The sequence below is a fragment of the Photobacterium sp. 1_MG-2023 genome (assembly GCF_030547945.1).
GTDB lineage: Bacteria > Pseudomonadota > Gammaproteobacteria > Enterobacterales > Vibrionaceae > Photobacterium.
This window is the reverse complement of record NZ_JAUORR010000002.1, coordinates 115,050-230,392: the sequence shown is the minus strand read 5'-3', so window position 1 is coordinate 230,392 and position 115,343 is coordinate 115,050. Positions and strand designations below refer to the sequence as shown.

Below are 115,343 nucleotides of genomic sequence, written 5' to 3'. Positions count from 1 at the left end.
ACCACTATTGGGACAATCAGGATCACATTGAAGGTGGATTTGCTGCGTTTCTGCCGGTTCTGAAAGCCCGGCTGACTTTCGCACGGGGCGATTTGTGGGAAGAAAGTTTCTGTGATTGGTGCGAAACGGCGTTGCGGACATGGCTGGATGATCATCCCGCGCATGTGAAAACACTCGGTGAGCAGATTCAGGCTGAATTGGCAGATCTTGATTATGATGAAGAGGATATTGAAAATACAGTGGATCTTCTGATGAATGCGGATTGAATGAATTCACTGATTCACTGATTCACTGATTCACTGATTCACTGATTCACTGATTGTTGAACTCAACCTGAAACGGAAGGCACAGCCTTCCGTTTTTTGTTTGAACCCGCAAGTTTTCATCAAATGAAAAATATAAAGTGAAACGCCCAAAAAGTTTATTTATCATTATTCAATCAAGTGACTTTTTCAACATACACATTACTATCGCCTTGACTGGACTTTTTATGGACAAGATCAACATGAGTCAATATACACCAATTCCCTTTAAACCCTTATGGAATGACTTTTGGGTTTTTTCTCTGTATGGATTTATCGCTTCCTTTTTTATGGCACTTTATGTTGAAAATAATGCCTCGTTAGAGAATATCGAATCGATTGTTTTCGAGCCTTTTTCTGTCAGAACATTTTTTATGATTTCAACCTCTGGATTTTTGCTGGTTGCGATAAGAGCGATGATGTTAGGCATGGATGCAGACAGGGCGTCGAAGTGTTGCCTGATGCGGAAGTTTTTTGTGCCAATCAGCGAGGTCGGTCTATCGGCTGGCTTTATCATCATGGGCATGTCTGTCGGGATCATGACTTACTTTTTTACCTTGGGTGCGGCTGTTGAAGGTGCCTGGGATTTATCTGTGGTGAACCTGAAAGTGTTTTTACTGGTTGCGTTTATCATTATCCCTGTTTACTGGTTTCAAAGAAAAGTTTTTGCCGTGGCACGATCAGAAACGCTCTGGCTGACTGTTATCATCGTTTTTTACATGTTGACGATGTATTTATTATTGTGGCTGGTTGATCCGCAACAGTTTTGGATCGTCTCCATTTTTACGGGAGTGATTCTCGCCTCTGCCTGGCTGGGCGTGAAATATCTGTCCAAACGAAAAAAAGCGCAACCCATTCGGAATGGATGAGATGGGTTTAAATAGACTTAGATGACCCATGAGTTCCCAGGGAATCTTTCAGGTTCCCTGAATATGCTGCATCAGTTCTGCACTTAATTCACGCAGTTCTCCCGGTTCAGGTTGTGTGTGTGAATAAGCCCGGATGCCGTAAATTCCCATGACCAGATATCGGGCAAGTGCTTTTGCACTGCGATGGGTTGAGAGCTCGCCGTTTTGTTGGGCATGTTCAAATTTACAGGCGAACAGTTGTTCCCAGTCTTTCAGTTTATGACTGATCAGACGTTCAATCTCTTTATCGTCCTGCGCCAGTTCACTGAGCGCTTTTTGCAACAGGCAATCTTTGATGTTCTCCTGTTCGCATTCGGCCACCATCTGATCCAGATAGGCCGCAACGCCAGCCATGATTGAGGGTTGACTGTCAAATAACTGCACAAAAGCTTTGTCCCGTTCGGCCTGATAGTGCTCCAGTGCTTCGACCAGCAAACCTCGTTTGTTGGTAAATGCACAATAAATGGAACCTGGATGCAACCCGGTCGCCTGTTTCAGGTCCTGCATGCTGGTTTTGCTGTAGCCCTTGGCAATAAAGGCATCCATCGCGGAACGTAACACCATTTCACGGTCAAATTCGGCACTGCGCATCGATTCTCTCTTATCCGTAAAGTTCGCAGGGATTTTAACTGATCTTGAACAACCATTCAAAAAATACTTGAACGCCCATTCAAGATCGTCTAACTTGAATGGGCGTTCAAGAACTATAGACACGGTGTACCTTATGGAAAACTTATTTCAATCCATTGATCTGAATGATTCGATCTCACTGAAAAACCGGATCCTGATGGCGCCACTGACCCGGTGTATGGCCGATGATGCGCTGGTCCCAACTCAGGCGATGGTGGATTACTATGCCCGTCGTGCTGATATTGGCCTGATTATCACAGAGGCAACCATTATTCGGCCGGACGGTCAGGGCTACCCGAATACCCCGGGACTCTACACACCGGCACAAATTGCGGGCTGGCGGAAAGTGACCGACAAAGTCCATGAAAATGGCGGGAAAATCTTTGCTCAGCTCTGGCATACCGGCCGGGTCGCGCATCCGCACTTCTTTGGCGGCGAGTTCGTGCTGGCCCCTTCAGCACTCGGCGTTGAAGGGACAGTACCTCGTATGCGTGAACTGAGCTACGTGGTTCCGAAGGCAACGACGAAAGAAGAAATTGAAGAGCTGGTTGCAGATTACGCTCAGGCGGCGATTAATGCGCTGGAAGCGGGGTTTGACGGCGTTGAAATTCATGGCGCGAACGGCTATCTGATCGACCAGTTCCTGCATTTCAGCAGCAATATTCGCGAAGATGAGTTTGGTGGCAACGCGGAAAATATGGCCCGCTTCCCGCTGGCCGTTGTGGATGCTGTGGTGAATGCGATTGGTGCCGATCGAACTGCGCTTCGTTTGTCCCCGGGTGCTTACTTCAACATCACACCGGATGCGCGCGACCGGGAGGTGTTTGATTACCTGCTGGCTGAGCTTGAATCCCGCCGTCTGGCCTTCCTGCATGTTGGTATTTTTGATGACCAGATGTCGTTTGATTATCTGGGCGGCACGGCTTCTGAATATATGCGCGCTCACTACAGTCAGACGCTGGTTGGTGTCGGCGGCTTTACACCGGAAACTGGCAGTCAGGCGCTTGCGGAAGGGAAGTTTGATTTGCTGGCGATTGGTCGCCCGCTCATTGCCAACCCGGATTACGTTGCCAAAGTCAAAGCGGGTGAGTCGCTGGTTGAGTATTCCGACACCATGCTGGCTGAACTGATTTAAACGAATTATCCACTGCCTGATTGGATGCGGAAGGTCTTTCCTGACCTTCCGCTTTTTTGGTTGAGGGGTCATACCAATCGCAGTAAATAACTGGTCATCCTAGCTTGCTAAAATGTTCGATAACTGCGTTAGATTTTTTGATTGTAGAATCACTACTTATCTAAAAAATCCGCCTTGTTCTCGAACATTTTTCCGGCGCTACTTCTGATCATTGACTGACTTTGATTGGTATCAGTTTGGTCATCCTCACCTTGCATCAGCAGCGCTGGTTGACCACATTATCTAAAGCTTTTCATGTGGGTTGTTCTGTCGTGCATGAGTTGCCATCACGAATTCATCTTGAATGAAAACCAGAAGGGAGGCTTTATGGCTGAACTGATTCTCACCACCTTCGATTGGGTCCCAGAATTCCCCCGGGGATATGTACGGGATGTCAGGATACGTTGGGCACTGGAAGAAGCTGCGCTACCTTACCGGGTTGAAACCGTGCCTTTTCAGGACAGAAATGCTGCGCATTTTCAGCATCAGCCTTTTGGACAGGTGCCCTGGCTGAAAGACGGCGAACTGTCTGTGTTTGAAAGTGGCGCGATCCTGCTTCATTTAGGTGAGCAAAGCGAGGCACTGATGTCCCGGGAACCGCGGTATCGCAGTGAAACCATTCAATGGCTGTTTGCCGGTCTGAATTCCGTCGAGATGGCAGTGTTGCCATGGTTTATTGTCCGGTTCTCCGGGGAGCGTCAGGATACGCCGGGAAGCATGGCACTGAACCAGTTTTTAGAGGCTCGTCTCAGCCATATGGAAACGGTTTTAACGTCCCGTGAATGGCTGGCCGGACGCTTCTCGATTGCCGATATCGTGATGTCTGATGCCTTGCGTCTGGTTGGACGATTTGATGCACTGGCGGACTATCCTGCCTGTCAGGCTTATATGGAACGTGCGACGACAAGAGCGGCTTTCCAGAAAGCTTACGCGGATCAACTGGCACATTTTGCGGCTGCGGACTGAACACAGATGTGTATCGCCCTTCAGCGCAGGTACTGAAGGGCTGATGTTTGTATTTACAGGCCGTAACCGCCATTGACCTCAAGGACTGCGTTTCGCATCGCCAGTGACTGATCCGACAGTAAGAATGAAATCGCACCGATTTGATCGGCCGGGGTTAAGACTTTTCCGAAGGCTGTCTCGTTCAGGGAATCAAACAGGGCGTGCTGCTGGGCCGTTGTCATTCCGGCTTTGGCCTGAATTTCTGTTGCAGTCACGCCGGGCCGTATTGAATTCAGGCGAATGCCATCGGCGGCGAACTCAAGGTTTGCAACACGGACAATGGCTTCAACAGCAGCTTTGCTGGCTGAGTATGCGGCACTGTTTTCAAAGGCATGCGTGACAACAATGCTGGAGACAAACACAACACTGGACGGATTGTTCAGCAGCGGATGCAGGTGTTGCAGCGTGATGAGGGGGCCTTTGGTATTGATGTTCATCGTTTGGTCGAAATCAGCCTCAGAGGACTGCAGAATCGGCGCCGGATAGAACACGCCAGCATTGAGCACTAAGCCATCCAGTTGAATCTTATCTTGTTTCAGAGCTTCGGCGAGCTTTGCGATTTGTGCTGCATTGGTGTTGTCGGCGACATAACCCGTGCAGCCCAGCGCGGCAGTTACCCGAGTGAGTTTGTCCTGATCGCGGCCTGTGATGATTACTTGGTTGCCGGTATTGATCAGGTGTTCAGCCAAAGCTTTTCCAATGCCTGCGGTGCCACCGGTGATCAGAATTGTTTTTCCTTGCATGATGTTGCTCCTGCCTCTGTATATAGGTTTGTGAGATACAAAGAGCGTATCAAGTTGCATGGTTTCCGATAAGGCACCAATATAGATACAAATTGGTTCTCTTCTGGAAACAAGCGACATGGATGATTCTTATCTCAACTTACCTTTGCTGCATGTCTTTCACCGGGTTGCTGAGTGCGGCAGCTTTCAGGCGGCAGCGAATACGCTGAATTTACCCCGTTCATCCGTTAGTAAAAAAATCAGACAGCTGGAAACTTTTGTCGGCCAGCCTTTGCTGCATCGTTCAACGCGGCAATTGCATCTGACGGATGTCGGACGGAATTTATTACATGGCACAGGGGATCTCCGGGCTGTGTTGTCGAATCTGCATGGCATTCTGGATGAAACACAGGGTGTTCCGAAAGGACGGGTGAAAATGAGCGCCAGTATCCTGATGGGACAGTGTTTTCTGGTTCCCTTGCTGAAAAAGCTGCGCCAGGTGTATCCTGAGATCCTGATTGAACTGAGTCTGGATGATCGGACCGTTGATTTGCTGGACGAGAAGATTGATATCGCCATTCGGATCGGCCAACTGCCGGATTCTTCATTGATTGCCCGCAAAATCGGGGAAAAGCGCTGGGGCTGGTTTGCATCTGCACGCTATCTCTCGGATCGGGGGGCGCCTGCAACGCCGCAGGAATTGGAACAGCATGACTGTTTGGTGTTCGGCAATGCGGGCAGTACATTTAATTTCTGGCCGTTTCAGGATGCCAGTGGCCAGACAGAGACTATCGAAGTGACGCCTGTGATTCAAACCGACAACAGCCGGGCGCTGGTGGATATGGCCTGCGACGGGCTGGGCATCGTGATGGTCGATCCCTGGTTCGTGCAAAAGGAATGCAGCGCTGGCTTGCTGACGCCCGTGCTGACCGAGTGGCGGCATCCGGACCGGAGCCCGATTCATCTGGTTTGTGTCGGGGAGCGCACCAGAGCGTCCGAGGCCGTCTGGCAGTTTTTGCTGGCGCATTGGGCGCAATCTCCCTCAATTTAACAGGCCACGAAAGGGAAGCTTGATGCTGCTGTGCCGTCACGACTGCGTGTACATTCAGCCCAGACTGAGCTTCAGTTCAAGCGTCATCTTTGAATCAGAAATGGAGTTTCGTGATGTATACAGGCCAATGCCATTGCGGCAATGTGAAATTAACGATTGCTCGCCTGACTGAAACCGCGACCCGCTGTAATTGCTCGTTGTGCAGCCGATATTCGGCGTTGTGGGGCTATCTGACGGAATCTGAAGTGGATATCAGCGTTGGCCGTCATGGCACACAGCAATATTCGCATGGCGACAAGTGTATTGATTTTCATCGTTGCGGGCATTGTGGTTGTATCACGCATTATTCAACGACGGCAAAAGTCGAAAGTGATCGTCTGGCGGTCAATTACAACCTGTTTTCCCCAACAGAGATTGCTTCGGTGCGGGTGCGTCTGTTCGATGGCGCAGAGACCTGGCAGTTCATCAACGAATAATACCAATCAAAGTAAGTAAATGATCAGAAATAGCGCCGGAAAAATGTTTGAGAACAAGGCGGATTTTTAGATAAGTAGTTATTCTAAAATCAAAAAATCTAACGAAGTTATCGAATATTTTAGCAAGCTAGGATGACCAGTTATTTACTGCGATTGGTATAACACCTCGCGGTGTTGGCCGAACGGCCTAATGGAGACTCACATGGATGTTCTGCTCTATGCTGCCGAAGGCTCAAACAGTGCCGCGCGTGTGGAATGGGTGTTGAATTTTAAACGTGTTGTGTATACCCGGGTTGAAGTGGATAACAGCCAGCTGAAAACGGATTATCTGACCGTGAACCCTTTGGGACTGGTGCCCTGTTTGTCGGTAGACGGATACCGAATTGCGGAATCCATGGCGATCATTGAATGTCTGGAGGAGCTGTTTCCGGTGCCCGGAGTACTGGGAAAAACACCTTTCGAACGTGCGGCGATCCGTGAAGTCTGCGAATACGTGAATGCCAGTATTCATACGCCTCAGAATCGAACGGTTTTAAAAGCGCTCCGGCCCGAATTAACGGTGTCGGCAAAACGCGAACTGCGCGGACAATGGATCACTTCGGGTTTAGAGAGGCTGTCGACAAGGCTTTGTCTTCGGTCAGGGTTCGCGGTTGGGGAGCACTTCTCTGCGGCAGATATTTTCGTCGCCTGTATCTATCAGAAAGCAAAACAGCATGGTGCGGATACAATGCCGTTTTATGAAGCGCATTCAGCCCTGCTGCGCCAGCATCCTGAGGTTGCCCGAGCCGAACCCTGATTTCAGCGACGTAGAGTCGTGCCTGGGAGGGACGGCTGGCAAAGTGAAGGAAAACTGAAATAAATCTGACATCTTATCGCTGTACATTGCCTGCTTTATTATTGAATTATGTTGCATAAAATGCTTCAGGGTTTCAAAAGAAGCATTGATAAAACAAGGATGTACAATGCTATGAGTCAGGAAATCATCGTTGGCTTACTGGGCATCGTCACGGGGTGTTTATCCGGTCTGCTGGGAATTGGTGGTGGTATTTTACTGGCGCCATTGTTGTTGATTTGTCTGCCATGGTTCAGTGGCAGTGCATTACCCATCGTCACGATCACAGGGCTTACAGTGGCACAGAGCTTTTTTGGTGCCGCCAGTGCATTATTTCATCACGCCAGATCTCAGCAACGCGATCATCAACTGGTTTATTATTTTGGCATTCCTATGGGCTGCGCCAGCCTGCTGGCCTCTCTGTTTACGGTGCATTTATCGGCGCAGGTCGTTTTAGTGACTTTTGCGTTGCTTGCCATCAGCTCCGTCCTGATTTCAGTTTCCGGCCCTGGATTCTGGCGAAAATGGTTGGGCGATAATGATCAGCGTCATTGGCTGTTGCCCGTGTTGGGCGTGATACTCGGGCTCACCTGTGGTGCTGTCGGGCAAGGGGGCGGCTTCATCTATTTGCCCGTCATGATTGCGTTGTTTGGCTGCAGTCCAAAGCTGGCCATTGCCACCGCCCCCGTGATTGGTTTGATTGCTGCCTCGGGATTATTTGTCGGTCGTATTGCTTCGGGGACCCTGGACTGGACCCTGTGTGGTGCCCTGGTTATCGGGATATTCATCGGAGCAAAAGTCGGCAGTGTGCTGTATTTTCGGTTCAATGACCGTTTGTTGGCATATTGCATTCATGGCTTCGTGCTGTTGAGTTCAATCAAAATCATTACGATGGCAGTGAATCTGTAAAGTGAACGCTGGATTGAAAATACGGGTGATGATTCTGTGTTCCTTTGCATGCCTCACGGTGAACAGGCAAGATGCACTTCATACCCGGCGTGTTACATTAAAGTCATCGGTATACGACGGTACATGAAGACATCAGGGAAGTAGGATGGTGATGGAAGTCAAAAGCAAACAGGATATTGTACGATTACGCCGGCTGGCACTGGCTGCGCAGGGGTTGTCACAGGTAAAGCCCTATGGCACCGGATTGGCCGGGGCCAGAAAAGCCATTGAACATCTGGGTTATGTTCAGATTGATACCATTGCCGTGGTCGAGCGGGCTCACCATCACGTCATTCATTCCAGAGTGCCGCAGTTCAAACCCGAGATGACCAACCAGCTCCTGCTAAATGGTGACATTTTTGAATACTGGGCGCACGCAGCAGCGTTTCTTCCCATGGCTGATTTTCGCTTTTCCTTACCTTACAAACAGGCCATCAAAAGTGGACAGACCCAATGGTATCGGGAACGGGATCAGAAATTGATGGGAGAGTTGCTGGCCCGTATCCGTTCCGATGGTCCGCTTCGGTCCAGAGATATTGAAACGAAAGCGAAAAAGCGGGCAGGCTGGTGGGACTGGAAACCCGCCAAAAAAGCGCTTGAGCAGCTGTATATGGAAGGAGACCTGATGGTCAGCAGTCGCGAAGGCTTTCAGAAAACCTATGATTTAACCGAGCGGGTATTGCCTTCCCATGTGAACACTCAAATGCCGGATATGGCGGAATTCGCAGCGCATTTGCTGGACCGTCAACTGCGTGGTCATGGGTTGATGTCGATGAAGGGGCTGACATATCTGCGCCGCAGCACCGACCTGCGCAAAGCGGTGAAAGACTTAGTGCAGGAAAAGCTGGCGATGGGCGAGCTGGAACAAGTGAAAGTCAGCAGCGGAGAAGTCTTTGTGATGGACGCCGGGGCACTGGAGCGCCCGGTTCCCCGGCTGAATCAGCGGATGCTGATCCTGTCGCCGTTCGACAATGCCGTGATTCAGCGGGATCGGCTCAAATCGCTGTTTGACTATGATTATCAGATTGAATGTTATGTGCCTGAGGCCAAACGTCAGTTTGGCTACTTTTGTCTGCCTTTACTGTACCGGGGCGCTTTTGTCGGCCGCATCGACTGCAAAGCACACCGAAGCATCCGCCATCTGGAAGTGAAAGCTTTGCATCTGGAACAACACAAGATAGATGAAGCGCAACTCATCACTGCATTCGTAGCGGCCATTCTCCCTTTCAGTCAGTTTCAGGCATGCGATTCCGTCTCGCTCACCGCAGCGTATCCGGCGCATCTGACGCAACGTTTTCAGGCCGCGCTGAAACCGCTGGGTTGATTGGTGATCATCTCTGTCCACAAAAGAGGTCGATGCAGGGACACGGCATCGACCTTTTTCATCATGATTTCATGGTCTGCGAATCTTCATCGCCGTAGTACTGGACCCCAATCTCTATACGAGGCCTGTCGTTTTCGACCCGCCAGCGATTGGTGTCTCGCAGTGAATAGATGCATCCACAATACTCTTGCTGATAAAAACGCTCTCGCTTGGCAAGCTCGACCATGCGACTGGCTCCGCCCTGCTTGCGCCAGTTGAACGTCCAGTATTCCAGACTTTCGTAGCGTGATGCAGCCCGCGTCCCACAATCATTGATTTGTTCCATATTTTTCCAACGGGAAATTCCTAAACAACTCGTAAAGGTTTTGAATCCATGTTCGTGGGCATAGAGTGCGGTACGTTCAAATCGCATATCAAAACATTCGGTACAGCGAATCCCACGCTCAGGTTCCCATTCCATCCCTTTTACGCGATCAAACCAGTTTTTTGCATCATAGTCAGCATCCACAAAAGGGATCCCCAACTTCTGAGCAAAACGAATATTTTCTTCTTTGCGGATTAAATATTCCTTCTCTGGATGAATGTTCGGGTTATAGAAGAAGACGGTTAAATCAATCCCTGCATTGACCAGTCGTTCCATGACATCGCCTGCGCAGGGGGCGCAACAGGAATGAAGCAAGACTGTGCCAGCCTCATTGGGTGATTCCAGTACAATACTTTGTTTATTCGACATCATCGTCCGACCACAGCGTTCAAAATAGGCTGAGTCTATCAACTTGTGGACGGTATATTCAACCAGTTACATTTATTTGCTGGTGTCGTTTTCGATTGAACCAATCGGTTGATTTAGCCACAACACTTTTTGAATTTCTTGCCACTGCCGCAGGAGCACGGGTCATTGCGGTTCGGCGTTTTTTCAAACGTGATGGTTTTGGGTTTGTTCAGCAGGGTGTCCAGCGCCAGGGTGTTTTCTTCCTGAGCGGCGTCTACGATAACGTCGGCGATAATACCGTGCTCGGCTACCAGCGCTTCAATGTCTGCTTTGCGTGCGTCCGTTTGGACGACAACAGAAATCGGGGATTCTTCGGTACCGGCTTTAACGTCACGATTCACGTTGTAGCCAGACTGCACATGGTTTTGCATCACATCGATGCGGCCTTTGAAAAAAAATTTAGACATCGGAGACTCTTTTTCGTGGTTCGGGCAAATTCAGGGCGGGGATTGTAGCTCGGAAAGCGGGATTCACAAAGCAGTCATACAGGGCAGCAAAGAAAGCGTGTGCCGCCCTGCATGACGAGATTCATCGGGTTGTTTCAGACGGACTGTCAGGCCTGATTGGCTGCCTGTTTGTCGGTCAGGGATTTCATGACGCTGTCTTGATCGTTCAGGAAAGATGCCAGTCCTTCACGGCGCAGATCGCAAGACGGGCAGTCACCGCAGCCGTCACCAATCACACCGTTATAGCAGGTCAGGGTGTGATTGCGGATGTAGTCCAACTGATTGTGCTGGTCGGCCAGCGCCCAGGTTTCCGCTTTGTTGAGCCACATCAGTGGTGTTTCAATGCGCAGCGGGCGGTCCATTCCCAGCACCAGAGACTGGTTCAGCGATTTCACGAAGGCATCGCGGCAATCCGGATAACCGGAGAAGTCGGTTTCGCACACGCCGGTGATGACGGCCTCAGCACCAATCTGATACGCGTAAATCCCTGCCAGTGTCAGGAACAGGATATTCCGGCCCGGAACAAAAGAATTTGGCAGCCCGTTTTCTTGCAGTTCATGTGACACCGGAATGTTATCGCGAGTCAGTGAGCTGATTGCCAGCTCATTCAGCAGGCCGACATCCATTACTTTGTGCGCGGCAACGCCTAAGTCTTTACAAATGGCTTCGGCGATTTCGATTTCCAGTTGATGACGCTGGCCATAATCAAAGGTGATGCAATGCACTTCATCATACTGAGCCATAGCCTGAATCAGGCAGGTTGTTGAGTCCTGTCCGCCACTGAAAACGACGACTGCTTTACGCATCATGCTGCTCCGGATAAATTGAACGATTGAGTGGGGCACATCCTACCCCGAGAGTCAGGATATGCCAAGTTGCAGGCGTTGCCACTCAGACCAGCTCAGAATGCCGGTTTGCTCAAATGCCGACAACTGATCCAGATAAGGCTGGATATCCCCGATATTTTGTTCAATCCAGTCGGTATCGAAGTAGGTTTCCAGATAGCGTTCGCCACTGTCGCACAACAGGGTGACAATCGAACCGGTTTCGCCCCGGGCTTTCATTTCACTGGCCAGTTGCAGCGCACCATAAAGATTGGTGCCCGTGGAGGCGCCAGCTTTGCGGCCCAGCAGGGTTTCCAGCCAGTGGACGGTGGCGATACTGGCTGCATCCGGCACGGTTCTCATTTCATCAATCACGTCCGGAATGAAGCTCGGCTCAACCCGCGGGCGGCCAATCCCTTCGATTCGGCTGCCCCGACTGCCTTTCAGGGCCAGATCGCGGGTGTTGTAATAATCGTGGAAGACGGAGTGTTCTGGATCGACCACACACAGCTGGGTTTCATGCATCTGGTAACGGATATAACGGCCAATTGTGGCTGAAGTACCGCCGGTACCGGCGCTCATCACCACCCATTTCGGAATCGGATGTTCTTCCAGTTTCATCTGTTCAAAAATACTGTTGGCGATGTTGTTGTTCCCGCGCCAGTCGGTGGCACGCTCGGCGTAAGTGAACTGATCCATATAGTGGCCGTTCAGTGATTCAGCCAGACGATGGGATTCCTCGTACAACAGGCAAGGGTCGTCCACAAAGTGAGCCTGGCCGCCGTAGAATTCGATCTGCTCAATTTTCTTTCGTGCGGTATGGCGCGGAACAACCGCAATAAAGGGCAGGCCAAGCAAGCGGGCAAAATAGGCTTCAGAAACGGCCGTACTGCCCGAAGACGATTCAATAATCGTGGTGTTCTCGCCAATCCAGCCATTGCACAGGCCATACAGAAACAGGGAGCGGGCCAGACGATGCTTCAGGCTGCCGGTCGGATGGGTACTTTCATCTTTCAGATAAATGTCGATGCCGTCCAGCACCGGGATATCCAGTTTGATGAGATGTGTATCGGCCGAGCGTTGAAAATCGGCTTCAATTTTTCGGATAGCCTGGTTAACCCAGCGGGGATCATGGCGCATGGAACTTCCTTGAATGTGTTCTGTTGATGAACATAAATATGACTGAATCAGCCTGAAAATTCTTTGCTATTATTACTGTGTTTTAAGTATTTTGTAGAAAAATTTTCTTTATTGAATGAGATGGGAGAAAAATTTGGCCACGATTGATGCGACGGACAGATTGCTCTTGGATCTGCTGCAAATGGATGCCAGCCTGTCATTGAATGATCTGGCAGACGCCGTGAATCTGACGACCACACCCTGCTGGAAGCGACTGAAGCGACTGGAAGAAGCCGGGATTCTCAAACGCCGTGTTGCCCTGCTGGATCCGGTTAAACTGGGGCTGTCTTTTATTGCTTTTGTTCAGATCAAAACCAGTGATCACTCTCATGAATGGTATAACCGATTCGTTGTGACTGTGAGTGAATTTCCGGAAGTGATGGAATTTTACCGGATGGCCGGCGATTACGATTACATGATGAAAGTCCAGGTAGCAGATATGTCTGCCTTTGATGCTTTTTATAAGAAGCTGGTGAACAGCATCAGCGGTCTCACCAATGTGACATCGACCTTCGCCATGGAGCCCCTGAAGTATACGACGGCACTGCCGTTATAAATTGCTGCGCAACGCTGTTAAAGCACTGTATGAAAACAAATATTTCTTCACGGTGCTCATTATCAACAGCATCAACTGCTGTAATCCGTTTTCACCTGATTTATGGGTTGATGGATACCCTCTGTTTTTGCGAATATGTTGTCATATTGTCACGCAAACGTGACGTGATAATTTCTCTCCCCGATCTCCAACGTGATTGATCTCTCGCTTCGTGCCCGCAATGCGGGTACAGGCCATGTTTTGCTGGAGGAAAAATGCAGGTTTTTTGGCAACTCAGATGGTATTTCCGGCAAGAGTGGCGAAAGTATGGTGGTGCGATCGCCATTTTTGTTGTGATTGCGATTTTTGAATTGATTCCCCCACGCGCCGTGGGCTGGATTGTTGATGGCGTTGTCGACGGAAGTATCACCGTTCAGGCGATGCTGATGTGGCTGGTGGGTCTGGCTGCGATGTGGACCGTGGTTTATCTGCTGCGAATTGTCTGGCGTTTATGGCTGTTTGGCAGTGCGGCAAAGCTGGGCACTGTGCTTCGGGATAAGTTGTATCAGCATTTCAGCCGTCAGGCGCCTCAGTTTTTCGATCGCCATAAAACCGGCGATCTGATGGCACGTTCCACCAATGATGTGAATGCTGTGGTGATGACGGCAGGGGAAGGGGTGCTGACCGCAGCGGATTCGCTGATTACGGGTCTGGCCGTGCTGCTGATTATGACCACGCAACTAAGCTGGCAGCTGACGATTCTGGCTTTGCTGCCGATGCCAGTCATGGCGGTGCTGGTTTCCCGGTTCGGACGACAGCTGCATCACCGGTTTGGGGAATCTCAGGCGGCGTTTTCCACCCTGACGGATACCACACAGGAAGCCCTGAACGGGGTGCGGATGATTCGGGCTTTCGGGCTGGAACAACGCCAGCAGGCGGCTTTTGAGCGGGTTGTGGATCAGACTGGCGATAAAAACTTCGAAGTCGTGAAGGTTGATGCCAAGTTTGATCCCGTGATTCAGTTGACCATCGGCATGTCGTTTTTTCTCAGTGTCGGTGGCGGGGCCTATCTGATCCATACCGGTGAGTTATCGCTGGGGGATCTGACCGCATTCACGCTTTATCAGGGCTTAATGATCTGGCCGATGCTGGCTGTGGCCTGGCTGTTCAATATTCTGGAGCGAGGCTCGGCGGCGTGGAAGCGGTTGCAGGAAATCTTCAGTCAGGAACCGGCAATCGTCAGCGGTGAAACGCCTCTGCCCGGCGTACGGCAACAGCTCCGGATCGACATTGATGCCTTCCACTGGCCGCGACAGCAACAGGCGGCTTTGCAAGATATTCAGATCGACTTACCTGCTGGCCACATGCTGGGGCTGGCTGGCCCGGTTGGCTGTGGAAAATCGACGCTACTGACTTTGTTACTGCGTCAGCAGGAATTGGAACAGGGCAGAATCACCTACGGCGAAGTCGGGATCCGGGAAGCCGTGCTGGATGAATGGCGAAGCCGCTTTGCGGTGGTGAGCCAAAGCCCGTTTTTGTTTTCGCGTTCCATTGCAGAGAACATTGCGCTCGGCAAACCGGACGCCAGCATGGACGCCATACGAAACGCCGCCGCCATGGCCTGTATCGATGAAGATATTCTGCTGTTTCCTGACGGTTATGACACGCTGGTGGGCGAAAAAGGGATTACTTTATCCGGCGGCCAGAAGCAGCGGATCGCCATTGCCCGCGCCCTGTTACTGGAGGCTGAAATTCTGGTGCTGGATGATGCGCTCTCGGCGGTTGATGGAAAAACAGAGCACCGGATCCTGCACAATCTTCGCATGCAGCCGCAGCGACAAACCGTCATCGTGATTGCGCATCGCCTGACGGCACTGGAGCAGGCCGACGAAATCGTTGTGTTGCAGCATGGCGAGATTCGTGAACGCGGCATACATGGCCAGTTGCTGGAAAACGATGACTGGTATGCCGAAATGTATCGCTATCAGAAGCTGGAACAAGCCATTGAGGAGGGCAAATGAAGGAGCAGGCCGTCAACCGGGCAGTCCTGAAACGGCTGCTGAACTACGCGCTGGAAGATAAACGCAATCTGTCGGTTGCGATTGGACTTCTGCTGATTGCCTCACTGGCTGATGTCTCCGGCCCGTGGCTGATTCAGCACTTTATTGATACGAATATTACGCAGGATCGCTTTCCGGCGACGGAAGTTGCGGTTCTGGTGGCGGCTTATATCGGCCTGATGATTCTGGCCGGGCTGTTTAAGTATGCGCAGGCACTGCGTTTCAACCGGCTGGCGATTGATGTGGTGCAGAAAGTGCGCAAGCAACTGTTTCACCGGGTGATGAATCAGCCGCTGTCGGCTTTTGATTACATCCCGAGCGGCAAGCTGATTTCAAGGCTGACCAATGATACGGAATCCATCAAAGACTTTTATGTGTTTGTGATTGCGACATTCCTGAAGAACATCACCCTGATTTTGGTGATGCTGACGGTGATGACCATCATCAGCTGGCGGTTGACGCTGGTCGTTCTGGCTTTGTTGCCCATTGTGGTGGGTGTCATGGTGGTGTATCAGCGGAAAAGTGCGGGGATGTACCGCCGGATGCGGGATCTGCTGGCGGACATCAATGCTTCGATGAGTGAGTCGATTCAGGGCATGAGCCTGGTGCAACTGATGCGTCAGGAAGCGGCTTTCAAGGCCCGCTTTGCAGAACTGACGGATCAGCATCTGAAATCGCAAATCGGCGTCATGAAACTCAACAGCATGTTATTGCGCCCATTGATTGATTTACTGTCTGGCATTGCGTTGCTGACCCTGGTTGCGTTGTTCGGGTTCAGCGGCACCGAGCTGATTGGCGTGGGGGTGTTATACGCCTTTCTGAGTTATCTCGGCCGGGTGACGGAGCCGCTGATTGAGATGACGCAACAACTGTCTTTGCTGCAGCAGGCGCTGGTCGCGAGTGAGCGGATTTTTGCGCTGATTGACTCCCGGCAGCAGTGCTACGGTGAGGATACTCAATCGCTCACCACAGGCCGGATGGCCTGCCGCGATCTGAGTTTCAGCTATGACGGCAAGCAAAAGGTGCTGAATCAAATCAATCTGGAATTGCCGCATCAGGGCTTTCTGGCACTGGTGGGCCATACGGGCAGTGGTAAAAGTACGCTGGCTTCTCTGATGATGGGCTTTTATCCCAGTTCAGAAGGAAGGGTCGAGTTGGATGGCCGTCCGCTGGAAAGTCTGAGCCAGCCTGTTCTGCGTCGGGGGATTGCCATGGTACAGCAGGATCCGCATATTCTGAGTGATACCGTGCGGGAGAATGTCAGCCTTGGCCGTTCCGTCAGTGATGACGCGATCTGGCAGGCGCTGGATACAGTGGGTCTGGCGGGACAGGTGCGTTTGTATGAACAGGGGCTGGACACTTTGCTGGGCAGCGGGGAAGTGAATCTCTCAGCCGGTCAGAAGCAGTTGCTGGCACTGGCCCGGGTGCTGGTGGAGCAACCAAAGTTACTGATTCTGGATGAGGCGACCGCCAATATTGATTCCGGGACTGAACAGAAGATTCAGCATGCCTTGGCTGTACTGCGTCAGAATATGAGTATCGTGGTGATTGCACACCGTTTATCGACCATCATGGACGCCGATGAAATTGTTGTGCTGCATCATGGCGACATCATTGAACGGGGCACCCATGTCAGTTTGCTGGCGGAACGAAAACAGTACTGGCAAATGTATCAGTTGCAGCAGGCGAGTGAGCATTTACATCAACTGGAAGAAGCTTCTGCAGAAACCGTAGAAAATTGACTCTGACCTGACAAAAAAGTACCAGGCTTTCCCTATAAATGGCTCCCGTGACCCGGATAAACTGTCCGTATCACGGGAGCTTTGTTGTAAGTGAGCACTTTGCTAATTTAGTTGCGCTGACGCATCAAACCTTCCTGTACTGCGGTTGCCACCAACTCACCCTGACGATTGTAAATTTCGCCGCGTACCAGCCCGCGTGAGCCACTGGCTGACGGACTGTCGATGGCGTAGAGCAGCCAGTCGTCCATTCGGAACGGGCGGTGGAACCACATGGAATGATCGATAGTTGCGACCTGCATTTTCGGGGTCAGCAGGGTCACGCCATGGGGTTGAAGCGCAGTCACTAAGAATCCCCAGTCGGAGGCATAGGCCAACACATACTGGTGAATGCGTGGATCGTTCAACATTTCACCATTTGCTTTTATCCAAAGGTATTGTTTGGCCGCCTGTGATTGAGGACGGAGCGGATTGATGACAGTCACAGGACGAACTTCAATCGGACGGTCACGGCCAAAAGTTTCGACAAATTTACCCGGCAGCTGGTCGGCGAGTGCTTTCACATGGTCCTGCTCAGATTTGAGCGTTTCAGGTTGGGGCACATCGGCAGGCATCTGGCTCTGATGGTGAAAGCCATCTTCCAGACCTTGATAAGAAGCCGTCAGGTAAAAAATCGGGCGGCCATTCTGGATGGCCTGAACCCGGCGGGTACTGAAACTTTTACCGTCGCGGAGATTCTCAACATCGTAAATGATGGGTTTTTGCGGATCGCCCGGCAAAAGAAAATAGCTGTGGAAGGAGTGGACAAAGCGCTGTTCCGGAACCGTTTCTTTGGCTGCAGACAAGGACTGACCGATGACCTGGCCCCCATAAACCTGGGGTAAACCAAGATGTTCACTCTGGCCCCGGAACAAGCCTTGTTCCAGTTGTTCCAGGTGTAACAGATTGAGAAGTTCGTTCAGTTCTTTGCTCATTGGCGCTCCAGTTACAATGCTATCATTAATTAATTTTTTACAATCAGTTGATCAGAAACACAAGACGCAAGGTTAAGAAGCGTTAGAATCATCGACTTGCGGAGGACAATAAGGGGGCGTCTATGAAGAAAATGTTTGCAATGCTGTCAATTTTGGTGACAGCAATGGTGATTTCAGCTTGTACGAATATGATGACGAAAGAAACCGGTGTCGGAAAAGTCGAAGGCTCGCTGACCTATCGTGAGCGTATTGCACTGCCGGATGAAGCGTTGATCACCGTGACTTTATCCGATGTTTCCCTGATGGACGCACCTGCTGAAGTGATCAGCCGCCAATCTTTTCTGGCCGGTGGCAAGCAAGTCCCTTTCACGTTCACGCTTCAGTATCTGGAAGATGAAGTGAAGCCTTCACACACCTATGCGGTGAGTGCCCGGATTGAAGTGAATGGCCAGCTGATGTTTATCACAGATACAGCGAACCATGTGATTACAGACCCGGCGAAAACCACCCAACTGGATCTGATGCTGATTCGTGTTAGCCAGTAATCGCGGAAGTATTCTGAAAGCCCGGCTATCGCCGGGTTTTTTTGCATTTGGATATGATTCAGCGTTTTGTGGCTGTATCAACCACGGTCAAATACAGGATTCAAGCGCGCAGAAGTGATTGCACTATCCAACCGGAAACCCATCCCAGCGATACCGCTTCAAAGAAATTCTGCCCGTGGCAGACACCTCGATGCCATCCGCGATCAGGCTTTGCCGCTGGCGCAGGAAGTCATCTCCCTGCTGAGAGATTTTTCCCTGACTGTTGATCACCCGGAACCAGGGCAGTGTAGAGCCTTCCGGTAACTGGCCTAACAGCCGCCCGACGTGACGGGCATAACCAGGGAAACCCGCAAATCGGGCAATATCGCCATAAGTTGAGACTTTTCCGATAGGGATTTGCGCAATCTGGCTGTAGATTTGGTTTTCAAAGTCGTCCATAGTTGAGAAAAGGGTTGATTGAACAAGGCTCAGATAAGGATATCGAGCTGGTTTTGTAAAACAACCTGAAATATGGCAAATCATGGGGTTGATTTGTGCAAGGAGGTACAATTGCTGAATGCCATCACACTCACATTCATGAGTGTATTCCTGACGGTGATCGGTGTGTGCACGCTGGGCATCACAACAGACGAGCTTCCTGTGCTGGCGGTCGCCATGCCCGCACTCTGGTTGCTGCCGCAAGGCGGACTTTCCGCGGTGCTGCTGTTAGGCGGCGTGGGCCTTTATTGTGCAGTCTTGCCCCATCAGCCGCTGGCGTTATCCGTCAGCCTGCTGATGATGTTTCCTGTTTTCTCCGTCAGCTTTTCATCGAAAGCGAACTGGCAGGTTGGGGCGCTGTTGTTTGCCGTCGTGATTGCAATGGATGCCGGATTACTGGCCTTGCAGAGCGAAGGTAAACTCAGTGGCCATATGTCGGATACCTTACTGCAAGTCCTGGCCGTTGGCATGATCTGGTGCGCTGGCCGCTTCTGGCGTCCGGTGCAGGGAAATTATGGCTGGCCCTTATTATTTGCGTTGCCGCTTTGGCTGGGGGGGCTGGCTCCCTCGGCACTGATTGTGCTTTGCATCATTGGCCTGATCATGGCCTTTCAGACCTTATGCCAGATTCAGCCACAGGTTTGGGTGACCCGGCTCAGCTGGATTTTACCCGCGATAGCCTTTGCCACCGTGGTACTTTTGCCTGAGTTTGAGGTGCCTAACCCGGTACTGGTATCCTGGCTGATGGTGCTGGGCAGCGCGATTCTGGGGGAATACCTCATGGCCGAAGCAGAGGAAACCTGAGTCATAGTGCGATACTGGGTAATAATCCAGCAGTCAGCAGCAGAGTCTTTGTCTTTACCTTGCAATGACTTCGGGGTTCATGGATAATCCCTCCCGTTCTCACAACAAGCCCAGCGCCTGTGCTGAGACAACAAATCTATGGAGGCCCCCATTGGTCCTCCCGCAACACTAACTCGTGAACCCGGTCAGGCCTGGAAGGGAGCAGCCGCAGCGAGCGACGTGTGTGCCGGGATGTGGCTGGTGGGGGTCTCCACCCATCTGGCGTTTGTAGTTTTCACCATAAGCCTGCATATCTTCTCTGAATCCTGACATACTTTGCAGCATCAGCTGACATCGTCACTTCATTACGTAAATCAATGACACTTCTGCCCTGAAGCGTATCTCCACTTGTTGTTTCTCCTAACTTGGTATTGTCCCTTTCCGCGTTAGTCTGATTACTCAGTGGCAGATCGTGCCACTAAAACTACAGTTCATTTATTAATGACTGGCGGCTCATCATCGGTGATTGAAAACTCCCACAAACGTGCATCACGAGCCGATTTACAGTTACTTTCACATTTGCATAACTATGTCGATGATTCGATCACAAATAATCGCTAGTATACGTTTATTAGGTCGATTATTGAGTGAGGTGCAGGTGCAACAGCAAGATTTAGAAGAAAAAGTTATTTCTGCAACAAAGGATTTTGCTACCTCGATTAACTTATCAGGGAAACTGTTGGCTGATATGTCACCCCTTATCAAGATCACATCAACAGTTCCTTTAGCTAATTTAGATTATTGGGAAAGGCTTGTTCGTGAAGAGTTTTCTAAAGCACTAGAAAACACGGCTCAGCCGAAATGGAAAATATGGGCCAAACCCTCTCAACAACTGACTTGGCTAGACTTGATTAGCTGGGATGGTTATAGGAGAGAGAAAACTCTTCGGGCTATTTCGGGAGCAGCCCCCAATGCTTTTTTTCTTTTATTGGCTATCCGTAGGCTAAATGACTGGGTTCCTCAAGTTAGAGAAGCTGCAAGAGATAAGCTTCCATTAATAGCGAAAGAAACCGATCCTGAACAAGTTGTAAACTCACTATGTTTAACTTTAGCTAATTGGCATTCATGGGGGCGAATTGAGGAAGTCGATAAAAAGGTACTTCTAGAAATTATTTCCAGACAAGAAGTTGCAGAGGCATTCAGAGCAAAGTTGATATCTTCTTCATCAGGGCCAATGCCATCCTTGTTCTCTCAACTCGGGCGCACTTCCATTTTAGATGAATTCCTAGATAAGATCGCTGAACTCTCCATCCAACCCGCAGTTAGGGCAAAGGCTTATCGTAGTCAATTAGAAGGCCGTATGGCTTGGGTTGAGGGGCGAAAATGGGTATGGACAGATATCCGATATTGCGAAGGAAAATACCAAGCAATCGTATCTGAAAGGAAATTGAATGTTTCAACGTCACCTTTAGCTTTGATCAAAAAATCAGCCAAGGATCGCTCTCCAATAGTTAGGCGGGTAGCCGCAGAGTTTCTAATAAGGAACCTTGATGAATTTGGTACTCAAGCTAAGAGCTTTGCCGAGTATTTTGCATCTGATAAATCAGGCTCTGTATCAGAAAGAGGAAGATTCGCTTTAAAGCAGTTAAAGAAAACTAGTTAGGACAGCATGTTTAATATTTATAAAAATATGCTGAGCGCATATTCACTTTCAAACCGATTAAACTGTTTTAACGATGAAAGGAATTGTCCAAAAGCTTTCATTTTCGGCACCTCGTTCGATGGTGCCGTTCTTCATTTTGGGATAAGAAAAGTTATTCAGGGGTAGCTAGATTAGAAAACTCACTGACTCACTTCTGCCCAAAAATGAGTTGCTAACTTCTCACGCAACTCTAGGGAAAAATTCAGGACGAATTTTTAGGTTGTCGGCGCCGGGAGCGCCTACAACGGCCCGGACCACAATAGAGAATCAGAGGCATTTCTGGGTACTCTTTGGGCCAGCAAAGAGTATCTGGCGCGCATTTCAAAAAAGCTGATTTTGGCACTGAACTCAAACGCGACATACACGCATAATTTTAAGATATATGCATGTGCTATCTGGATTCCCGCCTGCGCGGTAATGACAGCTTTTTGTATTTACGTCATAAAAAGGAATCACATCCCCTGGGAATGATTGGGTTTGAAACATGATTAATGTCCAGAACTATACGAAGACTTCCCGCAGACATGAGCAATGCTTCGTCGGAGTGACACCATAAAAGAAAAAACCTTTCACATTCCGTTGCAGCTGCTGAATCAAAAGAAGGTGATGTCACCTTCGGTTGCAAACAACACGTTCGCCAATGCCCTCCCATCGTCTCGCTTCGAAAACGCACATCAGGTGTATTTCTGCGCATGGATCATTACAGGCATGAATGGCTCTCTGCATGTTGGGCTGGGTTCATTTTATTTCGGAGGGCGAGGTACAGTAACCAGGTGATTATCGCATCGGCTGTAATCCCCAAACCGAACATCATGGCAATTCTTTCAAGCGTCGGGATAAAGAGACCCGCTTGGTAAAGTACAAAAGCACTGCCGTAAAACAAGGTATTGACGATGAGTGACTGGAACAGCATTAAATCAGTGCGTCCAATCCCGTAAAAGTAGCTGTCGATGATATTGTTCAGGCTGAAAATGGCATAGAAGCCAACCATGAGCCACACGAGGTTTGTGATGGCGGCTGAATCTTCAACGCCCAGAACATTCGCAATAAAACTGTTCCACAATGGAGCGCTCAGTAACCAGATAGCGAGGATTCCGACAGTGATCCAAAGGTAGCTGCGAATGCGTTCCGAGGTTAACCCACCGTTTGTCGCAGCATCTTGCTTCACCAGTTGTCCGAGTGTCAACACAGGCAGCAGCAACCATCCCCAGATAAACTGGTTCGCAACCCAGAAAGGCCCAGCTTGTTGTACTTGGTTGATTAACTGAAGAATCATGACAATAAAGGCGGTGTTGCGCACCAGGGATTCAACCCCTGACTTCCATCCAATTTTTGCCCATTCTTTCAGCCAACGTGTTGGTTGGAATGAAATCAACCTGAGGCTGAGACGGAGCCCTGATTTGGAGAGGTATACGATGGCAATGAGTGCGAGAAGACTATTCACAGCAATATTACTGAAGGCAATGCCTTGTACCCCCAGTTGGAGGGAGTAGGGCAACTGACTCACGAAAAGGCTATCGCATAGTATGGTCATCAGAGTTTGTATGATGAGTAGTCCATAGAGCGCTTTTTGTTCGTTCTTGAGAACGAGTATCAATGACAAAAATGCATAAAAACTGGAGAGTAAAATCGCGACGGATTCCAGGCGAATATATTGGATGGTCTGCTGTAATTGATCGTTTTGTTGCTGCATGGCTTCCACAAATCGAGGCGCTAGCCACAATACAAACAGGGTCACCAAAAGGTAGCTGGTTAAGGTCACGAAAAGCGAGAGACTGGCGCGTTTACGAAAAGCTTCATTGTGATGGATCACTTGACCCAAAATAAATGCAAGCGGGATGAGCAATGCTTCACTGAGTACTTCATACCCCACATTGAGCCAAGCCACTTGCGCTGCAATACTAAAAGCCCATGGGCTGGGGATACTGCCTAAAAAATGAATTCGGGTGGTCGAGTAGATTAAAGGGATGAAGCTTGTGAGGAGCAAGACGAACCACAGACGGTAGTTGATCGCTTTTATTTCGTTGTATATCAATTTTTAGCCTTGTTCTGTGTGGGCCGCTGGAGGGAGATTTTTCTCCCAATCTGAACCGCAGTGAATTGTAAAAGATACGCCGTCATCATCAGGTTGCGACCATCCATTGGCTTGTGTGGGCCGCTGATGACTTTTGAACCACAACGATTTTGTTACATCGTCCTGAACTTCGTCCAGTGAGTTCAATCAAAGTTGGGCCACTTCGCTGAATTTCATCGTACGATGATAGCGTTCTGTGGCTGCAAGTCACTCATTCTTCGAGGTGAAATCGAGAGAAAGCCGCTTGAGTGGCTATCGTGACTTTGACCGACCGTCGTTCAATCTATACTATTGAGACTTATTCTCATTTATATTGAGCGTACTCATGGAACGATACCGAACGCATGCACTGGTCATCGCGGCTTATCTCGGAACCTTTCTGTCAACACTGGACATCAGTATTGTCAACGTCGCGTTACCGACTCTTCAGGAAGCACTTCATGCGGATATGGCCGGGCTTCAGTGGATCATTAACATTTACGCGATCGCGCTCTCGGCAGTGATGTTGTCCGCAGGCCCGCTGGGTGATAAATACGGACACAAGCGAGTGTGGCTGGGCAGTGTCGCGCTCTTTGTGATGGGCTCCGTGATTTGTGCCTTCGCCGCCGACCTGAATACTTTGCTGTGGGGCCGCGGGGTACAAGGGGTTGCTGGTGCGTTGCTAATCCCCGGTGCCATGCCGATTCTGACCCACGCATTTCCCGATTCCCGTCAGCGTGCCCTTGCGATTGGCGGCTGGTCGGCCTGCAGTGCTCTCTCGCTTGTTTCGGGTCCTTTGATTGGTGGTTTGCTGATTGAGCATATTGGCTGGTCAAGCATCTTTTGGGTCAATGTTCCCATCGGTATCATTGCTGCTTTGCTCGGTGCCTGGGGGATTCGGGAGCGGAAGCATCCGGAGCATGCGGCGTTTGATCCTGTGGGTCAGGTGCTGAGCATGGTCTGGCTCGGTATGCTCAGCTATGCGCTGATTGAAATGGGCGAGCATGGTGCTTCTGCGGAGAAAGTTCTGTTGCCGCTCTCCTGTGCCGCAGTGGCTTTTGTGGTTTTTGTCTGGATTGAGCTTACGGTCAAGCGACCGTTGTTCCCCATCCATCTATTTCGGAATATCACTTTTGCCGTGGCCAATCTGGCTTCTTTTGCACTGGGGTTTTCGTCCTATGCCAGTCTGTTTTTTCTGTCGCTTTATTTGCAGCAGGTGCAGGGGGATACGCCTGCAATGGCCGGGTGGCATCTGATGCCGCAATTCACAATGATGGGCGTGGCATCGTTGCTGTTTGGCCGGATGGCCCGGCATGTTTCGCTGAAGAAACTGATGGCCACCGGATACACGCTGATCGGGGTGTCACTGTGCGGGATGTCATTATTTGCGGCTGATACGTCTTACATTTTTATCGGCGTCATCCTTGCGGTGCTTGGCTTAGGGGCGGGGCTCTCCGTTCCAGCCACCGGGATGATGGTTATGGGATTTGCGCCCGCTGAGCGCGCAGGGATCGCTTCGGCAACGATGAATGCGTTGCGACAGATCGGGATGACGCTGGGTATTGCTGTGCTCGGCAGCGTGATGAGCCTTTATGCGATTCAGGAGATGGCCAATAGCGTGAATGCTGACAGCATAGAGGCGGCTGTTGAGATAGCCCATCGCGCAGTGATGAGTCATGAGTTTCCGCAGGGACGTGAGGCACTGATTTCGGTTTATCAGTCCTCAATGGCGGCCGGGTTTGGCGTGGTGATGTTCTGTGCGGGCCTGCTCAGCCTGCTGGCTGCGGTGATGCTGGTCGTTTTCACGGATGACAGCCAAACCTCGCATGTTCATTCTCATGCTGACAGCAAAGCTGGCAACCACGGAAAAGCACATAAGCACACCTACAATAAGTCAGCCTGAAATCATTGGTTTGCAAAGTGCGTAGGGCAAGAAGTATTTTCCCTTATGGTCTATCGTCGCTGGTGCCCAAGGATCCGGCGGCTTTCTTCTAGGAGGTTATTCGGACTATTCTTCAATGCTCGTAACTTCACATTGACCAATTATGCTTATTTCTGCGGCGTGAGCCGAACTCATTGCCTGACGACGGTGCCAGCTAATAATTCACTGCTTAAGCTTGCCAATGTGCATTTACGGGTAGGGCTGATTACTGATAGGCCGAACAGCTGACCAATCAAGTTAAGTGAAAGAAAAAATCTTACACATTCCGATGCAGATGCTAAGCCAAGGGAAGGTTATGTCACCTTATGCTTCATTTCTATGTCACCTTATGGTGCCAATGAAGACATAACCTTCTGATATGTCGAGCGTGGTTATGTCAGCTTATGGTGCAAGCAATACGTTTGTCAATTCAATATTTTCCTCGTTCCTGAGATCTTCTGCATTTAAGCTGACATCGTCACTTCATTACGTAAATCAATGACACTTCTGCCCTGAAGCGTATCTCCACTTGTTGTTTCTCCTAACTTGGTATTGCCCAAAAGTATGTTAAGTCCGACGTTTAATCCCGATAACAATTTGAAATGTTGTGATAGTAAATTGCCACCGACTTATTGATTATTTCTAATAATATATTTATTAAGTGCGATGATTAAATTTATATAAATCTAGCTTTTACAAGATATTAAATATGTTTATATTACATGCTATCATTTAAACTTCTCTCTAAAAAATTGGTTGATTTATATGGGTTGTTATGTTGATTATAAATATTTATCTTCTTCAATTTCCCTTGCTTCTTTGTAAGAAACCATTCTTTGTTTATCCTCGTCCCATAAAGCAGAACGGAAACAATTAATGATGTCTGAAGGAGACAGAGTTGTTGTAATCGGTGCTTGTAACTCAGGAACTTTATCCATAACTTCAGGCAATCGATAAAATGGAATCCTAACATTGAGGTGATGAATATGATGATAGCCAATGTTCCCTGTAAACCACTGCATGATTCGATTCATTCGCATATAACTTGATGATTCTAAAGCTGCACGATAGTAGTTCCAAGACTCAGGTGAGACTATTTGCATTCGTCGAAAACTGTGTTGGGCAAAAAACAAATAACATCCAAGCGTGGAAGCAATTGTCATTGGAAGTAAAATGACGAAAAAAGCCAGATTGAAGCCACCAGATAACCATAAAAGGGTAATCAATCCAAAGTGAACAATCAGCGATATAAGGGAGTCGAAGTGTTTGATAGGATTTTTCAGAAGAGGAATGAGAGTAATATTTATCAGAAAGACAAGAGGGTAACTAAACAGTACAACCAACGGGTGCCGTTGTATTCTATAGACAAGGCGCTGCCATCGCGATGATTCTTTCCACATTTTTGTGGATATAACCGGAAAAGTCCCTGCCACTATTGTTGATATCTGTCCGACATGTCCATGATGATAGTTATGGCTTTCGAGCCAAGAGCGAGGTGGTGTTAAAACTAAAGCTCCGAATGTATAAAACAGCCAGAAGGCGATTCGTGAATGATGAAGGATTGAACCGTGCAAATAATCATGGTACGTAATGAAGGAACGAACAATCAATAATCCACCTAAGACAGAAAAAATAAAACGAATCGGCCAAAATTCAACTATCCCTGCGACGGCTAAAGCCGCCATCATGAACAAAAAAGTAGAAATAACATACCACCAACTTGTCGCTGGCGATTCTTCAGTAAAATTTTTGGTTGCTTTAAGTAAATCTTTGCCTACTCGGATGCCTGCACTGTGTTGAGGCTCTTCACTGTCTATCGGGGGGATATTTACATGAATCATTACTACACCTCCTCACTAAAAAATTTTAGAACTATTATAAATGATTTTCCAAAACTTTTAGGTGGTTTGAAAGGCCGGCTTATTCGTTACAACGATATAAATCATGATGCATATCATCGAGTGGTTTTATTTTAGTTGGTGAGAATTATAGTTTGTTTTTTGAAATGTTTATAAGTTTGGCATCTCGATTTAATAGCCATGATAGGAATATAATTCCTGTAAGTGCCGAAAATAAAGATGCAGAAAAAATAGCAGCTTTTGCAATACTTATTAATGTTGGTTCTAAAGCTAAGTGAGCAATAAACAATGACATAGTGAAACCTATTCCAGCGAGAAGGCTTCCCCCGATAAGGTAATGCCAAGATAGGTCTGGTGGTCGGATAGCTATTTTGAACAGTGTTGCTAACCAACTAAATAAGACAATACCGATAGGCTTCCCAATAACGAGACCCATAAATATTGAAAAATATAAAGAACTAGAAAACTCTGAAAATGAAATTGATACTCCGGCATTAGCAAATGCAAACAAAGGCATGATTAAAAAACCTACCCAAGGGTGCAGAATAGTTTCTAAGCGTTCTAGTGGTGAAAGTGCTTCTCGTGCAGCAGCTTCAGCGGTTTTTAAAGCTTGACGATCTATATCAAATGAATCATGTTGGCTTGATGTCGGTGATGGAACAACACATTCCATTATTTTTAACAATCGTTCTTCATTAACCCATCGATTAGTAGGTGTTATTAGACCTAAGATAACACCAGTTACTGTTGGATGAATTCCAGACATATCAATTAACAACCAAATTAAAACACCAACAATAAAATATACTATGAGACTTCTTATTCCAAGGATTGACATGGATTTTACAAACAAGAAACCGAGTAATGCTAGTGAAATATAATAAAAGTTAATATTTTTACCGTATCCAAAAGCAACAACAATAATTGCACCTATATCATCAATGACGGCTAAAGAAAGCATGAATATCCGCAAAGTTTTTGGAATTCGAGGGCCGAGAATTGTAAGGGAGGCGATGACAAATGCGGTATCTGTTGCCATGACGATCCCCCAACCATGTTGCCCAGATTGACCAATTTGAAAAGCCATGTAGATTAATACAGGAACCAACATACCACCAATAGCACCCGCTATAGAAAGCATGGCTAAGCGTGGTTTATTTAATTCGCCTAAGACTATTTCACGTTTTAGCTCAAGTGAGACTAGGAAGAAGAAAAATGTCATCAAAGCTTCATTGATCCACTCCTGAAGTGAGCGTGTAAATTCAATCGTTCCGAACGAGATCCCAATAGGTGTTTGCCATAATAGTAAAAATCCATCTGCCAAAGGAGAGTTGGAAATAGCCAAGGAAGCGATGGTAAAGAAAAGCAAAAATGCGCCAGCTGCGGCTTCAACTCTCATGAATCGTGTAATTGGTTGGGTTATCCAGTCAATATATTTCTTTGGTAACTGGGTAGGATGGCCACGCTGAAGTGACTTAAAATTACTTTTTTTCATGGTCTTAACGTCATAAATTGAACACCTGTAATGGACTTATCTTTTTGAGTGGTTTAAATAAATTTCCGCATACATTATTAATGTAATTTTTTTCAAAGAATATTGATTGATAGGATTGTAGAGTTCGAGTGAATTCATAAAGACTTACAGCCTCTGGATTTTATTATATGCTCTGGTATATATTTCTGCTACCTTGGCATTAACTAAGTCTCGAATATATTCAATCTGTTGATATGAATCTGGTTGATTTTTATTTGAATCACGTACCCTATAATCTCGTATTCTGGCAGCTTTACCGTGTCCTTCTGATAAAAAATATTCAGCAATATTCCGATGCTCACTGAGCATGCGTTCATAAATTTTTCAGTCTGAAACATTTTAAAAAGCAGTCTTGAAACTGGTCAGGTTCAATGGAAGAAACAACTTTGGCAATCGTGTCATGAACAGGGATGCCCTAGCGGAAAATTCCATTGTCCTGCAGCCAATCGAGATGAGTTTCACCAAAGTCTTCGATATCTTACTAGCCCTCCATACCTGCAATGGTGGCACATACGGTTAGACAAGTGGGTACAAGATTTTTGCTGACTGCCGTGAGTCTTGAATCACTGAAAAGAATTGAGAAAAAGCATCGATATGCATTAGGGACTTCCGTAAAAAAGAATTCCGTGCTCACAACCAGCTGTGAACGTCAAATTGCTATATTTTGTTCAAAAAATTCGATATTTTGCGCTGAAACTTTGATTCTCTTATGCAACAGTATTTACTTGGCTGATAATATGGATAAATTGATAGATTTTCACAAATTTTTATTTTTAAAAGACTATACTTATAAGCAGGGCGCGAGCATACTTCGTTCAATTCTTGTTCTAGTGGTGAACGAGCTTAAAATCTAGGCCAATTTTTACGAAAATTGCCGACAAGATGAAAAATTTTGAGTTCAATAAACAGACGAAGCGCTCACCTCCTGAGCGATCAAGTTAGTATGCTCTCACCCTGTACTTATAAGCATATGATTTAATCTTCCTGTGCTAGTAATAAATACTTTTAAATCAGAAGGTGATGTTATGTTTGACTGGATTAAGAATATTTTCACACAGAAAGACGATAATGTTGATGTGGATTCCGAAAAGACAAATTCGAATCACAAAAAAGTTGTCGATAAGAAAAATGAAGAGGTGCCTGTTGAGCCCTTATCGGAAAGTAAGGAAGATAATCGGTGATTTATTATGGTGTTGATTTTTAAGTAATTAGGAGTCTGATTTTGACTGTTTCTTATCAGACTCCATCATGTTGTATTGAAATGATAAGTTTTATAGCATACATAAATATTGCCAACATGTGCTATTTATTTACCTCAAGTGATTTTTGAATTACATCGGTAAAATGTGGAAGCTTTTCTATAAAATATTCCAAGTTAGATATCTCAGAATTTGCTACTTCACTTTTTATGAGTTCCAACATGCATGCGACAGCAATAGTTCGCTTTGCTTCTTTATCTTTAGTTATATGATAAACAGATCGAGCAGTAGCGACTCTACTATCTACCTGAATTTGAAGCAATTGAGAGAAGCACGAAGAGTTTTTGATGAACATGTCGATATCCTTTGATATTTTGGCTTTGGAAATTACTATTCATTATAGAGCAATTAAGCCTCATCTATATTATTTTTGTTTTCATATACTTAACTGGTTTTATTTAATCTTGTACTATTGATGCGTTGACCGGACTGAAGCACCTTTGCGAATTCCTGAATATCAATTTCGTATTTATCAGCCATGATGTGTCTCTCCCTTTTTCAGTCAGTGTAGGACAAGACACAAAACTTTGAACACTACCGTAAAGACTTTAACTCGGAAATGTCCAAAAACGAGCTTTGACCCCAAAGTTTCCCACTCCCCCAGGGGGAAATTCAGGGCGAATTTTCAGGTTGTCGGCGGCGGGAAGCCGACAACCTGCCGGGACAGCAGCAAAGAATAAAAAGGCATTTCTGGATACATTTATGCCAGCAAAGCGTATCTGGTGCGTATGAAATCATGCTGATAGAAATACCGAACTCAAGCGCGACATACTTCACCCGTCATTCCGCAGCCAATTTCATAATTAAAACAATGTGATCCAGTGATCGTTTTCAGGTGTTAGTGCAACTGACCTCTTGACCGCGATCCCCAGTTTTGATCTATTACTGTTATTTAACGGTCACTTTATTATGTCTGCTGCTCAACCTGTCATTAAACGCCTAGACCACTTAGGGCTAATCGCTGCTTTCTGTCATGAAATCGGTTTACCAGGCATTATTGATCGCATCATTCCCAAGTACTCGGAGCACAACGTTTCACATGGCGAGGCAGTCTTAGCAATGATTCTTAATGGCCTTGGCTTTCACAGTAGAACGCTGCATATGTTCTCTGACTTCTTCGAGACAAAGCCTGTTGCCAAGTTGCTCGCTAAAGACATTGAAGCGCACCATTTAACTGACGATGTACTCGGACGTACTTTAGATGCTTTATATGAAGCAGATGTCTCCGCACTTTATCAAGCGATTGCAGAGCATGTCGTTGATAAGCTAGGACTTAAAACAGACTCTGTCCACCCTGATATCACTAGCTTCCATGTCGATGGTGAATACGCCCAAGACGAAGATCTGAATGCCATTAAACTGGTAAAAGGCTACAGCCGAGACCACCGTCCAGAGCTAAATCAAGTGGTCCTTGAGCTGATTTGTGAAAACCAAGCAGGCCTACCTGTTTACATGCAAGCGCTTAGTGGCAACACCAACGATGCTAAGGCATTCTCAGAGGTCACTAAACGGCATATTCATTGCCTAAAGGCAGCTCAAAACAGTCGCTACTTCATCGCCGATGCCGCTCTATACACCGAAGAAAGCATTCGTTCACTGGATGAGCAACAACAGAAGTTTATTACGCGTGTTCCAATGACCATTAAGTCAGCTAAAGAAGCCTTAATGAACCTTGAGCCAGAGCAGCTGAGCCGTATCGGCAATGGCTACTCGGGTTGCTGGGTTGACGCTGATTATGGCTCGGTTACTCAGAAGTGGCTGTTGATTCATAGTGAACAAGCAACCAAGCGAGAAGAGGTAACGTTCTATAAGAACTTAGACAAAAATATCACCAAAGAGCAGAAAGCGCTGGGACAACTAATGAAAAAGAAGTTTGCTTGCGCAGTGGATGCCGAGCAAGCAATGGGCGACTTCGCCAGCCAGTGTCATTTGCTTGGCTTTGCACAATCAACCATCGTTAAAGAGCCAATCTATTCAGGTCGTGGTCGGCCGAAGAAAGACGAAAAGCCAACGGGATACCACTATTTGATAGATTCTACGCCTTATACCGATCTAGAAAAAGTGAAACTGGCCAAGCTTAAAGTGGGTATGTTTATTCTCGCCACCAACGATACTGACTACGCCGATCTAACAATGGCTGCATTGCTTGAGCATTACAAGTCTCAGCAAAAGGTTGAGCGCGGCTTTCGCTTTTTGAAAAGCCCTGAGTTCTTAACATCATCAATTTTCCTGAAGAAACCTCAGCGAATCGAGGCGCTACTGATGATCATGACGCTTAGCCTACTCGTTTACGCAAGCTTAGAGCACAAAATCCGAGAGAGTCTCACTAAGACCGAGGAATTCTTTCCTAGCATGGAAAAGAATAAGACGACAACTAAACCGACGGCACGTTGGGTATTCTTAAAATTCGAAGGTATCGACACACTCGAATTTGGCGGCCAAAGCTTCATAACGGGTGTTCAAGAGCATCAGACTCGGCTCCTTAGGCTTCTTGGTGTACTGTATGAAGCGGTTTATTCCTAAATTGGCTGCGGAATCTCGGGCCTAACATTTCAAGGGATTCATTTCTTTTGCTAAAGCGTCCGCTGACGTGACCTTCCTATCCATGCGCCCTGATGCGTTTTATGCGTATTTCGAGGCTCAGGTGTACCGTTCATCAATGGCAGATTGTGAATCGCCGGGAATCATGGTTTCGAAGTATTGGCTATGCGTGACGCGCCACGGGAGGGAAGGTGAACACATGAGTCTAGCCTCCTTTCATGGGTCTCTGTTCTCAATCAGTCGGATATTCATTGATTGCCATCCTGTGTCGTTGAGTTGATGCGCTGATTTATTGTTGAGTGGGGCAATTTAGCCCTGTGACGAGTTTGAATAGTCTCAAAATATATTTACAGTTAGGTTGAATGACTTATTTGATCGCAGTTTTATTGATATTTTAACTTATTCAACTATATCGATGGGTGAAAGTTTCTGTGGCTTTCGATTAAAATTGTAGATGGAATATTAAAGTCAGACAGCTTGAGCCTAATTTTAAATCGGGCTCGGTGATTTTCCGAGCACGCATGTGGAATCATATTGAGTGGTCTTCTCATTAATTTTTACGAGGTTCACAGTTCATGTTTTTGGCTAAGCATCTGATTAATATAATTTTTTAATTTTATTAATCAGGTGTGGCTGGTTGTGTATTTATATAAATGCATTCTTTTATAATCTTTTCAGACATCAATCAATATCAAGCGCGGCACCAGGATGATTAATTAAAGTCAGGGAAAGATTAATGCGTTATATAGATCAAAATAATCAGATCCATATCTATTGACTTGAGTTTCAATTGGACAGTAATTTATAACGGCACTTCGCACTACATGGAATGATTGACACTTGGGTGTCCTGGAGATAATTATGAATATAGTTTTACCAGTTCTGCTGGTCAGTTTATTAGCAATGTCTGGTTCTGCATTTGCCGATAAGAATGAAGGCAAAACTGAAATGATGGCAAACGGACTCGAAGTTAATGTCACGTCTCGTATGGATGGCGCTTGGGTATTAGTAGAAAAAGAAGGTGTACCGCAAGCCAATGTTACCGTTGTGGATACCAAAGGTGATAATCGCTATATGACCAATGATAAAGGCCGTGTCTTTGTATACAGCTCTAAGCCATATTCACATACGCTGAATCTGAAAGTTTCTGAAATTGGTGGTGAGCCAGTTGAAGTCAAAAGCCTGATCCCTTCTGACAAGTAGTGATCAGCAACGTTTTGTGTTAAGTCGTAGGTAAAGGGATTTACCGCCAAAACCGCTCTCTGTATAGTGAGCGGTTTTTTTTGAGCGTTTTTCACTAATTCTTTTAAATCCTGTCAATTCAATCGTATCAAGAAGTCATTCAAGCTTCCTGTTCAAGTTATATTCTGTATCCCCTTTGGTGAAAGGTCATCGTTAACTCGAAATGGCCAATGAATTTAAAATATTATGAAATAAGAAGGTGGGAGGACGGTCTTCTTGATATTGATTAATGTGACAATTGGGATTGAACTAATCATTTAATAAACGAGGTACGTTGAAATTAATTCACTTGGTAAACTATATGAAACATATTGTTTATATTGATTCAAGCACCAGAAAAATATCTTGTCATGACAAAGTTTCTGAATCTGCCTTGGCACATTCAGAAATTCTCATTCTGAATGTGTTATCGCTTCCTGATGCAAAAGAAGGCATCAGTAGAGATGAAATCATTGCATATGCCTGGCCAGGAAAAGTGGTTACCAAAAACTCACTTAACGTTGCCATGAATAATATTCGAAACACATTAAACGAGTTGAATGTTAATCCATCGATCATTACCTTACGAGGCTATGGTTATCAATTACATCATTCTCTGATTATTCATCAGGTTGATAGTTCACCCAATGTTCATTCGATTCATCACGAAGGTGCCGATGAAAAGGCGGTTGAACTTATAAAAAGAAAAAGAATTGAAGGGACTGAGATAGGAAAAAAATCCATTTACATCAATATTCATCAAACGTTTACTAAAATCTCAGCGAAATTACTGAATGGATACAAGCTGACGGTTATATTGATAACACTCATTTTTATGACTGTTTCATATTATTTCCAGATGAATCTGCTATGAATAAAAGATTAAACCTATTGCTCATCTTGATATTATTGTTTCTGCTCATTTGGCCTCATATTTATGGTCGATTTTTTCAGGCTGTTTATACAGTGAAAGAAGGTGAATATACGATTCTCATGATTTGTTCAGATGGTCAGTTCTCAGCCACTCGCCGAAACAGCCGTGATGAAGTCGTGCTTCACTCCTCTGGATCTGTGAAACGGTTTTGGTCGAATCAGATCTTTCTGTCGATTGAGAATATAGAATCTCCTGATACTTACCTACTGAAAGCAAATCATCCCTTGGATCACCGGGTGATTACGATACACAGCGATACAATGACTTACTATTCATCCATTGTGAAAAAAGTCGTGACAAGCCCGATTCAATATTCAGGAAATGCGAAAGATCGATAAGGGGTTGCCCTAAGCAGTTAACATGTAAAAACAGGTCTGATCAGCATTACGTATGACACGGTAAAAATCCCTGCAAGTCGCTTATTTTTCACCATAATGAAAGAGTACAGCCTAAAAAACTGCAACAAAAAAATTCGGATGCATAGACGACTGACGCAGGGAAATTCAATGAAAAATCAGCTATTGGGAATCAGTTTGACGGCGATACTGACGATACAGTTATCGGGGTGTGGTGTCTTGTTGCATCCGGAGCGGAAGGGGCAGCGGGGTGGTCAGCTTGATCCGGCCATCGTTGTATTAGATGCGGCAGGTTTAATTTTGTTTGTCGTACCCGGGTTGATCGCGTTCGGCGTTGATTTATATTACGGCACAATTTACCTGCCGGGCCGCGCGAAGACGCTCAGCGAAGCAGAACTCAATCTGTTCAAAACCGAGGATGGGCAGATTCAGCCAGAGCAACTCGCCAGGTATATTTCAGACGAAACGGGACAGCGTATCCAACCGGAAGCCATGGTGTCTTATTCGGTGGATTCGGTTGATGAGCTCAAACTCATGCTGACAGAGGGCCAGGTTCCTAAGAAGAGCTCTTCATAAACGGGGTCATGTGATTGCATTGTCAGGGGGCATCATGCTGAATCATTTGTGATGCCACATAGAGGTTCAGAATCGCTGTCCATCTTCCTGCTGGTTTTGAAAGCTCTTTTTTGACATGGTCAACGAAAAGCGCAACCGATCGGGCCGAATTGTTCGGATGCCATACCATATGAATATCCCATTGTGTGTTTTCCTGAAATGGGATTAACTGAATGGCATCGTAAATACCGAGAATTGATTTCTTCGGCAAAATGGCAACACCAGTATTGGATAAAATCAACGTAATCATTGTTTGTAAATCTGCAGAGATATTTGTGATCTTATATGTTTTGTTTTTCAGCAAATCCATCGTGTGCAAGTTGATCTGAGACTTACTGTGACTACTCATCATGAGCAGGTTATATTTCTGTAAATAGGCGTCAATATTGTCATCGACGTATTGGTTCTTTGAAACGGCCAGAACAAACTCATCCTTTGAAACCGGAATGCTGTTGAGCGCCTGTGAGGCTGGTTGTCTCATAAACCCAATATCCAGCGCACCTGAAAGGAGTTGTTCCTCTTGCTCCTGAGAACAGATATCAGCAAGTGAAATCAATATCTTACCGTGGAAATTCTGGAACTCACGAATCAGAACAGGCAGGAAGTCATTACTGGACTTGCCAAACGCAATCGATAAAGGAGTCAGGCTGTTCTGGGAAATGCTGGTAATGAATTCATCTGTTTTTTGAATATGCCGGTTTAAAGCCGTAATTTCATCAATCACCCGTTTTCCTGCCTCGGAGAGGGTCACGCCCTGACTGTCTCGAATAAACATTTCAATTGTATAAGCATCTTCAAAGTTTTTAATTTGCTTAGACAGTGCGGGTTGTGAAATACAAAGTATTTGTGAGGCGATTCGGAAGTTTTTCACTCTGGCCAAAATTTCAATCGAGCGCAAATATTTTGGGTTGACCTTCATCACTTTAAGTTATCGCCATAAAATTAATATCACTAGGCACTATAGCATAAATGGCGATAATTCTGATCTCGAACTGAGATGGAAGGAATACTGATGAAGTTTTGTGTGCTGGTGAAAGAAGATGTATTGGTTTTTGAAGCGCTTCATGCGGAAAATGCCTCGGACATAATCATGAGCCTGTTCCGGCAAGGTTTTGTATTGGCACCGGTGTTGATTGAGGCGAATAACTCGGAAAATGCCAGAGCCTGTTTTCTGAGCCGCTATGAATGGCAAGAGGTGACTGCGGCATTTCAGCAGAGAAAAGTGCTGGATTGTTAGCCCGCATGGTGACTGGGTTGCGATGCAGACTCCCGCGGTGTAGCGGGAGTTATCGATAGGATGATGCGGTGTCCGTAGTTAAACCTGCCGTGCGGCAGTGACGAAAAGAATGCCAAGGCTGCAGACAATCAGCACAACGCCTAAGTGCTGCAAACTGCCTGCCAGGCTCAAGCCACATCCAATCAGTAAGTAATAGAGGAGGCCGAACAAAGCCCCGGCACTCCCGGCGTATGCGCTGTAATCGCGCAGAGCCATGCCGAGTACATTTGGGATGGCAATCCCAAAAGCCATGACAATAAGGACCAAGGGAGCCAGAAACGCCACTGAATTCAGCAGGAGATAGACGCCAGTCGCGCCGGTAACGCACAGGAGGCTGGCCCCTTTCAGCAGGTGGTGTTGTGCGATGCCTTTGCTCAGCAAATATGGGTTGCAGGAACTGCCCAAGAGTGAGCCCAGACCAAGTACCAGACCACTGTATCCAAATTGCGCCGGCGTAAAGCCAAGTGCCGCAAAGTGGAATCCGCCCAACTGGTAATACGCAAACAGGGCGACATTGTACAGCGCGATCAGGCAAGCGGATTGCCAGATATGCCCGTCTTTCAGCATCTGAATGCTGAGTGAACGCAGGTTCAATGGCGACTTTTCAGACTGAGTTTCAGGCAGGTGAACATAGTTATAGAACAGTAAGCCTATGGCCATTGCGAATAAGGTAAAGAATACAGCCTGATGGCCGCCGGCCTGCATGAGCTGGCCACCTGAGAACATGCCAATGATGGGGCTGATGGCAATGCCCAGACCCATCACACTGAAAACTTTTGCCAGGGCCTCGCCATCAAAAACATCCCGTAACATGGTCTGTGTGACAATGGAGCCGACCGCAATGCCAAAGGCGCTGAAGGCGCGGGCAATCATCAGCACCATGAAATGGTCTGTCTGCGTGGCCACCCAAGCTGCGCAGGCGTATATCAGCAAACCGGCAAGCATCGCAGGTCGTCTGCCCCAGCGATCGGCCAGCACGCCCCATACGGCCACACCCACCGCAAAGGCGGAAAAGTAAATGGACAAGGTTTGTGCTGCCTGCGCATTTGAGACTGCGAACGTCTGCGAAATTGCACTTAAAGCCGGGCTATAGATCGTTTCGACAATCTGAGGAAACATCAGCATGATCACCATCAGCCCTAAGGATGGTTTCTTTTTCATTGGTGTCTTCACCCTGTATGAATTTGGCGCGCAGTGTATACTGATGTTTCTTATGCCCATAAACGACATTCAGACAGAAAATAACAAGATTCGGACAAATGGCGTTCATTGATCAGAAAACAGCCTTTGATGCAGATCATTTCTCAGCCAGTGTGATTGGCATCGCTGCAGATGTGGGTCAGCATGACTCGGGTGTTCACCAGCATCACAAGGGACAGATTCTGTATGCCCCGCAGGGATGTATGCGCTTTGTTCTGGACAAGGCCATTTGTGTGTTGCCGCCGACCAGAGCTGTCTGGATTCCGCCACGGACGCCCCACCGAGCGGTGATGACCAATGTGGTCGCTTATCGCTCTTTATATTTTGAGGGTTCGGTTTTTGATGGCCCTTCAGAAGTCACTCAAATCGAGGTGAACGATCTGCTCAGGGCATTGATTGAGAAAATGGCATTCTGGCCCTGGGACAAACCAGAATCCGAGATGGCAAAAACAACGGCGCTGTTCTGGGAAGAGTTTGATCTTGCAAAGCGCCAAGAGTATCAGCTTCCCGTCCCTGCGGATGTCCGGTTGACGCGGTTCAGAACGCAAATGACGCTGGATACTTTTTTAGCGCCACCGGCGAGCGAGCTGGCCCTATCGCTTGGAGTCAGCACAAAAACACTCTCGCGAATTTTTAAAGCCGATACCGGGATGTCGTATCAGGATTGGCGCCAGCAATGGCGGGTACTGAAAGCGATTGAATTGCTCTCTGCCGAGATGCTGGTCGCGGATGTGAGCGTCTGGCTGGAGTTCTCGTCAGACAGCGCATTCATTGCTTTTTTTAAGCAGCAAACGGGGAAAACACCGCTGAGTTTTATGACGCGGGGAGCGATGCCGGTGACGTAATTGATGACGCGGATTGTCTGTCGAATGACAGGGAAACTCAGACATTGTTGTACCTGCCTGGCTTGTCCCAGCGTATGTCATCTTCTTTCAGTCTTCCGTCAGCAGGTCTAAAAACGAAGCCATGTCGTCAGCGATGTGCTCTAACGGTTGGCTGTTCACACCATGTTCATCGCACTCATGAAACCATAATGCAACCCGCGGGTTATCTTTTGGGGTGCCTTCGTAGTCCAGCACCACAACATCCCCAAAGCTTGTTTCTGCGATGGGGAATAAATAGGGGTTCTTGAATCTATCTTCATAAAAATCATGCATCTCAAAAATATTCGTGGATTCATGGAGAATAATGGTTCCATTGAGACCCAAATCATAGAAAATTTTGATTGGATACTTGTTGTTTTTTGTTTCGAAACAGCGTTGTATTGGCATTCCACCATTGTTTCGTTTTAATAGATCAATGAGTGTCTGAGGAAACTTACAATCACCGAAGTTTTCACTCATGTATTCTTCTATATCTTCAAAATGGAGTGATGTTAACGGTTCACATGAAGTTCCAGGGAAAAAATCAATCGTGCTCATCTTAACTTCTCGTAAAATCTTCTGTTAGCAGGTTGATAAATTCTTCCATACTGTCTGCAATGTTCTCCATTGGGTAGCTGAACTCACCTTTTTCATCACATTCATGGAACCAAAGTACAACACGAGGGTTATCTTTTGGAGTGCCATTATAATCCAACACGATAATGTCACCAAAGGTAGTATCCGCAATCGGTAAAAGGAGATGGTTATTGAATCTACTCTCAAAGAAATAATATTTATCAAAAAGATTATTTGATTCATGAAGAATAATTGATTCATTGAAACTAACGTTATAAAACAATCGAATTGGATATTCATTAGTCTGAGTTTTAAAGTGCCTCTGAATAGGCTCACCTCCGTTATTTCTCTTGAATAGCTCGATAAGAGCAGGTGGAAAACGAGCGTTTTCCATAAACTCATCAAAAAACTCATCGGCTTCTTCCAGATGTTCCTCTGTGATTGGCTCAAAAGATGTATTATTTTGAAAATCAATATGACGCATCGTTTTTCGCTTCTATCCTGTACAGATTGTTGAAATAAATCGGCATCCATGCCGATTCAATGGTTAAGCATCAGTCTTCCGTCAGCAGGTCTAAAAACGAAGCCATGTCATCAGCGATGTGCTCTAACGGTTGACTGTTGACGCCATGTTCATCGCACTCATGAAACCATAAAGCAACCCGCGGGTTATCTTTTGGGGTGCCTTCGTAGTCCAGCACCACAACATCCCCAAAGCTTGTTTCTGCGATGGGTAATAGATACGGGTTATTGAATCTATCTTCATAGAGCTGATGCATATCAAAAATATTGTTTGATTCATGAAGGATACAAGGTTCATTACGGCTCATATTGAAGAAAATCCGTAATGGATAAGCGTCTGACTCTGTTTCAAAATACCTGTGTATGGGTACACCACCATTATTTTCTTTGAGCATTTCAATGAGTGCTTGAGGCAGCGAAACACCGCCAACGAACTCGTCCAAATATTCTTGAATATCTTCAAGCCTGCTATCTGTAAAGGGTTCAGCTGATGAACCGGGATCAAACTTTATTTTTATCATGTTTCACCTTTTGTTTGCACCATTTAACGAATCCTCCAATATGATAATACAGTTTATGTATACCAAAGGGAAGTAATTGCATTTTACCTGGAGTTTGATGATGATGCCAAGTCCAGTATTTGTTTAGTCTGCCATTAGGTTTAAAGTATTTTTTGATGTCTTTCCCTTGAGATAAAAATAATTCAATTGTCTTTTTGTCTAGATATTTTTCTTGTCTTTTTACCTTCAGTTTCCAAAACTCTCTAGGTAAATTAATGTCCAGTTCTGAATATGAATCAAAATTCACCTCTCCAATTGATTTATTTTGAGGTAGTTTTGGTAGTAGTTCAACTCTAATAGCAAATTTTCTTATGACTTTTCTTTCAGTCTCATTAATTTGTCCTTGTGATATTTTTTCAATTTTATCCCATTTATATTTAGCCGGATCATTCGACTCCACAGCAGCCACAAAGGCCTCAACCTTGCGCCGTTGATCATCATTCAAATCTGCCAGGCTCTGACCATGCTGATAATTGTGATACTTACTGATTCGCTTCAGCATCACCAGAATGGGGGGCAGCGGGGAGGAATCCGGTGTCCAGAGAATAAAGATTTCTGGCGTATGGATTGGCGTGGTGTAGCGCCCGGATGAGACTGGTTCCGCCTCTGGTGTCGTCCAGATTCCATCATCAATCGGATCGGGCATGGGCGAAGTAAAGCGGTCGCCTAAATCAATGGTCTGAATCGGGTTGGCCATCCGGCCTGATTCTCTGTCTTCCTCTGGGGCCAGGCTCTCATGCCAGGTAGGAGGCAGATTAAAGGAAACCGTGCCACTCAGGCGAACAAGCGGAATGAAGATTAACTCAAGATTTTCATGTCCGGCCGCAACCTGAATACGATTGGTGGTCCCATCGGATGCGATGACGTTCCGGGTCCCATCCCAAAGGATTTCATCCGGAAGCAATTGCAATACACCCTCTTCTCTGGCAAGTGCATGATCTTTCCATTTCAGGGTGAAGCCACTGATGTCGGCAAAATAGCCTTGCCTTTCTTCTTGCAGAATTTCAGTGGGGACTTTGTGTTCACTGGTTTTGGGAAGGCTTCCGGTGACATCTGTAAAGTAAGCGGTTTGGATCGCCTCTCCATCACACTCAATTTCAATGTGTTGCTCGTAGTGCGTATTGAGGTTGTAGGTAAAATCTGGCCGGATCCCTTCAGATTCATAGATTTCCTGCTCAGCGCTTTTATGCAGTTTCCCCTGAAAAAGCAGTTGGTTGTGCCAAAGCTTTGAGTATTGGTCCTCCATGTCTTGAGGTGCGATTTGGAGTGAGCCTTTCGGGGTGAAACTTGCGGCGATAACGAACGATCCAATCCAGGCTAGCCCCTCAGCAATGTAGGGTAGCGCGGCGAGCGACGCTGTCTGAGGTGATGATTCTAAAGAGACGGAGGCTGGCTGATTAACTGCCAGTGAGACGGCCTCATGGTTGCCGACTGCATATAAAGGAATACTGAGCTGTTGCTCGTCGGCTGTTCGATCCCGTGGCATCAGCAGATACAGCGGCTCAATCGCACTTTTTTCGGGGAAGGCGACCACCACTTCCAGCAGCTCTTGATCGCTGAAGAGCTCGCTGGCGATCTCTTCAGAGTCAAGCGGCCGGACTTCAATGTCTTCAACCCTGACTCTGGACACGGGCTTGACCGGGTGCTTGAGTGGGCTCAGATGTCGATCGTCAGCGCACCATGCTAATTCAAGGCCGCCGGGGAGTGAGACTTTGTAATCTGAAATACCAATTTTCTCAGCATGCAGAACCGGCAAGGGCGCCGTGTATCGTTCGTTATGCTCGCCGGTATGGAAGCCGGTGATCATTTCTTCATCGGCAACTGTCTTGACAACACGTAAACGCAGATGCGACTGAATACTGGATAGCTGGGCTAACTCGGTTTGTGAGGCAAGTTTGTCGCCAGTACTCCGCGTTGGCGAGAATACAATCATCCATTCCGGCGTGACGGATTGCCCATTTCTTGTCAGGCGCCAATGACCGCGGTTTTCCAGACTCGCTTTTAAATGATCACTACACCCGGCAAGCATGGACTGATTCTGAGTGTTGATGGTTGAGAAGCCTTGTTTTCGGTTCTGTGATTCCCCGGACTTAAAAACAGCGATGCCACCAAATTTTGTTAAAGGTTCGTGGCTGATGCCATCCGCCTGTTGATTCATTGAGGCACTGAACACTTTAGGTTCGCGTCCACGGAAGGTTGTCCGTGCAGGCAGCCGCGCAGGATTTCTTTTCTGTTGCTGCTTTGGCTGTTTTTGCAAAGGTGGTTTTGTTTTTGTGATGGGAGGTGTGATTGCATTGAGTTGGACTTCTCCCTCATAGGCCATTGAGCCTTTTGGGAAAAAACTATGTTGGGTGGCTTCAGCAACCCTCGTATCTTCAATGGCACGTTGCTCTGCAGTGAGTGAAGTCAACACGGTGTCTTCATGAGCCATGGAGGTCGGCGGAAAGATTGATTTGTTGTTTACCATTCAGTCAAAAACTACGTGATCTAGGTGAGCGTATTGATAATCAAAGTGATGTTTTTACTAGTGAAATTGACACCTGTTCAACGTGATGTGGCGGAAGGAAGACCCGTGTTGTCTTTCTGCTATTTGAGGGTGCGGCAGCGCATTGCAATGATCCCTGTGCCTGTCGGTTGGGCGGTCGGCACAAGGATGGGATGTCGCGCTGGGAAAGAATTACTGCGTGGCAGCTTTTAAGATCGCATAGGCCGCTTTGATGCGTTCGGCGTTGGGGTAATTTTTGTTGGCCAGAATCACGATGCCGGTTTGTTCAGCAGGGATATACGCGACATAGGCACCGAATCCGCCGGTTGAGCCGGTTTTATTCACCCAGATCTGTGCCGGAAGTGGCTTTGGATCAGCAATGGCCTGAATCGGCATCGGGTTGAGAATCATCTCGGTTGCATTGCCTGCCAGCAAGGTGTCCAGCGACACCGGATACGCATACATTTCCCAGCCCAGTCCCTGGGTCAGCGGACCGGCCTGAGAATACCCGATTCTGGTATTGGCCAGCGTTTGCGACATTGCGGGGCTCACCTGTGCCGTCCCGACGTTAGCTTCGATATACCGCACCATATCGGCAGCCGTCGATTTTATGCCATAGGCTTCGGCGTCCAGTACGCCGGGAGTCACCCGAACCGCCTCGCCAGCGGCGTTGTACCCGAAGGCGTAGTCAGCCTCCTTGGAAGCGGGGACTTTCACAAAGGTCTGGGTCATGCCAAGCGCCGGCAGGATGCGGCTTTCCATCAGCGTAGCGTAGGACGCTCCCAGACTCAGTGCCGCAATATGACCAAAGAGGCCAATGCTCGGATTTGAATATTGCCTGCGGGTTCCGGCCGGAAATGCGGGCTGCCAGTGGCGGTAGTAGTCCAGCATGGTCGAGTGATTCGTCACCGTGTCTGGAAACTGCAAGGGTAATCCGCCAGCGGTATAGGTTGCCAGCTGGATTAAGGCAGTGTCGCCGATGGCGCTGCCTTTCAGTTCGGGCAGGTATGCCGATGCCTGATCGTCAAACGACAGCTTGCCCTGACGCTGGGCATCACTGGCCAGCGTTGCGGCAAAGGTTTTACTGACTGAACCCAGTTCAAAAATCGTGTGTTCTGTGACGGGGAGATCATGCTGGACATCGGCCAGACCATAGCTGTAGTAATGTGCTTTGCCACGGATGGTGATGCCGAAAGCCATGCCCGGAATCTGATAAGCATCCATCAGTCTTGCTGCCTCCAGCTCAACGACTTGCTTGACCGGGTCGGTCGTGGTTTGGCTGTGGACCGGTGCCGCGGCAGAGAGCAGACACAGGGCAGATAAGATCAATGTTCTTGGATTGCAGAGGATAGGTTTCATGGTGACTTCTGACTCGGTTAAACGTGAATGATTTTGTTCGGAACCCCGGGGTGATAGACGGATATTAAAGTGAGTTCATTTGAGGCACAATGTGCGAAATCTAAGAAGAGCCATCAGAAAATCTAGGGTCTGGAAATGAATGTTACCCACTTACCGTTGAATGCGATGCGTGCTTTCCTGGTGTCGGCAAAGCATCTGAATTTTACTAAGGCGGCGGTCGAACTGTGTGTCACCCAGGCTGCGGTGAGTCAGCAGGTCAAAATGCTCGAAGCGCAGTTGGGCGTATCTTTATTTATCCGTCAGTCCAGAGGGATAAATTTAACGGAAGAAGGGATCATGCTGCTGCCTGTGGTGAAAGGGGCGTTTGAAAACCTGTCTGAGGCAATGGACATGTTAATGCAGGGAATCCGCAGAGAAGTCGTCTCTGTGGGCGTTGTCGGCACATTTGCCGTGAACTGGCTGCTGCCTCGTCTGGCGGATTTTCAGGCGCGCTATCCCCTGATTGACCTGCGTATCTCAACCCATAACAACAAAGCCGATCCGGTGGCCGAAGGTTTGGATTATCTGATTCGTTTCGGGAAAGGGAGCTGGCATGCCACCGAAGCCACAGCACTTTTTCCTGCCCCGTTGACCGCGCTGTGTCCGCCGGACATCGGACGGACGATAACGGCGCCGAAAGATGTGCTGAATCATACCTTATTGCGTTCTTATCAGCCGGATGAATGGCAGCTATGGCTGCAGGAAGCCAAAGTTGTGGTGCCGAAAGCGAAACTGAGTGCCATCGTTTTTGATTCCTCCATCGCGATGGTCGAAGCCGCGATGCAGGGCTATGGGGTCGCGCTGGCACCGCCTGCGATGTTTCAGAGGCAGCTTGCAGAAGAAAAACTGGTGCAGCCATTCGACATCTATCTGCACAAAGGCGGTTACTGGCTGACCAGGCTGCACGGCCAGCACGAAACGCCCGGTCAGTTGCAGTGGAAAGCATGGTTACTGGCGCAGGCTGGGGCGGGGGATCCGGCGAGCGCCTGAAGCGCGCCAGACGGTCTAGGCCTGGTTGAAACAGGTCGTTGCCAGAAGCTGGCTTATCCAGGCGCGAAAGACATCCACACGTAAAGATAAATTTTTCCGGCTTGGATATAAAAACGAAAGCGGGAGGGGGCCGGGTTTGCTGTCGGGTAAAATTTCCCGCAGCGTGTTGTTTTCCAGTAAATGCTGCACATCATATTTTGGAATTTCAATGATGCCCATCCCTGCCAGTGCACTGGCGATATAGGCTTCCGCGTTATCGACCGTGATCCGGCTTTGCATGGGAACCGAGAGACATTCCCCATCGGTTTGGTAGGCCAGATTGGCCGGTTGTGCCGGCATTTGGATCGCATAATGAATCAGGTGATGATGGCTCAGATCATCAATAGACTCCGGGATACCAAACGCTTCCAAATATCCGGGGCTGGCGCAGTGGATGACCTCCAAATCCCCAAGCTTTTGGCAGATCAGCTCTGAGTCTGATAATTCACCCACCCGAATGACACAATCCACACCGTCTGCAACCAGATCCACCATTCTGTCTTTCATGCTGAGTTCAATGTTGAGCTGCGGATACAGAGACAAAAATTCAGGCAGCGCTGGGATCACGATGCGACGTGCAATCCGGCTGGGCATATCAATGCGCAGTCGCCCCTGGATCTGGTGGGGTTCAGACTGGAACATCCGCTCTGTTGCGTTGAACTGCTGAATCAGGGTGTTGGCGGTTTCCAGATAACGCATGCCGTCCTGAGTTGCGGTCAGTTGGCGGGTGGTTCGGTGCAGTAGCTGAACACCCAGCCGATTTTCCAGTGTTTGTATCACCGTTGAGATGGTCGAGCGGGGCATGTTTAATGCATCTGCGGCCTTGGTAAAGCTGCCACTTTCCATGACCTGTATAAAGACTTCCATTTGCTGGATTCTGTCCATTGAACCTCTGTGATTGTTCGGATATCCCGACAGGTCCTGTCAGGTTTTCGGATTTATCTAGTGTAGATCACTCACTATAGTCATCCAATGTTGTGATTCACATGGAAATAGGGAGAGAGCTCATGTCTAGAAATAGTATTGAAGGTAAAGTGGTCTTGATTGCGGGTGGCGCAAAAAATCTGGGTGGATTGCTGGCACGTGAGTTTGCTCAGAAAGGTGCGAAAGCGGTTGCCATTCACTATCACAGTGATGCAACGCGTGCTGCCGCCGAGGAAACGCTGGCTGCGGTGAAGGCAGCCGGGGCAGAAGCGGTTGCGTTTCAGGCCGATTTGACCCGTGCGTCGGCGATGGAGAAGCTCTTCAATGACGCCACGGCGGCTGTGGGCCGCCCTGATATTGCGATTAACACTGTGGGCATGGTTGTGAAGCAGCCGATGGCGGAAGTGACAGAAGCTGTGTTTGATCAATCCTGTGCCGTGAACGTAAAAACGGCTTTCTTTTTTCTGAAGGAAGCCGGAAAGCATGTGAACGACAACGGTAAAATCTGCACCATTGTGACGTCGCTGCTGGGCGCTTACACGCCGTTTTATGCCGCTTATGAAGGGTTGAAAGCCCCGGTTGAACACTTTACTCGTGCGGCATCGAAAGAATTCGGGGCGCGGGGGATTTCGGTGACAGCCATTGGTCCTGGCCCGATGGATACTCCTTTCTTCTATCCGGCGGAAGAAAAAGAAGCGGTGGCCTATCATCAAACCGCTGCGGCACTATCACCGTTCTCGAAAACGGGTCTGACTGATATTGAAGATATCGCCCCATGGGTTGTCTTTATGGTCTCGGATGGCTGGTGGATGACAGGCCAGACGATTCTGGTCAACGGGGGATATACCACGAAGTAAGTCCAATCCGGGAGCGGGGAACCCCGCTCCTCTTGAAGACCCTGAGGTCAGACGTTATCAGGTGGCAATGTAATACTGGGACATCGCCTCAATCACAGTTTTCATGGCCTGCCGCAGCGCTTCTGGCTGGAGCACCTGAACGTCCGGGCCGAATCTGAGCATTTCCACCACGGCCTGTTCAGTCCGGCCAGAAGGTAAGACAACGGTTGTCCAGCCCGTTTCATCGGTTTGCCCAATTTGTGTGTGTTGCCGGACATAAGGCGGGCTCAGGCTGTGCAGCATCCGCAGTCCTTTCGCAGTCAGTTTAATCTCGGCGGTATTGGAATAGAGCGCCGCTTCCATCTGGCGATTGCTCTGCTGCCAGTATGCGGATAAGTCGAAGGAGGTGTCGGATTCAAAAGACTGATTCAGTATTTTCAGATCCTGAATGCGGGCGACCCGATAGGTTTTGACCTGCGTGTTTGACTGAGCCACCAGATACCAGGTGCCTGCTTTTAAAACCATGCCCAGTGGATCGACAACCCGTTCGCTGCTGCCGCGCCAGCTTTGATAATCGAACGAGACGGAATTTTTCTGCCAGATAGCGCTGAACAGCTGTGGCAGCGAGCCTACGGTTTCTTTCTCAGTAAACCAGCCCGGGGTATCGAGTAAAAAACAGGACTGAAACCTGTTTGCATGATTGCGGAGGTTGGCCGGAATCGCTGCCAGTAATTTGAGTCTGGCTTCAGACATTGCCGGTGCCAGCCCTAACTCTTGCATCGGCCCGGACAAACCTAGCATGAACAGCGTTTCAATTTCCTGTTTCGAGAATCCATTGAGCTGGGTGCGATAGCCTTCAAGCAGCCGGTAACCGGCACGGGCTCCCTGTTCGCTGTACACAGGGATGCCCAGCGCACTCAAACTGTCGATGTCGCGATAAATACTCCGTACCGATACCTGGCAATCGCGGGCGAGTTCTGCCGCGCTGACTTGCTCGCGGGACTGGAGTGTCATCAAAATGGTCAGAAGCCGGCTGGCACGCATGAAAATCGCCCTGTGTGATGTAGAAGTACAATCAGGATAAATTAAAAATAAAACCTGACAAAATCTGACAGGTTTCTCTTCTAAAGTTGTCTTCATTGCCATCACAAGAGGAAATACCAATGTCTGATTCCATGCCACATCACAAACATGAACTTGTACTGTTTCATGCGCCGCAATCTCGTTCGGCGAGTGTCTTGATTCTGCTTAAAGAGCTGGGTGTGCCATTTCATCTTCATGTGCTGAATATGCTGGCCGGAGAGAACCGGCAGGCAAACTATTTGTCTGTGAATCCACTTGGGAAAGTGCCGGCGGTGATGTATCGCGGCGCGTTAATCACGGAGCAGTCTGCAATTTATATCTATCTGGCGGATACATTTTCAATCGGAAATCTCGCACCGGCACTGGACGATCCGCTGCGTGGCCCTTACCTGCGCTGGATGTTGTATTACGCGGCCTGTTATGAACCGGCAGTGTGCGACAAAGCCATGGGATGGGTACCGCAGGATCGCATTGTCAGCCCTTACAGCGATTATGAAACGGTGCAACAGGCACTGATCGAACAATTGCGTCAGGGCCCTTATTTTCTGGGGGAGCGTTTTACCGCACTGGATTTACTGTGGGGAAATGCACTTGAATTCTGTACGTCTTTCGGGTTGGTTGAACCGGATCCGGTGATGATGGGTTATGTCCAACGTGTGGCAAACCGCCAGAGCTTTACCGATGTAAAAGCGGAAGATTTAAAGCTGGTGGCACTGCATGAAGCCGAAAATCAGACCTGAGTGAGTTCGATGGAAATAAAGCATTAAGGTAAATTTCTGATCAAGCCGGTAAGGTGAAGATGCTTTACCGGCTGTTAGGATAAGCCGTATTCGTGTCCAGCTTCAGTTGTCATCCGGATGTGTCTTCATGGTTTGTGTTGAATCGGCTAAGCAGGTCTCAGCAAACAATCAGCCTTTCTTCAGTTATTCTTCAGTTTTCTCTTCCAAGATGTTGAGTATGAACCGCCATCAAGATAGTTATCATGCTCAAAATCAGCCATTTTTCTGTGCCTCGTATACCTGTGACCCTGACAGGATTAGTGATCATCCTGTCTGTTTATTTTGGGACGGTCATGAATTATCCGGTGCTGAAGAAAATCTTCATGCTCAGTGCGGATGTCTCAAACAGCGGGTTTCCCTGGACGGCACCTGTGCTGTTGATTTGTGCATTTTTGATTCTTTTTTCTGCTATTGCCTGGCCTTATCTGTTGAAGCCGGTGATGTGTCTGCTGCTATTGTCCTCAGCCGCCGCATTGTATGCAGAAGTGAATTTCAATGTACTGTTTGACACCACCATGATGGAAAGTGTCTTCGAAACCAATGCCTCGGAAATCTCTTTCTATATGAATCCGGCATCCCTTCTTTACTTCGTCGGTTTTGGCGGGGTGCCTTGTTTGCTTTTGTGCATGGTGAAGATTGTTCCCCACCGATCCTGGATGGTCGCCATTTGCGCCAGAATGGCGGTGTTGATTGTTGCAATTGCCGGTATCGGGTTGATTGCAGCAACCCATTATAAAGATTATGCGTCTGTCGGACGGAACAACCATTACCTGAATAAGATGATTATTCCGGCGCAGGTGTATAGCGGGTATCGGTATTTAGAGAAAAAGTATTTGAGCCGACCGCTTGCTTATCAATTTCAGGGTGAAGATGCCCGGGTTCTGCCTGCCCGCAATGGCAAACCTACATTGATGGTGGTTGTTCTGGGGGAAACCGCCCGAGCGATGAACTTTGCCTATAACGGTTATCCGAGGAATACCAATCCCTATACAGAAAATCTGGGGCTGATTTCTTTCCGGGATGTATCTTCCTGCGGCACTTATACTGCGCTGTCCGTGCCGTGTATGTTCTCCAGTTTAACCCGGACGCAATACAATGAACCCAGAGCCAAGACACAGGATAACGTGTTGGATGTGATGCAGCATGCCGGTGTCGATGTCCTCTGGGTTGATAATGATGGGGGAGACAAAGGGGTTGCGAAACATCTGCCTTATCGCACAGTGAATCCTGATCTGAAAAATCAGGCATGTAACGGTACAACCTGTTTTGATGAAGCGATGTTGCATGACGCTCAAACGTTTATTGATGGAGAGGTCCGGAACAAAATTTTGGTGCTCCATACCATTGGCAGCCACGGACCGACATACTGGCAGCGCTACCCGGAGGAACAGGCGCCGTTTCAGCCAGCCTGTAACCGCAGCGACCTTGAAAACTGTACCGATCAGCAAATCAGGAATGTTTACGATAATACCCTGGTGTATACCGATTCTATTCTCGCGAAAGTGATTCAACAGCTCATCCATGTGGACGACACATACAATGTCATGCTGACTTACATTTCCGACCACGGAGAGTCGCTGGGGGAGGGAGGCTTCTATTTGCACGGGGCGCCGTACGCGATTGCGCCACGAGAGCAAACCCAAGTGCCCTGGTTATTATGGTTACCCGACAATGATGCGAGACAGAAAGGATTGGATGCGCACTGTCTGAGGCAAAAAGCACAGCAAGCCAGTTTGACGCATGATGCTTTTTTTCACAGTCTGCTTGGTCTGTACGGGGTGCAAACGGATATCAAAGATCCGGCACTCGATGTGACACAATCCTGCAAGATTTCTGCTTAGTGTCTGAACATGATGTGACTGTAATGATTGTCAACCAGGCAGGATTTCATCCGGGTGTTCAGAAGGGTGCGGCTTTTTTGAGGGGAGACACATGGGGGGTAAGAAAACGATGCGGGGCTCAGAATGCATCAAAATACGGTTGGGTTTACTCTATCCAGTGTTGGTATTTATCGGGATTGATTTTTTTATTTTAAACTTGTCGCGCTGCATGTTAGTCATCTGGCAGAGCGCGCGAGTATTTGCTGCCAGCGATTATGAAAAAATATTTCGGGGCGGATTACGGATTGATCTGTCGACGCTGGGATATTTATTCTTGCCCGTACTCTTGCTGGTCTGTCTGACGACTTTGTTTTCTCAGCAGCAACGGATGCGAATCCCGCTCAAGATCTATCTGATATCAGGCAGCTTACTCTTACTTTTTTTTGAAGGTATTACCCCGACTTTTATGCTTGAGTACAGCCTGCGTCCAAACTTGCAATTGATTGATTATCTGGCTTCCCCCAAAGAAGTTTTTTCGGTGCTGATGGGGAGCTATTGGTCAGCAGTGACATTGACGCTGATGGGGTTGATGATTGTGGGACACGGTCTGGGGCAGGTGTTTCAGAAGATCTGGTATCCGGTCTGCACATCGTTCAGGTGGTCACAGTTGTTCGTGCAACTGATGTTTCTATGCATACTCGTACTCTGTGCTCGGGGAACTCTGGCGCACAAACCTGTGAGTCCGGCTTTGGTGGCTTTTTCCAGTGATCACTTGCTCAATGATCTGAGCCTGAATTCGGCTTATGCTGTTGGTTATGCGTGGGGGCATCTGCGCAATGAAAGGGGACATGCGGATGATAATGGCGGGATGGCACCAGACTCAGTGCTCCGAACCATGCATCATGCGAAGCAGCGTCCGGGAACATCTGGCCCGGACCCCTCCCTTTGAACAAAAACTGGCGTATGCTATTTCTCAGCGTTCTTCTTCTGGCGATGATATGAATTTATTGATTATTGAAGATTCCGAACCCTTACGACGCAGTCTGGTTGTGGGTCTGAATCATCTCGGGTTTACCACAGACGATACCGGCGATGGTTCTCTGGGACTGAGTATGGCCCTGAACAACGCTTACGATCTGATTATTCTGGATCTGATGCTGCCCAGCGTGAGCGGGATGGAGATTCTCCACGCATTACGCAAGCAAAAAAATCCTGCCCGGGTGCTGATTCTTTCGGCAAAGAACGAGACGGTCGATCGGGTGGACGGGCTGATGAAGGGTGCCGATGACTATCTGACGAAACCCTTTTCTTTTGATGAACTGCATGCGCGGGTGCTGGCTGTGATGCGCCGTGGTAACGTTGAGCAAGCAGACCCGTGTTTGCGTTTGGGAGAGTTCTGTCTCAACCGGGTCGAAAAAACGTTTTCTTATCAGGCACATTCGATTGATCTGACGCCGAATGAATTCAAGATTCTGCAGTGTCTGTTCAGTTCACCCAACCGGGTGGTAAATGTGGAGCAAATCAGCGAGGCCGTTGTGGGTCATTTTGATCATTTGTCGAAAAATACGATCGAGGCTCATATTTCATCGATCCGCAGGAAAGTTCGTGTTTTGTCAGGGAACCTGCCGGTCAAAAATAAGCGTGGATTTGGCTATGTGGCCCAGCTGTAGTTGATGATGGGAGACAACATGACTTGGTTTACATCCCTTCGGGCCAGGCTGAAAAGCCGTTCAACGGTGTCCATTCAGAAGAATCTGGTGAATTCCGTTTCGCTGGTTGTCGGCACTATTTTGTTCATCGTATTTCTGACGGTTGATCTCTGGCTGGATGGTTGGGTGGAGTCACAATTTGAACAGTCGATGATCAACAAGGCCAATTATCTCAAGTCGCAGGTCGCCATTGTTGACGGTCAGGTTGTTTTCGATCTGGATTATGATTTTTTACCGCAATACCAAAATCAGGATGATCCGCATTTTTTTCAGTTCTGGAGAGATGGGCATAGCATTCAACGCTCTGCCACCCTGTCGGCGTACCCTGAGCAGGAGCTGATGAAAGAAGAGATTCCGCTGGGGACCGATAAAGTGGTCTCGGTGACGATGCCCAATGGGAACCTTGGGCGTGCGTTAATGTCTTTTTTTTCACCGAGAAGTGACACGAATACGCTCATTCCGCTCTCGCTGACCATTTATGAGTCAGCACAAGGGTTAAACCGTTTGTTGTGGATTGTCGATGGGTTGCTGATTGGTTGCTTCCTGCTGGCCATTGTTGTGATGCGCTTCATTACCGTCCACCTGATCCAGCGAGGATTGCAGCCGCTTGAGCAATTAAATGAAGATTTGAAACACTTCCGCCAGCAGGAACAGGGCTATCAGCAAGCAGCGCAACTGGCCGACCCGGTGAAAGCGGTTGAAGAAATTGAGCCGATTCGGCGCGAAATTAATGCATTCATTCAAAGCAACCGGGCGTTGATCCAGAATGAAAAACGGCTTTCCGGTGATATTGCCCATGAGCTGAAAACACCACTGGCAGAAATGATCGCTTTAAGTGAAGTGTATCTCCGCTTTCCGCAAGATGAGCGCATCAGTAAAACCTATTCGCAGGATATGCTGAATATCTCGAAACGGATGAAGAAAATCGTTGAAAACTTACTGTTACTGCAACGGACCTCGTCAGCAGCATTAAATGTCAGTATAGAGCCCTTGGCGATGTGCCATCTCTTTGCTCAGGTGAAACAGGATCTGGCCTTTAAATACCCGGATATCGAGCAGCGGCTGCAAGTGCAGTGTGAGGAGACTGAGCCTTGTCTGGCCGATCGGTTCAGTTTAGAAACCATCCTGACGAACCTGATTGATAATGCAATGTATTACAGCCCGGACGGAAGTGAGGTTGAAATGCAGTGGGAGAGGACAGCGCAGGGATATCAGCTGGCAGTGACAAATCATCTGAATCATGGGATGACACCGACAGAGCTGCAGCACCTGACCCGGCCACTGTTTCAGTTAGATGCGTCGCGGACCAGCAATGAACGGTTTGGGCTGGGATTATCAATTATAGAGAACTTATGCCACCAGAATGGCTATGCCTTGCAGTTTACCCAGTCGCAACCGATGGCGCTGACGGTGAGTATCCGGATTCCAAAACGCATGCCTGAAGGGCTGCCATTGGTGTCGGAAGTCTGAGTGATGCCAGACAATCAAGCGGAATCAGGGTTCTCCTGATTGTCTGGCACAGGTCTTTGCAGAGATTCAATCCCAGTCAATGTGATTGCTGAGCAATCTCCGGCGTGGCGTATTTATCCACGATCCCTTGCAGTCTTTCTTTAATCTGCTGATTCTGCTCGACGTCAATCTGCTGCTGGATCTGAGTCAGTGTGCTGTTATCCAGCGAGCGGTAGCTGAGTGAGTTCGCGGCGACTTCACGTGTTGCGCTGTTCCCACCATCCTTCAGTGTATCCATCAGGTAGCTGGTTGCATCATTCCCCGGCACAAAGCGCAGAGCGTGCGTGGCTTGCTGGCGGATCGTCTCGTTGGGCTGCTCCGTGTATTGCTGCAGATCCGAAAAGCTCAGGTACTGGCCCATGTTCCCCAGGACGGTCAGCTGATGCATTGTGGCGGACGTATCCTCGGAAGCTTTGAGCTTTTGCAGCTGTGAAGCGACATACTGATCTGCGGTCGCCGTATCTTCAACACCCATGCGTTGTACCATGGCACTTTTCGCCAGATCGACGTTCGCCGACAGATTGTCAGACAGCGGACTGCGATCGACCATATTGGAGAAGCGCTCGAAGGTGAGGGTATTTCCCTGAGGCGAGAGAGCTAAGGCTGCCATGATCGAGGCCGCAGCCTGATTTTCATTCATCCGGGCATTCAGCGTTGTCAGCATCGCATCCTGTGCCGGACGGCTGGAGACGGTGCTCAGCGCACTCAGATACAGACTGAATCCCGGTTCCTGCGGACTGAACTGCCTGAGATCGTCGGTCACTAAATCCAGCTGGTCCGGATAGGTACGGGCAAAATCCTGCAACAGTGTACTGAGCTGATTTTCTGCCTTCACGCGTTCCAGGCCATCCAGAGCCAGCATTTCATCGTATAAGGCTTGGATTTCCTGATAAGCGGCTTCCGCAGAAACCCGGTTCGCCTGTGCGTCAGCCTCGGTCTCTGCATTCGCATCGTCCGAATTCATGACACTGCCGTCGCGTGCCGTACGATTGCCCGTGGCCGACTGAAATACCTCTGCAGCTGATAATTGAATGCTGCGTTGCGCCTGTACCTGCTGAATCAGCGCCAGATCTTCGGCACTCACCTGAGGGGACCATTCGCTCAGCGTCAGTGTGAGCTGGTTCCGGCTGCTGGCCAGCGGCACATTGTTCATCTGATGGCGGACTTCTTCATCCACAGACAGGGAATTGAGGAAGCGGTGGGCCTGATTCCAACTGGCCTCATGGCTGAAGGTATAGCTTGCGGTCAGTTGTTTCTCCAGCCCCCGGGCCTGATCATACAGGGCCTTTTCCAGTTCACGCTGTTTGAATAACTGGTAAACGTCGGTGCCTGTGTCTTCTTTTTTCAGGCTGTAAAATGCGGTGAACTCGCCGTTGTAATCCTGTTCGGAACGTTGCCATTGCTCAGGGGTGCTGATGGACTCTGGCACAATGTTTTGCATCAGGAAAGCGACAGTTTCCATTGATTTCAGCGTTGAGTGGGGCTCTGACAGATAAACTTCCAGAATTTCGCCTTCTGGCGTTGTCAGCATCTCTATCCCTGTTTGCATTTGCGATTTCACCGCAGCGACAATTTCCGGATTCGGTTGCTGACCAATGGTGGCCGAAACTTCAGGCGCGGTCATCCGAAGAAGGTGGTAAATGCCGGTGTCCTGAATTTGCCGGTACTGAACCAGCTGACCTGCCACTGAAAAGTGGATGGTCTGTTCGATTTGTGTGCCAGGAGCAGAAAAAGCAATGTCACCCTGATAGAGCATTGCGTAGCTGAGTTTGCTGTAATCTTGTCCCGGTCGTTTTTTTTGCGATAACGGTAGGACAGGGGGCACCTGAAGTCCGACTGGCATCGGATCCTGTGGAGATGACGTGGCCTGGATTTCTGTCGTCAGCGCAGCGGCCGTCTGAGGCGTGCCGGAGACATCGTCGGTTGACATCCATGAATAAAAGGCAGCACCGGCGACAGCACAGACGATCAGCGACAGGATTAGGAACTTGTTCTTCATAGCATTTTGACTCATGACAAATGGAGCTCCCCGCACCAGAGGTGCGGGGAGTGAAGGGGAACCCTGAGATTATTTCACTGGCAGGAAGGTACTGCCTTCAGCAAGTGTTTTCTCGAAGGTGTAGCCAGGCCATTCGTAAATCGTCAGCTTGTGCTTGTCGTTGACGGAACCGTAGATATTACCACCGGCCAGATTTGCGGTGTTCTTGATGCCGTAACCAAATCCGAATCCGTTTTGTGCCGCTTCCCAGCGCGCGTAAGTGGAGAATGCCAGATCATCAGAGATCACATCCACTTCGCCACCCAGAGAGATTTTATTCAACAGGATACGGGCAGAAGCTTCAGCAAATCCTTTGACGTCCGCATTCGGGACTGCTTTTGCTGTCAGCTCCAGGTTGTCATAACCGGCTTCCAGCGCGACGTTCAGCTTGGTTCTTACCCCAACACCCACGTCGAGGATCACTGGACCCAGCGGAATTCCGGCATACAGACCTAAATCAGGAATCGGCAGAATCGGCAGATCTTTTTTCAGAGGTGCGCCGTCTTCAGTCGACAGGGTGTATTCCTGAGAAATGATGTCCGTGCCCATGACATTCACATGGCCATCCACGCCAAACTGTGCTTCGTTGGTCGCTGTTGCACCAGCTTTGACAGAAGCCACCTCAATGTCGTTATTCAGAAGATGACCGTCAATGCCCGCAACCCCTTCAACCCGCAGGCAGCTGTTGCGACCCTGAACATTCAGGAAACCTTTCAGCGTTGAAGCCGCAAGTTTTTGAGAGGAATCGTCCACGTCTTTGGTGTAAGAACCACCGAACTTGGCATCAACCAGTGGATCACCCGATGCAATGCAATCACCATATAGTGTCGCATTGGCGAAAGATGACATCCCTAAAAGTGGTAATGCAGCGAGTGCAAAAAGTTTGTTCTTTTTCATAGAGATTTCCTTATAAAAAAGGAGGAACAGGTTTGCTCAGGTTCCCTCTTCATATCCAACAATGTCGGATACAGGTGAATATATCGGCTGATAACTAATTTATTATCAACTAATATACTCCTCTTCTTTGACGCCAATGAATGACGCATGAATACCAATAGTTTCGCAAGCTAATAACGAATAAGTATTCGAATCATCCTACGCTCTAGTGATAAAGAAGTAGTGATTTATGTTTTATTATGATGATGAAGCTAGCAAAACAAGTGTTTAAAGTCTACGTATATTTTTATCACTTTCGTTTGTTTTCTTTGAGAATTAACTTTTCCATTTGCAACGCCCTATTGGCGGGGGTTCTTCAGCGTTGATTTATTTACAATCAGATAAAATTCAGCATATTCTGAATTTTAAATAAACCGTTTGATTTCATCATGAACGGTATTTTATTAATTGCTATATTTGAATGTTCTGATTGAGGGGTGAGGTTTTATTTTCGTCAGAGGTGAATTGCCATTTATTTGACAGAAGTGCCCGTAATTGTGTCTCTGTTTTTATTCTCTCTGGTATTGTCTGTCATCATGCCACGTCCGATTGTCTTCATTCCCTGCGTGATTCTTTGTGTGCTGATGCGGCGATTGAATAAACGCCATCATATTTTCCTGAGGTCTGTCGATGTTGCATTCATGAAAGAAGATGACTGAAATCATGTTCCCTCTGAATCGAAGCCGGGTACAGGTCCCGGCTGGATCAAAAAGGAGTCCTTTTGGGGGAATACATTCGTGTGTTTATTGAGCTTTTTGGTTTGTTGTTGAGCGGGTTGAAATCTGCTTTAAAAAAAACTTAAACCATCTTAAAAAAATGCGTTACCTGATTAATGAAAGTATCAGTAACCTTTGCTGACTAACAGAACATATAACAACGTTTGAGGCTAGAATGATTCGTTTAAACAAGGATGTCACTGCAGAACTGAGGGATCAAAAGTTCTCGTTTGTGAAAGGAAGTGATTTTGTTTTGTCAGGCAATTTTGATGACTTTTTTTCGCTGACAAAGTCATGGGAGAGAATGGGGGGCGACATCTACTTCGGCAACGAAGGGAAGGCCAGCCGTTATCGTCGCTACAGTGATTTTAACTATAATCCTGCGACCAATGAGCTGAGCCCGTTAGAACATCGTCCCTACTTTCAGTCGGAAGAAATGAACGCTTATGTCGGTGGTAAAGAGCGTCATTTCGAAGATTTTGGTGAAGAAGTCCTTCACTCACCCGTGCTGCGCTCTCTGATTCAGCAAGACTTTGAAGTTTATGCGAAAACCCTGCCGGAAGAGTTTCGTGACCGAGTCTGGCAATGTCAGATTCACCAGATCCGAATCGAAATCGAAGCTGGCAAAGAAACCGAAATCACCCCGGAAGGTATTCACAGTGACGGCTATCCGTACAGCGCCGTCCACTTTTGGGGCAGAGAGAATGTCGAAGGTGCTTACAGCAAACTCTATGATGCCGATAAAAATGAGCTGATCACCGTGCAATACACCGATATTCTGGATACCACCTTCTTTTTCGACCGGGAAATGTTTCACTACGTGACTCCCGCCAGAACGGTCGATCCGGAAACCGGAGGCTACCGACAAATTATCGCGATCTCATTTTCTTTACCGGGATCTGAATATGACACGGTTCGATAGAGTCCAGCTGAACGACAGTCCGGAAATTCTGAACTATGTCAGCGTGGATAACATCAGAATGAGAGCAGCGACTGAGTCGGATGCGGCGGGTATTATTGAGTTTTTTCATCAGTTTCCCGAAGTATCTTTTTGTCCCTGGCAGGACTTGGCGACAACGCAAAACATTTTGAAAAGTCATACGTCGGTTGTGTTTCTGGCAGAAGCAGAAGATGACATTGTGGGCGTGGTGATGGGCGGTTTGATGGGAAGCCGCGCCACGATTAATCATCTGGCCATCGATCCAATGTTTCAGAAGTTCGGTATTGCCAGTCAATTGGTTTCGCATGTGAAATCGGTTCTGCGACAAAAAGGCATTCATCGCATGTTCCTGTTTGTTCATAAAAACAATGATGCGGGATTGCAATTCTGGACCAAGCAGGGATTGAACCAGACAAGCGATGAAGTCACGCTTGAAATGGATATATAGGAGCGTTTATGAATCCAGAATTAACGCTTACAAGAAAGGAACGAAGTGCATTTCGGGATGCCAGCCCAATCGTGGCTGGCTATTTTACGGTTTCTTTTGTGTTCGGGTTAATGTGCATTAATAGCGGGCTTCCCTTGTGGGTGCCCGCAGTGATGTCTTTGGTTGTGTACGCGGGTGCGGCGCAATTTGCATTTCTAGCCCTGGTCACCGGCGGAGCGAGTGTACTGACCATTGTTTCGACGACTTTTCTGATTAATTTGAGACACATGCTGATGTCTCTGTATTTATCAGAGAAGTTCGAAAAGCGCCGGTTCAGTCCATCCTTTAAATGGCTCTATGGCTATGGGTTGACGGACGAGTCTTTTGCTTATCACAGCACCTCCATCGATAAACCCGAGACAACACCTGAATACTTTGTGATGTTCAATACATCCTGCCATTTATTCTGGGTACTTGGCGCACTCCTGGGATCGCTGACCGCGTATTATTTTGAATCATTCATCACGATTGATTTGAGTTATGCATTAACGGCCATGATGATCTTTGTATTGTCGTCACTGGCAAATCGCCTGGACAAGGTGATTGTGATGCTTGCCTCTGTTGCCGTCATGATATTGCTCATGATGTTGATGGATTCGAAACTGAGTATTTTCATCGCGACATTTGCAGGTTGTGGAGTTGGGTTATGCCTGAAGAAAAGATAATTCTGCTGACGATCATTCTGATGGCTGCCGTGACCTATTTACCTCGGGTCCTGCCGTTGCATGTGCCTTCCAAAATCTGGCCGAAATGGTTGAAAGACTGTATCGAGTTTTTACCGGTATCCCTGATCAGCGTGATTACTATCCCGAATATGGTCGTTGTCGACGGCAGTTTGAGCTTTTCGAATCCGTCTTTTCTGGCGTTTATTCCAACCGCCATCATTGCTTATACCACCAGAAATCTGATCGTCTCAGTAGTGTCGGGCGTAGTGTGTTACATGCTTATCGAACATTTCTTGATTTAGTGATGTATTCAGTTGCTCGATGATCGACTGGCTGACCTTGTTTTTATTAATCAGTAAATACGAGGGCAGCCTTTCTTCAAATTCGTCCAGAATAAATAATCGGTGCTTGATGGCATTACTTTTCGAGACAATGCCAATGGCATTGGTAGTTTCAATCAATTGAATCGTAAAGTGCTCACTGCCGGATAAAACGTTGTTCCGGACAAAGAGTGTGCCATCCGTCTCTTTGGAATCGATACTTCTGTAAAGCCGGTAGAAAGGGCAATCGGCCGAAGGCTTGATAATTTTATCGCGAATGCTGTCAATATCCGTGATTTTACTCTCATGACTGCAGGCCAGCACTGCGGAAACTTCACCCAGATGAATCGGATGACAGTCAAGCCGCAGCGGTTTGGGTTCACCGATGATGACCGCCGCGTCCACGGTTCCTTCTTCCAGTTTTTTCAGGTTGTCACTGGTTTCGGAATAGCTCAGTTCAATATCACTGATCTTGTCGTAGGAATGGACGGCATTAAAAATGTTCTCAGAGATCGCATTGGGTAATGAGCTGTTGAGGGCGAGCGTAATGGACGCTGCACCTTCATTGTGAATTTTATAGATCTCTTTCTCAAGTCGTTCTGTGGCTTCAATAAACTCGTTGATCAGCGGGATAATTTGTTCCCCTTTTGGCGTCAGGGACAGACCACGCCGGTTTCGGTCAAACAGTTTGAAGCCAAAATGTTCCTCCAGTGCTTTGATTTGTGTTGAGATCGCGGGAATGGACAGAAAGGTCGCTTCTGCCGCGGCACTGAAAGAGAGCGTTTTTGAGACAACCAGGAAGTTTTTCAATTGCTTGAGTTTCACAGTGACACCAATGGATAAGCACTTTGATGAATTAAGCTATCACATGTGAAACCAGATTCTGAACGTTTTTTCGGAATCGTGATGTTTGTCAATATCTCTGGATGCGGACTGTATTGTTGGCTTCAGGCCATCTTGCCGGGTTGAGTTCCTGCGTTGCACGCTCGGTCAATCATTACTGGACGCTGGTGGTCATCAGTGCGGGGGCGGACAGTGTATTGAGTAAGGTATCCGCCATCGACTCCGAGGCCAGCATGCCGCGGCAATGGGCCCAGTAATTTCCGTCAACGGTGTAGATGCGGGCTTGTTTGACGGCATTCAGATTTGCCCAAATTGGATCCTGCTGCCATTGTTGCAGGACATTGGTTTCACCCATATCGCCAGACAGCAGAATGTCCGGGTTAATGCGGGTCATTTCATTCAGGCTGAGCTGTTGCAGCGCACGATGATCTGCACCAACGCTTTCGGGGACTTGCAGACCGACCGCTTTCAATACCCCGCCCGGATAAGCAGAATCCGAATAAGCATAGATCCCACTCTCCAGTGCAATCGCAAATAAGATCCGCTGCGAGTTGAATGGTGTCAGTTGTAAAGCCATTTGCTGCATGAACTCGGTGTGTTGCTGTAACCGGGCGGTCATGCGCGCCTCTTCACCAACTAAAGTCCCAATCTGTGCGGCCACGGCGAGGTTTTCTTCATAGGTTTCCCCCCGGGAAGGCAGCATGACGGTGGGCGCTATCTGGCTCAGGGTGGCGTAACTGGCCTGATGACGATTGACATCGCCAATGATCAGATCGGGTTTCAGGGCAGCGATTTGTTCTAAATCTGGTGCGGTGCGTGTCCCTACGGATACCCAATGCTGAAGTTGACGCCGGACAGACGGATGGAGATTCTGCGGATCATGATCATCGGCGATGCCCACAGGGGTCATATCAATGGCAGCCAGTGCGTCAGTAAATGCATACGCCAGCGTGACGATTCGCTGAGGTGGCGCAGCCAGTTCGATGGTGTTCCCCAAACTGTCTGTAAAGCTGGCAGAAATGGCTGTCTTACTGGATAAAAGGAAAATGGTAAAAGCGATCCAGCGCAGATATTCCAACAGTGGCATGATACTCCCTTGATATGCAGAGAAATGTTTTACTCGATGCGGGTATTGAGGTGTTTTTCATTGCGGCCTCATTCTAAAGGCTTTCAAAGCCAGTACAAGGGGGAAGGCCCGAAAGAGTTGAATTTACTGTAAAAGTTCTGGATCGGGATCGATTCCCAGATGGCATATGCCTGCATCGTTGCCAAAAACGACGGCATTGGGCAAAAAAATACACAATACTTGTGCTAACGCATTGAAGTTCAGTGATTGTCTATTAGGATTTGATGCGTATCTGCTATGGAGTGGCTCATCAATGAATGCTTTCTCATACACAATCCTGGTTGCTTTGGCGCTGCTGCTTGCCGGTTGCGATGCTTCTGTGTCATCCGAGGCTCTGGGTACTCTGGAGCGGGATAGGATTACCCTGAGCGCAACTGCAAACGAAATTATCCGCTCACTTCCGGTTGCTGAAGGCACCCCGGTGAAGGCGGGAGACATTCTGGTGGCACTGGACTCGACACGCCAGGCCGCAACGCTTGCACAGGCAAAAGCAAAGCAGGCACAGGCAAAAGCTTATTTGTTACGGCTGACAAATGGCGAGCGGGTGGAGGATATTGCTGCCGCCAAAGCTCAGCTGGATCAGGCCCGTGCGCGTTTCATGTATGCCGAGAAAACTTATGTGCGGCGTCAGGCTCTGGTGCGCGAGAAGCTGATTAGTGTTGCCGAGCGGGACAATGCGAGAGCCGAACGGGATGCGGCGCGGGCAGCGGTGACCGCCGCGCAGGAGAATCTGACGAAACTGACACGCGGTGAGCGGCCGGAAGATATTCAGCAGGCGCAGGCGCAACTGGAAGCGGCTGCCGCCAGTGTTGCATTACAGCAGCGAATTTTGAGTGATTTAACCGTTGTGGCGACCCGCGACGGTATTCTGGACAGTCTGCCCTATAATCTGGGGGAACGGGTACCGGTCAATGCTGTTGTTGCGGTGATTCAGGCCGACACCCGTCCTTATGCCAGAGTCTATGTGCCCGAGCCTTACCGGGTTTTGCTACAACCCGGTCAGACCGCCGTCGTTCATATTGACGGGCACGACCAAACTTATGAAAGTACGCTGCGCTGGATTGCGACAGAACCTGCGTTCACACCTTATTATGCTTTGAATGAAGATGACCGGGCCCGATTGGTCTATCTGGCTGAATTTGATCTCCCTGCAGAAGCCAGCGACTTACCGTCCGGTGTTCCGGTTCAGGTGGAGATGCCACTTGAGTAATTTTGCCATCCAAGCGACGGGGCTGACCAAACGGTTTGGTGATTTTACTGCGGTCAATCAGCTCAATCTGCATGTCCCGAAAGGCACGATTTACGGATTTCTGGGACCCAATGGTTGCGGTAAATCAACCACACTCAGGATGCTGACCGGTCTGCTGAGTCCCAGCGATGGCAAGATTGATGTGCTGGGATTACCCATCCCGGAACAGGCTGAGGCACTTCGGTTGAAAATCGGGTACATGACGCAGAAATTTTCGCTTTATGAAGATTTATCGGTACAGGAAAATCTGCAATTCATTGGACAGATTTATGGTTTGTCGTCGCGAAAAATGAAGCCCAGAATCGCAGAGCTGGCAGACACTTACCATCTTGATGCCTTGATGAAGCGCAGGGTCGGCAGTATGAGTGGCGGGCAAAAACAACGTTTGGCACTGGCCGCGGCTGTCATGCATCAGCCTGATTTACTGTTCCTGGATGAGCCAACTTCTGCAGTGGACCCGCAGTCCAGACGGGACTTTTGGGAGCAGCTGTTTGACCTGTCGGATCAGGGAACGACGATTCTGGTCACCACGCATTACATGGATGAAGCTGAGCGCTGCCATGGGCTGGCGATTATGGAAGCCGGAGAAATCAAAGCGGATGGCCCACCCAGTGAGCTGATGGCTGGCATGGGCGTCAATGTGGTCGAGATTGAGGCGTCAGGCCTGAGACAGATGAAAGAGCGGGTACTGGCTTTGCCGGGCGTGGTTTCTGCAGCACAGCTGGGTATACGGCTTCGGGTGCTGGTGCGAACGGATGAGGTTGATCCGATTGCCTGGTTGAGTGCACAACTGCCAGAGCTGTCTGACGCCGAACTGTCCCTTGTGCGGCCGAGCCTGGAAGATGTGTTCGTGACCAATACGGGAACGTGCAGACCATGAAGTTACTTGCAAGCAGTATCCGGATGAAAGCCATTCTGGTGAAGGAGTTTCGTCAGTTGTCCCGGGATCGCATTACGTTCGGGATGGTGGTGATGATTCCCTTGATTCAACTGCTGTTGTTTGGATTTGCGATTAATACTGATGTCCGCAATATCCCGGTGGCTGTGGTGGATCAGAGCCAGTCTCAGTATGGCCGGATCATCATTGAAGCGGTGAAAGCCACACAAGTGGTGACCGTGGTGGAGAGCTTCGCCACCCCACAGGACGGAGAAGCGGCGATCACCGCCGGGACTGTGCGCGGTGTACTGGTGTTGCCCCGGGACTTGGATCAGCGGCTGGCACAGCAGCGAGAAGCGGGTCAGTGGCTGGTGGATGGCTCAGACACCATGGTCAGTTCGGCGTTGCTGCAATTACAGAACATGCCGGTGCAACATCTGGTGAAAGACTATAAAGCCAATCAGTCCAGTGTAATGACCCCCAGCTTCGAGGTGGCGCTCTACTTTAACCCCGAACGACGCACGGCGGTGAATATTGTGCCGGGCCTGCTGGGCGTCATTCTGACCATGACGATGATCCTGTTTACATCGGCAGCCATCGTCCGGGAACGAGAACGGGGTAATCTTGAATTGCTGATTACGACGCCGGTCCGGTCACTGGAGCTCATGCTGGCTAAAATTGCACCTTATATTGTGATCGGCCTGATTCAGGTGGTGATTATCCTCGGGCTGGGCCATTTCATTTTTGCCGTGCCAATCAATGGCCCTGTGTCGCAGATCCTTTGGGGAACACTGCTGTTTATTGCTGCCAGCCTGACTTTGGGACTGGTGATTTCGACCATCGCGCAGACGCAGTTACAGGCAATGCAAATGACGGTCTTTATCTTGCTGCCTTCTATTTTGCTGTCCGGATTTATGTTTCCTTATGAAGGCATGCCTGTTGCCGCCCAATGGATTGCCGAAGTGCTGCCCGCGACACATTTCATGCGCATCATCCGTGGCATTGTGCTTCGGGGGGCGAATCTGAGCGAGCTCTGGCAAGATGCCTTATGGTTGTTTGGATTTACCCTGCTGGGTTTGCTGGTGGCGTCCTGGCGGTTTAAAAAGTCGCTCGACTAAAATCCTGCGTCTGCAACCTGTATCGGAAGCCGGATGTTCTGCAGTCATCCGGGACTGATGTGCGCTATGATGGCCGCTGTTTTCCATTCTGGATCCGCAGCAGTTCAGGAGTTCGATGTGGGTAAAGGTGTTTTTCTTTCTGTTTTATCCTCCTGCCTTTTTGGCAGTATGTACTACTACGCCACCTGGATGACCCCTCTCGATGGCGAAGCGATTTTCAGCTGGCGGCTCTTATTCACACTGCCGTTTCTGAGTGTTTTTTTACTGATGCGTAAAGAGTGGCGTCAGGTTCGTGAAGTGATGAGCAGGATGCGTCAGCGTCCGTTGCTCTGGATTGGCGTGCCTTTATCGGCGCTGCTGCTGGGTATTCAGTTCTGGTTGTTTTTGTGGGCGCCGATCAATGGCAGGGCGTTACCTGTGTCTTTAGGCTATTTCATGATGCCGCTGGTGATGGTGGTGATGGGGCGATTGATCTATCAGGACAGGCTGAGCGGGTTGCAGAAAATCGCCGTTGGGTTTGCTGTGATCGGTGTTGCCAACAAGCTCTGGCTGTCGGGTGGGCTTTACTGGGAGACGCTGGTGGTGGCCATTGGTTACCCGGCTTATTTCATGTTGCGCCGCCAGTTAAAGACGGACAGTCTGGGCGGCTTGTGGTTTGATATGGCCCTGATGATTCCACCGGCATTCTGGTGGCTGTTCATCGAGCATGAAAGTCTGAGCATTTTCTCTGCGCATCCGCACCTCATGGGTCTGATTCTGGGGCTGGGAATTTTAAGCGCTTTTGCTGTCGGCAGTTATATCGTCGCGAGTCGGTTACTGAGCTTCAGTCTGTTTGGTCTGCTGAGCTATGTGGAGCCGGTCTTGCTGGTGATTGTGTCTTTACTGCTTGGGGAAACCATCGCAGACGGAGAATGGCCGACGTATCTCTGTATTTGGGTCGCTGTGGCTTTCCTGATGATGGATTGCGTTCGCCAGATGCTCACCCAGCGCCAGTCTGTTCCGTCTTCGGTCGAAAAAGAATGAAGCCCGCCGTTGCGGGCAGGCTTCATCTTGCGGGATCGGGATGGGATTAGTGATCCAGATACAGATAATTCTGCCAGCTCTTCATGCGGATCAGGATTTTCCGCATCACCGCCAGATGGTGTGCATGATCTGAATAGACGGCGATTTCCATATTGGTCCCTAAAGGCAGTTTGTATTCACTGATGTCGTCGATCATCTTCAGGCGAACCAAAGGGCGACCCTGACGCATGAGCATGTCTGAGCCGTAGAGGACGCCTTGCGCCTGTGCCTGACCTTCACCAATCGCCGGTAATACATCGACGACTTCGGCTCGGAACGCTTTGCCCGGTATCGCCCGGAAGATCACATCGGCTTCAAAACCCGGTTGCAGACGCAGCAGGGAATTCTGGCGGAATGCGCCAAGAATGAACTCGTCTTCCGTGTTGATAAACGTCATGACCGGACGAAGCGGCAAAGGCACGGCCATCATTCCTGGACGGAGCAGCACCTGAGTGACGAAACCGCTGCTAGGCGCCCGAACGACGGTAGAGTCCAGATTGAATCTGGCTTTGACCAATTGCGCCTGAATCTGAGCGATACTGGTGTTTTCGCCATTTATATTGGATTCATAAGCCAGTTTTGCCCGGCGTTCTTCGGCTTGGGCAGCTTCTAGGGCTGCTTCAGCACTGCGATAGAACTGCTCCCGGTTATCGACATCAGCTTTGGTAAACGCACCCCGTTTGTAACCTGTAGCATAGCGTTGATATTGCTGATAGGTCCGATCCCGTTCAGCCTGCGCTTTGACTCGGGTTGACATCGCTGCTTTATAGGACGCTTCCTGCCCCAGCACATTTTGCCTTGTTTCTGCGAGTTGCGCTTCTAACCGATCCACCTCGGCCTGAAACGGCGTGGGATCGATTTTAAAGAGGACGTCGCCTTCCTGTAGCGGCGAGTTAGGTTTCACCGGGACCTCAATCACCTTGCCACGCACATTCGGCATGATCGGTGTGCTGACAAAATACTCGCCCCCAAAGCTGCTGTGGGGATGGTTATAGTTCATAAAGAGGACGAGTGCCCCGACCAGAAATATTCCGCCAAGAACCGCAGTGGGGACCGTCCATTTATTCAGCGGGATCCGAAAGACTTTAAAAATGAAAATACAGATTGCCGCGTATGAGAGTACCAGGAGTGTTTCCATTATTGATTGCCCTCATGGGTCTGATTTTCACCGGGATTGGTGCCTGTATCTGCGTGTGCGTGGGGATGTTTCAGTGTGGAGAGTTCTGTTTGTAATTGCTGAATCTGAGCTTCCATTTTGGTGATTTGCGACTGGAGCAATATCTGCTCTTCATGAACCTGCTGAAATCCCCAACCGCGCTCTTTACGCCAGAGGGTGGCCCAAATCCATAAAAATGGCCAAAGTGCATGTAAAGTGAATAAACTGACCCAACCGGCATAATGGATCGCATCCTGATGGGGATGTTCTCTTTCTTTGGCTATCTCATAAGGAATATCATGGATGGCAATGATGCCGTAAAACAGAACCAGGGCAACAAATATGAGCAATCCCAGTGCAAAATAATCTAAAAACATGCAGTTACCATCATTTTTGAACGAATATCACAAGAATATATCGAAAGCATAAACTTGGCAATTGTAAGGTTTTTGACCGTCAGGTTAAGTACAGGCAAAGCAGGCCAGTGCTGCACTGGCCTGAAAGTCATTTGTCAGAAAAATTGCATAATCATTAATTATGAATCACTTTTTTGCGGCTTGCCTGGCTTGTGAAACCCAACCATTAAAGAGCTGCTGATGCGACTTGATCCATCCATTGACGTGATTCTCAATATCCTTCTGAGAATTCTGTCCCTGGCTCATCCGCATGTTTTGGGCACTGACATCGTTGATATTGATGCTCATCACCTCAAACAGTTTGGCAGCCGCTGGGTTATCTTCGGCAAATTTCTTATTGGCGACGATTCGCATACTGTTCATTTCGAAGCCATAATTTTTGCCGTTCGGCAGGGAAGTATCGACATTGTCACGTTCGCCCGGCAGCGCTGAGAACGGGACTTCCAGCCAGATCACGTCTTTCCCCGGCACCAGCACACCACTGACCCAGTATGGCGTCCAAGTGTAATACAGGATAGGAGAACCGTTGCGATAGCGGGAAATGGTGTCTGCAATAATGGCAGCATAGTTGCCCTGATTATGCGTGACTGTTTCTCGCAGGCCGAAGGCGTCCAGCTGATGTTCAATAACACCTTCGCAACCCCAGCCCGGATTGCAGCCAGTTAAATCGGCTTTGCCGTCGTTGTTGGCATCAAACAGTTTGGCCAGCTTCGGATCTTTCAGCTGGCTGACGTTGGTAATGCCATATTGGTCCGCAGTCTTTTTATCAATCAGGTAACCCTGAGCGGCACCTTTGATGTAGTAGCCTTTGCGGTAGAACTTCTCGTCACCCCCTGATTTGATGAATTTATCTTTATGAAGCGGTGCCCAGTTGACGGCCAGAAAAGTGGCATCGCCGTTCGCGATTGAGGTGTAGCCGACGTTGTAATCCACTTCTTTGGTTGGCAGGACTTCATAGCCGAGCGCTTCGAGTGCCTTGTTGACGATAAGCGTCTGAAAGGTTTCTTCTGCCACGGTGCTTTGTACGGGCTGAACGGTTACACCGGCCCCCGGCAGATCTTCCGCGCTGACAGAAAATGAAACGGCACTGGCAAGCAGCGCTGTGGTGAATGAGAGTGACTTCCAGGATGTTGTCATGTGCTTCTCCTCAGGATTGTGAAGGGTTCGTCAGTTGAGGTGTTTCGTCTTTTTTGAACCGACGGTAGATAAAACCAATAGGGCCATGTTCATACCAGTGACGATAAGCCCGGCCACGTTCAGAGGCGCCCATCGCCTGAGTCAGCCGATCGAGCAGGATCGCAAGAATCACGATCCCCAGTCCCCCGATAGCCGCCAGTCCCATATCCAGACGGCCGATACCACGCAGGACCATCTGACCGAGTCCACCGACTGCAATCATAGACGCGATGACAACCATCGACAGCGCTAGCATCAGAGTCTGGTTGACCCCGGCCATGATGGTGGGCATCGCCAGTGGTAATTGGACTTTATAGAGCATTTGCTTCGGATTGGCGCCAAATGAGTGGGCAGCCTCAATCAGTTCTTCCGGCACCTGACGGATGCCGAGAATGGTCAGCCTGATAATCGGTGGCAGTGCAAAGATAATGGTGACGACAACACCCGGCACGTTCCCGATCCCGAACAGCATGACAATCGGCACCAGATAGACGAAGGCGGGTGTGGTCTGCATGGCATCCAGTATCGGCCGGATAATTTTGGCTGCACTTTCACTGCGCGCCAGCCAGATTCCTGTGGGGAGACCGATCAGTAGACAGAAAAAGACCGAGGTCAGCACCAGTGCCAGCGTGACCATGGCCTGCTCCCAGGCCCCGATCGCCCCGATCAGTAACAGCGAAATGACAGAAGCAATCCCCATTCGTGCCCCGGCAATCTGCCAGGCCAGAATCATGATCAGAACGATCATCAGCAGCGCTGGCGTTGATTGCAGTGTGGCCTGAAACGCCGTCAGAATATAATCAATCGGGACACTGATGGCTTGAAAAGCGGGCCGGAAATTGGCAACCAGCCAGTTGATCCCGTCTTCAACCCAGCGGTCAAAAGGGATCAGGGCATCCTGAAAAGGGTGTATCCAGTCGATGGCCGGATCAGCCGGGGGGGCTGTGGCTTCATTCAGCCAGTCAGAGCCTGAATTGGGTGTCGAGCTGGCCGCGTTTCCCCAGGGATCGGTTGCGGTGCTGTCTGTTGGGGGGGTGGCCGACCATGGGTCTTGCTGGGCCGGCGCTGTCTCGGTGGCTGGCACCGAAGATTCGGTGTGATTTTCCTGACTCATCTCAGGCCTCCCGGTCGAGTGTTTGTAACAGGCGGGCTTTGGTGATCACGCCATGATAGTGTTGCTGTTCATCCACAACGGGCACGCCATAAGGTAAGGAAGCGACCTGACCAATCATGTCGCCCAGCGGGGTGTTTGGCAGAAAGGTGACCGAGTCGTTGAGCAGGGCATGCCCGAGGGTTTGATTGGATTTTGCTGCAACCTGCAGGGTTTCGGTTGAAACAATACCGACATACTGGTTTCGCCGATCGACGACAATACCGTAATCGCGGTCATGGTCATTCAGTAACTGAAGTGCCGCGCGGGGGCCATCGGTTTCCCCTTTTTTGATCACTGTCACCTGGTGCTTTCGGGCGATGTCTTTGGCGGTAAATACATGGGTGACATCCACACCTTTGAAAAAAGAACGCACGTAATCATTGGCGGGGCGATGGAGGATTTCATCAGGCGTGCCCACCTGAACCACTTCGCCGTTTTGCATGATGGCAATGCGATCGCCAATACGCATGGCTTCGTCCAGGTCATGTGAAATGAATACCACGGTGCGCCGATCGTCACTTTGCAGTCGGATCAGTTCGTCTTGCATTTCAGTTCGGATCAGCGGGTCCAGTGCGGAAAAAGCCTCATCCATCAGCAGGATGTCGGGATCGTTGGCCAGCGCGCGGGCCAGTCCGACCCGCTGCTTCATCCCGCCGGATAATTCATCAGGGTAGGAGGCTGCATTGGCATCCAGTCCGACGCGTGCCAGTGCTTTCAGGGCCGTTTTATAACGGGTGTCTTTATCGACACCCGCCAAATCCAGACCAAAGGCGGTATTGTCAATCACCGTCATATGCGGCATCAGTGCAAAGGATTGGAATACCATACTGATGTTGTTTCGCCTGACGGCCCGAAGTTCATCTTCTGAAATGCTGGCAATGTCTTTGCCATCCAGCAGCACCTGTCCCCGGGTGGGTTCAATTAAGCGGTTCAGTAGTCTGACGAGAGTGGATTTGCCCGAGCCGGAAAGTCCCATGACGACGAAGATTTCACCTTCGTTGATAGATAACGTGGCATCTTTGACCCCGACCGTCAGGCCGGTTTTTTCGAAGATGGCATCCTTGTTGAGTCCTTGTTCAAGGAGTGGAAACGCCCGTTCAGGAGCGCTGCCGAACACCTTGTAGAGGTTTTTTACTTCCAGTTTGACAGTCATCGATATGGTCCGTCCTTCAACTATCTCTGCACATCTGTCAGGAAATCTTGACAAATAAAACTTTTGCACTCTAAACAATTATGGCAGGTCTTTCAAAGTGATATGGATTTTATTTGACTGATGCCACAAGTGTATCTGTGCTGAAATGGCCTGAAATTTTGATACTACGTTCAAAAACAACAGGCTTTTAAAGATTGGATGGAATCGAAAAGAGAATCTGGATTGTTAGAGTTCAATTGGTTTTCTGTGCGTTGGAAGTGTGACCCGGAAACAATTCATGGGGGACGATTGGTTGCCCTCCAACTGAATTTCACCGCCGTGGATCTGTGCGATATCCCGGATGATGGACATCCCCAGCCCCGCGCCATCACCGCGCTCCGTGTTGGCCCGGAAAAATTTCTCGAAGATCCGCTCCCGGATTGCGTCCGGAATCGCTGGTCCTGTGTCGCACACCCGGATGCTGACCGAATCATGATTGCTCGCTGTTACCTGTACGGTAATGTCGGCGCCGTCCCCGGCATAACGAATTGCATTGTCGATCAGGTTACTGAACAGACTGGTGAGCAGAATGTCGTTGGCGTCCAGCGGAAATTGTTCAGGGCCATCCAGCGAAAGCGTTTGCTGCTGTTTCAGGGCTAGCGGGGCCAGTGAAGCGATGGACTCGCGCAGACAAGCCATCAGGTCGATCCGGGTATATTGAAAGGACTGGTTCCCTTCAACTTTGGTCAGCATCAGCAATTGTTGAATCAGGCGATCTGTCCGCTCAATGCCTTTGAGAATCTGTGCGAGATCGCTGTGCAGATCCTCAGGATTATCGCTGGCCAGTGCGTTCTCAGCATTTAAGCGCAGCACGGCCAGTGGTGTTTTCAATTCATGCGCTGCGGTATGGGTAAACCGTTTTTCTCTTGCCCAGGCCTTATCCAGCTCATGGAGCAGAAAATTCAGCTGGTTGATCAGCGGGCTGAGTTCAACCGTGGGCTGCGTGACGTGAATGGCATGCAGCTTATGCACGGTGCGTTTTGACAAGGCTTGCTGCAATTCACCGACAGGTTTCATCACATAATACACCAGCAGGATGATCGCGATGGCGAAGCAGGGCACCAGCAAGAGTTGAGGAATCCCGGTTGATAATGCGATTTCGTTGATCAGTTCATTCCGGACATCCTGATGTTCGGCGACAACCAGATAGATATGCTGATTCGCTGGTTCCGGTACGAGAATCAGGAAACTTCGCCAGTGTTGTTCTTTAAAAGTAATGGGGTGGTAACCCAGCTGATTGGCCGTCGTCAGCGGGGTGGCAGGGGCACCCGTGGACCGCAGCAAGACCTCGCCTGAGTCATTAAAGAACTGGAACATGAGTTTTTGTTCATAGGGATGTCCATAGGGTGTTGGTACATCGTCGTTCTGGCCGGCATAGCTGCTGATGCTCAGGTACCAGGCATCGTAAAACCTTTCCAGCTCCTTTGAAGGCATTTGCAGCAACTGTGGTGCACTTAAGGCCAGTAATTTGGCTGACTGGCTCAGTCTGGCATCATAAATTTCATGAATTTCATGCTTGGCTTCAGCAAAGATCAGGCTCCATGAAATAGCGATGAGCAGTGCTGAAGCCGCCACAGTCAGGATGATGAGTCTTTTCTTAATCGAAAGTAAGGGCTTGGTCTCAGTGGTTTTCAATAATATATCCTACGCCGCGAATATTCTTGATGATCGGACTTCCCAGCTTTTTCCGAAGGTTGTGAATATGGACTTCTATGGCATTGTCACTGGCACCTTCATCCCATCCGTGCAGCGCTTGCTGCAGTTTATCTTTACTCAGGACCCGACCTGCTTGTGTGACCAGTGTGCTGAGAATCTTGAATTCGTTTCTGGTGAGCTGCACAGGATTTCCCTGCATATAGACGGTGTTGTCTGATAAAGACAGGGTGAGATTCCCCAATTGAATGTCGGTTTCTGTACTGCCCGATAAACGGCGAATCATCACCCGTAATCTGGCCAGTAACTCTTCCAAGGCAAAGGGCTTCACCAGATAGTCATCGGCACCGCCATCCAGTCCTTTGACCCGATCGTCTATGCCATCTCTGGCGGTCAGGATCATCACCGGAATCGGATGACCGGCCCGGCGGATCTGGCGCAACACTTTCAGGCCATCGATGTCGGGTAATGTGAGGTCGAGGATAACCGCCAGAAAATTTTCTGTTGTTAAAGCGAGCTCAACCCCTTGTCCCCGTTGCAACCAGTCCACGGTGTAGCCACGGCGGCTTAAGGAAGCCACCATGGATTCACCCAGCATCACGTCATCTTCAATCAGTAAGATGCGCATGGTTCACTCCAACTCCCTCAGTTTGCGTTGAATTTCCTGCTTGCGGCCTGCATCGGCCAGCTTTCTGCCCGGGCGTGCTTTGGCCTGACTGGCTTTGTGCAGATAACTGATGGCGGCTTGTTTACGGCCATCCTGTGCCAGAAAGTCTCCATAAAAATAGTTGGGATCGATGCCATTCGGGTTGATCGCTAACGCTTTTTTCAACATTTCTTCGGCTTTGTCATCATCACCGAATCCAATCGGCCAGCCCGGCACCTGATAATACAGGGTGCCTAAACTGGTGTAGGCAGACCCATCGAGCACATTGGGATCAGTATGAATGACCTCTTCTAGCAAGGCTTTGGCTTCTTTGACCAGCGGCAGAGCGCCCAGACCGCCTTTGGCACCTGCCAGACTGCTTTTATTGATGGCCAGCCAGACTTTGAGATCGGCGCGGTTTGGTGCCTGATGCAGTGCTTTTTCATTCAATTGGATGACGTTATTCAGGCAGTGCACTTTGTTGTCCTGATTGAAGGTATCATACTGGCATTTTGCCCATTGTTGCTGAATGTCACTGAGATCATTCGCCTGCGCGGCTGTACTGAACAAAACAGCGGCGACTGCAACAATACAAGCAGAGCGCATGGTTTTCAGTGAAGCGAGCGATAAATTTTTCATAAAAACCTCCGGATATCAAAGCACTTCGGCTTTGTTCAGAAATTGACGTATGGTGGCACTTTGCTTGCGGATGGCGCCTGCAACAGCAGCGGGCAGGATCTGATTGACTCGGACCCATAGTTTTTCAGGCCAACCCAGCCAGCGAACGGGTGTTTCGTTTCGCAAACTGAGCAGCAGTTGATTCGCAACCCATCTGGGGTCGTCAATCTGATTGCCCAGGTGATGGTTCAGTTCCGTGACAATGGCAGAGTTCAGCGTGGTGTCGGTGGCACGTGGTGCCAGATACAGCACCCGGATGCCTGTGCCGTCCAGCTCCCGGTCCAGTGCTTCACTGAAGCGGTGGAGTCCGGCTTTGCTTGCGCAATAGGTGGTGTAACCCGGATAACCGATGGCTGAAAAAGTCGAACCAATGTTGACGATCAGTCCTGGCCGGGCCATCCAGTGCAGTGCCTGCTGACTCAGCAGAATCGGGACGGTCAGATTCAGATGAATCTCATCCCGGATACTGTCGCTCTTTCGCTCGAGCAGGCTTGAAAATCTGTTGCTCCCGGCAATATTAATCAAGCCGTGAATCGCCCGTCCATCGGCCTGCCACTGGCTGCAACTGTGATGGATGGTGTCTAGCCCTTGCTGTGTGTTCAGATCGGCGACCAGTGCCTGATGCGTGGACGGTTCGGATAAGGACAATTGTAAGGCTCTGAGCTTACTGATGTTTCTCCCAACCAGAATTAAGTGCGCCCCGGCATCGGCCAGCACCCGGGCGATTTCTGAGCCAATGCCGCCACAGGCACCGGTTAAGATCAGAGATTTATCTTTGATATCCATCATGAACTCCTTTCGAGATTCAGCGCAAAGAAAGTGTTATCGGGCCAGTGCGGGTGACGATGGTTCCACTGTGGCTGGCAGCGGGAGTGAAGCCAGCATCTGACCGTAGAGCTCATAAACCCTGTTGGCACTGTCAATAATGGCCTGCTGATCGGCCGAATCGTGAATCTGGTTCATCAGTTTTTCAAAGGTCTGAATATGTTCCTGATCCAGCTCACTGTGTGACTGAAGATAGGTCATTGCCTTGTCTGGCAGGTTCAGGACATGCTGCACCTGACGGGCAATTGAACCGCCGATGCTGACACTCGTGCCTTCCAGTACCCACACCATGCCAAAGAATCCCATGGGATTGCGGCGATCGATCTGGTGATACAGATACGACACCATCAGCTCAATCGGAGAACCCACGCGACCGTCGCCGGTATTGTGTGCCACGGCATCCGGGTTGCCCCCGCAGGCTTTGATGTCATTGAGAATCCAGAACTGGTGGCCCATTTCTTCCTGAATATACTCACTGATGGCCTGACGCAGCCACTCATCTTTCTCGGGCAGTTTGCCGCCACAAGCCATGAGCAGAGGTACGGTGTGTTTGACATGGTGGTAAGCCTGCGTCAGAAAAGCGATGTAGGTTGCCAGATCGATTTGCCCCTGCTGGCAGGCAGCAAAGATCGGGGCATCCTTCATTCGGTTTCTTGCGGTTTCAGTCTGCGCGACCAGGGTTTGAAAAAATCCTGAATTCATTGTTGTTTTCCCCTTGGCATGAAATGGGGTCAGCCGTAATCCTGTGGATGTCTGACTGGCCAGAAATATTGTGCTCTGGTGGGTTGGATGCTCTGTTTCATTGGGTTGTTCAGCGGTATCAATCGCCTGCTGAATCTCGGGTCGTCTGGGCCGGCCATTGGCCGTGGTGAACCCCGGTATCTGATGGGGGGGACGTTCAAGGACAATGATTCTGCCCAGCCGGGCATAGTCCGGAAGCCGGGCATGAAGGTGCTGCAGTTGTTCCGCAATGGTTTCCGGTGCGGTGGTGTAGAGAACGCCAGTCAGCCGGGCCTGTGCATCTCCGATCACGATCAGGCTCATCAATGCCGGAAATGCCAGCGCTTCCGATTCAATCCATTCCGGCGAGACATTGCGGCCATACGACGTGATCAGCAGGTTTTTCTGACGGCCGGTGATTTGCAGGAAACCGTCTGCATCGAGATGGCCTAAGTCGCCGGTGTCAATCGTGTCGGCCGGGTGCTCCTGCCCCAGATAACCCAGCATGGTACTGCCTGTGACCGTCAGCACACCGTCGGCAGTGCGACTGACACGGCAGTGAGACAGTGGCCGTCCGCTGGTGCCGGGTTTGTCGTCTCCGGGAACATTCAGGCTGACCACAGAGCCGCATTCAGATAACCCATAGCCTTCATAGGCAGGAATCCCCAGCGAGTGAGCTTGCAGCAAAATCTGAGGGGAGACCCGGGCGCCTCCCACAGCGACAAACTGCAAAGGCTCGACCAGCGCCGGATGTTTCAGGCCAATCTGGCACAAAGCCAGCAGCAGTGCTGGTGTCAGGACCAGACTCTCGGGACGATGCTCGGCCAGTGCCTGCGCAAAGCGAGCGGAATCAAACTGGCTCGATCCCTGCAGGCCGACCTGATCACCGGGCAGGATGACAGAGGTTGCGCCCATGAGCAGGGGGACATATACGCCGGAGATGTTCTCTAGCAAAGTGGCCAGTGGCAGCAGGACAAGATGTTTGCCGGGGGTGACGCTTGGGGTCAGCCGCTCAAGCAGTGCCTGGCTGGTTGCCGCCAGATGTGCCTGACTGAGACAGACCCCTTTCGGCTGGCCCGTCGAGCCTGAGGTAAAGGTGACTTTACAGGTTTGCTCCGGCATCTGACTGGCTGCTGTCACCGGAACCTGACGCGAATAAACAGGAAGACCCGAGATGACGTCGAGGGGGGCGGGTTGTCCGGACCATGTTCCCCACAGCGTATCGACGGAAGCGGCCTGCAACATGTGATCCACCTGCTGCGCTGCAAAAAAGCCGGGAACCGGAATCAGCACTTTCTCTGCAGCCATGGCTGCCAGATCGGCAATCGCCCAGGCCAGTCCGTTGTCAGCCTTCAGCGCAATTCGTTGTGCTGTGAGCGATTGAAGCTGTTGTCTGGCTGTTTCTACGGCATGGTGCAGTTGCGCATAGCTGAGCGTTACTTGTTGTCCGGACGCTGGATCCGGGCCAATCATCGCGGCCTTGTGAGGATATTCGGCAGTAAACCGGGCAAGATGTTCAATGATGAAAGCGCTCATCTCTGGCCCCCTGAAACATGTCTGTATCCTGACTGGCGTTGTTTCAGGATATTCAGCCCTGTGGCGAGGTGACCCGCGTAAATTTTGGGATGACGCTGATAGTAGGTTCCCCAGATCTGCTCGGCATTGTGAATCCGGGAGGCTGTTGCATCGGCCAGCAAGACAGGTGTCAGTCCCAACCGATGCATCATCGCCTGCAGCGGGCCGGTTGCCGTGAAGATACACCAGGTGTAACCCTGTCCGACGAGATGCTCTGCAATCTTCGTGAAGTGTAATCTGGATAAATGATGAGAAAAAGAAGCCAACTGACCAAACTCGATCAGTTCTGAACGGGCCACTGGATGGCCGAGTGCTTGGGCGATTAACTGCTCGGCAGGGCAGTCCAGATATTGTTCGAGAAACAGAGGGCTGACTGCAGCCGACTGATAACCACAAACAGAAAGTAATTGTTTGTGCGCATCCACCAAGGCCAGAAAATCAGGCATAAACCGATTGAGCTGTGCCTGAAATGCTGTCGTGTATCGATCAGCAATATATTGTTCTGTGTTTTTCCGGAAAGGATGATCTCTGTCAATATGCATCATAGTTAACAAGTTAGAATCATCATTGCTGCCCATCGCATATCCCCTTTTAAGGTGTGTCTCATCACTCTAGTGGGGGAAACTTAAGAATCACTTAAGGCATAAAAATCTGATGAAAAAACCAGTAAGCCCTGCATTGCAGTGTGATTGGTTGCTTTTAATCTTTGATGTCTAAGCGGTTGGTATTTGTAAGTTTATACGCACAAACCTGCTGGTAAGGCCAGATTATTGAGGCCTATATCAATTTTTGACATAGATTTTACGTTTAACATAAATGTCACATGATGATTTTTTGATTGTCATATTTTGCTGCGAAGATGACGGCCAGGCAAAGGAGTACGGACCGCAATGAACATGAAAATTCGCGCTAATCACCTGGAGCCAATGGGGTTCGATGAATTCTCCAGGCTGATTGATATGATGCCAGCGACACGCAGTCCGATAAAAGTTGAACCGTTAGCGGGCCATTTGAACACTCAGCACAAGGCGGGTCGTTCAGGAAAGATTTTTGATTTATCGCAGTCGGTCTCACCTGAGATCAGACAGGGATTACGTCTGGTGAATGGGTATTGAGCCGACGCAGCGTGATGCATTTGTCCTGACACGTACATCTTCTGAATTACGATCAAACAGGCCCGGCAGAATATGCCGGGCTTTTTTGTCAGAAATCATGTGATCACCGCTTTTCCGATACACACACAGCGAAAAATCTCAGCTAAGCTTCTTTTGAAACAGTTGATTACCGAGTGAGGAGCGAACAATGGGCATTTTTTCCTGGATTATTCTGGGTCTGATCGCTGGTGCAGTGGCAAAATGGCTGATGCCGGGTAAAGACGGTGGCGGCTGGATTGTCACCATGGCTCTGGGGGTCGTCGGGGCGTTTGTTGGCGGTTGGGTCGGCAGTCTGATTGGTCTTGGGCCAGTCACCGGTGTAAACATTGGCAGCATTATCACCGCGACATTGGGCGCTTTCATTGTGTTGCTGGTTTACAACAAGTTTATCCGCTCGTAGCCGATCTGATCTGAAAGAAGAAAGCCGCTTTTCTGACAAGCGGCTTTCTGTTATTCGTCTGTCGCTGACGGATTCGCCGCGGAAGATGCATGGGCAACTTTCGCTTGCAGATCGGCCTGAACGATTTCCAGCGCAGCCAGCGCCAGTTCAGGGGCAATACCATTCGTTTCCAGCAGGTAAATCAAATCGACCGCTAATTGCACCTCTTTCGGTGCGTCTGCCAAAGACGGGGACTGAGAGTTGTGTGGCTGTGTCATGCTTTCTCCTGAGTGTCGTGAGCCGCGATACGCTGTCCGGGGCGGCGCTCCGGCTGATGGACAGACAGTGCCGCCAGAAATAACTGGGCATGAATCTCCACCAGTTGCTGATGATCATCCCGGTATCCGCCGCCGACAACTGCTGCCAGTGGGATCTCTGCTGCCTTACATTGACGGATCACCAGCTGGTCCCGCTCAAAAATGCCTTCAGTTGTGACCTGAAAATATCCCAGCGCATCATGCTGGTGGATATCGACACCGGCGTCATAAATCACCAGATCCGGCTGATGCTGAGCCAGTGCCAGATTCAGAACGGCGCTGAACGCTGCCAGATAGTCTTCCGTGTTCGTTTCCCGGGGTAAGGCGAGATCGATATCTGAATCGGGCTTACGGGCCGGAAAGTTTTTATCGCAATGGACTGAAAAAGTAATGATATTGCTGTCTTCTGCCAGTAATGTCGCCGTTCCGTCGCCTTGATGGACATCGCAATCGACAATCAGAACGCGATCAATTCCCGGCAGTGTCAACGCGTGTCGGGCCGCAAATGCCAGATCGTTGACCAGGCAGAACCCACTGCCAAAATCATGATGCGCATGATGATAGCCGCCGCTCAGGTGCAGACTGATCCCGTGCTGATAAGCCAGATCGACGGTCAGTCGGGTGCCTGCTGTGGAAGTCAGGGTACGTTCAATCAGCTGTGGACTCCAGGGAAAACCAATCCGCCGCATTTTTGCTGCGGGCAAGGTGTTTTGAAGCAGATGATCGATATACGTCTCCTGATGCAACGCTTTCAATTCTTCCGGCGTCACGGGCTCTGGCTGGAAAAATGCGATGTCTGCCCAGTCCGCCATCTGCAGGGTTTGAGTGAGGTGTAAGTACAGCCGCTCATACTTGGTGATCGGATAGCGGTGTTGTGGGGGCAGCACCAATTCAGAATAGACAGGGTGATAAACCAGAGGCAGCATGATTTAACCTTTTCGCTCCCGGCGGGCAATGTGCTGTTCAATTTTAGCCATGGCTTGCTGACAACGTTGCAATCGGCCTTCCAAAGCGAGCAGTTGTTGCTGAAGCGGTTGTTTTTGATCTGCCAGCGTGACTTGCTCCAGGGCAAAAGCTTTGTCTTTCACCATGGCCGCCAGTCGTCGTTCCCAGTCCTGATGCTGGGCCAGATCATCGTAAAGCTGATGTAAGCTTTTTTGGGGGCGGACCTGATATTTAGGCTCAGCTTCGCGGATCTGTTTGGTGGCCATCTCGCGCTGAATGGCTTGGATTTGCGTCAGAATACGCTCGCACACGTAGGCTGCACGGTCCCGATGTAACCGTCCGGAAGCCTGCTCGTTTTGCATCGCCTGAATTTCCTGCTGGATTTCCCGGATGCAGGGCATCACGAAATGGGAACGGCAATGGAACAGCTGATGATCAAACAGCGCTTTGGCGCTTTCTCCCCGCTGATGATCCAGGGCTTCTGCCTGGGGGATCAGTTGCGCTACCAAATCAGACAGACGGCTGAGATCTTTGGTCACTTGAGACTCCTTACTTACACCCAGGCTTGCCAGGCCAGCCGGACAGCCAGCGCAACGACAACAGTGACGAATACCGGCCGGATGAAGCGGCTGCCAAATCGAATCGCAGAATGCGCGCCGATAAAAGCCCCCAGCATCAGGCAGACTCCCATGGTTAAACCCAGTGCGATATTGATATGACCGAGTATGGCAAAGGTAATCAGCGAGGTCAGGTTACTGGTAAAGTTCATGGCTTTAGCCAGACCGGATGCGAGCAAAATGTTCAGGCGGTACAAAGCCATATTGGAAACCGTCCAGAAAGCACCGGTCCCCGGTCCGGCAAGGCCGTCATAAAAACCCAGACTGGCACCCTGAATCCATTGCTTCTTTTTGAAACGGGGACAAGGCGTCGGCAGCTGATGACTGTCTGCTTTCGGATGTGGATGCCAGATTGTATACACGGCTGCTGCCAGAATGATCAATGGCAGGACTTTTTCCAGCCATTCAGTGCTGATGATGTCGACCACTAAAGTGCCGACAATGGCACCAATCAGCGTCGCAATGAAAGAGGTTTTCCAGAATGCCGGAGAAAACAGTTGTTTCCGGTAATAGGTCAGGGCTGCAGTTGACGATGCAAAGGTGGCCGCCAGTTTATTGGTTCCCAGTGCAATGTGCGGGGGTAATCCCAGAGACAATAATGCCGGAACGGTCAGCATCCCGCCGCCACCGGCAACGGCATCAATAAATCCTGCGGCCAGAGCGACCAGACCGAGGATGAGCATCATGCCCGGATCTAACATTTCAATCATGAATTATCATTTTCGTTCGATGGCGTGTTCTATTACGCGTTTAAATGGGGGCAATGAATCAAGCAGTGCTTTGCCGTAACGCTTTGAAATGATCCGACGGTCAAGCAGCACAACTCTACCAAAGTCCTGCTCTTTTCGCAGCAATCTCCCGACAGACTGAATCAGCTTTTTACTGGCTTCCGGGACGGCGATCTGTAAAAACGGGTTGCCGCCCCGGCTTTCAATGTATTCTGCATGCGCTTCTTCGACTGGGGAGGTCGGTACGGCAAAGGGAATTTTGGTGATAATTAAATTTCTGAGTAAATGGCCCGGCAAATCAAGCCCTTCAGAAAAACTGCCTGTGCCGAACAGAATACTGGCTTTGCCCTGATCACAGTTCTGCTTGTGTTTGTCCAGAAGAATACTGCGTGATTCTTCCCCCTGCACCAGCAGATCCCAGCCATTTTTCTGGCATAGGGGCCGAATGGATTCTGCGACTTTGTTCATTTGCCAGTAGGAAGCAAACAGTACCAGGCTGGCCGTTTCCCCTTCCAGATATTCCGGCAGGGTGTCGATCAGCAAATCGGTAAATTGTTCAGCTTGGGGTTCATAGCGCATGTGCGGGATCACCAGACGGCCGTTGTTCTGGTAGTCAAACGGTGAGGCCAGCGCCAGAAATTTTGTGCCTTCGTTTTCCTGAATGCCAGCCTGCCGGCAGAAATAGCTGAATTGGTTGAGGGCCCGTAATGTGGCTGACACTAAAATGGCACCCGCCGCGCGGCTCCACAACAGCTGATCCAGTCGGTAGCCAATCTCAAGCGGTGAAACCTGAACGATATAGTCGCCTTCCTGTTCAGGGCTTTTTTCCAGCCAGCGTGCGAGCGGCGCGCCATAATCTTTGTCCGGCTGTGCCATCAGCGTCCAGACTTTTTCCAGATTCTCTAAGCGCTGCAGGTAAAACCCGGATTCTGATAACGCAGGCTCAGCGGCGCGTGCCGGAACTTCATCCTCTTTCAGGCGTTCAGTAATCATCTCGTGAATTTTGGCCAGAGATTGCCGGGCCTTTTTACTGGCATCCCGGCATGCTTGCGCTTCTTCCGCCAGCCAGGCAGGGAGCTCCCCATGGGGAAAACGGTAACTGCCGTCTTTACTGAACATGCCCGGGTCAATTTGCCCGGACAACTGCCTGAATGTGGGCACCAGATGCTGAATCGATTCCTGGAGCGCACTCTGGAAACGACCGGCTTTTTGCGGATCAGCCAGCTCAGCAAGTTTACTGACCGACTGATTCAGCTTTTCCAGCCAGTTTCCTGCCCCTTTCAGGCTGGCCGCCGCGGCAGAAAAGTCGCGGGCAACCTGTGGCAGATGATGGGCTTCGTCAATCGTGTAAATGGTCTGTTCCGGCTCCGGCAGAATGACACCCCCCCCCAGCTCCAGATCGGCCATCAGCAGTGCATGGTTGGCAATGATGATGTCTGCTTTATCTAAATGTTCTCTTGCTTTGGCAAAAGGACACTGGCGATGTTTGGCCATGCCGGAATTGCAACTGTGCTTGTCCGACACAATTTGTTGCCAGACCCGATCGGGAATGACTGTCGGCCAACTGTCCCGGTCGCCGTCCCACTTGTTTTGCTGCCATGCAGCCAGCAGACGTTTGAGTAGGCTGAGATCAGATTTTTTGGGTTTTTCCTGCCACAGCGCGAGCTGGTTGTCGTCTTGTCCCAGACAACTGGCTTCCAGTCGGTGTGCGCAGCAATAGCGTTGTCGGCCTTTTGCCAGAATAAAGCTGAATTCTTTCGGAAAAATCTGAGCAAAGAGCGGTAAATCTTTGTGGACCAACTGTTCTTGTAACGCAACCGTCGCTGTTGCAATCAGTACCTTTTTGTTATGGAACAGCGCATAGGGCACGCAGCCCAGCAAGTAAGAGAGTGATTTTCCGATTCCCGTGCCAGCTTCCGCAACCAGCATCCGATGCTTTGCGTGATATTCGCCTGCCAGCGTTTTTGCGATTTCAGCAACCAGATAGTTTTGCGCGCGACGCGGAATAAAGTGATCTAATTGTCCACTCAGGTTGGTATAGCACTGTTTTATGTCTGTTTTAATCTGGTTATGAAGCATGGGTTGAAACTTAATCTGGGCAGGGAAATGCATTATAACACGATGCTCGGTCAGGGTGTGGTTTGGCTGTGACTTCGGCAGTTTTGATTTGAAATGAGATTTTCCTCACGAAATAAGATTGAACCCGGATTTAATACAGTGTGCGTTTAGATTGGATTGGTGTTTTATATTGCATTTTTCTATTTTGGTGGCTTATCGTTTTTCTTTTTTGTGGGATAATTACTTTTTTGTGGTGATTTGTTTTGTATTTTGGTGCGATTAAGTAACCATTAAATTCCATGTGATATGTATGGTTATGTAAATTTTTTGTTGTGGTTTTTGTTTAAGCGATTGAATTTAAAGGTTGTAATAAAAATATGTTGTTACAATGCGAGAATTTGACATCACGATAAAATCTCTGTCAGGATGAGTCTCGCAAGTTACGCCATTCCGGCATGGCGTGCTTTTCACTAAAAATCAGGTGTGAAGCCAAGTGTGCCGGGAAGGGATATAAAAAAAGCAAAAGGGATTCTGGAAATAGGAATTCCATCCATAAGAAAAGGCAGTGGATATCATGAAAAAAACGCTAATTGCACTATCTGTACTAGCTGCAGGCTCTGCAAACGCTTCTGTCAACCTGCTGGACCAGAACGGTGTTCTGGTTGACCTGTCAGGTTCTGCTGAAGTTCAGTTCGCCAAAAAGATTACTGAAAAAAGCCGAGATACTGATCCTTCAATCCGTCTGGATGATGGTGACATCACGCTGAATACCACGATCCCAGTCAACAACAACCTGAACGTCGTTGCTGGTCTGAGCTTTGACCTGTCAAACACTGATGCTAACGGTAGTGCTACAGATTTCTTCAACGATGAGCTGTACGCGGGCTTCCAGGGCACTGACTTTGGTACTGTGACTTTCGGTCGTCAGTTCCTGATCACTGATGACGCAGGTATCGGTAAAGACTACGAACTGGGTCTGGAGCAACTGAATCTGGGTAAAACTCAGGGCAGCGAAGTTGTTAAATACGTTTATGACAACGGTCAGTTCTACTTTGGTGCTTCTCACGACATCAATGCGAACGACAATGGTGGCATCACTGATGCACGTCTGGGTGCACGTTTCGGTGGTCTGGACGTCCGTGGTTACTACTATGCGTCTGAAGACGTTGCTACTGACATGAACAAAATTGGTGCTGATGTAAATGCCTATAATATCGAAGCAGAGTATGTGTTTGGTGCTGTAGCACTGGCCGCTTCTTTCGGTAATGTAGATATTGATAACGCTGGTGATTCTGATGTAATCGAAGCAGCAGGCTCTTACACCATGGGCAAAAACACCTTTGCTCTGGGCTATGTCTATGCTGACGCTGACGAAACAAACAACGTTTACGCTAACGTCACTCACCAACTGCACAGCAACGTGAAGCTATATGCTGAACTGGGCTGGGCTGACGCTGATGTTAAAGAGTATGACCTGGGCTACGTGGCTGGTATGGAAGTTCTGTTCTAAGAACGGTTCTTTCCAGAATACAGAGATTGCAAAAGCCGCCTTTTTTGGGCGGCTTTTTTGTATCTCGTCTTTTTGTCGGCGAGCGGACTATTGCAGACCGCTTGATTATGGCAGCATAGACAGCCTCAGTTGAAGTGATAACAAATAGAAGATTGGCGATGAAAAAAATCATAATTCTGGCCAGCCTGTTTGCGGCGCAAGCGCAGGCGGCCACGCTGTCGGTTACCGACGGCATTGAATTTCTGGTGGTGGATGGAAAGCAGGTGCAGGGCTCGTTCTGGTCTCAGACAGCAGAGCTTGAACTGACACCGGGAAAACATCAGATTGTTGTTCGTTACGATAAAGAACTCAAAAACGGCAGCCGGAATACCATGTATACCACCCGTCCGTACCTGTTTGAGCTGGAGATGCCGTCACAGGACGCTGAGATCAGCTTGCCGGCGCTGGTTGTCTACAGCCAGGCGCAGGCTTATTTTCAGCGCGATCCTGAATGGACTCTTCTGATGGAAGACGGCAGTCAGCGTACACTTGCCTTTACCGAGCTGAAAGGAGATGGCTTTGCCGCGTTCAGCGATATGGAGGCATTGGTTGCTGAATATAACCGCCAGAACGGGATCACCTTCGAGCAAGGCTACGCGGTCGATTTACAGCAAGCCGTCGTCAAAGTTGATGCAGGCGGTAAAGTAGAAGTGACCGGTGATGCATTGGCACAGCTGAAACTCTGGTACAGCAAAGCAAAACCGGAAGAAAAAGCGGCTTTCCAGACCTGGATGAAATCGCAGGCGCAGCCTTAAGTGAAACAGGGGCGGCAGCTCATCACCAGCGCTGAGCTTTAGCGCTGATGATGATATTTACTGTGCGACTGGCATTGGCGGCAACGCGGCTGTGCCGGATCGGCTGCCAGAATTTCGGATTCGATGGGCTCTTCGCAGTCGGTACAGATCCCGTAGAGATCCAGCCGGATGGCACATAAAGCGGCATCGATGGCTTCAAGCCGGTGGGCATGCTGGCGGAGCTGAGGATCGGCGCTCAGGGTTGTGAACTGCAGCAGTTCGTTGATCGTACAGTCAGCGGTTGTGGCTTCGGGCTGCGTTTGCCGGCGGTGTTTTTCCAACGCGGCATAGAGCGAGGCCGACAGCGACTGATACTCTTGCTCCAGCCGGAGACATTGCTGTTTCAGGTACTCACTATTCATCGAGATGCTCCATTGTAGACTGGATCACAGTCTATGCTGAATTTCTCTGCTGGTTATGACATAAGTCAAAGGACGCGCAGAATAACCCTTCTTTTTGTCGGTTTTTGTTATCTATCGAATGCTTTATAGTGCTTGGCAGTTTTTATGGGGCTGAATTGCCACTTTTAACGACTTTTCAGCACGTTAAGCCGACTAAAAGGAAGATAAAATGGAACATGATTTCAAAGAACCGTATAATTTGAAGTACTTTATTGGTTTCCTGATTGCAATGCTGCTGCCAACTTTACCTGCGAGCCTGACCTGGCTGGGGATCCTCAGCAGCTAACGGCATAAGTTGCCTGCATCAGGCTGAATGTAAAAGAGAGGGAATGTGAAACAACTGATCTGGCGAACCTTATTGCTGGTTTCCGGCTGGTGTTTCGTTATCTTAGGTATTTTGGGTATTTTCCTTCCTCTTTTACCCACCACCGTCTTTCTTCTGCTGGCCAGTGCGTGTTTTATGCGCGGCTCCCCCAGACTTCATCACTGGCTCAATACACATCCTCATTTTGGTCCGGTTTTACAGAACTGGCATCAGCATCGTGCCGTCAGCCGTACCGTCAAACGACGGGCGAATGTGACGATTGTGCTCAGTTTTGCGTTGTCGATTTATTTTGTGCCACTGGCCTGGGTCAAAGGATTACTGCTCGGGATTGCAGTCATACTCTTGATCTGGTTTAACCGTTTACCCGTCAGAGAAACCAACAGCCTCTGAGAAGCAGATCTGTCGCTCACTGTCTTGGTTTACAGGCCGAAAGTTGCCCCTCTCGTCAAAAATCACTACTATTTGCGCCTAAACTGCTTCTGTGACCCATGCTAAATGGTCCGGAACTCTTGTTAATAACCTGCAGCCTGTGAAGCCGCAGACGGAAGAGACTATGAGCCAAGTAAAAACTGTTCAAGACGACTTCAGCCTGATTAAAAACAGCATCAAAACGATTCCGGATTATCCCAAACCCGGCATTCTGTTTCGTGATGTCACCAGCCTGATGGAAATTCCTGAAGCGTACCGTGCGACGATGCAGATTCTCCATCAGCAGTTCAATGACAAAGGCATCACCAAAGTCGTGGGCACCGAGGCGCGTGGTTTCCTGTTTGGCGCCCCACTGGCGCTGGCGCTGGGCGTCGGCTTCGTGCCTGTGCGTAAGCCGGGCAAATTGCCGCGGGCGGTGATCAGCGAAAGTTATGATCTGGAATATGGTCAGGACACGCTGCAGATTCACACCGATGCAATTGTTGAAGGCGACAAAGTGCTGCTGGTCGATGACCTGCTCGCGACGGGTGGAACCATCGAGGCGACGACCAAGCTGGTGCGTCGTCTGGGCGGGATAGTTGAGGACGCTGCATTTGTGATTAATCTGCCGGATATTGGCGGTCAGCAGCGTTTGCGCGATTTGGGCCTGAATGTCTTCAGTATCTGCGATTTCGACGGCCACTAATCACACGTTTCCGCTCAGCCTTTTGGGAGGATGTCTTGATTGGTCAAAATGGTATCAATGACACGCCGATAAAGACAAACTCCCTTTGAGTTCTCTCGCGCCACTTTTCTCGCTGTGCTAGCATGGCCGACTGGATTCAGTCAGAATTTTGATAAGGCTGAATGATCGAATTCTGTAGGATTGAACACCATGAGTTATCAGGTTCTGGCACGAAAATGGCGGCCGCATCGATTCGAAGATGTGGTGGGCCAATCCCATGTCCTGACGGCGCTGGCAAATGCGCTGACACATAACCGACTTCATCATGCTTATCTGTTGAGTGGAACCCGTGGTGTCGGTAAAACCACGATTGCCCGTTTGTTTGCCAAAGGGCTGAACTGCGAGCAGGGCATTACGGCTACCCCGTGTGGTCAGTGTCACACCTGCCAGGAAATTGATCAGGGCCGGTTTGTTGATTTGTTAGAGATTGACGCCGCTTCCCGGACCAAAGTCGAAGATACCCGCGAACTGCTGGACAATGTTCAGTACAAACCGGCCCGCGGGCGCTTCAAAGTGTACCTGATTGATGAAGTCCACATGTTGTCCCGTCACAGCTTTAATGCGTTGCTCAAAACGCTGGAAGAGCCGCCGGAACATGTGAAGTTTATTCTCGCCACAACAGACCCGCAGAAACTGCCGGTCACCATTTTATCGCGCTGCCTGCAATTTCATTTAAAGCACCTGGATCAAACGCAAATTCAGCAACAGCTGGCACATGTGCTGCAAGAAGAAGACGTATCCTTTGAAGCGAAAGCACTGAGCCAGATCGCCCGGGCTGCGGAAGGCAGTATGCGGGATGCGCTCAGTCTGACGGATCAAGCGATTGCGCTGGGCAATGGTCAGGTCATGCAGGAAACCGTGTCCGGTATGCTGGGCACCCTGAATACAGAACAGGCGCTGTATTTGCTCGAAGCCATGGCGGAAGGGCAGGCAGCGCCTGCGATGGCCTGTCTGGCAGAACTGGCCTCGGTTGGCGTTGCCTGGGACAGTCTGCTCTCGGAAATGGCGTCGCAATTACACCGCGTGGCAATGTATCAGGTCTTGCCTGCATCGCTGGACAGCACGTTGCCGGACGCTGAGCGCATTGTTCAGCTCAGTCAGGTGATGCCGCCGCAGGATGTTCAGTTGCATTATCAGATGGCACTTCAGGGCCGGAAGGACTTGCCACTGGCACCCGATGGCAGAACAGGCTTGGAAATGGTGATGCTGCGTATGCTGGCATTTCGTCCGTTGGCTGCCGGGCACCTGACGCCACAGGCTGTCGCGGTTCCTTCCGCTGCACCTGCGCCTCGGGCCGTTCAGCCGCAAACCGGCCCATCGACAGCCGGTCAAGCGCCGGTAAAGGCGCCAGCAGAGATGTCACAGCCGAGTGAAGTGGCTCCGGCGCGGGAAACGATCGAGCAAGCAGCAGTGAGTCCTGTCCCGCAGGATCAGGCGCCTCACGTGCAACCTGTGGAATCGCATCCGTCTGCTCCGGTGCAGGAAACTGCGCCAGCGCCGCAGGCACCATCGGCATCTCCTGCATCCGGGCTGCTTGCAGTTCGCAACCGCCTTCGCAGTCAGGCGAAACGCGGGCAGGAAACACCGCCAAAAAAGATTGAACCGGCGTCGGTCAAAAAACCGGCATCCAATGTGCTTGAACGCATCAGTAGTCAGCATGCGGGCCGACGTGTGCCAGCTGCAGGCCAAGCGACGGCGCCGGAGCAACACAATGCAGAACCGGAAAAGCCTGAAGCGTATCAATGGCAGCCGATGTTCCAGCCGGACGAAAGCGTTCAGGAAACAGCGTCGATTGCACCCACTGAAATGAAGCAGGCTCTGGCGCATGAAAAGACGCCGGAGATGGTCAAACAACTTGTCACCGAGGCTGCAAAGCAGGATAGTTGGTCGGATATGGCGGACCGGTTGAATGTGGATCGACTGGTTCAGCAGCTCGCACTGAATTCTGCACTGGAGCAGGATGGTCCGCGCCTGACTTTACACTTGCGCGCCTCCCAGCAGCATCTGGATACACAAAAAGCACGCACGCAGCTGACCTCAGCACTGGCTGAGATGATGGGACAAGAGATAGAATTACAGATAGAGCCAAGTGAGCATGGACGAACGCCGCTGGAATGGCGTGAGTTTATTTATCAGCAAAAACTGGATCAGGCTAAAGCCAGTCTGCAGCAGGATCCGAACGTGACCTTCATTTGCCAGCGATTTAGTGCTGTGCTGGATGAAGAGAGCGTAAGACCCGTTTAAATGAACCAGACCCATAGAGAGAGAAGATATGTTTGGTAAAGGTGGTATGGCGAACATGATGAAGCAGGCGCAGCAAATGCAAGAGCGCATGCAGCAGATGCAAGAAGAAATCGCGAACATGGAAGTCACCGGTGAATCTGGTGCTGGCATGGTGAAGGTCACGCTGACCGGCAGCCACAGCGTGCGTCGTGTTGAGCTGGATGACAGCCTGATGGAAGACGACAAAGAGATGCTGGAAGATCTGATTGCAGCAGCATTCAATGATGCTGCCCGTCGCATCGAAGAAGCGCAGAAAGAAAAAATGGCCAGCGTGACCGGCGGGATGAACCTGCCTGCTGGCTTTAAGATGCCTTTCTAATCAATGCGTACCAGTCCGTTACTTGAGCAGTTGATGGACGCGCTGCGCTGTTTGCCCGGCGTCGGGCCAAAATCAGCGCAGCGTATGGCATTCAGCCTGTTGCAGCGTAACCGTCAGGGTGGTTTGCAGCTGGCTGATGTGCTGGGTAAAGCCATGACGGAAATCGGACATTGCCGGGATTGCCGCACGTTTACGGAAGAAGACGTGTGTGCCATCTGTGACAATCCGAGGCGGCAGGAAAGTGGCCAGATCTGTGTGGTCGAGAGCCCGGCAGATATCATGGCCGTCGAGGCCACAGGGCAGTTTTCCGGCCGTTATTTTGTGCTGATGGGCCATTTATCTCCGCTGGACGGCATTGGTCCGAGCGATATTGGCCTGGATGTTCTGGAATATCGGTTGCAGAACGAGACGATTGCTGAGCTGATCCTTGCGACCAACCCAACGGTTGAAGGGGAGGCCACCGCGCATTTCATCGCAGAGTTGTGTCAGGCTTATCAGGTCCCGGCCAGCCGGATTGCTCATGGTGTCCCTGTGGGCGGGGAACTGGAATTGGTGGATGGGACAACCTTGTCTCATTCTCTGGCCGGACGGCAAAGGCTTTACTGATCCCCTGTATACCTGCCTTACATGATGAATGAAAAACCGACGTGACTGCGTCGGTTTTTTTATGGCCAGGTTTTAACTGAGCGGTGGCTGCCGTAACAGCATTACGGCAGTGCGTTTAACACCTGAGAACGGGTGTTCAGGCCTGTCAACAACACTGATTTTTGGTTCAGAATGTCAATCTGGTTGCTTTGTTCCGCATTGATTTGAAAGTAGGTACGGATGGTCGCAAGCTGCGCTGTATTAAAGGCGGTTTCATCGCCGGTTTTCATTTCATTAAAGTGGATGGGGCGGATCTGCAAATACCCGCCGCTGACCGCCCATTGCCCAAACTCGGTAATAGTCAGATGGACTCGCGCAGCATCACGATTGGTGATCGATACCCGGCTGACTCTTGAATAGGTGTGATTGGGCATAAAAATCAGATTATTCTTTTCAGTCATCTGTTTCAGGGTTGCCAGCCCGGGTGACTCATTGGAAGACACGTGTGTCACGGTAAATGACGTCCAGTCGTGAGCCATCAGAAAGCGTGCCAGTTTGTGGTCACTCAGAAAGGAATAATAGAGGCTGCCTAGTGTGACCAGCATCAGCACAGTGCCAATGACGAGCCAGTACCAGCTGAATCTTACTGGCTTTTTCGTTACCGGATGCGGCATGGTTGCTCCTTGTGTCGGTTCAGCGTCACGATGGTCAGGGTCATGTTGTTCTGATAAGCAGATGGACTGAAAATCAGATTGATCCAGAGCTGATTGTGCTCCCCGCCGGTTACCACAGCTTTGATCGGCAGTGGTTTGTCCGATGCCTGTTGTTCGTAAGGTGCAAGACATTGCCGGATCAGGGGATACCAGGACTCAGGTATCTGATCATGACTGGGAATGAGTACCGGTGTTTTACCAACAGTAAATGCGGGATAGAAGGCGCTGGATGTGGGCGGCGGCGTAAAATATGCCCACAGCGGAAGAAGAAGGCAGAGCAATAAAGCCGCCAGACCGCTGATCATATGCCGTCGATGCCACTGTAATGGGGAAATGGCCTGTGTCGGTGAGGTCTGTACCGCAGGATTGCTGGGCAAAGGCGGAGGAGCAGATTCTGATTGCCTTTCAATGACTTCGATCTGATCGGGCTCTGACGTCTTGACACTGTCTGACTCAGTGATGGCATCCAGCCGATCAATGTCTGCAATCATCTGGTAGCCATGCTTGGGCACGGTTTTGATGAACATCGGCGCACGGGTTGAATCCTGCAAATATTTTCTCAGGGTCGAAATGGCTTGGGTCAAACTGGAGTCATCCACTTCAAACCCTTGTTCCCGCCAGATAAAGTCATGCATCCGCTGGCGGGAAATGATGGTCCCTGGTTCCTGAACCAGCAGGCTCAGCGCTTTGCTTTCATTGATTCCCAGATGGATCGTTGTGTCTGACTGAGTCTTGTCCACCAGGCTGTTGTGGTGCGGGGTAAAAAGAAATCGATTCCCAATCAAAAATTTACACTGTGCTTGATCCATGCCCGGCCTATTTGTTCAGAGTGACTTGTTTATCATAGATGTCTGACCGGAAGAAGAGTATCCCTAAACAACGAAGCAGATGACTACAGCCTGACAAGGGATGGCTCAACTGGTCTCATTGAGTGATGGGGATCGCACCCAATGCAATCAAATGACGACCTTTCAGCCAGACAGCCAGAAATTTACCACCTCAGGCTTGAAAAACATTGAACGGACCTTATCTAGGAGTCAGTAAGGACGTAAATCTTGATTACGGAGTTCTAATGAGCGAGCAAACTTTAGAGAAAAATAAAGAAACACGTGGTTTTCAGTCAGAAGTGAAGCAGTTGCTTCATTTGATGATCCACTCATTGTACTCAAACAAAGAAATTTTCCTTCGGGAGCTGATCTCCAATGCTTCCGATGCCGCAGATAAACTGCGCTTCCGTGCGTTGTCTGCACCAGAGTTATATGAAAATGACGGTGAACTGGCTGTCCGTCTGTCGTTTGATGAAGAAGCCGGTACGGTCACCATCAGCGATAACGGCATTGGGATGACCCGGGACGAAGCCATTGAGCATCTGGGCACCATTGCGAAATCTGGCACGAAGGATTTCTTTACCAAACTGAGCGAAGAGCAGAGTAAAGACTCTCAACTGATTGGTCAGTTCGGTGTGGGTTTCTATTCGTCATTCATTGTTGCGGATGCGGTGACGGTCAATACCCGTGCTGCCGGTGCCGCTGCGGATGAAGCGGTACGCTGGCATTCAACCGGTGAAGGAGATTACACCGTTGAAACGATTGAAAAAGCCGGTCGTGGTACAGAAATTATTCTGCATTTGCGCGAGGATGAGAAAGAATTCCTGAGCGAATATCGCCTGCGAAATATCATCAGTAAATATTCGGATCACATTGGTATTCCGGTCCTGATGGAAACGGTTGAACGCGATGAAGAAGGCCAGGAAACGGGTAAACAGTGGGAGCAGGTCAATAAAGCTCAGGCACTGTGGACCCGCAGTAAATCCGACATCAGTGATGAAGAATATAAAGAATTCTATAAGCATGTTTCCCATGATTATGCTGAGCCACTGAGCTGGAGCCATAACCGTGTAGAAGGTCAGCAGGATTACACCAGCCTGTTGTATGTGCCGTCAAAAGCACCGTTTGATCTGTATAACCGCGACAGCAAGCACGGTCTGAAACTCTATGTTCAGCGTGTGTTTATCATGGATGACGCAGAGCAGTTCATGCCGATGTACCTGCGCTTTATGCGCGGTCTGATTGATTCGAATGATCTGCCGCTGAACGTCTCCCGTGAAATTCTGCAGGACAATAAAGTCACGCAGGCGTTGCGCAAGGCATGTACCAAGCGCGCGCTGTCGATGCTGGAAAAATTGTCGAAGAAAGAGGAGTATGCATCGTTCTGGCAAGAGTTCGGTCAGGTGCTGAAAGAAGGGGTTGCGGAAGATTTCGCGAACCGCGAAAAAATTGCCGGCCTGCTGCGTTTCAGCACCACGCATCACGATACAGCAGAGCAGTCGGTTTCACTGGCTGATTACGTCAGCCGGATGAAGGAAGGTCAGGACAAGATCTACTTCATTACTGCAGACAGCTTTAATGCGGCGAAGAACAGTCCGCACCTAGAGCAGTTCCGTGCAAAAGGGCTGGAAGTGGTGCTGATGCACGATCGCATTGACGAGTGGCTGATGGGCTATCTGCCTGAATTTGATGGCAAACAGTTCCAGTCGATCACCAAAGCGGGTCTGGATCTGTCCAAGTTTGAAAACGAGGAAGAGAAAGAAGCACAGAAGCAGACGGAAGAAGAATTTGCTTCCGTGGTTGAGCGCACCAAAACTTATCTGGGTGACCGGGTGAAAGACGTGCGGACGACCTTTAAGCTGAAGGATACACCGGCCGTTGTGGTGACGGATGAAAACGAAATGGGTACCCAAATGGCGAAACTGCTGGCAGCTGCCGGTCATGACGCGCCTGAAGTACAGTATATTTTCGAACTGAATCCACAACACCCGGTCGTTAACCGGATGGCGGACGAAGCGGATGAAGAAGCGTTTGGTCGCTGGGTAGAAATGCTGCTGGGGCAGGCGATGCTTGCTGAACGGGGCTCGATGGAAGACCCATCGCAGTTCCTGGCGGCAGTGAATCAACTGCTGGCCAAGTAAGTTCAATCATGCTGACGGGCGCAGAAAGGATCTGCGCCCGTTTTGTGTCAAAGAGTATGCTGATAAAGAATGTAATCGCGGCGCCGTTTCAGAACCAGACTTGCGACGATGGTCTAATCAGTGTATTTTTCTGACTTTCCAAAAACTCCGGCTAAATTCTAGAAAAGGGGATCAAGATGCGCATCATTCTTCTGGGCGCTCCAGGTGCAGGTAAAGGCACACAGGCACAATTCATCATGGAGAAATTTGGTATTCCTCAAATTTCAACGGGTGATATGCTGCGTGCGGCAATCAAAGCGGGTACAGAGCTGGGTAAGCAAGCGAAAGCCGTGATTGACGCAGGCCAGTTGGTGTCTGACGACATTATTCTGGGTCTGGTCAAAGAGCGTATTGCTGAAGACGACTGTGCAAAAGGCTTCCTGCTGGACGGTTTCCCTCGCACCATTCCTCAGGCAGATGGCCTGAAAGAGATCGGTGTTGCAGTAGACTACGTGGTTGAGTTCGATGTACCAGACAGCGTGATTGTTGAGCGCATGGCGGGTCGTCGTGTTCACCTGGCTTCAGGCCGTACTTATCACGCGGTTTACAATCCACCAAAAGTGGAAGGACAGGACGATGTGACCGGCGAACCTCTGGTCATTCGTGAAGACGACAAAGAAGAGACCGTTCGTGCTCGTCTGGGTGTTTACCATGAGCAAACGGCACCGCTGATCAGCTATTACAGCAAAGAAGCGGAAGCGGGTCACACCACTTATATTAAGATTGACGGCACTCAGCCAGTGGCTGACGTCAGTGCTGAACTGGGCAAATCTCTGGCTCAGTAATCAAGCGGTTTTGACTGAGTCGATTCGGGCTCAGCGTTCAGCCGGATCAAGAAGCGGGAGGCGAAAGTCTTCCGCTTTTTTTATGCCTGAGATTTACTGTGATGGCTGGCGGCGCGGGATCGGAAATGAGGGAAGGCAAATCAAAAGCTTAATGGTACACTGCGGTCAGCACTGACAATGATTAAGAAACTCGAATGTAGGTGATGATGGAGAATAAAGGTATTGGCGTACTTTTGGTGAACCTGGGTACACCTGATGAAGCGACTTCTGGCGCAGTAAAACGGTTTCTCGCTGAGTTTTTGAGTGATCAGCGTGTGGTTGATTTGAATCCATTGATCTGGCGTCCGGCGCTTTATGGTGCAATCTTGCCGATTCGCGCCCCCAAAGTTGCGAAGCTGTATCAGTCGATTTGGATGGAAGAGGGCTCTCCGCTGATGGTCTATTCTCAGCGTCAGCGAGCAGCATTGGAATCTCAGCTGGGCTTGCCGGTTGCTCTGGGGATGACATACGGAAACCCGAGTATTCCTTCGGCATTGGCGTCACTCCGGGATCAGGGGTGTCAGAAAATTGTTGTGCTGCCGCTCTATCCGCAATATTCACGTACCACGACAGCCGCCGTGTTCGACAAGATTGCAGCTAGCCTGAAGCAGACTGCTTACCTGCCTGAGCTGAGATTCATCAATCATTATCAAGACCACCCGGCTTATATTGAAGCGTTGGCTCACTCGGTACAGGCGGTCTGGGATGAGCGCGGTCAGCCGGATTACCTGCTTTGTTCTTATCATGGTATCCCGAAACGCTATGCGGATTTAGGCGATCCGTACCCGGTGCATTGTAACGACACCACAGCGTTACTGGCTGAAGCTCTGGCGATGCCACGCGAGAAAATGAGCATGAGTTATCAGTCTATTTTTGGCCGGGAAGAATGGCTGAAACCATACACGGAACCCACGATCATTGAACTGGCTCAAAAGGGCGTCAAGCGGTTGGATGTCATTTGTCCGGCCTTCTCGGTTGACTGTCTGGAAACGCTGGAAGAAATCGCAGAGGGATGTCAGGAAGCCTTCCTGGAAGCGGGGGGCGAGTGCTTCAATCTGATCCCTTGCCTCAATGACAGCCCGGCCCATCTCAACATGATGGAACGCCTGATCCGCCACCATACGCAGTCCTGGTAACGTTTTATTAACTTTCGCAAATACTATGATTTGGCTCTCACTAATTGTGTGGGCCTTTTCTTCATTGTTCTATATTTTGTGATATCATCCGCAAGTTTTTTCTACCCGGCAGCGCGATATCATGAAATTTCCTGGTCAACGTAAATCAAAACACTACTTTCCTGTTCATGCCCGAGATCCGCTTCTGACTCAGGCCAGCACCAAGCCTCTTGAGCGCACCCATGTTGTTGGGATTGACCAGACACTGGTCGATATTGAAGCCTGTGTGGATGATGAATTTCTGAGCCGATATGCACTCAGCAAAGGCCACTCTCTGGTCATTGCTGAAGATGCTGCTGAAGAGCTGTACCGCGAGCTGAAAGAAAATGATCTCATCCGTCATGAATTTGCTGGTGGCACGATTGGCAACACGCTGCACAACTATTCTGTGCTGGCGGATGACAAATCTGTGTTGCTTGGCGTCATGAGCCAGGACATTCAGATTGGCAGTTATGCGTACCGTTATCTGGTGAATACCTCCAGCCGCATGGATCTGAACCATCTTCAGCCTGTGTCAGGTCCGATTGGACGCTGCTTTGCGCTGATTACACCGGATGGTGAACGTACCTTTGCGATCAACGAAGGTCGTATGAACCAGCTTGAGCCGAACAGTATTCCGGAATCCATTTTTGAACGTGCTTCTGCTCTGGTTCTGACGGCTTATCTGGTGCGTTGTAAAGACGGCGATCCAATGCCGGAAGCAACCATGCGCGCGATTGAGTATGCGAAAAAATACGATGTGCCTGTGGTGCTGACGCTTGGGACCAAGTTTGTGATTGCAGATGATCCGCAATGGTGGCGTGATTTCCTGCGTGACCATGTAACCGTGCTGGCGATGAACGAAGACGAAGCAGAGGCACTGACCGGTTATGCTGATCCGCTGATGGCATCAGATAAAGCGCTGGATTGGGTTGATTTTGTGTTGTGCACTGCCGGACCTGTCGGTCTTTATACGGCGGGCTATACGGAAGAAACCACCAAACGGAAGACCAGTCTGCCATTATTACCGGGCGAGATTCCAGAGTTTAACCGCTATGAATTCAGTCGTCCGATGCTCAAAGTGGGTTGTGAAACCCCAATGAAGGTTTACTCACACATTGCCCCATACATGGGGGGACCTGAGCGGATCAAGAACACGAACGGAGCGGGAGATGGTGCATTGTCTGCGCTGCTGCATGATATGGCAGCCAACCGTTACCATAAAGAGAATGTGCCGAAGTCGAGTAAGCACAGCTATGATTTTCTGACCTACTCCTCTTTCTCGCAGATTTGCCTGTACTCCAACCGGGTCAGCTATGAAGTGCTGGCGCAGCATTCGCCGCGTTTGTCGCGGGGCCTGCCGGAGCGGGAAGACAGTCTCGAAGAGGCATACTGGGAGCGTTAATCCCGGTTTAAAAAAACTTGTAAAAAACCGCCATCTGGCGGTTTTTTTGTGACTTGTATTCCGCTGTGAGGGATCAATTACAAGATGGATTCTGGAAAAAAGACTCAGGCAAACGATTTCGTGTGATAGGTTTTGTTAATTACTTTCAATCGGACGACCCGAAACTGGAACCAGCACAACATTGTGAAAACTGTGGCAAGTGTGCAACTTTTGACTGCTTCTGTGAGGCTGAATCCAGAAAACTGGTGGGTGAATACTCAGATTCTCTTTCAGGGGGCGAAAAAAGTAAGCTCGGCTATTTTGTCCTTTTCGGGGTGTTTCGTGTGTTTTTGAGAGATGTTCGCGCCATATTGTATTGCAGTCCGTGATCAGAAGGTGCTCAGAATGGCTGGCGTGAGATATTTTATCAATTCGCTGTGTTTTAGTTTTTATGTCAGTTGGTAGAATGGGCGGGATGTAACTTTGTGACAAATACAGCTATAGTGTGCGGCATCCTGACGAACCCCCATGTTTAATAGGCTGTAGCTATTAAATTAAGAGGTCGGGACATCAGCACACTGTCGTTCTGAATGTTATGCTTTGCCGGACTTAAAGCCCCGTCAAACCTGTACACCTGTAGGGAAAGAAAAAGAACATGGTCATACCTGAAAACAGCGATATCGTTATTTTTGGTGCCTCTGGCGATCTAACCTATCGCAAGCTTATCCCAGCGCTGTATCATCTGTATGTCAATCAGATGCTACCATCTGATTTCTCTATCCTCGGCGTCAGCCGAACGGCTCACGGCGATGAGGAATACAGAGAGAAGGTTCGGGCTTCTTTACTGAAAACGGAGAAGACGGACCCTGAGAAACTGGCGGCATTTTGTCAGCATGTTGGATATCAGGCCATCAATACGCTCGATTGTGATGACTATGGTAAGCTGCAACAACGACTTGAAGAAAAAGCTGCTCAATCTGTTGCCCCTCGAAATACCCTCTTTTACCTCGCGACGCCTCCAAGTCTGTATGATGTGATTCCAGCCAGTTTGGCTGCACATGGTCTGAATGATGAAAGCAACGGCTGGAAGCGACTGATCATTGAAAAGCCATTTGGTTATGATCTGGAAACCGCTCAGGAGCTGGACAAAAAGCTGCATCAGCATTTCAGAGAAAATCAGATTTTCCGTATCGACCATTACCTGGGTAAAGAAACCGTCCAGAATCTGCTGGTTTTCCGGTTTGCTAACGGGATGTTTGAACCCCTGTGGAACCGCAATTTTATTGATTCGGTAGAAATCACTGCGGCGGAGTTTCTGGGCGTTGAAGAGCGCGGGGGTTACTACGATAACGCAGGCGCCGTTCGCGACATGCTGCAGAACCATTTGCTGCAGGTCCTGGCGATGGTCGCGATGGAGCCACCTTCCGCGATCAATGGCAATGCGATGCGCGATGAAGTGGCAAAAGTTCTGAACAGCCTGCAGCCGCTGTCAGAGGAAGATCTGCGCAAGAACCTGGTGCTGGGTCAGTACACGGCATCGGAGTGGCGCGGCAAACAGCTGGCCGGTTATCGCGAAGAGCCTGGCGTTGCAGAAGATTCCCGGACAGAAACTTATGTCGGTCTGAAAGCATTTATCAATAACTGGCGCTGGAATGGTGTCCCGTTCTACATCCGAACCGGTAAGCGTCTGCCAACCCGTGTTACGGAAGTGGTCATTCACTTCAAGAAAACACCGCATCCTGTCTTTGGCAAAGATGCGCCGGACAATAAGCTGGTGCTGCGTATCCAGCCAGATGAAGGCATCCTGATGAACTTCGCCCTGAAACGTCCAGGTGCCGGGTTCAACACGCAGGAAGTTGCGATGGATTTCCGTTATAACGAACTGGAAGACAGCAACGTTCTGACGGCTTATGAGCGCTTACTGCTGGATGCGATGAGCGGGGATTCTACCCTCTTTGCGCGCAGTGATGCGGTTGAAGCCTGCTGGCGTTACGTGCAGCCAATTCTGTCTTTCAATCAGGATCCGCATGCGCTGTTTGGCTACGCTTGTGGGACCTGGGGACCGAAAGAAGCCGATGAGCTGCTGGCCCGTGACAACCGTCAATGGCGTTTCCCGTGTTCAAACCTGACTGATACTGAATATTGCGAGTTGTAAGATGACTGAACTGAAAATCCACAACAGTGCGGAAGAGGTTGTTACAAGTCTGGCTGACGATCTGATGGCGATCAGCCAGCAGGGCAAAGCGGTTCATGTGTCTCTGTCTGGTGGCAGTACGCCGAAACAACTCTTTTCTGCGCTGGCGAAAGCGCCATATGCGGAAGGCGTGAACTGGAACAATCTGCATTTCTGGTGGGGCGACGAGCGTTGCGTTGCACCGGATGATGCTGAAAGCAACTATGGTTGTGCACAGGCACTGCTGTTTGACCATGTTGCGATTCCGGCAGAGAACATTCACCGGATCCGTGGTGAAGACGACCCGCAGGCTGAAGCACAGCGCTTCGCCAACGAAATGCTGGCTGTGATCCCAACCGAGAACGGCCTGCCAGTGTTTGACTGGATCCTGCTGGGCGTGGGCGATGATGGCCATACGGCGTCACTGTTTCCGGGACAAACCAACTATGATGAGCCGGCCCTGAGCCTTGTGGCCCCTCATCCTCAAAGCGGCCAGCTGCGTGTCAGCAAATCAGCCCGTGTGCTGGAAGCCGCGAAACGTATCTCATATTTGGTTATCGGTGCGGGTAAAACCGACATTGTGGAAGAAATCCACACGCAATCCGCCGATAGCCTGCCTTACCCGGCCGCCAAAATTCAGGCGCGTCAGGGGAAAACAGAATGGTATTTGGATGCAGTAGCAGCCAGTAAGTTAGCGATTGGAGAATAAAAGAATGAAAGGTGATATTGGTGTAATCGGCCTCGCCGTGATGGGCCAAAACCTGATCCTGAACATGGATGATCATGGCTTTAAGGTCGTTGCGCATAACCGTACAGCTGCCAAAGTCGATGAATTTCTGAATGGTCCTGCGAAAGGCACCAAGATTGAAGGCGCATACAGCCTGCAAGAGCTGGTGGACAAGCTGGAAGCACCTCGCAAAATTATGCTGATGGTGCGTGCCGGTGATGTGGTGGACAGCTTTATCGAGCAACTGATCCCACTGCTGGACAAAGGCGACATCATTATTGATGGCGGAAACTCGAACTACCCGGATTCAATCCGTCGTGTGGCTTACCTGAAAGAGAAAGGCCTGCGCTTTATCGGTGCGGGTGTTTCCGGCGGTGAAGAAGGCGCGCGTTTCGGGCCTTCCATCATGCCTGGCGGCGATTCTGAAGCATGGCCATTCGTGAAGCCAATTTTCCAGGCGATTGCAGCCAAGACAGAGCAGGGCGAGCCTTGCTGTGACTGGGTTGGTGAATCGGGTGCCGGTCACTTCGTGAAAATGGTTCACAACGGTATCGAATACGGCGACATGCAGCTGATCAGTGAAGCATATCACTTCATGAAGACTGGCCTGGGCATGACGCACGAGGAAATGGAGCAAGCATTCCGTGACTGGAATGAGACCGAGCTGAACAGCTACCTGATTGAAATCACAGCAGATATTCTGGCTTACCGTGACGAAGACGGCGAGCCGCTGGTCGAGAAAATCCTGGATTCTGCGGGCCAGAAAGGAACCGGTAAGTGGACTGGTATCAATGCCCTGGACATGGGAATTCCACTGACACTGATCACTGAATCTGTGTTTGCACGTTGTCTGTCTTCGCTGAAAGGTCAGCGTGAAGACGCAGAGAAGCTGTTCGGCAAAACGGTGGGAACCGTTGAAGGTGACAAAGCAGAATGGCTGGAAGCGGTGCGTCAGGCACTGCTGGCATCAAAAATTATTTCTTACGCACAAGGCTTTATGCTGATGCGTCAGGCTTCTGACGACAATGGCTGGAACCTGAACTACGGTAACGTTGCCCTGATGTGGCGTGGTGGCTGTATCATCCGTTCTGCGTTCCTGGGGAATATCCGGGATGCATTCGAAACCGATTCATCGCTTGCCTTCCTGGGCTCAGACCCATACTTCAAAGCGATTCTGGACAACGCGATGCAGTCATGGCGTAAAGTGGCTGCGAAGTCACTGGAAATTGGTCTGCCTATGCCGTGCCTGACTTCAGCGCTGACGTTCCTGGATGGCTATACCACTGCACGTCTGCCTGCGAACATGATTCAGGCACAACGTGACTACTTCGGTGCGCACACTTATGAGCGTCTGGATCAGCCACGTGGTCAGTACTTCCACACCAACTGGACCGGTACTGGCGGCGACACTGCATCAACCACTTACGACGTTTAATTTCGTTTGCAAGTGCTATCAGAAAAGGAGCCTCAGGGCTCCTTTTTTTTGGCCTGTTGTTGATCAGATCTGTCATCCAGAGATGAAGCAGGGTGCTAGTTTCGGGAGAAACGGTGTGTTTTTTCTTCAGGATATGCAAAGGAAAAGGGGCCTATCTGGCCCCTGTAATGTGCCTTTGCAAGCGGAGATAAAGCAGGCAAAGGCGGACGCGCTCTTGGATGGAGTAACGCTCGGTTTAAGCCTTTTGATAGGCTTCGTTATGGACGGCAGCCACGGCACGACCTGAAGGGTCTGCGCTGTTCTTGAAACTCTCATCCCATTCAATTGCTTTGGCAGAAGAACACGCGATTGAAGGTCCACCTGGGACACATTTCGCAGCATCTTCCAGTGGGAACAGCTCTTCAAAAATCTCGCGGTACACATACGCTTCTTTGGTTGTCGGCGTATTGTACGGGAAGCGGAAGCGTGCCGTTTCCAGTTGCTGATCAGAAACCTTCGCTGCAGCCACTTCTTTTAATGTGTCAATCCAGTTGTAGCCCACACCATCAGAGAACTGCTCTTTCTGACGCCATGCCACAGACTCCGGTAACAAATCACCAAAACATTCGCGAATGATGTGTTTTTCCATTTTGCCGTTGCCGCACATCTTGTCCTGCGGGTTGATGCTCATCGCCACTTCCAGGAATTCTTTATCCAGGAAAGGAACCCGGGCTTCAATGCCCCAGGCTGCCATGGATTTGTTGGCACGGGCACAGTCAAACATGTTCAGCGCCAGCAGCTTACGAACGGTTTCCTCGTGGAACTCCTGTGCGTTTGGTGCTTTATGGAAGTACAGATAACCACCGAACACTTCGTCTGCACCTTCACCGGATAAGACCATCTTGATACCCATCGCACGAATCTTACGTGACATCAGGTACATCGGTGTCGAGGCGCGAATCGTGGTGACATCATAAGTTTCGATGTGGTAAATCACGTCACGGATCGCGTCCAGACCTTCCTGAACGGTATAAGTCAGTTCGTGGTGGACGGTGCCGATATGGTCCGCAACTTTCTTGGCTGCTTTCAGATCCGGTGCGCCTTCCAGGCCAATGGCGAATGAGTGCAGCGTCGGCCACCAGGCGTCAGACTGTTCATTGTCTTCAATACGGCGTGATGCAAACTGCTTGGTAATTGCTGAAATCACAGAGGAATCCAGACCACCAGACAACAGAACACCATAAGGGACATCGGTCATCAATTGACGCTTTACAGCACCTTCCAGTGCAGCTTTCAGTTTTTCTTTGTTTGTTTCAGCATCCTGAACGGCATCATAAGCCATCCAGTCACGCTTATAGTAACGAACAGGTGCCTGAGCAGGCTCACCTTGTTTACACCACAGGTAATGACCCGGAGGGAATTCACTGATGGTTTTACAGACAGGCACCAGGGCTTTCATTTCAGAAGCTACATAGTAGTTGCCGTGCTCATCGTGACCGTGGTAGAGCGGGATAATACCGATGTGGTCACGGCCGATCAGGTAAGCATCTTCCGCTTCATCATACAGAATGAAACCAAAGATACCGTTGAGATAATCCAGCAGCTCCGGTCCCTTTTCTTGATAGAGCGCCAGAATGATCTCGCAGTCAGATTCGGTTTGGAACGGGTAATCTGAAGCCAGCTCAGCACGCAGATCTTTGTGGTTATAGATTTCACCGTTCACAGCCAGAATGTGTGTTTTTTCTGTGTTGAACAGCGGTTGCTCACCACTGTTCAAATCGACAATGGCTAAACGCTCGTGTGCCAGAATCGCTTTGTCTGACGAATAAATGCCCGACCAGTCTGGTCCACGGTGGCGCATTTTCTTTGACATGGCCAGCGCCGTTTCACGCAGGGCGGCTGGGTCACTTTTGATATCTAAAATCCCGAATACTGAGCACATACTGACTACTCCAACACTTGGTTAAACTCTGGAGAAACAAAGCCTGATGTTATTGAGGTATTTTTTGTTATCCCTCAGCTTTTGTTTCGTTCTGTTTGTTAAAATTGCGTATTCAACAAATAAAAGCAACCAAAAATCCCCATTCAATGTAAAAAACTCACCTTTAGTGAATGATATTCGGATTTTGTTGGGTGTGATGAATTTTTTCTATTGTCGGGTTGGTTTTTGCACGGATTTCCGAACGACCCCGAACGGTCACAGGATGGCCGTTCGGGGATCTGAACCGGGTTGAACTGAATCAGAAGGGTTTGATATCGGCACTCACGGATTCGCATACATGGCGGGCAAATCCGTTACCGGCTTCACGATAGATATTAAATGCAGCATCTACACCCAGCTCAAGCAGGGCAGCTTCTTCATCTTCATAGCGTGCAATGGCGGCGATTTTACCTTTGTAGCCCAATTGGCGAATTTGCTCTAAAGCAAACGCGTTCGCCTGGCTGTGTGGCATGGCTAAAAGAATCAAACGGGTGTGATGCTGTGAAATCACGCGGGCCCAGAAGTCGGGGTCCGTTGCATCGCCCAAAATAACGTTTCTGCCTTCGCTCACATGCCAGGTGACGGACTCTTCCCGGTTATCGATACCAACGACTTGTGCGCCGAAGCGGCGAACCATCTCTTCGTAAGCACCGGTGCCGATCCGACCCATCCCCAAAATCAGGATTTTTTTCTGCCCGAGGTCGATTAAGCGATCACTGGCATTCAGTTTTTCAGGCTCAAATTCTTTCAGCCATCGGGTGCTTTCCAGATAAATCCGGTGGCTCAAACTGTTGAGCGGCGCAGATAAGAGGAATGAGAGTGACACCGCAATCGCGATAGCGACCAGAAAATCTCCGGGCAACCAGCCCAGGTTGTAGGCGACGCCTGCGACAATCAGGCCGAACTCACTGTAGTTAAACAGGGTGAGTGTGCCAAGCAGTGATGTCCGGACACGAAAATGGAAATGGTGGAAGACCAGGTAATACAATAATCCCTTGAGTGGCAACAGGAAGAGCAGAAGTAATGCCAGCAGGAATCCGTCCCAGGTTGGGGGTTCAGCAAGGCCGATATTGAGGAAAAAGAAGACCAGCAGCAACTCTTTCAGATTAAAGAGCGATTTTGATAGCTCGGAAGATTTAGGATGCGCGGCCAGCATCATGCCCAGAATCAGTGCCCCCAAGTCAGGTTTCATCCCCACGAAACTGAACAAACCGGCACCAGCAACCAGTGCCAGGAAGATGCCATAGAGAACCAGCATCTCACCGTGGCCCGCTTTGTCCAGAATTCGGAACAGGGATGGACGAAGTAACGGCAACGCAAATAATGCCAGTGCTGTAATTTCCGGCAGCTTTCCGGTTGATGCGGTGAGAAAGACAACTGCAAAGATATCCTGCATGACCAGAATACCAATTGCGATGGTGCCATAAGTTGCGTTCAGCTCGCCTTTGTCCTGTAATGCTTTAATCGCAAAAACGGTGCTGGAGAAAGAAAGTGCGAAGCCTAAGAGCGCCAGTTGTGCGAGTTCAAGATCGCCAAGAATCCCAAGCCCAAGCTCTTTGAGGCCGAATAATGCGAAGGTGAAAACAGAGGTCGTCAGAATATTGTGGATCGTCGCACCAGCCCAGACTTCTTTTTGGAGCAGGGTTTTTACATCAAGCTTCAGGCCGATACAAAATAGGAGAATGGTGACACCGAGATCAGCAAGCGCAGTGATGGTCGGGGTGGATGTGTAGCCAAATGAATTCAGAATAAATCCAGCCAGCAAAAAGCCGACAAGTGGCGGAAGTTTACTTCTGAGTGCCAGGTAACCTGCTAAAAAAGCAGCAATAATAAAAATTAAATCCATAATCGTTCTGTATCCAGGGCCATGTAAATGGAACCATTTCAATTGGTTGCATCTGTTTGGCCGAATATATCATAGGGCATGCCCGAAAAAGACAGCCCTTACAACAATTATGGTTTTCAAAATGTTACAGCATTAGTCTTCCAGCAACCGCTGTAGCAATACGCCATTGAGCATGGCTCGTTTGATCATTGAAAATGCGCCAATAGTCGGTTGTGTATACAACTGAGATTCCACGATCGGTAAGGATTGATGGAAAGTCGAGAGCGACTGAGTTTCGACACAACGGCGAATGGCTGGAAAAACAATGTCTTTCGCAAGTGTAATATTACCGGCGAGAACTATTTTCTGTGGATTAAACAGGTTAATGGTCATTGCCAGTGCTTTGCCGAGTTGATTCCCAACTTTGACTAGCGCCTGAGTGGCGAGCTCGTCACCTTGGTTGGCAGCTTCGCAAATGGCGGGCATGGTGACATCTTCCAGCTTCTGCAGACTGCTTGGATAGCCTTGGTTGAGCAACGCTTTGACATGACGAATAATCGCCGGATCAGCAGCCACAGTTTCCAGACAGCCGAAATTGCCGCATTGGCACTTATCACCCAGCGGGTCAATTTGAATATGACCGATTTCACCAACGTTGCGGTTATAGCCCAGGAAGACTTGCCCGTTGACAATGATGCCTGCACCTGTGCCGCGATGAACACTCACCAAAATTGAATCCCGGCAATCCTGGCTGGCTCCGAAATAATGCTCTGCCAATGCCAGTCCACGAATATCATTCCCGACAAAGCAGGACACGCCGTATTTGTCTGAGATGATATCAGCCAAAGCCAATGATTCGACTGAAATATTCGGCATGTATTCAACGATGCCATTTTCCGGATCGATCAAACCTGGCAGTGTGATGCCAAACGCAATCAGTTCTTTGAGGGTTGATTGATTCGCAGCAATAAACTGTCGGATATGCTCTAAGAGACCATCAATGAGCTCTTGTTGATTTGCATAAGGAAAGTGATGTGCTGTGCCAGCAAGGCTTTTCCCGCTTAAATCGTATAGGGTCAGTTCAATGTAATCCCGGCCGAGTCGGATCGCGACAGAGTGAAACGGGGCTGCTTCTGTGGTGAGCGAGATGGCACGTCGGCCACCTGTTGAGGCTTGCTGGGCGACCTCTTTGATGAGGCCGCGTTCAAGCAGTTGGCGGGTAATCTTGGTCACACTGGCCGGTGCTAATTGACTGACATCAGCCACTTGAATTCGTGAGATAGGGCCCTGCAAGTCAATGAGCCTGTAAACAGCTGCACTGTTTAGCTGTTTGACCAGGTCGACATTACCGATTTGTCCGCCATTCATAGTTAAGTTTGCTCGTATTTTCCGTTAACCACTGTCGCCCTGACACGGAAATCACGATCAAAGACAGCCAGGTTAGCCACCAGGCCTTTTTTGATAGCACCCAGTTTATCGTCCTTGCCAATCGCACGGGCAGGATACAGGGTAGCCATACGAATCGCTTCGTCCAGGGCGATACCTACATGTTCAACACTGTTCTGAACCGCTTCAATCATTGTCAGGGCTGAACCACCGAGTGTGCCATTTTTATCAACACACTTACCATCGCGGTAATATACTTTCTTACCAACAAAAATAAAGTGATCTATGTCTGCTCCTGCAGGTGCTGTTGCATCTGTTACCAGAACCAGTTTTTCTCTTTTAATTCTGTGGGCTATGCGAATGTTGGCGTAGTCTACATGGAAGCCATCGGCAATGATACCTGTATACACATCAGGTGTATCATAGATGGCGCCAACCACGCCTGGCTCACGGCCAGCAATGGGTGTCATGGCGTTGAATAAATGGGTTGCGAAGGTAATACCTGCTGCGAATCCTTTTCGGGCCTCGACGTAAGTTGCATTGGTATGACCTGCGGAAACCACAATCCCCGCTTCCGCGAGTTGTTCGATATGCGCTTCCGGTGTTTGTTCTGGCGCCAGCGTGACTTTGGTAATGATGTCGGCGTTGTCACACAGGACATTGATCATGTCATCATCGGAACGGCGGATATGATCAACGCTGTGAATGCCTTTTTTCATCACATTCAGATAAGGCCCTTCAAGGTGAAGGCCAAGCGAATGATTTTGATAGCTCGCCTCATATTCACGGGCAGCACGAATCGCAGCCTTCATGTCTTCATCGGATGAGGTGATCAACGTCGGAAGAAAACTGGTACAGCCTGATTTAAGGTTTGCTAAATGCATGGTATGGATAGTATTTGCGGTGATTTCATCATTGAACATCACTCCACCACAACCATTTAACTGAAGGTCAATAAATCCAGGAGATAAATTGGCTCCGTCTAAGTCCTGTGTCGGAATATCCGCAGGTAGCTCTGCGACAGGACATACAGCGTGAATGTTCACTCCGTCAATAATAACAGCGTGGTTATTCAGCACATCGCTACCTGTAAAAATGCGGCAGTTGGTCAGCGCGTACATGAACACTTCCTATTCATTAAAGGTGCTTAATGTTTTCCGCTTCCAGTTCCTGGAAGTAGCGAACGGTTTTCACTTTCAGCTCTTGAGTGGCTGGATCATCACAGACAATCAGAGATTTTGGATGTAGTTGCAGTGCTGAAACAGTCCAGAGATGATTCACACAACCCTCAACGGCCGCTTCCAGCGCCTGGGCTTTATTGTGGCCGGTTACAAGAATCATTACTTCCTGAGCATCAAGCAGTGTGCCGACACCAATAGTAAGTGCATACTTCGGCACTTGAGAGATATCGCCATCAAAGAAGCGCGAGTTTGCAATGCGGGTGTCTTCGGTCAGCGTTTTAATGCGGGTGCGAGATGCCAGAGAAGAGGCCGGCTCGTTGAATGCAATATGGCCATCGTTACCCACGCCACCCATAAACAGATGGATCTTACCGTAAGATCTAATTTTCTCTTCATAACGTTGACATTCGGCCTGATGATCATCCGTGTTACCGTTCAGAAGGTTGATGTTTTCTTCTTGAATATCAATGTGATTAAAGAAGTTTGTGTACATGAAGCTACGGTATGACTCAGGATGATCTGCTGGTAAACCCACGTACTCATCCATGTTGAATGTGACCACATGCTTAAAACTTACTTCGCCTGCCTTATAAAGCTCGATCAGGCGCTTATAGGTGGTTAGAGGTGTACCACCGGTAGGTAAACCCAGTACAAATGGACGGTCAGCGGTAGGTTGAAATTTGTTAATACGATCAACTATATAACGTGCTGACCACAAACCAACTTCTGGCGCGTTGTTCAATGGGATAAGTCTCACGGTAACACCTCATTGCTTGAAAAGAATACTTGGGAATTTTAGCGACATCTCGCCTTTTTTTCGAATAATAAAATAAGTTTTATGACCGAGCTAGCAAAATCGTTCGCACCCGCCAGATGCTGGTGATTAGGATCACAAATGATAACGTTTTAATTTGCGGGGCGAAATTAAAGGCATAAACTGCAACATACTTAATCGGGTAGCTAAAATAAGTTATCTCATCTGCATCTAAGAAAACCATAGGGGGAACTAAGGGTGAATATTCTTGGATATATGCAAAAACTGGGTAAAGCATTAATGCTTCCCATAGCGGTTCTGCCGGTGGCAGGTCTGCTACTTCGACTAGGTCAGGCTGACGTATTCGATATTCCATTTATGGCACAAGCCGGCGGCGCGATTTTCGGCCAGTTGCCTTTATTGTTCGGTATCGGTATTGCGATTGGTTTATCCAAGGATGGTGCAGGTGCCGCAGGATTAGCTGGTGCTGTTGCATATTTTGTACTGGATATTTCTGCAAAAACGATTGACCCATCCATTAATATGTCGTTCTTCGGCGGCATTATTGCCGGTATCATTGCTGGCCACTCTTATAATCGTTTCTACACAACGACGCTGCCACCTTGGCTGGGTTTCTTTGCCGGGAAACGTTTAGTTCCTATCATGTCTGGCTTGTTTGCACTTGCTTTGGGTGCAGTCGCCGGTGTTGTATGGCCTCATATTCAATCAGGCCTGGATGCCCTGGCACACGCAGTTTCCAGCTCGGGTGCCATTGGTCAGTTCATTTACGGTGTGCTGAACCGTGGTCTGATCCCTGTTGGTCTGCACCATGTCCTGAACTCATACTTCTGGTTTGGTATGGGCAGCTGCCAGGTGATTAACGTTGAGCCTGTTGCGCTTCTGAATGGTGCAACTCAGCTCTGTGTTGATCCTGCACTGGCGAAGCAGTTGGTTGTGGGTCAATCACATGTGTTTGAATTCAAGAATGCTGTCACCCCAGAAGTCACTGCGGTTGTGAAGAGTATCACTGACACAGTTAACACAGGTGACCTGAACCGATTCTTCGCGGGCGATAAATCTGCGGGTGTATTCATGAATGGCTTCTTCCCAATCATGATGTGGGGTTTACCAGGTGCAGCATTGGCGATGATCATGGCTGCTCCAAAAGAAAAACGCAGCCAGGTGATGGGTGCTCTGGGTTCAGTTGCTTTCTGTTCATTCCTGACTGGTATCACAGAGCCATTAGAGTTCATGTTCGTGTTCCTGGCGCCTGCACTGTATGCGCTACATGCGGTATTTACAGGTATTTCTCTGGTTATCGCCAATATGTTTGGCACACTGCATGGCTTTACATTCTCAGCAGGTCTGATTGACTTCGCATTGAACTGGGGCCTGGCAACGAAACCATTCGTACTGCTTCTGATTGGTATTGGCTTCTTCTTCCTGTACTTCGTCACATTCAGTGCAGCGATTCGTATTTTCAACCTGAAAACACCAGGCCGTGAAGATGCTGATACTGAGGAAGCTGCGACTTCTGGTTCTCAGGAAACGGGTGAACTGGCGAAGCAATACCTGAAAGCACTGGGTGGCCACGGTAACCTGGAAAACATTGATGCCTGTATCACGCGTCTGCGTCTGACACTGAAAGACAGCAGCCTGGCTGATGAGAAAACACTGAAAGCACTGGGTGCGATGGGTGTTGTCAAATTGGGCTCCAATAACCTGCAGGTTATTCTGGGTCCTCTGGCAGAAATTGTTGCAGGTGAGATGAAAAAAATCCCTGCGTCAGAAGACCTGTCAGCAGTTAAACTGCCGTAAAAGACAGCGAAACTGATCGAAAAAATCAAGAAAAGTGAAGCCGGCCCGATAGGGCCGGTTTTTTTTCATCCTGATCATGAATCAATGCACACTAATTGTTGAGTCATGAGCCGTATTTGTGGATCATTACAGGTTTGAAGATCCTGTTCGCACACGAGGTGTTATTGATGAGTGAATCCGAAGCTCGTCCAAGCAATTTTATCCGCCAAATCATTGATGCGGATTTAGCCAGTGGTCAGCATACCAGCGTCCACACACGTTTTCCGCCTGAACCGAATGGCTACCTGCATATCGGTCACGCAAAATCTATTTGTCTGAACTTTGGTATTGCTCAGGATTACCAGGGACAATGCAACCTGCGTTTTGATGATACAAACCCGGAAAAAGAAGACATCGAATACGTAGAGTCGATCAAGAACGACGTGAACTGGCTGGGCTTTGAGTGGAGCGGTGAGATTTGTTACTCATCTAACTACTTCGATCAGCTGTATGCGTATGCGATTGAACTGATCAATAAAGGTCTGGCCTATGTTGACGAACTGACACCCGAAGAGATGCGTGCGTATCGTGGTACGCTGACCGAGCCAGGGAAGCCAAGCCCTTACCGCGATCGTTCCGTGGAAGAGAATCTGGCGCAGTTCGAGAAAATGAAAAATGGCGAAGTTGAAGAAGGCAAGATGTCGCTTCGCGCCAAAATCGATATGGCTTCCCCGTTTATGGTGATGCGTGATCCTGTGCTGTATCGCGTTCGCTTTGCGACGCACCATCAGACAGGCGACAAGTGGTGTATCTATCCGATGTATGACTTTACGCATTGTATTTCGGATGCGCTGGAAAACATTACACACTCGCTGTGTACGCTGGAATTCCAGGATAACCGTCGTTTGTACGATTGGGTTCTAGACAACATTTCAATTGAAAGCCGTCCGCGTCAGTACGAGTTCAGCCGTCTGAATCTTGAATACACGGTGATGTCCAAGCGTAAACTGAACCAATTGGTGACAGAGAAGCTGGTCTCCGGCTGGGATGACCCACGGATGCCAACGATTTCTGGTTTGCGTCGTCGTGGTTTCACGCCGGGCTCAATCCGTGAATTTTGTAAGCGGATTGGTGTGACCAAACAGGACAACACCATCGAAATGAGCTCTCTGGAATCTTGTATCCGTGATGATCTCAATGAACATGCGCCACGTGCTATGGCAGTGCTGGATCCGGTGAAGATCGTGATTGAGAACTTCGGTGAGACTGAAATTCTGACGATCGGGAATCATCCGAACAAGCCACAAATGGGCGAGCGTGAAGTTGCATTCACCCGTGAGCTGTACATTGAACGTGAAGATTTCCGCGAAGAAGCGAATAAGAAGTACAAGCGCTTGGTGCTGGGCAAGGAAGTTCGCTTGCGTGGTGCTTATGTGATTCAAGCTGAACGTGTCGAGAAAGACGCTGAGGGCAATATCACCACGATTTTCTGTACGTATGATCCGGAAACACTGGGTAAAAACCCAGCAGATGGCCGAAAAGTGAAAGGCGTGATTCACTGGGTGTCTGCGGAGCAAGCATTGCCTGCTGAAATCCGTTTATATGATCGTTTGTTTACGGTGCCAAATCCGGGTGCTGCAGATGATTTTGCTGCCACGATTAACCCTGAGTCGCTGGTTGTCATGCAAGGCTTTGTTGAGCCAAGTCTGGCGAATGCAGTGCCAGAGAAAGCATTCCAGTTTGAGCGAATGGGTTATTTCTGCGCGGATAACAAAGAGTTTGCTGCAGATCGTTTGGTGTTCAACCGTACTGTTGGTCTGCGTGATTCCTGGGCGAAAATCGCAGATTAAATGAAATCTTGGGCTGAGGGAGAAACTTTAGCTCAAGATGTAAAAAACCAGCCAAGTGGCTGGTTTTTTTATGGTAATCAGGACGTGAAATTATTTTTTCTCGTTGTGCAGGCTTTCATCTTTGTTACAATCACCAGCGGTGCAATGGCCATATAAGTACAGGCTGTGATTGGTCAGACGAATATTATAGCTTTCAGCAATTTGCTGTTGACGGTCTTCAATCAAATCATCTGAGAATTCAATCACTTTACCGCAATCCAGACATACAAGATGATCGTGGTGATGTTGGGTTGAGAGCTCAAAGACAGATTTCCCCCCTTCGAAATGGTGACGGGTCACAATTCCAGCATCGTCGAATTGGTTCAGGACTCGGTAAACAGTGGCCAGGCCAATCTCTTCACCGATATCGATCAACTTCTTGTACAAATCTTCAGCACTAATGTGTTGGCACTCAGGATCTTGCAGTACTTCCAGAATTTTCAGGCGCGGAAGAGTGACTTTAAGTCCGGCTTGTTTCAGTGCTTGGTTGTTATCTGACATTCGAGTTTCCTTTGGCTAGCCGTAACAGGGAAAATGGAAGGTTACGGTAGTCTTTCGCATATCTGTTCATTATAAGTGACGACAGCACAACAATAAACCTTAATGCTGAATGGGTCTAGGAAACTTGTGACTTTTATTCGCCTGATATAAATGTTAAAAAAGTGTTCTATACTCATCGTACCAGATCATAAGGAAGTGAGCGTGTGAATCGATTCTACAAACCGGGTATTGTGAAGTTTGCGCTGAATATCTGGCCACCATTCTGGGGAGCCGGCATACGTATTCGACATATCAGTGAAGATTTTCGGCATGTAGAAATTTGTCTGAAGCTACGCTGGTGGAACAAAAATGCCAATCGGACCCAATATGGCGGGAGTATTTTTTCTCTGACAGACCCTGTTTATGCGCTGATGCTGATGGGGATTTTGGGAAAAGAGTATTACGTGTGGGATAAACAGGCGGAAGTGGATTTCCTGAAACCGGGACAGACTGACCTGAATGCCGTGTTTCAGATTTCAGATGCATGTGTCGAGGACATTAAGCATTCGACGGCGCTGGGGGAGAAGCATTTCCCAGAATTCATCGTGAATGTGACAGATACTCGCGGGGAAATTGTGGCGCGCGTCAAACGGGTTTTGTATGTCAGGAAGAAGCCACAGTACAGAAGTGCGGATTCGGAGTCGTTACCGCAGGATGCCATCGTGAATGAGCAATAAAAAAACGCGCATCAGCGCGTTTTTTTATTGAGCGAAGAGAGGTTTAGTCGGCCAGCTCAGCCAGGCACATTTCTTCGTAAACCTGCTTCACCCATTTTTCAACACGCTCATCTGTCAGTTCAGGCTGACGATCTTCATCAATGCACAGACCCACAAAGTGGCTGTCATCAACCAGCGCTTTTGAGGCTTCAAACTCGTATCCTTCAGTCGGGAAGTGGCCTACGATCACTGCACCGCGACCTTCCACGATGTCGCGAACTGTGCCCATGGCGTCACAGAAATATTCTGCATAATCTTCCTGATCACCACAACCAAAGATCGCAACGAGTTTGTTTTCAAAATCAATGCCTTCCAGCTCTGGGAAGAAATCATCCCAGTCACACTGAGCTTCACCGTAGTACCAGGTCGGGATACCCAGCAACAACAGGTCGAAGTTTTCAATGTCTTCTTTGCTGCTTTTCGCTATGTCTTTG

Annotated in this window: 109 protein-coding genes, 1 other RNA gene and 2 pseudogenes (2 of these 112 cut by a window edge); 59 read left to right on the top strand and 53 right to left on the bottom strand. The window is 49.3% G+C overall.

The features are described from left to right. Both Q4579_RS02870 and Q4579_RS02865 read left to right on the top strand, forming a co-directional pair. Positions 1-266, top strand: the 3' portion of a protein-coding gene (locus Q4579_RS02870) for a hypothetical protein (protein WP_303561472.1). Its footprint begins 1,468 nt before the window's first position; 266 of the gene's 1,734 nt are visible here — the last part of the coding sequence; its start codon lies off the left edge, out of view; its stop codon occupies positions 264-266. Between the two features lie 137 nt (positions 267-403). Further along, the gene (locus tag Q4579_RS02865) at positions 404-1,171 is read left to right on the top strand and encodes a hypothetical protein (protein WP_303561471.1); all 768 of its coding nucleotides are present in this window, start codon (positions 404-406) and stop codon (positions 1,169-1,171) included. A gap of 48 nt (positions 1,172-1,219) precedes the next feature. On the opposite strand, the gene Q4579_RS02860 is transcribed toward Q4579_RS02865, so the two are convergent. Beyond that, positions 1,220-1,801 carry a TetR/AcrR family transcriptional regulator gene (locus tag Q4579_RS02860; protein WP_303561470.1) on the bottom strand — a complete coding sequence of 194 codons (582 nt, stop codon included), beginning with the start codon at positions 1,799-1,801 and terminating at the stop codon, positions 1,220-1,222. A 133-nt stretch (positions 1,802-1,934) separates the two neighbouring features. On the opposite strand from Q4579_RS02860, the gene Q4579_RS02855 reads away from it, so the two are divergent. Together Q4579_RS02855 and Q4579_RS02850 are read left to right on the top strand one after the other, a co-directional pair. Continuing rightward, the gene (locus Q4579_RS02855) at positions 1,935-2,975 is read left to right on the top strand and encodes an alkene reductase (RefSeq protein ID WP_303561468.1); all 1,041 of its coding nucleotides are present in this window, start codon (positions 1,935-1,937) and stop codon (positions 2,973-2,975) included. A 366-nt stretch (positions 2,976-3,341) separates the two neighbouring features. Next, entirely contained in the window at positions 3,342-3,980 is a 639-nt protein-coding gene (locus tag Q4579_RS02850; protein WP_303561466.1) for a glutathione S-transferase family protein, read from the top strand. Positions 3,981-4,033: 53 nt separating this feature from the next. Here the strand turns inward: Q4579_RS02850 and Q4579_RS02845 are convergent, their stop codons facing one another. Beyond that, positions 4,034-4,762 carry an SDR family NAD(P)-dependent oxidoreductase gene (locus tag Q4579_RS02845; RefSeq protein WP_303561464.1) on the bottom strand — a complete coding sequence of 243 codons (729 nt, stop codon included), beginning with the start codon at positions 4,760-4,762 and terminating at the stop codon, positions 4,034-4,036. A gap of 118 nt (positions 4,763-4,880) precedes the next feature. Between Q4579_RS02845 and Q4579_RS02840 the strand changes: the two genes are divergently transcribed. The 5 genes from Q4579_RS02840 (at position 4,881) to Q4579_RS02820 (ending at position 9,372) form a co-directional block, all read left to right on the top strand. After that, complete coding sequence (locus Q4579_RS02840; RefSeq protein WP_303561463.1) at positions 4,881-5,792, top strand: LysR family transcriptional regulator; 912 nt, start codon at positions 4,881-4,883, stop codon at positions 5,790-5,792. A gap of 113 nt (positions 5,793-5,905) precedes the next feature. Next, a complete protein-coding gene (locus Q4579_RS02835; protein WP_303561461.1) occupies positions 5,906-6,268 on the top strand; it encodes a GFA family protein in 363 nt (120 codons plus the stop codon). Positions 6,269-6,470: 202 nt separating this feature from the next. Next, a complete protein-coding gene (locus Q4579_RS02830) occupies positions 6,471-7,064 on the top strand; it encodes a glutathione S-transferase family protein (RefSeq protein ID WP_303561460.1) in 594 nt (197 codons plus the stop codon). A gap of 171 nt (positions 7,065-7,235) precedes the next feature. Continuing rightward, complete coding sequence (locus tag Q4579_RS02825; protein ID WP_303561457.1) at positions 7,236-8,009, top strand: sulfite exporter TauE/SafE family protein; 774 nt, start codon at positions 7,236-7,238, stop codon at positions 8,007-8,009. A 151-nt stretch (positions 8,010-8,160) separates the two neighbouring features. Then, positions 8,161-9,372 carry a winged helix-turn-helix domain-containing protein gene (locus Q4579_RS02820; RefSeq protein ID WP_303561456.1) on the top strand — a complete coding sequence of 404 codons (1,212 nt, stop codon included), beginning with the start codon at positions 8,161-8,163 and terminating at the stop codon, positions 9,370-9,372. A gap of 61 nt (positions 9,373-9,433) precedes the next feature. Here Q4579_RS02820 and Q4579_RS02815 read toward each other — a convergent pair whose 3' ends face one another. The 4 genes from Q4579_RS02815 to Q4579_RS02800 form a co-directional block, all read right to left on the bottom strand. Further along, positions 9,434-10,105 carry an epoxyqueuosine reductase QueH gene (locus Q4579_RS02815; protein ID WP_303561454.1) on the bottom strand — a complete coding sequence of 224 codons (672 nt, stop codon included), beginning with the start codon at positions 10,103-10,105 and terminating at the stop codon, positions 9,434-9,436. Between the two features lie 113 nt (positions 10,106-10,218). Further along, positions 10,219-10,551 (bottom strand): PBPRA1643 family SWIM/SEC-C metal-binding motif protein, encoded by a 333-nt coding sequence (locus tag Q4579_RS02810; protein WP_303561452.1) that lies wholly within the window; start codon positions 10,549-10,551, stop codon positions 10,219-10,221. 146 nt (positions 10,552-10,697) lie between these two features. Further along, positions 10,698-11,396, bottom strand: coding sequence for a 7-cyano-7-deazaguanine synthase QueC (gene queC / locus Q4579_RS02805; protein WP_303561451.1), 699 nt, complete (start codon positions 11,394-11,396; stop codon positions 10,698-10,700). Between the two features lie 54 nt (positions 11,397-11,450). Then, entirely contained in the window at positions 11,451-12,554 is a 1,104-nt protein-coding gene (locus Q4579_RS02800; protein ID WP_303561449.1) for a PLP-dependent cysteine synthase family protein, read from the bottom strand. A gap of 115 nt (positions 12,555-12,669) precedes the next feature. Here Q4579_RS02800 and Q4579_RS02795 point away from each other — a divergent pair, with 115 nt between their 5' ends. From Q4579_RS02795 to Q4579_RS02785, 3 genes are all read left to right on the top strand, one after another. Further along, on the top strand, positions 12,670-13,149 hold the full coding sequence (locus Q4579_RS02795; protein WP_303561447.1) for an Lrp/AsnC family transcriptional regulator: 480 nt from the start codon (positions 12,670-12,672) through the stop codon (positions 13,147-13,149). A gap of 254 nt (positions 13,150-13,403) precedes the next feature. Continuing rightward, complete coding sequence (locus Q4579_RS02790) at positions 13,404-15,149, top strand: ABC transporter transmembrane domain-containing protein (protein ID WP_303561445.1); 1,746 nt, start codon at positions 13,404-13,406, stop codon at positions 15,147-15,149. Then, positions 15,146-16,930: a SmdB family multidrug efflux ABC transporter permease/ATP-binding protein gene (locus Q4579_RS02785; RefSeq protein ID WP_303561443.1), complete on the top strand. Its 1,785-nt coding sequence runs from the start codon at positions 15,146-15,148 to the stop codon at positions 16,928-16,930. Before Q4579_RS02790 ends, Q4579_RS02785 begins: the two co-directional genes overlap by 4 nt. Before the next feature lie 107 nt (positions 16,931-17,037). Here the strand turns inward: Q4579_RS02785 and tesB are convergent, their stop codons facing one another. Beyond that, a complete protein-coding gene (gene tesB / locus Q4579_RS02780) occupies positions 17,038-17,901 on the bottom strand; it encodes an acyl-CoA thioesterase II (protein WP_303561441.1) in 864 nt (287 codons plus the stop codon). A 122-nt stretch (positions 17,902-18,023) separates the two neighbouring features. Here tesB and Q4579_RS02775 point away from each other — a divergent pair, with 122 nt between their 5' ends. Then, entirely contained in the window at positions 18,024-18,446 is a 423-nt protein-coding gene (locus tag Q4579_RS02775; RefSeq protein ID WP_303561440.1) for a YbaY family lipoprotein, read from the top strand. Positions 18,447-18,569: 123 nt separating this feature from the next. Here Q4579_RS02775 and Q4579_RS02770 read toward each other — a convergent pair whose 3' ends face one another. After that, on the bottom strand, positions 18,570-18,884 hold the full coding sequence (locus Q4579_RS02770; protein WP_211645876.1) for an MGMT family protein: 315 nt from the start codon (positions 18,882-18,884) through the stop codon (positions 18,570-18,572). A gap of 111 nt (positions 18,885-18,995) precedes the next feature. On the opposite strand from Q4579_RS02770, the gene Q4579_RS02765 reads away from it, so the two are divergent. From Q4579_RS02765 to Q4579_RS02755, 3 genes are all read left to right on the top strand, one after another. Continuing rightward, positions 18,996-19,727 (top strand): hypothetical protein, encoded by a 732-nt coding sequence (locus Q4579_RS02765; RefSeq protein WP_303561438.1) that lies wholly within the window; start codon positions 18,996-18,998, stop codon positions 19,725-19,727. A 149-nt stretch (positions 19,728-19,876) separates the two neighbouring features. Continuing rightward, an RNA gene (ffs, locus tag Q4579_RS02760) (signal recognition particle sRNA small type) lies at positions 19,877-19,973 on the top strand. A gap of 391 nt (positions 19,974-20,364) precedes the next feature. Further along, positions 20,365-21,369 carry a hypothetical protein gene (locus Q4579_RS02755; protein WP_303561435.1) on the top strand — a complete coding sequence of 335 codons (1,005 nt, stop codon included), beginning with the start codon at positions 20,365-20,367 and terminating at the stop codon, positions 21,367-21,369. Between the two features lie 739 nt (positions 21,370-22,108). On the opposite strand, the gene Q4579_RS02750 is transcribed toward Q4579_RS02755, so the two are convergent. Continuing rightward, complete coding sequence (locus Q4579_RS02750; RefSeq protein ID WP_303561433.1) at positions 22,109-23,443, bottom strand: MATE family Na+-driven efflux transporter; 1,335 nt, start codon at positions 23,441-23,443, stop codon at positions 22,109-22,111. A gap of 364 nt (positions 23,444-23,807) precedes the next feature. On the opposite strand from Q4579_RS02750, the gene Q4579_RS02745 reads away from it, so the two are divergent. Then, on the top strand, positions 23,808-25,364 hold the full coding sequence (locus tag Q4579_RS02745; protein WP_303561432.1) for an MFS transporter: 1,557 nt from the start codon (positions 23,808-23,810) through the stop codon (positions 25,362-25,364). 800 nt (positions 25,365-26,164) lie between these two features. Here Q4579_RS02745 and Q4579_RS02740 read toward each other — a convergent pair. From Q4579_RS02740 to Q4579_RS02730, 3 genes and pseudogenes are all read right to left on the bottom strand, one after another. Then, on the bottom strand, positions 26,165-27,223 hold the full coding sequence (locus Q4579_RS02740) for a fatty acid desaturase (RefSeq protein WP_303561430.1): 1,059 nt from the start codon (positions 27,221-27,223) through the stop codon (positions 26,165-26,167). Between the two features lie 145 nt (positions 27,224-27,368). Continuing rightward, positions 27,369-28,736 (bottom strand): Na+/H+ antiporter NhaA, encoded by a 1,368-nt coding sequence (gene nhaA, locus Q4579_RS02735; RefSeq protein ID WP_303561428.1) that lies wholly within the window; start codon positions 28,734-28,736, stop codon positions 27,369-27,371. Between the two features lie 376 nt (positions 28,737-29,112). Continuing rightward, a pseudogene (locus Q4579_RS02730) lies at positions 29,113-29,375 on the bottom strand (transposase family protein); the annotation flags it as partial. Positions 29,376-29,800: 425 nt separating this feature from the next. Here Q4579_RS02730 and Q4579_RS02725 point away from each other — a divergent pair. Further along, positions 29,801-29,956, top strand: a complete 156-nt coding sequence (locus tag Q4579_RS02725; RefSeq protein WP_303561427.1) for a hypothetical protein — start codon at positions 29,801-29,803, stop codon at positions 29,954-29,956. Between the two features lie 121 nt (positions 29,957-30,077). On the opposite strand, the gene Q4579_RS02720 is transcribed toward Q4579_RS02725, so the two are convergent. After that, positions 30,078-30,329: a hypothetical protein gene (locus tag Q4579_RS02720; RefSeq protein ID WP_303561426.1), complete on the bottom strand. Its 252-nt coding sequence runs from the start codon at positions 30,327-30,329 to the stop codon at positions 30,078-30,080. Between the two features lie 614 nt (positions 30,330-30,943). On the opposite strand from Q4579_RS02720, the gene Q4579_RS02715 reads away from it, so the two are divergent. From Q4579_RS02715 to Q4579_RS02695, 5 genes are all read left to right on the top strand, one after another. After that, a complete protein-coding gene (locus Q4579_RS02715) occupies positions 30,944-32,557 on the top strand; it encodes an IS1634 family transposase (protein ID WP_303561425.1) in 1,614 nt (537 codons plus the stop codon). Between the two features lie 879 nt (positions 32,558-33,436). Beyond that, positions 33,437-33,778 carry a hypothetical protein gene (locus tag Q4579_RS02710; protein ID WP_303561424.1) on the top strand — a complete coding sequence of 114 codons (342 nt, stop codon included), beginning with the start codon at positions 33,437-33,439 and terminating at the stop codon, positions 33,776-33,778. A 340-nt stretch (positions 33,779-34,118) separates the two neighbouring features. Further along, positions 34,119-34,670: a winged helix-turn-helix domain-containing protein gene (locus tag Q4579_RS02705; RefSeq protein ID WP_303561423.1), complete on the top strand. Its 552-nt coding sequence runs from the start codon at positions 34,119-34,121 to the stop codon at positions 34,668-34,670. Continuing rightward, positions 34,667-35,068, top strand: coding sequence for a hypothetical protein (locus Q4579_RS02700; protein WP_303561422.1), 402 nt, complete (start codon positions 34,667-34,669; stop codon positions 35,066-35,068). The genes Q4579_RS02705 and Q4579_RS02700 overlap by 4 nt, the downstream gene beginning before the upstream one ends. A gap of 168 nt (positions 35,069-35,236) precedes the next feature. Beyond that, positions 35,237-35,662, top strand: a complete 426-nt coding sequence (locus Q4579_RS02695; RefSeq protein ID WP_303561421.1) for a hypothetical protein — start codon at positions 35,237-35,239, stop codon at positions 35,660-35,662. Positions 35,663-35,684: 22 nt separating this feature from the next. On the opposite strand, the gene Q4579_RS02690 is transcribed toward Q4579_RS02695, so the two are convergent. Continuing rightward, positions 35,685-36,620, bottom strand: a complete 936-nt coding sequence (locus Q4579_RS02690; protein WP_303561420.1) for a LysR family transcriptional regulator — start codon at positions 36,618-36,620, stop codon at positions 35,685-35,687. Positions 36,621-36,713: 93 nt separating this feature from the next. On the opposite strand from Q4579_RS02690, the gene Q4579_RS02685 reads away from it, so the two are divergent. Continuing rightward, positions 36,714-36,938: a hypothetical protein gene (locus Q4579_RS02685; protein WP_303561418.1), complete on the top strand. Its 225-nt coding sequence runs from the start codon at positions 36,714-36,716 to the stop codon at positions 36,936-36,938. Positions 36,939-37,016: 78 nt separating this feature from the next. Here Q4579_RS02685 and Q4579_RS02680 read toward each other — a convergent pair whose 3' ends face one another. Next, the gene (locus Q4579_RS02680) at positions 37,017-38,138 is read right to left on the bottom strand and encodes an MFS transporter (protein ID WP_303561417.1); all 1,122 of its coding nucleotides are present in this window, start codon (positions 38,136-38,138) and stop codon (positions 37,017-37,019) included. A 98-nt stretch (positions 38,139-38,236) separates the two neighbouring features. On the opposite strand from Q4579_RS02680, the gene Q4579_RS02675 reads away from it, so the two are divergent. After that, entirely contained in the window at positions 38,237-39,022 is a 786-nt protein-coding gene (locus Q4579_RS02675) for a helix-turn-helix domain-containing protein (RefSeq protein WP_303561415.1), read from the top strand. 87 nt (positions 39,023-39,109) lie between these two features. On the opposite strand, the gene Q4579_RS02670 is transcribed toward Q4579_RS02675, so the two are convergent. The 5 genes from Q4579_RS02670 to ampC all read right to left on the bottom strand — a co-directional run bounded on the left by Q4579_RS02670 (position 39,110) and on the right by ampC (position 44,542). Next, the gene (locus tag Q4579_RS02670) at positions 39,110-39,598 is read right to left on the bottom strand and encodes an SMI1/KNR4 family protein (RefSeq protein ID WP_303561413.1); all 489 of its coding nucleotides are present in this window, start codon (positions 39,596-39,598) and stop codon (positions 39,110-39,112) included. 1 nt (position 39,599) lies between these two features. Further along, on the bottom strand, positions 39,600-40,100 hold the full coding sequence (locus Q4579_RS02665; protein ID WP_303561412.1) for an SMI1/KNR4 family protein: 501 nt from the start codon (positions 40,098-40,100) through the stop codon (positions 39,600-39,602). 70 nt (positions 40,101-40,170) lie between these two features. After that, the gene (locus tag Q4579_RS02660) at positions 40,171-40,659 is read right to left on the bottom strand and encodes an SMI1/KNR4 family protein (protein WP_303561411.1); all 489 of its coding nucleotides are present in this window, start codon (positions 40,657-40,659) and stop codon (positions 40,171-40,173) included. Continuing rightward, positions 40,640-43,129, bottom strand: coding sequence for an S-type pyocin domain-containing protein (locus tag Q4579_RS02655; RefSeq protein ID WP_303561409.1), 2,490 nt, complete (start codon positions 43,127-43,129; stop codon positions 40,640-40,642). The genes Q4579_RS02660 and Q4579_RS02655 overlap by 20 nt, the downstream gene beginning before the upstream one ends. A gap of 246 nt (positions 43,130-43,375) precedes the next feature. Continuing rightward, positions 43,376-44,542, bottom strand: coding sequence for a class C beta-lactamase (gene ampC / locus Q4579_RS02650; protein WP_303561408.1), 1,167 nt, complete (start codon positions 44,540-44,542; stop codon positions 43,376-43,378). 135 nt (positions 44,543-44,677) lie between these two features. Here ampC and Q4579_RS02645 point away from each other — a divergent pair, with 135 nt between their 5' ends. Further along, positions 44,678-45,571: a LysR family transcriptional regulator gene (locus tag Q4579_RS02645; RefSeq protein WP_303561406.1), complete on the top strand. Its 894-nt coding sequence runs from the start codon at positions 44,678-44,680 to the stop codon at positions 45,569-45,571. 15 nt (positions 45,572-45,586) lie between these two features. Here the strand turns inward: Q4579_RS02645 and Q4579_RS02640 are convergent, their stop codons facing one another. Then, the gene (locus tag Q4579_RS02640) at positions 45,587-46,495 is read right to left on the bottom strand and encodes a LysR family transcriptional regulator (RefSeq protein WP_303561404.1); all 909 of its coding nucleotides are present in this window, start codon (positions 46,493-46,495) and stop codon (positions 45,587-45,589) included. A 122-nt stretch (positions 46,496-46,617) separates the two neighbouring features. On the opposite strand from Q4579_RS02640, the gene Q4579_RS02635 reads away from it, so the two are divergent. Beyond that, a complete protein-coding gene (locus Q4579_RS02635; RefSeq protein ID WP_303561402.1) occupies positions 46,618-47,391 on the top strand; it encodes an SDR family oxidoreductase in 774 nt (257 codons plus the stop codon). Between the two features lie 57 nt (positions 47,392-47,448). Here the strand turns inward: Q4579_RS02635 and Q4579_RS02630 are convergent, their stop codons facing one another. Further along, positions 47,449-48,414: a YafY family protein gene (locus tag Q4579_RS02630; protein WP_303561401.1), complete on the bottom strand. Its 966-nt coding sequence runs from the start codon at positions 48,412-48,414 to the stop codon at positions 47,449-47,451. 119 nt (positions 48,415-48,533) lie between these two features. Here Q4579_RS02630 and Q4579_RS02625 point away from each other — a divergent pair, with 119 nt between their 5' ends. From Q4579_RS02625 to Q4579_RS02605, 5 genes are all read left to right on the top strand, one after another. Continuing rightward, entirely contained in the window at positions 48,534-49,193 is a 660-nt protein-coding gene (locus Q4579_RS02625) for a glutathione S-transferase family protein (protein WP_303561400.1), read from the top strand. A gap of 242 nt (positions 49,194-49,435) precedes the next feature. After that, the gene (locus Q4579_RS02620) at positions 49,436-51,073 is read left to right on the top strand and encodes a phosphoethanolamine transferase (protein ID WP_303561398.1); all 1,638 of its coding nucleotides are present in this window, start codon (positions 49,436-49,438) and stop codon (positions 51,071-51,073) included. A 208-nt stretch (positions 51,074-51,281) separates the two neighbouring features. Further along, positions 51,282-52,001: a hypothetical protein gene (locus tag Q4579_RS02615; protein ID WP_303561396.1), complete on the top strand. Its 720-nt coding sequence runs from the start codon at positions 51,282-51,284 to the stop codon at positions 51,999-52,001. Between the two features lie 49 nt (positions 52,002-52,050). Beyond that, entirely contained in the window at positions 52,051-52,722 is a 672-nt protein-coding gene (locus Q4579_RS02610; RefSeq protein ID WP_303561394.1) for a response regulator transcription factor, read from the top strand. Positions 52,723-52,740: 18 nt separating this feature from the next. Beyond that, positions 52,741-54,231, top strand: coding sequence for a cell wall metabolism sensor histidine kinase WalK (locus Q4579_RS02605; RefSeq protein WP_303561393.1), 1,491 nt, complete (start codon positions 52,741-52,743; stop codon positions 54,229-54,231). A 76-nt stretch (positions 54,232-54,307) separates the two neighbouring features. Here Q4579_RS02605 and Q4579_RS02600 read toward each other — a convergent pair whose 3' ends face one another. Further along, positions 54,308-56,284 (bottom strand): HEAT repeat domain-containing protein, encoded by a 1,977-nt coding sequence (locus Q4579_RS02600; RefSeq protein WP_303561391.1) that lies wholly within the window; start codon positions 56,282-56,284, stop codon positions 54,308-54,310. A gap of 54 nt (positions 56,285-56,338) precedes the next feature. Continuing rightward, positions 56,339-57,205 carry a hypothetical protein gene (locus Q4579_RS02595; protein ID WP_303561390.1) on the bottom strand — a complete coding sequence of 289 codons (867 nt, stop codon included), beginning with the start codon at positions 57,203-57,205 and terminating at the stop codon, positions 56,339-56,341. 930 nt (positions 57,206-58,135) lie between these two features. Between Q4579_RS02595 and Q4579_RS02590 the strand changes: the two genes are divergently transcribed. The 4 genes from Q4579_RS02590 to Q4579_RS02575 are packed head-to-tail and all read left to right on the top strand — an operon-like array spanning position 58,136 to position 60,354. After that, positions 58,136-58,882 carry a 2OG-Fe dioxygenase family protein gene (locus Q4579_RS02590; protein ID WP_303561389.1) on the top strand — a complete coding sequence of 249 codons (747 nt, stop codon included), beginning with the start codon at positions 58,136-58,138 and terminating at the stop codon, positions 58,880-58,882. Then, positions 58,866-59,348 (top strand): GNAT family N-acetyltransferase, encoded by a 483-nt coding sequence (locus Q4579_RS02585; protein ID WP_303561387.1) that lies wholly within the window; start codon positions 58,866-58,868, stop codon positions 59,346-59,348. The genes Q4579_RS02590 and Q4579_RS02585 overlap by 17 nt, the downstream gene beginning before the upstream one ends. A gap of 8 nt (positions 59,349-59,356) precedes the next feature. Further along, entirely contained in the window at positions 59,357-60,052 is a 696-nt protein-coding gene (locus tag Q4579_RS02580) for an AzlC family ABC transporter permease (protein WP_211645836.1), read from the top strand. After that, positions 60,034-60,354 carry an AzlD domain-containing protein gene (locus Q4579_RS02575; RefSeq protein ID WP_211645835.1) on the top strand — a complete coding sequence of 107 codons (321 nt, stop codon included), beginning with the start codon at positions 60,034-60,036 and terminating at the stop codon, positions 60,352-60,354. The genes Q4579_RS02580 and Q4579_RS02575 overlap by 19 nt, the downstream gene beginning before the upstream one ends. Here Q4579_RS02575 and Q4579_RS02570 read toward each other — a convergent pair. Together Q4579_RS02570 and Q4579_RS02565 are read right to left on the bottom strand one after the other, a co-directional pair. Next, on the bottom strand, positions 60,301-61,197 hold the full coding sequence (locus tag Q4579_RS02570; protein ID WP_303561384.1) for a LysR family transcriptional regulator: 897 nt from the start codon (positions 61,195-61,197) through the stop codon (positions 60,301-60,303). The two genes, Q4579_RS02575 and Q4579_RS02570, sit on opposite strands and share 54 nt — an antisense overlap. 172 nt (positions 61,198-61,369) lie before the next feature. After that, positions 61,370-62,302, bottom strand: coding sequence for a Fe(3+) dicitrate ABC transporter substrate-binding protein (locus tag Q4579_RS02565; RefSeq protein WP_303561382.1), 933 nt, complete (start codon positions 62,300-62,302; stop codon positions 61,370-61,372). A gap of 292 nt (positions 62,303-62,594) precedes the next feature. On the opposite strand from Q4579_RS02565, the gene Q4579_RS02560 reads away from it, so the two are divergent. The 4 genes from Q4579_RS02560 to rarD all read left to right on the top strand — a co-directional run bounded on the left by Q4579_RS02560 (position 62,595) and on the right by rarD (position 66,608). After that, complete coding sequence (locus tag Q4579_RS02560; protein ID WP_303561380.1) at positions 62,595-63,551, top strand: HlyD family secretion protein; 957 nt, start codon at positions 62,595-62,597, stop codon at positions 63,549-63,551. Beyond that, positions 63,544-64,470, top strand: coding sequence for an ABC transporter ATP-binding protein (locus Q4579_RS02555; protein ID WP_303561378.1), 927 nt, complete (start codon positions 63,544-63,546; stop codon positions 64,468-64,470). The genes Q4579_RS02560 and Q4579_RS02555 overlap by 8 nt, the downstream gene beginning before the upstream one ends. Continuing rightward, a complete protein-coding gene (locus Q4579_RS02550) occupies positions 64,467-65,585 on the top strand; it encodes an ABC transporter permease (RefSeq protein WP_303561376.1) in 1,119 nt (372 codons plus the stop codon). The genes Q4579_RS02555 and Q4579_RS02550 overlap by 4 nt, the downstream gene beginning before the upstream one ends. Positions 65,586-65,702: 117 nt before the next feature. Then, a complete protein-coding gene (gene rarD, locus Q4579_RS02545) occupies positions 65,703-66,608 on the top strand; it encodes an EamA family transporter RarD (protein WP_303561374.1) in 906 nt (301 codons plus the stop codon). A 46-nt stretch (positions 66,609-66,654) separates the two neighbouring features. Here rarD and Q4579_RS02540 read toward each other — a convergent pair whose 3' ends face one another. The 12 genes and pseudogenes from Q4579_RS02540 to Q4579_RS02485 form a co-directional block, all read right to left on the bottom strand. Further along, positions 66,655-67,785, bottom strand: a complete 1,131-nt coding sequence (locus tag Q4579_RS02540; protein WP_303561373.1) for an HlyD family secretion protein — start codon at positions 67,783-67,785, stop codon at positions 66,655-66,657. Then, complete coding sequence (locus Q4579_RS02535; RefSeq protein ID WP_303561371.1) at positions 67,785-68,180, bottom strand: DUF3302 domain-containing protein; 396 nt, start codon at positions 68,178-68,180, stop codon at positions 67,785-67,787. Before Q4579_RS02535 ends, Q4579_RS02540 begins: the two co-directional genes overlap by 1 nt. A 165-nt stretch (positions 68,181-68,345) precedes the next feature. Continuing rightward, positions 68,346-69,356, bottom strand: a complete 1,011-nt coding sequence (gene proX / locus Q4579_RS02530) for a glycine betaine/L-proline ABC transporter substrate-binding protein ProX (RefSeq protein WP_303561369.1) — start codon at positions 69,354-69,356, stop codon at positions 68,346-68,348. Positions 69,357-69,366: 10 nt separating this feature from the next. Beyond that, positions 69,367-70,509, bottom strand: coding sequence for a glycine betaine/L-proline ABC transporter permease ProW (gene proW, locus Q4579_RS02525; protein WP_303561368.1), 1,143 nt, complete (start codon positions 70,507-70,509; stop codon positions 69,367-69,369). A gap of 1 nt (position 70,510) precedes the next feature. Beyond that, positions 70,511-71,701 (bottom strand): glycine betaine/L-proline ABC transporter ATP-binding protein ProV, encoded by a 1,191-nt coding sequence (gene proV / locus Q4579_RS02520; RefSeq protein WP_303561367.1) that lies wholly within the window; start codon positions 71,699-71,701, stop codon positions 70,511-70,513. Positions 71,702-71,926: 225 nt separating this feature from the next. Beyond that, positions 71,927-73,375: an ATP-binding protein gene (locus Q4579_RS02515; protein WP_303561365.1), complete on the bottom strand. Its 1,449-nt coding sequence runs from the start codon at positions 73,373-73,375 to the stop codon at positions 71,927-71,929. Beyond that, entirely contained in the window at positions 73,362-74,021 is a 660-nt protein-coding gene (locus Q4579_RS02510) for a response regulator (RefSeq protein ID WP_303561363.1), read from the bottom strand. Before Q4579_RS02510 ends, Q4579_RS02515 begins: the two co-directional genes overlap by 14 nt. A 3-nt stretch (positions 74,022-74,024) precedes the next feature. Then, on the bottom strand, positions 74,025-74,645 hold the full coding sequence (locus tag Q4579_RS02505) for a hypothetical protein (RefSeq protein ID WP_303561702.1): 621 nt from the start codon (positions 74,643-74,645) through the stop codon (positions 74,025-74,027). Positions 74,646-74,693: 48 nt separating this feature from the next. Beyond that, positions 74,694-75,503, bottom strand: coding sequence for an SDR family oxidoreductase (locus tag Q4579_RS02500; protein ID WP_303561361.1), 810 nt, complete (start codon positions 75,501-75,503; stop codon positions 74,694-74,696). Between the two features lie 36 nt (positions 75,504-75,539). Continuing rightward, positions 75,540-76,244 carry a TenA family transcriptional regulator gene (locus Q4579_RS02495; protein ID WP_303561700.1) on the bottom strand — a complete coding sequence of 235 codons (705 nt, stop codon included), beginning with the start codon at positions 76,242-76,244 and terminating at the stop codon, positions 75,540-75,542. 579 nt (positions 76,245-76,823) lie between these two features. After that, positions 76,824-77,798 (bottom strand): annotated as a pseudogene (locus Q4579_RS02490) (AMP-binding protein); the annotation flags it as partial. Continuing rightward, complete coding sequence (locus Q4579_RS02485; protein WP_303561360.1) at positions 77,795-78,415, bottom strand: thermostable hemolysin; 621 nt, start codon at positions 78,413-78,415, stop codon at positions 77,795-77,797. The pseudogene Q4579_RS02490 and the gene Q4579_RS02485, both read right to left, overlap by 4 nt. A gap of 312 nt (positions 78,416-78,727) precedes the next feature. Between Q4579_RS02485 and Q4579_RS02480 the strand changes: the two genes are divergently transcribed. Both Q4579_RS02480 and Q4579_RS02475 read left to right on the top strand, forming a co-directional pair. After that, on the top strand, positions 78,728-78,952 hold the full coding sequence (locus tag Q4579_RS02480) for a hypothetical protein (protein WP_211645813.1): 225 nt from the start codon (positions 78,728-78,730) through the stop codon (positions 78,950-78,952). A 187-nt stretch (positions 78,953-79,139) separates the two neighbouring features. Further along, positions 79,140-79,391, top strand: coding sequence for a GlsB/YeaQ/YmgE family stress response membrane protein (locus tag Q4579_RS02475; RefSeq protein WP_303561358.1), 252 nt, complete (start codon positions 79,140-79,142; stop codon positions 79,389-79,391). Positions 79,392-79,441: 50 nt separating this feature from the next. On the opposite strand, the gene rsmS is transcribed toward Q4579_RS02475, so the two are convergent. The 5 genes from rsmS to dinG are packed head-to-tail and all read right to left on the bottom strand — an operon-like array spanning position 79,442 to position 84,056. Beyond that, positions 79,442-79,648 (bottom strand): pleiotropic regulatory protein RsmS, encoded by a 207-nt coding sequence (gene rsmS / locus Q4579_RS02470; RefSeq protein WP_303561356.1) that lies wholly within the window; start codon positions 79,646-79,648, stop codon positions 79,442-79,444. Then, positions 79,645-80,613: a histone deacetylase gene (locus tag Q4579_RS02465; protein ID WP_303561354.1), complete on the bottom strand. Its 969-nt coding sequence runs from the start codon at positions 80,611-80,613 to the stop codon at positions 79,645-79,647. Before Q4579_RS02465 ends, rsmS begins: the two co-directional genes overlap by 4 nt. A 3-nt stretch (positions 80,614-80,616) precedes the next feature. Then, positions 80,617-81,171 carry a primosomal replication protein gene (locus tag Q4579_RS02460; RefSeq protein ID WP_303561353.1) on the bottom strand — a complete coding sequence of 185 codons (555 nt, stop codon included), beginning with the start codon at positions 81,169-81,171 and terminating at the stop codon, positions 80,617-80,619. 14 nt (positions 81,172-81,185) lie between these two features. Further along, a complete protein-coding gene (locus Q4579_RS02455) occupies positions 81,186-81,959 on the bottom strand; it encodes a TSUP family transporter (RefSeq protein WP_303561352.1) in 774 nt (257 codons plus the stop codon). A gap of 6 nt (positions 81,960-81,965) precedes the next feature. After that, positions 81,966-84,056, bottom strand: coding sequence for an ATP-dependent DNA helicase DinG (gene dinG / locus Q4579_RS02450; protein ID WP_303561351.1), 2,091 nt, complete (start codon positions 84,054-84,056; stop codon positions 81,966-81,968). Between the two features lie 553 nt (positions 84,057-84,609). On the opposite strand from dinG, the gene Q4579_RS02445 reads away from it, so the two are divergent. Then, positions 84,610-85,545, top strand: a complete 936-nt coding sequence (locus Q4579_RS02445) for a porin (RefSeq protein WP_303561350.1) — start codon at positions 84,610-84,612, stop codon at positions 85,543-85,545. A 158-nt stretch (positions 85,546-85,703) separates the two neighbouring features. Beyond that, positions 85,704-86,339: a DUF2057 domain-containing protein gene (locus Q4579_RS02440; RefSeq protein WP_303561349.1), complete on the top strand. Its 636-nt coding sequence runs from the start codon at positions 85,704-85,706 to the stop codon at positions 86,337-86,339. Positions 86,340-86,377: 38 nt separating this feature from the next. Here the strand turns inward: Q4579_RS02440 and Q4579_RS02435 are convergent, their stop codons facing one another. After that, the gene (locus Q4579_RS02435) at positions 86,378-86,740 is read right to left on the bottom strand and encodes a conjugal transfer protein TraR (protein WP_303561346.1); all 363 of its coding nucleotides are present in this window, start codon (positions 86,738-86,740) and stop codon (positions 86,378-86,380) included. Between the two features lie 370 nt (positions 86,741-87,110). On the opposite strand from Q4579_RS02435, the gene Q4579_RS02430 reads away from it, so the two are divergent. The 5 genes from Q4579_RS02430 to recR all read left to right on the top strand — a co-directional run bounded on the left by Q4579_RS02430 (position 87,111) and on the right by recR (position 91,465). Then, entirely contained in the window at positions 87,111-87,494 is a 384-nt protein-coding gene (locus Q4579_RS02430; RefSeq protein ID WP_211645805.1) for a YbaN family protein, read from the top strand. 163 nt (positions 87,495-87,657) lie between these two features. After that, a complete protein-coding gene (gene apt, locus Q4579_RS02425; protein WP_303561343.1) occupies positions 87,658-88,218 on the top strand; it encodes an adenine phosphoribosyltransferase in 561 nt (186 codons plus the stop codon). A 189-nt stretch (positions 88,219-88,407) separates the two neighbouring features. Continuing rightward, positions 88,408-90,501, top strand: a complete 2,094-nt coding sequence (gene dnaX, locus Q4579_RS02420; protein WP_303561341.1) for a DNA polymerase III subunit gamma/tau — start codon at positions 88,408-88,410, stop codon at positions 90,499-90,501. A gap of 28 nt (positions 90,502-90,529) precedes the next feature. After that, the gene (locus Q4579_RS02415) at positions 90,530-90,859 is read left to right on the top strand and encodes a YbaB/EbfC family nucleoid-associated protein (protein ID WP_211645802.1); all 330 of its coding nucleotides are present in this window, start codon (positions 90,530-90,532) and stop codon (positions 90,857-90,859) included. 3 nt (positions 90,860-90,862) lie between these two features. After that, entirely contained in the window at positions 90,863-91,465 is a 603-nt protein-coding gene (gene recR, locus Q4579_RS02410) for a recombination mediator RecR (protein ID WP_211645801.1), read from the top strand. Positions 91,466-91,566: 101 nt separating this feature from the next. Here recR and Q4579_RS02405 read toward each other — a convergent pair whose 3' ends face one another. Continuing rightward, complete coding sequence (locus Q4579_RS02405; protein WP_303561339.1) at positions 91,567-92,118, bottom strand: regulatory protein ToxS; 552 nt, start codon at positions 92,116-92,118, stop codon at positions 91,567-91,569. Further along, positions 92,103-92,966 carry a winged helix-turn-helix domain-containing protein gene (locus tag Q4579_RS02400; protein ID WP_303561337.1) on the bottom strand — a complete coding sequence of 288 codons (864 nt, stop codon included), beginning with the start codon at positions 92,964-92,966 and terminating at the stop codon, positions 92,103-92,105. Before Q4579_RS02400 ends, Q4579_RS02405 begins: the two co-directional genes overlap by 16 nt. A 263-nt stretch (positions 92,967-93,229) precedes the next feature. On the opposite strand from Q4579_RS02400, the gene htpG reads away from it, so the two are divergent. The 7 genes from htpG (at position 93,230) to gnd (ending at position 102,861) form a co-directional block, all read left to right on the top strand. After that, entirely contained in the window at positions 93,230-95,125 is a 1,896-nt protein-coding gene (htpG, locus tag Q4579_RS02395; RefSeq protein WP_303561336.1) for a molecular chaperone HtpG, read from the top strand. Positions 95,126-95,301: 176 nt separating this feature from the next. Then, positions 95,302-95,949 carry an adenylate kinase gene (adk, locus tag Q4579_RS02390; RefSeq protein ID WP_211645797.1) on the top strand — a complete coding sequence of 216 codons (648 nt, stop codon included), beginning with the start codon at positions 95,302-95,304 and terminating at the stop codon, positions 95,947-95,949. A 206-nt stretch (positions 95,950-96,155) separates the two neighbouring features. Beyond that, on the top strand, positions 96,156-97,124 hold the full coding sequence (gene hemH, locus Q4579_RS02385; protein WP_303561698.1) for a ferrochelatase: 969 nt from the start codon (positions 96,156-96,158) through the stop codon (positions 97,122-97,124). 121 nt (positions 97,125-97,245) lie between these two features. After that, positions 97,246-98,547, top strand: coding sequence for an inosine/guanosine kinase (locus Q4579_RS02380; protein ID WP_303561335.1), 1,302 nt, complete (start codon positions 97,246-97,248; stop codon positions 98,545-98,547). A gap of 634 nt (positions 98,548-99,181) precedes the next feature. Then, entirely contained in the window at positions 99,182-100,681 is a 1,500-nt protein-coding gene (gene zwf, locus Q4579_RS02375; protein WP_303561333.1) for a glucose-6-phosphate dehydrogenase, read from the top strand. A gap of 1 nt (position 100,682) precedes the next feature. After that, complete coding sequence (pgl, locus tag Q4579_RS02370; RefSeq protein WP_303561332.1) at positions 100,683-101,408, top strand: 6-phosphogluconolactonase; 726 nt, start codon at positions 100,683-100,685, stop codon at positions 101,406-101,408. Between the two features lie 4 nt (positions 101,409-101,412). Beyond that, positions 101,413-102,861, top strand: coding sequence for a decarboxylating NADP(+)-dependent phosphogluconate dehydrogenase (gene gnd / locus Q4579_RS02365; RefSeq protein WP_303561331.1), 1,449 nt, complete (start codon positions 101,413-101,415; stop codon positions 102,859-102,861). 235 nt (positions 102,862-103,096) lie between these two features. On the opposite strand, the gene asnB is transcribed toward gnd, so the two are convergent. The 5 genes from asnB to nagB form a co-directional block, all read right to left on the bottom strand. Further along, on the bottom strand, positions 103,097-104,782 hold the full coding sequence (gene asnB, locus Q4579_RS02360) for an asparagine synthase B (RefSeq protein ID WP_303561330.1): 1,686 nt from the start codon (positions 104,780-104,782) through the stop codon (positions 103,097-103,099). Positions 104,783-105,080: 298 nt separating this feature from the next. Beyond that, a complete protein-coding gene (locus Q4579_RS02355) occupies positions 105,081-106,667 on the bottom strand; it encodes a cation:proton antiporter family protein (RefSeq protein ID WP_303561328.1) in 1,587 nt (528 codons plus the stop codon). 132 nt (positions 106,668-106,799) lie between these two features. Further along, the gene (locus Q4579_RS02350) at positions 106,800-108,014 is read right to left on the bottom strand and encodes an ROK family protein (protein WP_303561326.1); all 1,215 of its coding nucleotides are present in this window, start codon (positions 108,012-108,014) and stop codon (positions 106,800-106,802) included. Between the two features lie 2 nt (positions 108,015-108,016). Next, positions 108,017-109,153: an N-acetylglucosamine-6-phosphate deacetylase gene (gene nagA / locus Q4579_RS02345; protein WP_303561325.1), complete on the bottom strand. Its 1,137-nt coding sequence runs from the start codon at positions 109,151-109,153 to the stop codon at positions 108,017-108,019. A 16-nt stretch (positions 109,154-109,169) separates the two neighbouring features. Beyond that, positions 109,170-109,970 (bottom strand): glucosamine-6-phosphate deaminase, encoded by an 801-nt coding sequence (gene nagB, locus Q4579_RS02340; RefSeq protein ID WP_303561324.1) that lies wholly within the window; start codon positions 109,968-109,970, stop codon positions 109,170-109,172. Positions 109,971-110,225: 255 nt separating this feature from the next. Here nagB and nagE point away from each other — a divergent pair, with 255 nt between their 5' ends. Beyond that, positions 110,226-111,785, top strand: coding sequence for an N-acetylglucosamine-specific PTS transporter subunit IIBC (gene nagE / locus Q4579_RS02335; RefSeq protein ID WP_303561322.1), 1,560 nt, complete (start codon positions 110,226-110,228; stop codon positions 111,783-111,785). A 167-nt stretch (positions 111,786-111,952) separates the two neighbouring features. After that, complete coding sequence (gene glnS / locus Q4579_RS02330; protein ID WP_303561320.1) at positions 111,953-113,614, top strand: glutamine--tRNA ligase; 1,662 nt, start codon at positions 111,953-111,955, stop codon at positions 113,612-113,614. 90 nt (positions 113,615-113,704) lie between these two features. On the opposite strand, the gene fur is transcribed toward glnS, so the two are convergent. Next, positions 113,705-114,154: a ferric iron uptake transcriptional regulator gene (gene fur, locus Q4579_RS02325; protein WP_303561318.1), complete on the bottom strand. Its 450-nt coding sequence runs from the start codon at positions 114,152-114,154 to the stop codon at positions 113,705-113,707. 203 nt (positions 114,155-114,357) lie between these two features. On the opposite strand from fur, the gene Q4579_RS02320 reads away from it, so the two are divergent. Beyond that, entirely contained in the window at positions 114,358-114,870 is a 513-nt protein-coding gene (locus Q4579_RS02320) for a DUF4442 domain-containing protein (RefSeq protein ID WP_303561317.1), read from the top strand. A 43-nt stretch (positions 114,871-114,913) separates the two neighbouring features. On the opposite strand, the gene fldA is transcribed toward Q4579_RS02320, so the two are convergent. Further along, positions 114,914-115,343 carry the 3' portion of a flavodoxin FldA gene (gene fldA / locus Q4579_RS02315; RefSeq protein WP_211645783.1) on the bottom strand. 98 nt of this gene lie beyond the right edge of the window, so only the last 430 of its 528 coding nucleotides appear in the window; its start codon lies beyond the right edge, outside the window; its stop codon occupies positions 114,914-114,916.

Excerpts from the sequence above, each read along its gene's own strand:
- Q4579_RS02380 (WP_303561335.1), top strand. The coding sequence starts at position 97,246 with ATGAAATTTCCTGGTCAACGTAAATCAAAACACTACTTTCCTGTTCAT.
- ampC (WP_303561408.1), bottom strand. The coding sequence starts at position 44,542 with ATGAAACCTATCCTCTGCAATCCAAGAACATTGATCTTATCTGCCCTG.
- Q4579_RS02655 (WP_303561409.1), bottom strand. The coding sequence starts at position 43,129 with ATGGCTCATGAAGACACCGTGTTGACTTCACTCACTGCAGAGCAACGT.
- Q4579_RS02665 (WP_303561412.1), bottom strand. The coding sequence starts at position 40,100 with ATGCGTCATATTGATTTTCAAAATAATACATCTTTTGAGCCAATCACA.
- Q4579_RS02635 (WP_303561402.1), top strand. The coding sequence starts at position 46,618 with ATGTCTAGAAATAGTATTGAAGGTAAAGTGGTCTTGATTGCGGGTGGC.
- Q4579_RS02445 (WP_303561350.1), top strand. The coding sequence starts at position 84,610 with ATGAAAAAAACGCTAATTGCACTATCTGTACTAGCTGCAGGCTCTGCA.
- Q4579_RS02560 (WP_303561380.1), top strand. The coding sequence starts at position 62,595 with ATGAATGCTTTCTCATACACAATCCTGGTTGCTTTGGCGCTGCTGCTT.
- Q4579_RS02685 (WP_303561418.1), top strand. The coding sequence starts at position 36,714 with ATGAAGTTTTGTGTGCTGGTGAAAGAAGATGTATTGGTTTTTGAAGCG.
- Q4579_RS02830 (WP_303561460.1), top strand. The coding sequence starts at position 6,471 with ATGGATGTTCTGCTCTATGCTGCCGAAGGCTCAAACAGTGCCGCGCGT.
- Q4579_RS02540 (WP_303561373.1), bottom strand. The coding sequence starts at position 67,785 with ATGGAAACACTCCTGGTACTCTCATACGCGGCAATCTGTATTTTCATT.
- Q4579_RS02550 (WP_303561376.1), top strand. The coding sequence starts at position 64,467 with ATGAAGTTACTTGCAAGCAGTATCCGGATGAAAGCCATTCTGGTGAAG.
- queC (WP_303561451.1), bottom strand. The coding sequence starts at position 11,396 with ATGCGTAAAGCAGTCGTCGTTTTCAGTGGCGGACAGGACTCAACAACC.
- Q4579_RS02720 (WP_303561426.1), bottom strand. The coding sequence starts at position 30,329 with ATGTTCATCAAAAACTCTTCGTGCTTCTCTCAATTGCTTCAAATTCAG.
- proW (WP_303561368.1), bottom strand. The coding sequence starts at position 70,509 with ATGAGTCAGGAAAATCACACCGAATCTTCGGTGCCAGCCACCGAGACA.
- Q4579_RS02845 (WP_303561464.1), bottom strand. The coding sequence starts at position 4,762 with ATGCAAGGAAAAACAATTCTGATCACCGGTGGCACCGCAGGCATTGGA.
- Q4579_RS02705 (WP_303561423.1), top strand. The coding sequence starts at position 34,119 with ATGAAACATATTGTTTATATTGATTCAAGCACCAGAAAAATATCTTGT.
- Q4579_RS02715 (WP_303561425.1), top strand. The coding sequence starts at position 30,944 with ATGTCTGCTGCTCAACCTGTCATTAAACGCCTAGACCACTTAGGGCTA.
- Q4579_RS02355 (WP_303561328.1), bottom strand. The coding sequence starts at position 106,667 with ATGGATTTAATTTTTATTATTGCTGCTTTTTTAGCAGGTTACCTGGCA.
- apt (WP_303561343.1), top strand. The coding sequence starts at position 87,658 with ATGAGCCAAGTAAAAACTGTTCAAGACGACTTCAGCCTGATTAAAAAC.
- hemH (WP_303561698.1), top strand. The coding sequence starts at position 96,156 with ATGGAGAATAAAGGTATTGGCGTACTTTTGGTGAACCTGGGTACACCT.
- Q4579_RS02475 (WP_303561358.1), top strand. The coding sequence starts at position 79,140 with ATGGGCATTTTTTCCTGGATTATTCTGGGTCTGATCGCTGGTGCAGTG.
- Q4579_RS02745 (WP_303561432.1), top strand. The coding sequence starts at position 23,808 with ATGGAACGATACCGAACGCATGCACTGGTCATCGCGGCTTATCTCGGA.
- nagA (WP_303561325.1), bottom strand. The coding sequence starts at position 109,153 with ATGTACGCGCTGACCAACTGCCGCATTTTTACAGGTAGCGATGTGCTG.
- Q4579_RS02770 (WP_211645876.1), bottom strand. The coding sequence starts at position 18,884 with ATGGACGACTTTGAAAACCAAATCTACAGCCAGATTGCGCAAATCCCT.
- htpG (WP_303561336.1), top strand. The coding sequence starts at position 93,230 with ATGAGCGAGCAAACTTTAGAGAAAAATAAAGAAACACGTGGTTTTCAG.
- Q4579_RS02690 (WP_303561420.1), bottom strand. The coding sequence starts at position 36,620 with ATGAAGGTCAACCCAAAATATTTGCGCTCGATTGAAATTTTGGCCAGA.
- Q4579_RS02435 (WP_303561346.1), bottom strand. The coding sequence starts at position 86,740 with ATGAATAGTGAGTACCTGAAACAGCAATGTCTCCGGCTGGAGCAAGAG.
- Q4579_RS02605 (WP_303561393.1), top strand. The coding sequence starts at position 52,741 with ATGACTTGGTTTACATCCCTTCGGGCCAGGCTGAAAAGCCGTTCAACG.
- Q4579_RS02585 (WP_303561387.1), top strand. The coding sequence starts at position 58,866 with ATGACACGGTTCGATAGAGTCCAGCTGAACGACAGTCCGGAAATTCTG.
- Q4579_RS02630 (WP_303561401.1), bottom strand. The coding sequence starts at position 48,414 with ATGCGTGCCAGCCGGCTTCTGACCATTTTGATGACACTCCAGTCCCGC.
- adk (WP_211645797.1), top strand. The coding sequence starts at position 95,302 with ATGCGCATCATTCTTCTGGGCGCTCCAGGTGCAGGTAAAGGCACACAG.
- asnB (WP_303561330.1), bottom strand. The coding sequence starts at position 104,782 with ATGTGCTCAGTATTCGGGATTTTAGATATCAAAAGTGACCCAGCCGCC.
- Q4579_RS02350 (WP_303561326.1), bottom strand. The coding sequence starts at position 108,014 with ATGAATGGCGGACAAATCGGTAATGTCGACCTGGTCAAACAGCTAAAC.
- Q4579_RS02595 (WP_303561390.1), bottom strand. The coding sequence starts at position 57,205 with ATGAAAAAGAACAAACTTTTTGCACTCGCTGCATTACCACTTTTAGGG.
- Q4579_RS02725 (WP_303561427.1), top strand. The coding sequence starts at position 29,801 with ATGTTTGACTGGATTAAGAATATTTTCACACAGAAAGACGATAATGTT.
- Q4579_RS02675 (WP_303561415.1), top strand. The coding sequence starts at position 38,237 with ATGGCGTTCATTGATCAGAAAACAGCCTTTGATGCAGATCATTTCTCA.
- Q4579_RS02860 (WP_303561470.1), bottom strand. The coding sequence starts at position 1,801 with ATGCGCAGTGCCGAATTTGACCGTGAAATGGTGTTACGTTCCGCGATG.
- Q4579_RS02790 (WP_303561445.1), top strand. The coding sequence starts at position 13,404 with ATGCAGGTTTTTTGGCAACTCAGATGGTATTTCCGGCAAGAGTGGCGA.
- Q4579_RS02815 (WP_303561454.1), bottom strand. The coding sequence starts at position 10,105 with ATGTCGAATAAACAAAGTATTGTACTGGAATCACCCAATGAGGCTGGC.
- Q4579_RS02465 (WP_303561354.1), bottom strand. The coding sequence starts at position 80,613 with ATGCTGCCTCTGGTTTATCACCCTGTCTATTCTGAATTGGTGCTGCCC.
- Q4579_RS02535 (WP_303561371.1), bottom strand. The coding sequence starts at position 68,180 with ATGTTTTTAGATTATTTTGCACTGGGATTGCTCATATTTGTTGCCCTG.
- Q4579_RS02565 (WP_303561382.1), bottom strand. The coding sequence starts at position 62,302 with ATGCCACTGTTGGAATATCTGCGCTGGATCGCTTTTACCATTTTCCTT.
- Q4579_RS02800 (WP_303561449.1), bottom strand. The coding sequence starts at position 12,554 with ATGCGCCATGATCCCCGCTGGGTTAACCAGGCTATCCGAAAAATTGAA.
- Q4579_RS02415 (WP_211645802.1), top strand. The coding sequence starts at position 90,530 with ATGTTTGGTAAAGGTGGTATGGCGAACATGATGAAGCAGGCGCAGCAA.
- Q4579_RS02405 (WP_303561339.1), bottom strand. The coding sequence starts at position 92,118 with ATGCCGCATCCGGTAACGAAAAAGCCAGTAAGATTCAGCTGGTACTGG.
- Q4579_RS02580 (WP_211645836.1), top strand. The coding sequence starts at position 59,357 with ATGAATCCAGAATTAACGCTTACAAGAAAGGAACGAAGTGCATTTCGG.
- Q4579_RS02820 (WP_303561456.1), top strand. The coding sequence starts at position 8,161 with ATGGAAGTCAAAAGCAAACAGGATATTGTACGATTACGCCGGCTGGCA.
- Q4579_RS02400 (WP_303561337.1), bottom strand. The coding sequence starts at position 92,966 with ATGGATCAAGCACAGTGTAAATTTTTGATTGGGAATCGATTTCTTTTT.
- zwf (WP_303561333.1), top strand. The coding sequence starts at position 99,182 with ATGGTCATACCTGAAAACAGCGATATCGTTATTTTTGGTGCCTCTGGC.
- Q4579_RS02615 (WP_303561396.1), top strand. The coding sequence starts at position 51,282 with ATGTTAGTCATCTGGCAGAGCGCGCGAGTATTTGCTGCCAGCGATTAT.
- Q4579_RS02785 (WP_303561443.1), top strand. The coding sequence starts at position 15,146 with ATGAAGGAGCAGGCCGTCAACCGGGCAGTCCTGAAACGGCTGCTGAAC.
- gnd (WP_303561331.1), top strand. The coding sequence starts at position 101,413 with ATGAAAGGTGATATTGGTGTAATCGGCCTCGCCGTGATGGGCCAAAAC.
- Q4579_RS02670 (WP_303561413.1), bottom strand. The coding sequence starts at position 39,598 with ATGAGCACGATTGATTTTTTCCCTGGAACTTCATGTGAACCGTTAACA.
- nhaA (WP_303561428.1), bottom strand. The coding sequence starts at position 28,736 with ATGAAAAAAAGTAATTTTAAGTCACTTCAGCGTGGCCATCCTACCCAG.
- Q4579_RS02600 (WP_303561391.1), bottom strand. The coding sequence starts at position 56,284 with ATGAGTCAAAATGCTATGAAGAACAAGTTCCTAATCCTGTCGCTGATC.
- Q4579_RS02610 (WP_303561394.1), top strand. The coding sequence starts at position 52,051 with ATGAATTTATTGATTATTGAAGATTCCGAACCCTTACGACGCAGTCTG.
- Q4579_RS02710 (WP_303561424.1), top strand. The coding sequence starts at position 33,437 with ATGAATATAGTTTTACCAGTTCTGCTGGTCAGTTTATTAGCAATGTCT.
- Q4579_RS02775 (WP_303561440.1), top strand. The coding sequence starts at position 18,024 with ATGAAGAAAATGTTTGCAATGCTGTCAATTTTGGTGACAGCAATGGTG.
- Q4579_RS02495 (WP_303561700.1), bottom strand. The coding sequence starts at position 76,244 with ATGAATTCAGGATTTTTTCAAACCCTGGTCGCGCAGACTGAAACCGCA.
- Q4579_RS02835 (WP_303561461.1), top strand. The coding sequence starts at position 5,906 with ATGTATACAGGCCAATGCCATTGCGGCAATGTGAAATTAACGATTGCT.
- Q4579_RS02810 (WP_303561452.1), bottom strand. The coding sequence starts at position 10,551 with ATGTCTAAATTTTTTTTCAAAGGCCGCATCGATGTGATGCAAAACCAT.
- Q4579_RS02455 (WP_303561352.1), bottom strand. The coding sequence starts at position 81,959 with ATGATTGAAATGTTAGATCCGGGCATGATGCTCATCCTCGGTCTGGTC.
- Q4579_RS02740 (WP_303561430.1), bottom strand. The coding sequence starts at position 27,223 with ATGATTCATGTAAATATCCCCCCGATAGACAGTGAAGAGCCTCAACAC.
- Q4579_RS02440 (WP_303561349.1), top strand. The coding sequence starts at position 85,704 with ATGAAAAAAATCATAATTCTGGCCAGCCTGTTTGCGGCGCAAGCGCAG.
- Q4579_RS02825 (WP_303561457.1), top strand. The coding sequence starts at position 7,236 with ATGAGTCAGGAAATCATCGTTGGCTTACTGGGCATCGTCACGGGGTGT.
- Q4579_RS02680 (WP_303561417.1), bottom strand. The coding sequence starts at position 38,138 with ATGAAAAAGAAACCATCCTTAGGGCTGATGGTGATCATGCTGATGTTT.
- Q4579_RS02590 (WP_303561389.1), top strand. The coding sequence starts at position 58,136 with ATGATTCGTTTAAACAAGGATGTCACTGCAGAACTGAGGGATCAAAAG.
- rsmS (WP_303561356.1), bottom strand. The coding sequence starts at position 79,648 with ATGACACAGCCACACAACTCTCAGTCCCCGTCTTTGGCAGACGCACCG.
- Q4579_RS02575 (WP_211645835.1), top strand. The coding sequence starts at position 60,034 with ATGCCTGAAGAAAAGATAATTCTGCTGACGATCATTCTGATGGCTGCC.
- Q4579_RS02855 (WP_303561468.1), top strand. The coding sequence starts at position 1,935 with ATGGAAAACTTATTTCAATCCATTGATCTGAATGATTCGATCTCACTG.
- glnS (WP_303561320.1), top strand. The coding sequence starts at position 111,953 with ATGAGTGAATCCGAAGCTCGTCCAAGCAATTTTATCCGCCAAATCATT.
- Q4579_RS02485 (WP_303561360.1), bottom strand. The coding sequence starts at position 78,415 with ATGGGCAGCAATGATGATTCTAACTTGTTAACTATGATGCATATTGAC.
- Q4579_RS02625 (WP_303561400.1), top strand. The coding sequence starts at position 48,534 with ATGTCTGATTCCATGCCACATCACAAACATGAACTTGTACTGTTTCAT.
- Q4579_RS02840 (WP_303561463.1), top strand. The coding sequence starts at position 4,881 with ATGGATGATTCTTATCTCAACTTACCTTTGCTGCATGTCTTTCACCGG.
- pgl (WP_303561332.1), top strand. The coding sequence starts at position 100,683 with ATGACTGAACTGAAAATCCACAACAGTGCGGAAGAGGTTGTTACAAGT.
- dnaX (WP_303561341.1), top strand. The coding sequence starts at position 88,408 with ATGAGTTATCAGGTTCTGGCACGAAAATGGCGGCCGCATCGATTCGAA.
- tesB (WP_303561441.1), bottom strand. The coding sequence starts at position 17,901 with ATGAGCAAAGAACTGAACGAACTTCTCAATCTGTTACACCTGGAACAA.
- Q4579_RS02500 (WP_303561361.1), bottom strand. The coding sequence starts at position 75,503 with ATGGATATCAAAGATAAATCTCTGATCTTAACCGGTGCCTGTGGCGGC.
- Q4579_RS02695 (WP_303561421.1), top strand. The coding sequence starts at position 35,237 with ATGAAAAATCAGCTATTGGGAATCAGTTTGACGGCGATACTGACGATA.
- proX (WP_303561369.1), bottom strand. The coding sequence starts at position 69,356 with ATGACAACATCCTGGAAGTCACTCTCATTCACCACAGCGCTGCTTGCC.
- Q4579_RS02700 (WP_303561422.1), top strand. The coding sequence starts at position 34,667 with ATGAATAAAAGATTAAACCTATTGCTCATCTTGATATTATTGTTTCTG.
- recR (WP_211645801.1), top strand. The coding sequence starts at position 90,863 with ATGCGTACCAGTCCGTTACTTGAGCAGTTGATGGACGCGCTGCGCTGT.
- Q4579_RS02620 (WP_303561398.1), top strand. The coding sequence starts at position 49,436 with ATGCTCAAAATCAGCCATTTTTCTGTGCCTCGTATACCTGTGACCCTG.
- proV (WP_303561367.1), bottom strand. The coding sequence starts at position 71,701 with ATGACTGTCAAACTGGAAGTAAAAAACCTCTACAAGGTGTTCGGCAGC.
- Q4579_RS02480 (WP_211645813.1), top strand. The coding sequence starts at position 78,728 with ATGAACATGAAAATTCGCGCTAATCACCTGGAGCCAATGGGGTTCGAT.
- Q4579_RS02660 (WP_303561411.1), bottom strand. The coding sequence starts at position 40,659 with ATGATAAAAATAAAGTTTGATCCCGGTTCATCAGCTGAACCCTTTACA.
- Q4579_RS02505 (WP_303561702.1), bottom strand. The coding sequence starts at position 74,645 with ATGCGCTCTGCTTGTATTGTTGCAGTCGCCGCTGTTTTGTTCAGTACA.
- Q4579_RS02795 (WP_303561447.1), top strand. The coding sequence starts at position 12,670 with ATGAGATGGGAGAAAAATTTGGCCACGATTGATGCGACGGACAGATTG.
- fur (WP_303561318.1), bottom strand. The coding sequence starts at position 114,154 with ATGTCAGATAACAACCAAGCACTGAAACAAGCCGGACTTAAAGTCACT.
- Q4579_RS02850 (WP_303561466.1), top strand. The coding sequence starts at position 3,342 with ATGGCTGAACTGATTCTCACCACCTTCGATTGGGTCCCAGAATTCCCC.
- Q4579_RS02640 (WP_303561404.1), bottom strand. The coding sequence starts at position 46,495 with ATGGACAGAATCCAGCAAATGGAAGTCTTTATACAGGTCATGGAAAGT.
- Q4579_RS02510 (WP_303561363.1), bottom strand. The coding sequence starts at position 74,021 with ATGCGCATCTTACTGATTGAAGATGACGTGATGCTGGGTGAATCCATG.
- Q4579_RS02645 (WP_303561406.1), top strand. The coding sequence starts at position 44,678 with ATGAATGTTACCCACTTACCGTTGAATGCGATGCGTGCTTTCCTGGTG.
- dinG (WP_303561351.1), bottom strand. The coding sequence starts at position 84,056 with ATGCTTCATAACCAGATTAAAACAGACATAAAACAGTGCTATACCAAC.